110 protein-coding genes, 1 tRNA gene, 2 pseudogenes and 1 riboswitch (2 of these 114 cut by a window edge) are annotated in these 113,156 nt (G+C 66.0%); of the genes and pseudogenes, 49 read left to right on the plus strand and 64 right to left on the minus strand.

Features of this window, described 5'->3' with window-relative positions:
- On the minus strand, positions 1–353 hold the beginning of the coding sequence (locus tag ACZYZF_RS24025) for a LuxR C-terminal-related transcriptional regulator (protein ID WP_463747168.1). The gene continues 487 nt to the left of window position 1, outside the view; 353 of the gene's 840 nt are visible here — the first part of the coding sequence; its start codon is at positions 351–353; its stop codon lies beyond the left edge, outside the window.
- A gap of 61 nt (positions 354–414) precedes the next feature.
- Between ACZYZF_RS24025 and ACZYZF_RS24030 the strand changes: the two genes are divergently transcribed.
- Positions 415–2,103: an AMP-binding protein gene (locus ACZYZF_RS24030; RefSeq protein WP_463837128.1), complete on the plus strand. Its 1,689-nt coding sequence runs from the start codon at positions 415–417 to the stop codon at positions 2,101–2,103.
- Complete coding sequence (locus ACZYZF_RS24035; RefSeq protein WP_463747169.1) at positions 2,100–3,716, plus strand: AMP-binding protein; 1,617 nt, start codon at positions 2,100–2,102, stop codon at positions 3,714–3,716. Before ACZYZF_RS24030 ends, ACZYZF_RS24035 begins: the two co-directional genes overlap by 4 nt.
- A 1-nt stretch (position 3,717) precedes the next feature.
- Here ACZYZF_RS24035 and ACZYZF_RS24040 read toward each other — a convergent pair whose 3' ends face one another.
- Complete coding sequence (locus tag ACZYZF_RS24040; RefSeq protein WP_463747170.1) at positions 3,718–4,797, minus strand: asparaginase; 1,080 nt, start codon at positions 4,795–4,797, stop codon at positions 3,718–3,720.
- Positions 4,798–4,954: 157 nt separating this feature from the next.
- Between ACZYZF_RS24040 and ACZYZF_RS24045 the strand changes: the two genes are divergently transcribed.
- A complete protein-coding gene (locus ACZYZF_RS24045; protein ID WP_463837010.1) occupies positions 4,955–5,296 on the plus strand; it encodes a hypothetical protein in 342 nt (113 codons plus the stop codon).
- Here the strand turns inward: ACZYZF_RS24045 and ACZYZF_RS24050 are convergent.
- From ACZYZF_RS24050 to ACZYZF_RS24060, 3 genes are all read right to left on the minus strand, one after another.
- Positions 5,277–6,113 carry a VOC family protein gene (locus ACZYZF_RS24050; protein ID WP_463837011.1) on the minus strand — a complete coding sequence of 279 codons (837 nt, stop codon included), beginning with the start codon at positions 6,111–6,113 and terminating at the stop codon, positions 5,277–5,279. The two genes, ACZYZF_RS24045 and ACZYZF_RS24050, sit on opposite strands and share 20 nt — an antisense overlap.
- 22 nt (positions 6,114–6,135) lie before the next feature.
- Positions 6,136–8,769, minus strand: coding sequence for a magnesium-translocating P-type ATPase (gene mgtA, locus ACZYZF_RS24055; protein ID WP_463837012.1), 2,634 nt, complete (start codon positions 8,767–8,769; stop codon positions 6,136–6,138).
- A 164-nt stretch (positions 8,770–8,933) separates the two neighbouring features.
- On the minus strand, positions 8,934–9,107 hold the full coding sequence (locus ACZYZF_RS24060; protein WP_463747174.1) for a hypothetical protein: 174 nt from the start codon (positions 9,105–9,107) through the stop codon (positions 8,934–8,936).
- A 281-nt stretch (positions 9,108–9,388) separates the two neighbouring features.
- Positions 9,389–9,560: riboswitch (M-box (ykoK) riboswitch) on the minus strand.
- 223 nt (positions 9,561–9,783) lie between these two features.
- On the opposite strand from ACZYZF_RS24060, the gene ACZYZF_RS24065 reads away from it, so the two are divergent.
- Both ACZYZF_RS24065 and ACZYZF_RS24070 read left to right on the plus strand, forming a co-directional pair.
- Entirely contained in the window at positions 9,784–10,524 is a 741-nt protein-coding gene (locus ACZYZF_RS24065; RefSeq protein ID WP_463837014.1) for an ATP-binding cassette domain-containing protein, read from the plus strand.
- Positions 10,525–10,538: 14 nt separating this feature from the next.
- Complete coding sequence (locus ACZYZF_RS24070; protein ID WP_463837016.1) at positions 10,539–12,533, plus strand: YhgE/Pip family protein; 1,995 nt, start codon at positions 10,539–10,541, stop codon at positions 12,531–12,533.
- 62 nt (positions 12,534–12,595) lie between these two features.
- Here the strand turns inward: ACZYZF_RS24070 and ACZYZF_RS24075 are convergent, their stop codons facing one another.
- Positions 12,596–14,065 carry a carboxyl transferase domain-containing protein gene (locus ACZYZF_RS24075; protein ID WP_463747176.1) on the minus strand — a complete coding sequence of 490 codons (1,470 nt, stop codon included), beginning with the start codon at positions 14,063–14,065 and terminating at the stop codon, positions 12,596–12,598.
- A gap of 27 nt (positions 14,066–14,092) precedes the next feature.
- Here ACZYZF_RS24075 and ACZYZF_RS24080 point away from each other — a divergent pair, with 27 nt between their 5' ends.
- The 5 genes from ACZYZF_RS24080 to ACZYZF_RS24100 all read left to right on the plus strand — a co-directional run bounded on the left by ACZYZF_RS24080 (position 14,093) and on the right by ACZYZF_RS24100 (position 19,087).
- Positions 14,093–14,827, plus strand: a complete 735-nt coding sequence (locus ACZYZF_RS24080; RefSeq protein WP_463747177.1) for an enoyl-CoA hydratase — start codon at positions 14,093–14,095, stop codon at positions 14,825–14,827.
- Between the two features lies 1 nt (position 14,828).
- The gene (locus tag ACZYZF_RS24085) at positions 14,829–15,935 is read left to right on the plus strand and encodes an MBL fold metallo-hydrolase (protein WP_463837017.1); all 1,107 of its coding nucleotides are present in this window, start codon (positions 14,829–14,831) and stop codon (positions 15,933–15,935) included.
- A gap of 65 nt (positions 15,936–16,000) precedes the next feature.
- Positions 16,001–18,385: a cation-translocating P-type ATPase gene (locus ACZYZF_RS24090; RefSeq protein WP_463837018.1), complete on the plus strand. Its 2,385-nt coding sequence runs from the start codon at positions 16,001–16,003 to the stop codon at positions 18,383–18,385.
- Positions 18,386–18,454: 69 nt separating this feature from the next.
- Positions 18,455–18,634, plus strand: a complete 180-nt coding sequence (locus ACZYZF_RS24095; protein ID WP_029110248.1) for an antitoxin — start codon at positions 18,455–18,457, stop codon at positions 18,632–18,634.
- A 3-nt stretch (positions 18,635–18,637) separates the two neighbouring features.
- Complete coding sequence (locus ACZYZF_RS24100; RefSeq protein WP_463747180.1) at positions 18,638–19,087, plus strand: type II toxin-antitoxin system Rv0910 family toxin; 450 nt, start codon at positions 18,638–18,640, stop codon at positions 19,085–19,087.
- Between the two features lie 71 nt (positions 19,088–19,158).
- Here the strand turns inward: ACZYZF_RS24100 and ACZYZF_RS24105 are convergent, their stop codons facing one another.
- The 12 genes from ACZYZF_RS24105 to ACZYZF_RS24160 all read right to left on the minus strand — a co-directional run bounded on the left by ACZYZF_RS24105 (position 19,159) and on the right by ACZYZF_RS24160 (position 29,328).
- On the minus strand, positions 19,159–20,391 hold the full coding sequence (locus tag ACZYZF_RS24105; RefSeq protein ID WP_463747181.1) for a cytochrome P450: 1,233 nt from the start codon (positions 20,389–20,391) through the stop codon (positions 19,159–19,161).
- A gap of 19 nt (positions 20,392–20,410) precedes the next feature.
- Complete coding sequence (locus tag ACZYZF_RS24110) at positions 20,411–20,824, minus strand: hypothetical protein (protein WP_463837020.1); 414 nt, start codon at positions 20,822–20,824, stop codon at positions 20,411–20,413.
- Complete coding sequence (locus ACZYZF_RS24115; RefSeq protein WP_463747183.1) at positions 20,821–21,879, minus strand: NAD(P)H-dependent amine dehydrogenase family protein; 1,059 nt, start codon at positions 21,877–21,879, stop codon at positions 20,821–20,823. The genes ACZYZF_RS24110 and ACZYZF_RS24115 overlap by 4 nt, the downstream gene beginning before the upstream one ends.
- Positions 21,872–22,921: an NAD(P)H-dependent amine dehydrogenase family protein gene (locus ACZYZF_RS24120; protein WP_463747184.1), complete on the minus strand. Its 1,050-nt coding sequence runs from the start codon at positions 22,919–22,921 to the stop codon at positions 21,872–21,874. The genes ACZYZF_RS24115 and ACZYZF_RS24120 overlap by 8 nt, the downstream gene beginning before the upstream one ends.
- Positions 22,918–24,138, minus strand: a complete 1,221-nt coding sequence (locus ACZYZF_RS24125; RefSeq protein ID WP_463837021.1) for a cytochrome P450 — start codon at positions 24,136–24,138, stop codon at positions 22,918–22,920. Before ACZYZF_RS24125 ends, ACZYZF_RS24120 begins: the two co-directional genes overlap by 4 nt.
- A 10-nt stretch (positions 24,139–24,148) precedes the next feature.
- Positions 24,149–24,580, minus strand: a complete 432-nt coding sequence (locus ACZYZF_RS24130) for a hypothetical protein (RefSeq protein ID WP_463837023.1) — start codon at positions 24,578–24,580, stop codon at positions 24,149–24,151.
- 9 nt (positions 24,581–24,589) lie between these two features.
- A complete protein-coding gene (locus tag ACZYZF_RS24135) occupies positions 24,590–25,324 on the minus strand; it encodes a hypothetical protein (RefSeq protein ID WP_029110238.1) in 735 nt (244 codons plus the stop codon).
- Complete coding sequence (locus ACZYZF_RS24140) at positions 25,321–25,452, minus strand: hypothetical protein (protein ID WP_463747188.1); 132 nt, start codon at positions 25,450–25,452, stop codon at positions 25,321–25,323. Before ACZYZF_RS24140 ends, ACZYZF_RS24135 begins: the two co-directional genes overlap by 4 nt.
- A gap of 15 nt (positions 25,453–25,467) precedes the next feature.
- Complete coding sequence (locus ACZYZF_RS24145; RefSeq protein WP_029110236.1) at positions 25,468–26,262, minus strand: CbbQ/NirQ/NorQ/GpvN family protein; 795 nt, start codon at positions 26,260–26,262, stop codon at positions 25,468–25,470.
- Complete coding sequence (locus tag ACZYZF_RS24150; protein WP_463747244.1) at positions 26,259–27,788, minus strand: nitric oxide reductase activation protein NorD; 1,530 nt, start codon at positions 27,786–27,788, stop codon at positions 26,259–26,261. The genes ACZYZF_RS24145 and ACZYZF_RS24150 overlap by 4 nt, the downstream gene beginning before the upstream one ends.
- A 151-nt stretch (positions 27,789–27,939) precedes the next feature.
- Positions 27,940–28,542, minus strand: a complete 603-nt coding sequence (locus tag ACZYZF_RS24155) for a TetR/AcrR family transcriptional regulator (protein ID WP_029110234.1) — start codon at positions 28,540–28,542, stop codon at positions 27,940–27,942.
- Positions 28,543–28,596: 54 nt separating this feature from the next.
- The gene (locus tag ACZYZF_RS24160; protein ID WP_463837025.1) at positions 28,597–29,328 is read right to left on the minus strand and encodes a hypothetical protein; all 732 of its coding nucleotides are present in this window, start codon (positions 29,326–29,328) and stop codon (positions 28,597–28,599) included.
- Between the two features lie 82 nt (positions 29,329–29,410).
- On the opposite strand from ACZYZF_RS24160, the gene ACZYZF_RS24165 reads away from it, so the two are divergent.
- On the plus strand, positions 29,411–30,199 hold the full coding sequence (locus ACZYZF_RS24165) for an SDR family NAD(P)-dependent oxidoreductase (RefSeq protein WP_029110232.1): 789 nt from the start codon (positions 29,411–29,413) through the stop codon (positions 30,197–30,199).
- Positions 30,200–30,216: 17 nt separating this feature from the next.
- On the plus strand, positions 30,217–31,290 hold the full coding sequence (locus ACZYZF_RS24170) for an NAD(P)H-dependent amine dehydrogenase family protein (protein WP_463837026.1): 1,074 nt from the start codon (positions 30,217–30,219) through the stop codon (positions 31,288–31,290).
- A gap of 21 nt (positions 31,291–31,311) precedes the next feature.
- On the opposite strand, the gene ACZYZF_RS24175 is transcribed toward ACZYZF_RS24170, so the two are convergent.
- From ACZYZF_RS24175 to ACZYZF_RS24195, 5 genes are read right to left on the minus strand one after another with little or no spacing between them, the layout of a single operon-like run.
- Positions 31,312–32,805 carry an acyl-CoA synthetase gene (locus ACZYZF_RS24175; RefSeq protein ID WP_463837027.1) on the minus strand — a complete coding sequence of 498 codons (1,494 nt, stop codon included), beginning with the start codon at positions 32,803–32,805 and terminating at the stop codon, positions 31,312–31,314.
- Entirely contained in the window at positions 32,802–33,575 is a 774-nt protein-coding gene (locus ACZYZF_RS24180; protein WP_463837028.1) for an SDR family NAD(P)-dependent oxidoreductase, read from the minus strand. The genes ACZYZF_RS24175 and ACZYZF_RS24180 overlap by 4 nt, the downstream gene beginning before the upstream one ends.
- Before the next feature lie 5 nt (positions 33,576–33,580).
- Complete coding sequence (locus ACZYZF_RS24185; RefSeq protein WP_463837029.1) at positions 33,581–35,134, minus strand: AMP-binding protein; 1,554 nt, start codon at positions 35,132–35,134, stop codon at positions 33,581–33,583.
- A 21-nt stretch (positions 35,135–35,155) separates the two neighbouring features.
- Positions 35,156–35,893 carry a GntR family transcriptional regulator gene (locus ACZYZF_RS24190; RefSeq protein ID WP_463747196.1) on the minus strand — a complete coding sequence of 246 codons (738 nt, stop codon included), beginning with the start codon at positions 35,891–35,893 and terminating at the stop codon, positions 35,156–35,158.
- 8 nt (positions 35,894–35,901) lie between these two features.
- Positions 35,902–37,500 carry an SMP-30/gluconolactonase/LRE family protein gene (locus tag ACZYZF_RS24195; RefSeq protein WP_463837030.1) on the minus strand — a complete coding sequence of 533 codons (1,599 nt, stop codon included), beginning with the start codon at positions 37,498–37,500 and terminating at the stop codon, positions 35,902–35,904.
- Between the two features lie 153 nt (positions 37,501–37,653).
- On the opposite strand from ACZYZF_RS24195, the gene ACZYZF_RS24200 reads away from it, so the two are divergent.
- The 12 genes from ACZYZF_RS24200 (at position 37,654) to ACZYZF_RS24255 (ending at position 50,970) form a co-directional block, all read left to right on the plus strand.
- Positions 37,654–38,499 (plus strand): SDR family NAD(P)-dependent oxidoreductase, encoded by an 846-nt coding sequence (locus tag ACZYZF_RS24200; RefSeq protein ID WP_463837032.1) that lies wholly within the window; start codon positions 37,654–37,656, stop codon positions 38,497–38,499.
- Complete coding sequence (locus ACZYZF_RS24205) at positions 38,499–39,842, plus strand: aromatic ring-hydroxylating oxygenase subunit alpha (RefSeq protein ID WP_463747199.1); 1,344 nt, start codon at positions 38,499–38,501, stop codon at positions 39,840–39,842. The genes ACZYZF_RS24200 and ACZYZF_RS24205 overlap by 1 nt, the downstream gene beginning before the upstream one ends.
- 66 nt (positions 39,843–39,908) lie before the next feature.
- Positions 39,909–41,081: an LLM class flavin-dependent oxidoreductase gene (locus ACZYZF_RS24210; RefSeq protein ID WP_463747200.1), complete on the plus strand. Its 1,173-nt coding sequence runs from the start codon at positions 39,909–39,911 to the stop codon at positions 41,079–41,081.
- Positions 41,078–42,928, plus strand: coding sequence for a flavin-containing monooxygenase (locus tag ACZYZF_RS24215; RefSeq protein WP_463837034.1), 1,851 nt, complete (start codon positions 41,078–41,080; stop codon positions 42,926–42,928). The genes ACZYZF_RS24210 and ACZYZF_RS24215 overlap by 4 nt, the downstream gene beginning before the upstream one ends.
- Positions 42,925–43,767 (plus strand): TauD/TfdA dioxygenase family protein, encoded by an 843-nt coding sequence (locus ACZYZF_RS24220; protein ID WP_463837036.1) that lies wholly within the window; start codon positions 42,925–42,927, stop codon positions 43,765–43,767. The genes ACZYZF_RS24215 and ACZYZF_RS24220 overlap by 4 nt, the downstream gene beginning before the upstream one ends.
- A complete protein-coding gene (locus ACZYZF_RS24225) occupies positions 43,764–44,684 on the plus strand; it encodes an SDR family NAD(P)-dependent oxidoreductase (RefSeq protein WP_463837038.1) in 921 nt (306 codons plus the stop codon). The genes ACZYZF_RS24220 and ACZYZF_RS24225 overlap by 4 nt, the downstream gene beginning before the upstream one ends.
- Positions 44,681–45,832: a CaiB/BaiF CoA transferase family protein gene (locus ACZYZF_RS24230; RefSeq protein ID WP_463747204.1), complete on the plus strand. Its 1,152-nt coding sequence runs from the start codon at positions 44,681–44,683 to the stop codon at positions 45,830–45,832. Before ACZYZF_RS24225 ends, ACZYZF_RS24230 begins: the two co-directional genes overlap by 4 nt.
- Before the next feature lie 23 nt (positions 45,833–45,855).
- Positions 45,856–47,010, plus strand: a complete 1,155-nt coding sequence (locus ACZYZF_RS24235) for an acyl-CoA dehydrogenase family protein (RefSeq protein WP_463837039.1) — start codon at positions 45,856–45,858, stop codon at positions 47,008–47,010.
- Between the two features lie 5 nt (positions 47,011–47,015).
- On the plus strand, positions 47,016–47,939 hold the full coding sequence (locus tag ACZYZF_RS24240; protein ID WP_463837040.1) for an acyl-CoA dehydrogenase family protein: 924 nt from the start codon (positions 47,016–47,018) through the stop codon (positions 47,937–47,939).
- Entirely contained in the window at positions 47,936–49,099 is a 1,164-nt protein-coding gene (locus ACZYZF_RS24245) for an acyl-CoA dehydrogenase family protein (protein ID WP_463837042.1), read from the plus strand. Before ACZYZF_RS24240 ends, ACZYZF_RS24245 begins: the two co-directional genes overlap by 4 nt.
- Positions 49,099–50,136 carry an acyl-CoA dehydrogenase family protein gene (locus tag ACZYZF_RS24250; protein WP_463837043.1) on the plus strand — a complete coding sequence of 346 codons (1,038 nt, stop codon included), beginning with the start codon at positions 49,099–49,101 and terminating at the stop codon, positions 50,134–50,136. The genes ACZYZF_RS24245 and ACZYZF_RS24250 overlap by 1 nt, the downstream gene beginning before the upstream one ends.
- Before the next feature lie 60 nt (positions 50,137–50,196).
- A complete protein-coding gene (locus ACZYZF_RS24255) occupies positions 50,197–50,970 on the plus strand; it encodes a VOC family protein (RefSeq protein WP_463837044.1) in 774 nt (257 codons plus the stop codon).
- Here ACZYZF_RS24255 and ACZYZF_RS24260 read toward each other — a convergent pair.
- Positions 50,945–51,397: a cupin domain-containing protein gene (locus ACZYZF_RS24260; protein WP_463837046.1), complete on the minus strand. Its 453-nt coding sequence runs from the start codon at positions 51,395–51,397 to the stop codon at positions 50,945–50,947. The genes ACZYZF_RS24255 and ACZYZF_RS24260 overlap by 26 nt on opposite strands.
- Before the next feature lie 19 nt (positions 51,398–51,416).
- On the opposite strand from ACZYZF_RS24260, the gene ACZYZF_RS24265 reads away from it, so the two are divergent.
- On the plus strand, positions 51,417–51,854 hold the full coding sequence (locus ACZYZF_RS24265; RefSeq protein ID WP_463837048.1) for a hypothetical protein: 438 nt from the start codon (positions 51,417–51,419) through the stop codon (positions 51,852–51,854).
- Complete coding sequence (locus ACZYZF_RS24270) at positions 51,851–52,456, plus strand: GNAT family N-acetyltransferase (protein ID WP_463837049.1); 606 nt, start codon at positions 51,851–51,853, stop codon at positions 52,454–52,456. Before ACZYZF_RS24265 ends, ACZYZF_RS24270 begins: the two co-directional genes overlap by 4 nt.
- Here the strand turns inward: ACZYZF_RS24270 and ACZYZF_RS24275 are convergent.
- The gene (locus ACZYZF_RS24275; protein WP_463747213.1) at positions 52,453–52,902 is read right to left on the minus strand and encodes an Hsp20/alpha crystallin family protein; all 450 of its coding nucleotides are present in this window, start codon (positions 52,900–52,902) and stop codon (positions 52,453–52,455) included. The two genes, ACZYZF_RS24270 and ACZYZF_RS24275, sit on opposite strands and share 4 nt — an antisense overlap.
- 538 nt (positions 52,903–53,440) lie before the next feature.
- On the opposite strand from ACZYZF_RS24275, the gene ACZYZF_RS24280 reads away from it, so the two are divergent.
- A complete protein-coding gene (locus tag ACZYZF_RS24280; RefSeq protein WP_463747214.1) occupies positions 53,441–54,610 on the plus strand; it encodes a Cmx/CmrA family chloramphenicol efflux MFS transporter in 1,170 nt (389 codons plus the stop codon).
- Here ACZYZF_RS24280 and ACZYZF_RS24285 read toward each other — a convergent pair.
- The 4 genes from ACZYZF_RS24285 to ACZYZF_RS24300 form a co-directional block, all read right to left on the minus strand.
- Positions 54,576–55,445, minus strand: coding sequence for a winged helix-turn-helix transcriptional regulator (locus ACZYZF_RS24285; protein WP_463837129.1), 870 nt, complete (start codon positions 55,443–55,445; stop codon positions 54,576–54,578). The genes ACZYZF_RS24280 and ACZYZF_RS24285 overlap by 35 nt on opposite strands.
- Positions 55,446–55,485: 40 nt before the next feature.
- Positions 55,486–56,937, minus strand: coding sequence for a carotenoid oxygenase family protein (locus ACZYZF_RS24290; protein WP_463747215.1), 1,452 nt, complete (start codon positions 56,935–56,937; stop codon positions 55,486–55,488).
- Positions 56,934–58,148, minus strand: a complete 1,215-nt coding sequence (locus tag ACZYZF_RS24295) for an acetyl-CoA acetyltransferase (RefSeq protein WP_463747216.1) — start codon at positions 58,146–58,148, stop codon at positions 56,934–56,936. Before ACZYZF_RS24295 ends, ACZYZF_RS24290 begins: the two co-directional genes overlap by 4 nt.
- A 113-nt stretch (positions 58,149–58,261) precedes the next feature.
- Positions 58,262–58,495 carry a hypothetical protein gene (locus ACZYZF_RS24300; RefSeq protein ID WP_463747217.1) on the minus strand — a complete coding sequence of 78 codons (234 nt, stop codon included), beginning with the start codon at positions 58,493–58,495 and terminating at the stop codon, positions 58,262–58,264.
- Between the two features lie 312 nt (positions 58,496–58,807).
- Between ACZYZF_RS24300 and ACZYZF_RS24305 the strand changes: the two genes are divergently transcribed.
- A complete protein-coding gene (locus ACZYZF_RS24305; protein WP_463747218.1) occupies positions 58,808–59,626 on the plus strand; it encodes a mycofactocin-coupled SDR family oxidoreductase in 819 nt (272 codons plus the stop codon).
- 64 nt (positions 59,627–59,690) lie between these two features.
- On the opposite strand, the gene ACZYZF_RS24310 is transcribed toward ACZYZF_RS24305, so the two are convergent.
- Positions 59,691–60,404 carry a DUF1326 domain-containing protein gene (locus ACZYZF_RS24310; protein WP_463747219.1) on the minus strand — a complete coding sequence of 238 codons (714 nt, stop codon included), beginning with the start codon at positions 60,402–60,404 and terminating at the stop codon, positions 59,691–59,693.
- Between the two features lie 105 nt (positions 60,405–60,509).
- Between ACZYZF_RS24310 and ACZYZF_RS24315 the strand changes: the two genes are divergently transcribed.
- Positions 60,510–60,947: a rhodanese-like domain-containing protein gene (locus ACZYZF_RS24315; protein WP_463747220.1), complete on the plus strand. Its 438-nt coding sequence runs from the start codon at positions 60,510–60,512 to the stop codon at positions 60,945–60,947.
- A 51-nt stretch (positions 60,948–60,998) separates the two neighbouring features.
- Here ACZYZF_RS24315 and ACZYZF_RS24320 read toward each other — a convergent pair.
- Positions 60,999–61,071 (minus strand) — tRNA-Arg (locus ACZYZF_RS24320).
- A gap of 252 nt (positions 61,072–61,323) precedes the next feature.
- Here ACZYZF_RS24320 and mraY point away from each other — a divergent pair.
- Positions 61,324–62,403 (plus strand): phospho-N-acetylmuramoyl-pentapeptide-transferase, encoded by a 1,080-nt coding sequence (gene mraY / locus ACZYZF_RS24325; RefSeq protein WP_463746004.1) that lies wholly within the window; start codon positions 61,324–61,326, stop codon positions 62,401–62,403.
- 15 nt (positions 62,404–62,418) lie between these two features.
- On the opposite strand, the gene ACZYZF_RS24330 is transcribed toward mraY, so the two are convergent.
- On the minus strand, positions 62,419–65,664 hold the full coding sequence (locus ACZYZF_RS24330) for an arabinosyltransferase domain-containing protein (protein WP_463837051.1): 3,246 nt from the start codon (positions 65,662–65,664) through the stop codon (positions 62,419–62,421).
- A 109-nt stretch (positions 65,665–65,773) separates the two neighbouring features.
- On the opposite strand from ACZYZF_RS24330, the gene ACZYZF_RS24335 reads away from it, so the two are divergent.
- Positions 65,774–66,349, plus strand: a complete 576-nt coding sequence (locus ACZYZF_RS24335; RefSeq protein WP_463837053.1) for a TetR/AcrR family transcriptional regulator — start codon at positions 65,774–65,776, stop codon at positions 66,347–66,349.
- A 48-nt stretch (positions 66,350–66,397) separates the two neighbouring features.
- On the opposite strand, the gene ACZYZF_RS24340 is transcribed toward ACZYZF_RS24335, so the two are convergent.
- The 3 genes from ACZYZF_RS24340 to ACZYZF_RS24350 all read right to left on the minus strand — a co-directional run bounded on the left by ACZYZF_RS24340 (position 66,398) and on the right by ACZYZF_RS24350 (position 69,875).
- Entirely contained in the window at positions 66,398–68,584 is a 2,187-nt protein-coding gene (locus tag ACZYZF_RS24340) for a hypothetical protein (RefSeq protein WP_463746007.1), read from the minus strand.
- Between the two features lie 225 nt (positions 68,585–68,809).
- Positions 68,810–69,271: an SRPBCC family protein gene (locus ACZYZF_RS24345; protein ID WP_463746553.1), complete on the minus strand. Its 462-nt coding sequence runs from the start codon at positions 69,269–69,271 to the stop codon at positions 68,810–68,812.
- Positions 69,272–69,404: 133 nt separating this feature from the next.
- Complete coding sequence (locus tag ACZYZF_RS24350; RefSeq protein WP_463746008.1) at positions 69,405–69,875, minus strand: MarR family winged helix-turn-helix transcriptional regulator; 471 nt, start codon at positions 69,873–69,875, stop codon at positions 69,405–69,407.
- A gap of 155 nt (positions 69,876–70,030) precedes the next feature.
- Between ACZYZF_RS24350 and ACZYZF_RS24355 the strand changes: the two genes are divergently transcribed.
- From ACZYZF_RS24355 to ACZYZF_RS24365, 3 genes are read left to right on the plus strand one after another with little or no spacing between them, the layout of a single operon-like run.
- Positions 70,031–70,525 (plus strand): MmpS family transport accessory protein, encoded by a 495-nt coding sequence (locus ACZYZF_RS24355; protein ID WP_463746009.1) that lies wholly within the window; start codon positions 70,031–70,033, stop codon positions 70,523–70,525.
- A complete protein-coding gene (locus tag ACZYZF_RS24360; RefSeq protein WP_463746554.1) occupies positions 70,504–73,362 on the plus strand; it encodes an MMPL/RND family transporter in 2,859 nt (952 codons plus the stop codon). Before ACZYZF_RS24355 ends, ACZYZF_RS24360 begins: the two co-directional genes overlap by 22 nt.
- A gap of 1 nt (position 73,363) precedes the next feature.
- A complete protein-coding gene (locus ACZYZF_RS24365; RefSeq protein ID WP_463746010.1) occupies positions 73,364–73,843 on the plus strand; it encodes a hypothetical protein in 480 nt (159 codons plus the stop codon).
- Between the two features lie 94 nt (positions 73,844–73,937).
- Here ACZYZF_RS24365 and ACZYZF_RS24370 read toward each other — a convergent pair whose 3' ends face one another.
- Genes ACZYZF_RS24370 through ACZYZF_RS24400 form a run of 7 tightly spaced genes read right to left on the minus strand, consistent with a single transcriptional unit; the run spans position 73,938 to position 80,169 of the window.
- On the minus strand, positions 73,938–74,648 hold the full coding sequence (locus ACZYZF_RS24370) for an anti-sigma factor (RefSeq protein ID WP_463746011.1): 711 nt from the start codon (positions 74,646–74,648) through the stop codon (positions 73,938–73,940).
- Complete coding sequence (locus ACZYZF_RS24375; RefSeq protein WP_463746012.1) at positions 74,645–75,226, minus strand: sigma-70 family RNA polymerase sigma factor; 582 nt, start codon at positions 75,224–75,226, stop codon at positions 74,645–74,647. The genes ACZYZF_RS24370 and ACZYZF_RS24375 overlap by 4 nt, the downstream gene beginning before the upstream one ends.
- A gap of 2 nt (positions 75,227–75,228) precedes the next feature.
- Entirely contained in the window at positions 75,229–75,996 is a 768-nt protein-coding gene (locus ACZYZF_RS24380) for a DUF1295 domain-containing protein (RefSeq protein WP_463746555.1), read from the minus strand.
- 8 nt (positions 75,997–76,004) lie between these two features.
- A complete protein-coding gene (locus ACZYZF_RS24385) occupies positions 76,005–77,273 on the minus strand; it encodes a class I SAM-dependent methyltransferase (protein WP_463746013.1) in 1,269 nt (422 codons plus the stop codon).
- Positions 77,270–78,016, minus strand: coding sequence for a DUF1365 domain-containing protein (locus ACZYZF_RS24390; RefSeq protein ID WP_463746014.1), 747 nt, complete (start codon positions 78,014–78,016; stop codon positions 77,270–77,272). The genes ACZYZF_RS24385 and ACZYZF_RS24390 overlap by 4 nt, the downstream gene beginning before the upstream one ends.
- The gene (locus ACZYZF_RS24395; RefSeq protein ID WP_463746015.1) at positions 78,010–79,311 is read right to left on the minus strand and encodes an NAD(P)/FAD-dependent oxidoreductase; all 1,302 of its coding nucleotides are present in this window, start codon (positions 79,309–79,311) and stop codon (positions 78,010–78,012) included. Before ACZYZF_RS24395 ends, ACZYZF_RS24390 begins: the two co-directional genes overlap by 7 nt.
- A 42-nt stretch (positions 79,312–79,353) precedes the next feature.
- A complete protein-coding gene (locus ACZYZF_RS24400; RefSeq protein WP_463746016.1) occupies positions 79,354–80,169 on the minus strand; it encodes an LLM class F420-dependent oxidoreductase in 816 nt (271 codons plus the stop codon).
- Positions 80,170–80,231: 62 nt separating this feature from the next.
- Between ACZYZF_RS24400 and ACZYZF_RS24405 the strand changes: the two genes are divergently transcribed.
- Positions 80,232–81,329 (plus strand): glutamate--cysteine ligase, encoded by a 1,098-nt coding sequence (locus ACZYZF_RS24405; RefSeq protein WP_463746017.1) that lies wholly within the window; start codon positions 80,232–80,234, stop codon positions 81,327–81,329.
- A 5-nt stretch (positions 81,330–81,334) separates the two neighbouring features.
- Here ACZYZF_RS24405 and ACZYZF_RS24410 read toward each other — a convergent pair.
- From ACZYZF_RS24410 to ACZYZF_RS24435, 6 genes and pseudogenes are all read right to left on the minus strand, one after another.
- Positions 81,335–81,745 (minus strand): annotated as a pseudogene (locus tag ACZYZF_RS24410) (gamma-glutamylcyclotransferase family protein); the annotation flags it as partial.
- Positions 81,746–82,972 carry an Nramp family divalent metal transporter gene (locus tag ACZYZF_RS24415; RefSeq protein WP_463746018.1) on the minus strand — a complete coding sequence of 409 codons (1,227 nt, stop codon included), beginning with the start codon at positions 82,970–82,972 and terminating at the stop codon, positions 81,746–81,748.
- A gap of 92 nt (positions 82,973–83,064) precedes the next feature.
- Positions 83,065–83,292: a hypothetical protein gene (locus tag ACZYZF_RS24420; protein ID WP_463746019.1), complete on the minus strand. Its 228-nt coding sequence runs from the start codon at positions 83,290–83,292 to the stop codon at positions 83,065–83,067.
- Between the two features lie 55 nt (positions 83,293–83,347).
- Positions 83,348–83,614, minus strand: coding sequence for a hypothetical protein (locus ACZYZF_RS24425; protein WP_463746020.1), 267 nt, complete (start codon positions 83,612–83,614; stop codon positions 83,348–83,350).
- A gap of 24 nt (positions 83,615–83,638) precedes the next feature.
- On the minus strand, positions 83,639–84,715 hold the full coding sequence (locus ACZYZF_RS24430; RefSeq protein ID WP_463746021.1) for an NAD(P)H-dependent amine dehydrogenase family protein: 1,077 nt from the start codon (positions 84,713–84,715) through the stop codon (positions 83,639–83,641).
- Between the two features lie 8 nt (positions 84,716–84,723).
- Positions 84,724–85,515 (minus strand): SDR family oxidoreductase, encoded by a 792-nt coding sequence (locus ACZYZF_RS24435; RefSeq protein ID WP_463746022.1) that lies wholly within the window; start codon positions 85,513–85,515, stop codon positions 84,724–84,726.
- Positions 85,516–86,246: 731 nt separating this feature from the next.
- On the opposite strand from ACZYZF_RS24435, the gene ACZYZF_RS24440 reads away from it, so the two are divergent.
- Together ACZYZF_RS24440 and ACZYZF_RS24445 are read left to right on the plus strand one after the other, a co-directional pair.
- Positions 86,247–86,723 carry a glucose-6-phosphate dehydrogenase gene (locus tag ACZYZF_RS24440; RefSeq protein ID WP_463746023.1) on the plus strand — a complete coding sequence of 159 codons (477 nt, stop codon included), beginning with the start codon at positions 86,247–86,249 and terminating at the stop codon, positions 86,721–86,723.
- A 174-nt stretch (positions 86,724–86,897) separates the two neighbouring features.
- On the plus strand, positions 86,898–87,200 hold the full coding sequence (locus tag ACZYZF_RS24445; protein ID WP_463746024.1) for a hypothetical protein: 303 nt from the start codon (positions 86,898–86,900) through the stop codon (positions 87,198–87,200).
- 1 nt (position 87,201) lies between these two features.
- On the opposite strand, the gene ku is transcribed toward ACZYZF_RS24445, so the two are convergent.
- The gene (gene ku / locus ACZYZF_RS24450) at positions 87,202–88,077 is read right to left on the minus strand and encodes a non-homologous end joining protein Ku (protein ID WP_463746025.1); all 876 of its coding nucleotides are present in this window, start codon (positions 88,075–88,077) and stop codon (positions 87,202–87,204) included.
- 60 nt (positions 88,078–88,137) lie between these two features.
- Positions 88,138–88,773 carry a pyridoxamine 5'-phosphate oxidase family protein gene (locus ACZYZF_RS24455; protein WP_463746026.1) on the minus strand — a complete coding sequence of 212 codons (636 nt, stop codon included), beginning with the start codon at positions 88,771–88,773 and terminating at the stop codon, positions 88,138–88,140.
- A gap of 81 nt (positions 88,774–88,854) precedes the next feature.
- Here ACZYZF_RS24455 and pdxR point away from each other — a divergent pair, with 81 nt between their 5' ends.
- A complete protein-coding gene (pdxR, locus tag ACZYZF_RS24460; protein ID WP_463837055.1) occupies positions 88,855–90,282 on the plus strand; it encodes a MocR-like pyridoxine biosynthesis transcription factor PdxR in 1,428 nt (475 codons plus the stop codon).
- A gap of 7 nt (positions 90,283–90,289) precedes the next feature.
- Here the strand turns inward: pdxR and ACZYZF_RS24465 are convergent, their stop codons facing one another.
- From ACZYZF_RS24465 to ACZYZF_RS24475, 3 genes are read right to left on the minus strand one after another with little or no spacing between them, the layout of a single operon-like run.
- Positions 90,290–91,237: a carbohydrate kinase family protein gene (locus ACZYZF_RS24465; RefSeq protein WP_463746028.1), complete on the minus strand. Its 948-nt coding sequence runs from the start codon at positions 91,235–91,237 to the stop codon at positions 90,290–90,292.
- A 23-nt stretch (positions 91,238–91,260) separates the two neighbouring features.
- Positions 91,261–91,920 (minus strand): cutinase family protein, encoded by a 660-nt coding sequence (locus ACZYZF_RS24470; RefSeq protein WP_463746029.1) that lies wholly within the window; start codon positions 91,918–91,920, stop codon positions 91,261–91,263.
- A 28-nt stretch (positions 91,921–91,948) separates the two neighbouring features.
- Positions 91,949–92,092 carry a hypothetical protein gene (locus ACZYZF_RS24475; RefSeq protein WP_463746030.1) on the minus strand — a complete coding sequence of 48 codons (144 nt, stop codon included), beginning with the start codon at positions 92,090–92,092 and terminating at the stop codon, positions 91,949–91,951.
- A 124-nt stretch (positions 92,093–92,216) separates the two neighbouring features.
- Here ACZYZF_RS24475 and ACZYZF_RS24480 point away from each other — a divergent pair, with 124 nt between their 5' ends.
- The gene (locus ACZYZF_RS24480; protein WP_463746031.1) at positions 92,217–94,493 is read left to right on the plus strand and encodes an ATP-dependent DNA ligase; all 2,277 of its coding nucleotides are present in this window, start codon (positions 92,217–92,219) and stop codon (positions 94,491–94,493) included.
- Here the strand turns inward: ACZYZF_RS24480 and rnhA are convergent.
- From rnhA to ACZYZF_RS24510, 6 genes are all read right to left on the minus strand, one after another.
- Positions 94,482–94,949 carry a ribonuclease HI gene (gene rnhA, locus ACZYZF_RS24485; RefSeq protein ID WP_463746032.1) on the minus strand — a complete coding sequence of 156 codons (468 nt, stop codon included), beginning with the start codon at positions 94,947–94,949 and terminating at the stop codon, positions 94,482–94,484. The two genes, ACZYZF_RS24480 and rnhA, sit on opposite strands and share 12 nt — an antisense overlap.
- Positions 94,949–95,137, minus strand: coding sequence for a helix-hairpin-helix domain-containing protein (locus ACZYZF_RS24490; RefSeq protein WP_463746033.1), 189 nt, complete (start codon positions 95,135–95,137; stop codon positions 94,949–94,951). The genes rnhA and ACZYZF_RS24490 overlap by 1 nt, the downstream gene beginning before the upstream one ends.
- Before the next feature lie 48 nt (positions 95,138–95,185).
- Positions 95,186–95,836 (minus strand): VOC family protein, encoded by a 651-nt coding sequence (locus tag ACZYZF_RS24495; protein ID WP_463837056.1) that lies wholly within the window; start codon positions 95,834–95,836, stop codon positions 95,186–95,188.
- Between the two features lie 25 nt (positions 95,837–95,861).
- Positions 95,862–97,256 carry an acyl-CoA dehydrogenase family protein gene (locus tag ACZYZF_RS24500; RefSeq protein WP_463746035.1) on the minus strand — a complete coding sequence of 465 codons (1,395 nt, stop codon included), beginning with the start codon at positions 97,254–97,256 and terminating at the stop codon, positions 95,862–95,864.
- Between the two features lie 43 nt (positions 97,257–97,299).
- Positions 97,300–97,626: a hypothetical protein gene (locus ACZYZF_RS24505; RefSeq protein WP_463746036.1), complete on the minus strand. Its 327-nt coding sequence runs from the start codon at positions 97,624–97,626 to the stop codon at positions 97,300–97,302.
- Positions 97,627–97,797: 171 nt separating this feature from the next.
- Positions 97,798–98,091, minus strand: a complete 294-nt coding sequence (locus ACZYZF_RS24510) for a hypothetical protein (RefSeq protein WP_463746037.1) — start codon at positions 98,089–98,091, stop codon at positions 97,798–97,800.
- 241 nt (positions 98,092–98,332) lie between these two features.
- Here ACZYZF_RS24510 and ACZYZF_RS24515 point away from each other — a divergent pair, with 241 nt between their 5' ends.
- Positions 98,333–98,737: a DUF5709 domain-containing protein gene (locus ACZYZF_RS24515; RefSeq protein WP_463837058.1), complete on the plus strand. Its 405-nt coding sequence runs from the start codon at positions 98,333–98,335 to the stop codon at positions 98,735–98,737.
- Here ACZYZF_RS24515 and ACZYZF_RS24520 read toward each other — a convergent pair.
- Positions 98,708–99,922: an MFS transporter gene (locus tag ACZYZF_RS24520; RefSeq protein WP_463837060.1), complete on the minus strand. Its 1,215-nt coding sequence runs from the start codon at positions 99,920–99,922 to the stop codon at positions 98,708–98,710. The two genes, ACZYZF_RS24515 and ACZYZF_RS24520, sit on opposite strands and share 30 nt — an antisense overlap.
- 214 nt (positions 99,923–100,136) lie before the next feature.
- Entirely contained in the window at positions 100,137–101,000 is an 864-nt protein-coding gene (locus ACZYZF_RS24525) for an LLM class flavin-dependent oxidoreductase (protein ID WP_463746040.1), read from the minus strand.
- Here ACZYZF_RS24525 and ACZYZF_RS24530 point away from each other — a divergent pair.
- Positions 100,999–102,255 carry an MFS transporter gene (locus ACZYZF_RS24530; protein ID WP_463746041.1) on the plus strand — a complete coding sequence of 419 codons (1,257 nt, stop codon included), beginning with the start codon at positions 100,999–101,001 and terminating at the stop codon, positions 102,253–102,255. The two genes, ACZYZF_RS24525 and ACZYZF_RS24530, sit on opposite strands and share 2 nt — an antisense overlap.
- Here ACZYZF_RS24530 and ACZYZF_RS24535 read toward each other — a convergent pair.
- Positions 102,239–103,519 carry a diiron oxygenase gene (locus ACZYZF_RS24535; protein ID WP_463746042.1) on the minus strand — a complete coding sequence of 427 codons (1,281 nt, stop codon included), beginning with the start codon at positions 103,517–103,519 and terminating at the stop codon, positions 102,239–102,241. The two genes, ACZYZF_RS24530 and ACZYZF_RS24535, sit on opposite strands and share 17 nt — an antisense overlap.
- Positions 103,520–103,642: 123 nt before the next feature.
- On the opposite strand from ACZYZF_RS24535, the gene cobF reads away from it, so the two are divergent.
- Positions 103,643–104,401, plus strand: a complete 759-nt coding sequence (gene cobF / locus ACZYZF_RS24540; RefSeq protein WP_463746043.1) for a precorrin-6A synthase (deacetylating) — start codon at positions 103,643–103,645, stop codon at positions 104,399–104,401.
- A gap of 6 nt (positions 104,402–104,407) precedes the next feature.
- Positions 104,408–104,791: a phage holin family protein gene (locus tag ACZYZF_RS24545; RefSeq protein ID WP_463746044.1), complete on the plus strand. Its 384-nt coding sequence runs from the start codon at positions 104,408–104,410 to the stop codon at positions 104,789–104,791.
- On the opposite strand, the gene ACZYZF_RS24550 is transcribed toward ACZYZF_RS24545, so the two are convergent.
- A complete protein-coding gene (locus tag ACZYZF_RS24550) occupies positions 104,762–106,507 on the minus strand; it encodes an FUSC family protein (RefSeq protein ID WP_463746045.1) in 1,746 nt (581 codons plus the stop codon). The two genes, ACZYZF_RS24545 and ACZYZF_RS24550, sit on opposite strands and share 30 nt — an antisense overlap.
- Positions 106,508–106,547: 40 nt before the next feature.
- Here ACZYZF_RS24550 and ACZYZF_RS24555 point away from each other — a divergent pair.
- From ACZYZF_RS24555 to ACZYZF_RS24570, 4 genes and pseudogenes are all read left to right on the plus strand, one after another.
- Positions 106,548–106,790: pseudogene (locus ACZYZF_RS24555) on the plus strand (DNA-formamidopyrimidine glycosylase family protein); the annotation flags it as partial.
- A gap of 144 nt (positions 106,791–106,934) precedes the next feature.
- Entirely contained in the window at positions 106,935–107,402 is a 468-nt protein-coding gene (locus ACZYZF_RS24560; protein WP_463746556.1) for a zinc finger domain-containing protein, read from the plus strand.
- Positions 107,403–107,447: 45 nt separating this feature from the next.
- A complete protein-coding gene (locus ACZYZF_RS24565; protein WP_463746046.1) occupies positions 107,448–108,197 on the plus strand; it encodes an SDR family oxidoreductase in 750 nt (249 codons plus the stop codon).
- A 178-nt stretch (positions 108,198–108,375) separates the two neighbouring features.
- On the plus strand, positions 108,376–108,741 hold the full coding sequence (locus ACZYZF_RS24570; RefSeq protein ID WP_463746047.1) for a hypothetical protein: 366 nt from the start codon (positions 108,376–108,378) through the stop codon (positions 108,739–108,741).
- A gap of 22 nt (positions 108,742–108,763) precedes the next feature.
- Here ACZYZF_RS24570 and pgi read toward each other — a convergent pair whose 3' ends face one another.
- Positions 108,764–110,413, minus strand: coding sequence for a glucose-6-phosphate isomerase (gene pgi / locus ACZYZF_RS24575; RefSeq protein ID WP_463746048.1), 1,650 nt, complete (start codon positions 110,411–110,413; stop codon positions 108,764–108,766).
- Between the two features lie 50 nt (positions 110,414–110,463).
- Here pgi and ACZYZF_RS24580 point away from each other — a divergent pair, with 50 nt between their 5' ends.
- Both ACZYZF_RS24580 and ACZYZF_RS24585 read left to right on the plus strand, forming a co-directional pair.
- Complete coding sequence (locus ACZYZF_RS24580; protein WP_463837061.1) at positions 110,464–111,912, plus strand: NAD-dependent succinate-semialdehyde dehydrogenase; 1,449 nt, start codon at positions 110,464–110,466, stop codon at positions 111,910–111,912.
- A gap of 32 nt (positions 111,913–111,944) precedes the next feature.
- Positions 111,945–113,156 carry the 5' portion of a DUF459 domain-containing protein gene (locus ACZYZF_RS24585; protein WP_463837063.1) on the plus strand. Its footprint extends 843 nt past the window's final position, so only the first 1,212 of its 2,055 coding nucleotides appear in the window; it begins with the start codon at positions 111,945–111,947; the stop codon falls past the right edge of the window.

Genomic DNA, 113,156 nt, shown 5'->3' on the forward strand with positions numbered 1-113,156 from the left:
TACAGCACCGCCCTGGCGGTGCCGTCGACGACCACCGGCACCGCCAGGATCGAGCGGATTCCCTCGGACAGCACGGGCTCGTCGTAGTCATGGCTGATGGTCGAGGCGCGCCGGTAGTCGGGCACCGAGATGGGGCGCCGCGACACCACGCTGGCCCCGCCCAGTCCGGCGCGGGGCAGCACCGCGAGCCCGCGCATGGCGCCGGTGCGGGTGCCGAAGAACTCGCTCAGCAGCAGGGTGTCGTCGTGCACCTGCCCGCCGAAGGCCAGCGGAAGCCCGGTATCGGCGGCCATCCGGCGCAGCTCGGCGCGTACCGCGTCGGCGTCGCGCGGCCGCAACAACCAGGGGCGCATCGTAGGTACCCACTTTCGGGGGTAGCGGGCAGGCGAGTGTGACGTAGAGCATAGCTACATGGTGAACAGCAATACAGATCGCTACCGCGGTGCCCGTGACCAGCTGGTCGCCACCATCGCGGACTACGAAAAGGCTGTCGAGGAGTTCGCCTGGCCGCAGATCACCGGCACCTTCAACTGGGCTGTCGACTGGTTCGACGCCATCGCCGGGGATAACGACCGCCCTGCGCTGTGGATCGTCGAGGAGGACGGTTCCGAGCAGCAGGTCACGTTTGCCGAGATGGCGCAGCGGTCCGATCGCGTCGCGGCCTGGCTGCGGGGCCTGGGGGTGGGCAAGGGCGACCGGGTCCTGCTGATGCTCGGCAACCAGGTCGAGTTGTGGGAGGCCATGTTGGCCATCGCCAAGCTGGGTGCGGTGATCATGCCGACCACAGGCGCGCTGGGGCCCGCGGATCTGTCCGACCGCATCGCGCGCGGAGGTGCGCGGTTCGTCATCGCCAACTCCGCCGACGCGGTGAAGTTCGCCGAGGTGCCGGGTGACTACGTGCGCATCGCGGTCGGCGAGGTGCCCGCGGGTTGGCACCGCTACGCCGACGCACAGGACGCTGCGCCGCGGAGTTTCGAGGCGTGCACCACCGTCGATGACCCGATGCTCATCTACTTCACCTCCGGTACCACGAGCAAGCCCAAGCTGGTGGAGCATTCCCAGGTCAGCTACCCCGTCGGGCATCTGACCACGATGGCCTGGATCGGGCTCACCCCCGGCGACGTGCATCTGGCCATCAGTTCGCCCGGCTGGGCCAAGCATGCCTGGAGCTGTTTCTTCGCCCCGTGGATCGCGGAGGCGACGATCTTCGTCTACAACTACGCGCGCTTCGACGCCGCCGCGCTGCTGGCCCAGCTGCGGCGGGCCAAGGTCAACACGTTCTGTGCCCCACCGACGGTGTGGCGCATGCTGATCCAGGCCGACCTGGGTGAGCGGCCCGACGGTCTGCGGGAGATCCTGGGCGCCGGTGAGCCGTTGAACCCCGATGTCATCGCGCAGGTGGAGAAGGCCTGGGGGTTGACGATCCGCGACGGGTTCGGCCAGACCGAGTCCTCCTTGCTGGTCGGCAATACCCCGGGGCAGCCGGTGAAGCCCGGCTCGATGGGACGGCCGATGCCGGGGGTTCCGGTGGCGCTGGTGGACCCGATCACCGGGGAGCTTGCCGACGAGGGCGAGATCTGCCTGGATCTGCGCAAGCGCCCGCGCAACCTGATGACCGGTTATCTCGGTGACCCGCAACGCAATGAGGCCGTGATGGCCGGTGGTTACTACCACACCGGCGACGTGGCCTCCCGCGACGAGGACGGCTACATCATCTACATCGGCCGCACCGACGATGTGTTCAAGTCCAGCGACTACAAGGTGTCGCCGTTCGAGTTGGAGAGCGTGTTGATCGAGCATCCCGCCGTGGTCGAGGCCGCGGTGGTGCCACAACCCGACGACACTCGGCTGGCGGTGCCCAAGGCGTACGTCGCGCTGGCCGATGGCTGGGAAGCCAACGCGGACACGGCAAAAGATGTCATGGCCTACGCCCGCGATCATCTCGCGCCGTATCTCAAGGTGCGCCGGGTCGAGTTCCTCGATCTGCCAAAGACCATCTCGGGCAAGATCCGCCGCGTCGAGTTGCGTAAGCGGGAGGACGCGGCTCATGAAGCGGGCGAACCGATTTCCACCGAATACCGATACGAGGATCTACTCGGATGAAGTCCTACGACGCCGGCCCCACCGATGTGCCCGTGCTCGAAGAGACGATCGGCGCGAACTTCGAGCGCATGGTGGCGACCGGGCCGGATGCCGACGCGCTGGTCGAGGTGGCGACCGGGCGACGCTGGACCTACGCCGAACTCAACGGCGAGGTCGACACGGTGGCCCGGGGACTCATGGCCCTGGGTGTGGGCAAGGGGGACCGTGTCGGTATCTGGGCGCCCAACTGCGCCGAGTGGGTGATCTTGCAGCTCGCGACAGCCAAGATCGGCGCGATCCTGGTCAACATCAACCCGGCCTACCGCACCCATGAACTGGCGTATGTGCTCAAGCAGTCCGGGATACGAACCCTGGTGTCGGCCACCGCGTTCAAGTCTTCGGACTATGTGACGATGGTCGCCGAGGTGACGGCGGACTGCCCGGCGCTCAAGGACATCATCTTCCTGGGCACCCTGGACTGGGACCAGCTGTGTACCGAGCAGGTCGGTGCAGACCAGTTGCGTGCCCGGACCGCCGAGTTGTCCAACACCGATCCGATCAACATCCAATACACCTCGGGGACAACCGGATTCCCCAAGGGGGCCACGCTCAGCCATCGCAATATCCTCAACAACGGATTCTTCGTCGGTGGGCTGATCGACTTCGACGTCTGCGACCGGGTGTGCGTCCCGGTGCCGTTCTACCACTGCTTCGGCATGGTGATGGGCAACCTCGGCGCCCTGACCCACGGTGCGGCGATCGTGATCCCCGCCCCGGGATTCGATCCCGGCCTCACCCTGGCCGCCGTCGAGGCAGAGCGGTGCACCGCGCTGTACGGGGTGCCGACGATGTTCATCGCGATGCTCGGTCATCCTGACTTCGCCGGGTTCGACCTGTCCTCGCTGCGCACCGGGATCATGGCCGGATCGGTGTGCCCGGTCGAGGTGATGAAACATGTGGTGGCCGAGATGCACATGGCCGAGGTGGCGATCTGTTACGGCATGACCGAGACGTCACCGGTCTCGTGCCAGACGTTGGTCGACGACGATCTGGAGCGTCGCACCGCCACCATCGGGCGGGCTCATCCGCACATCGAGGTCAAGATCGTGGACCCGGACACCGGCGAGACGGTCGAGCGTGGGCAGTCCGGCGAGTTCTGTACCCGCGGTTACTCGGTCATGCTGGGCTATTGGAACGACGACGCCAAGACTCGCGAGGCCGTCGATGCCGAAGGCTGGATGCACACCGGGGATCTGGCGGTGATGCGTGAGGACGGCTACTGCACAGTGGTCGGTCGGATCAAAGACTTGGTGATCCGCGGCGGGGAGAACGTGTACCCGCGGGAGGTCGAGGAGTTCCTCTACACCCACCCCGACATCGACGATGCGCAGGTGATCGGGGTTCCCGACGCCAAGTACGGGGAAGAGATCTGCGCCTGGATCCGGATGAAACCGGGCCGCACCCCGTTGGATGCCGCGGCGGTGCGGGCCTTCGCCACCGGAAAGCTGGCCCACTACAAGATTCCGCGTTATGTGCTTGTCGTGGACGAGTTCCCGATGACCGTCACCGGCAAGATCCGCAAGGTCGACATGCGGAGCGAAAGCGTCAAGCTGCTGGGGCTCGACCCCGGATAACTCAGCCCCAGCGTTTGATCACCTCGGCCACCGGCTGTTTGGTGGCCAGCGCAGCCATCATCAGCACCCGGGCCTGGCTCGGCCGCAGATGGGGAACCATCACCGCGCCGGCCTTGACCATGTCGTCACCGGGACCGTATTCGGCGATGACCTCACCGTCGGGGACACGACTGGATATTCCGAACGCCACGCCGGCAGGCGCGTGGCGGCGCACCGCGTCCACCACGCCGTCGCCGGCATTGCCGGATCCAAGTGCCTCGACGATGATTCCGCGTGCTCCGCCGGCCACGGCGGCATCGATGGGTCCGGCGCCGTCGCCGGGATAGGCCGCGACAACGTTGACCCGCGGTGCACCGGCCGCCGGCACGTCGCCGATGAAGGGGCGCTGGGCGGGGTGGTCCAGTTTGAAGGTGTTGTCGGCGACGGAACCGATCGGTGGCGTGCCGCCGAATGCGTGGAGATCCTGGGTGTTCACCTTGTGGGTGCCCAAGGCCTGGAAGACGTCGCCGGCGAACATGATCATCACGCCCTGGTCGCGCGCGGCAGGACTGGACGCCACGGTCAGCGCATCCCGCAGGTTGGTCGGCCCGTCGGCATCCGGGGCGTCGGAACTGCGCTGTGCCCCGGTCAGCACTATCGGAGCGGGCCCGTTGTAGGTGACGTCCAGCCACATCGCGGTGTCTTCCATGGTGTCGGTGCCGTGGGTGATGACCACTCCGGAGGCCCCGTCGGCCACCGCCTTCTTCGCGGCCGCTCCGATCACGTCCCAGTCGGCCGGCGTGAGCTGTGAACTGTCCTTCTTCATCACGTCCATCACCTGGACGTCGAGGCCCGCAGCCAGATCGGCGCCGCTGACCGTCGGGCGGCGGACACCGTTGGCGTCGGTGCTCGTCGCGATGGTCCCTCCGGTGGTGATCACCACTACTCGGCCCGCCGCCGCTTCGGCCTTGGCGCTGTCCGGGTTTGTCGTCGTGTCAGTCGAGTTCGTGTTGGTCGAACATGCGGCCACCAGCGTGATGGCGAAAAGGAATGTGCCGATCGCCAGTCTCGACCGGGCTGGGCGGGCTGCGAAGTTTGTCATCTGGCAGACGCTACGGCGACAGGGAACCACACACCGGGGTTTTGGCAGCGCATCCATGTTCCGGCAGCGCTGACATGCGATTGCTGCGACGATGGGGGTCATGTCGGCTGCTCAGGTCTGCAGTGTTGTCGGGCGGCGGACGTGTGCGCTTTTGGCCGTGAGTTCGGCAGGGCTGCACATGGCGATGCTCGGCGCGATCGCCAATCCGGCGGCAGCTGTGGTGCTCGCGGCGATGACCGTGGGGTGTCTGTACTGCGCCGGTCATCTGTGGCGGCGCGGCACCTCCGGTGTCTGGTGCGCCATCGCGCTGATGAGCCTGGCGATGATCGCTCTGCACACGCCGATGCCCATGGATCACCATGGCGTGATGGTGCCCGTCCAGACCTCGACGTTGATGACGACGGCGACGCTGTTGGCTCTGCTCGAGGTGATCATCGCCGCGGCGGTGCTGACCTACACCACCAGGCACCGCTCGGTGATCACTCCGTCGGTGGGATGAACTGGCTCAGGACCAGTCGCGCGCCTTGCGGGTCCTGGATCAGGGCGGTGTTGGCCCACTCGGTTTCTGAGCTGGAAACTACTGCCGCACCGAGCTTTTCGGACAGTGCCGCAGATGTGTCCCGGTTCGCCACGGCGAACACCACCTCCCAGTGCTCCGGCTGCTGGTCGTCGGGCAGCTGCCCGGTCCAGCCGACCGCGTCGGAGAATCCGGGCGGGGTACCAGCAGCGGCGTGACGCTCCTTGATGCCGGGGTCGACGGTGGCGCCAAGGTGGTCGGCGTATCCCGGACGGCGGATCATGCTGGCGAAGCCGGCATTGTCGAACTCCCAGCCGAAAAGTGGCCCGTAGAAGGTCGCTGCGGCCTGCGGATCGGTGGTCTGCAGGTTACTGAAATTCCAGGTGCCGGGAACGTTGACCAGCTGGGCACCGAGGCGTCGCCGCGGTTGCCACAGCTTGAAGTGCGCGCCGCGCGGATCGACACAACCGGCCTGCCGCCCACCGGGTCCCGCGTCGATGGGACCGCTCGTCACGGTCCCGCCGGCGGCCGTCACCGCGGTGGCCGTGGCGTCGGCGTCGGCCACCGCGATGTAGGTGTTCCAGGTGATCTCGTCGCCGGTCTGCGCGGAGGCGATCGCCGCGACATCGTGACCGTCGAGTGTGGCGATCAGATAGGACTGCTCGGCGTCCTCGGGCAGGACGTTCTCGAACGTCCAGCCGAAGAGTCGACCGTAGAAGTCTTGAGCGGCGGCTACATCCTGCTGGTCGGTGTCCACCCAGCAGGGGACGCCGGGTGGGTAGATCCTTGGCCCGGTCATCGGACCATCGTCCCTCAGATGTTCAGAACCATTGACCGAACCTGCGGATATAGATGGTCTTGACGGTCTGGGCGAGGACGCAGTAGGACGCCAGCGTCGCGACCAGCCATCCGAAGTACTGCCACGGCAGCGGCTGTAATCCGATCGCCGCTCCCAGAGGTGAGAACGGGATGAGGATCCCGAGCACGCAGACCGCCCCCGTCGCCAGCAGCACCGGCAACGCCGCGGTGCTCTGGATGAACGGAATCTTCCGGGTTCGCAGCATGTGGACGACCAGTGTCTGCGAGAGCAGGCTTTCGATGAACCAACCCGATTGGAACAGCGATTGCATCTCGGGTGAGTTGGCGGCGAAGACGTACCACATCACCGCGAAGGTGGTGATGTCGAAAATCGAGGACGTCGGACCCATCCAGATCATGAAACGGCCGATATTCCTGGCATCCCACTTGCGTGGCTTGAGCAGAAACTCCTTGTCCATGCGGTCCCACGGCAGGGCCAGTTGGGAAATGTCGTACAGCAGGTTCTGGATCAGCAGGTGGATCGCCAGCATGGGTAGGAACGGGATGAAGGCGCTCGCCACCAGTACTGAAAGCACGTTGCCGAAGTTCGAACTTGCGGTCATGTTCAGGTATTTGATGATGTTGCCGAATGTTTCGCGGCCCTTGACCACGCCCTCTTCGAGCACCATGAGGCTCTTTTCGAGGAGGATGATGTCCGCCGATTCCTTGGCGATATCGGTGCCACTGTCGACCGAGATACCCACATCCGCATCGCGCAGTGCGGGTGCGTCGTTGATGCCGTCGCCGAGGAAACCGACCGTGTGCCCGTTGGCCTGCAGGGCCCGCAGTACCCGCGACTTCTGCAGCGGCGTCAGCTTCGCGAAAACGGTTGCCGTGTCGACGACTCGCCGGAGCCCGTCGTCGTCGAGGCTGTCGATCTGAGACCCGAGAACCGGCTGTCCGGGATCGAGTCCCACCTCATGACAGATCTTGGCGCTGACGACCTCGTTGTCGCCGGTGAGGACCTTCACGGTGACGCCGTGTTCGGCGAGTGCCGCGATGGCCGGGGCGGCCGTCTCTTTCGGTGGATCGAGGAATGTGAGAAAGCCGTGGACGACGAGATCTTGCTCATCCTCGATGCGGTAGCGGTGGGTGCGCTGAACACGGGGGATCTCACGGGTGGCCACCAAAAGCACCCGGAACCCGTCGCGGTTGTAGGCGCGGGCTGTTTCGGCCAGCGCCTCGCGGTCGGCCTCGTCGAGTGGCCGGCAGGCCGTGCCGTCGGACACCTGCGTCGACACCTCGAGCATTTCCTCCACGGCTCCCTTACAGACCAGCAAGTGATTCCGCTCGACATCCTGGACGACAACGGACAGCCGGCGTCGTTCGAAGTCGAACGGAAGCTCGTCGACCTTGCGGTAGGCCGAGGCAGCAAGGAGCGCGTCGGGTGTCCCGTCGGCGAAGTGCAGGACGGCACGGTCCATCAGATTCCTGACGCCACTCTGGTGAAAGCTGTTGAGCCAGGCCAGGGCGAGCACGTTGTCGTCCCGGTCGCCGCGGATGTCCGCGTGATGCTCGAGGATGATGCGGTCCTGGGTGAGCGTGCCGGTCTTGTCGGTGCACAACACGTCCATCGCGCCGAAGTTCTGGATGGCGTTGAGCCGCTTGACAACCACCTTGCGACGTGACAACGCGACCGCACCTTTGGCCAGGTTGGACGACACGATCATCGGCAGCATTTCGGGGGTGAGCCCTACCGCGACGGCAAGCGCGAACAGGAACGCCTCGGGCCAGTCGCCCTTGGTGAAACCGTTGATGAACAACACGATCGGCACCATCACCGACATGAACCGGATCAGCAGCCAGCTGACGCTGTTGACCCCGCGGTCGAAGGCCGTCTCTGCGCGGGAGCCGACGATCGCCTTGGCCAGCGAGCCGAAATAGGTGTGTACACCGGTTGAAACGACGATCGCGGTGGCTGTCCCGCTCACCACGTTGGTACCCATGAAACAGATGCCGGGCAGGTGGAGCGGGCCGGCCTCGTCGTCGGCAACGTCGGCCGTGGATTTCTGGCCCGCTGCGCCCAGCGTGTCGTACTTCTCCACCGGCAGGGCCTCGCCGGTCAGTGCCGCCTGGCTGACGAACAGATCGCGTGAATCGAGCAGGCGGATGTCGGCGGGAATCATGTCGCCGGCGGACAGTTGCACGATGTCACCGGTGACAACCTGCGCCATCGGGATCTCCATGAGTTCGGGTGTGGCACCCGGGACGGCCCGGCGACGGACTGTCGCCGTGGTCCGCACCATGGCCTTGAGCGTCTCGGCCGCCTTGCCCGAGCGGTATTCCTGCCAGAACCGCAGCAGGGCGCTGAACGCGACCATGGTCACGATGATCAGCACGCCGGCGTAATCCGCCTGTTGCCCGTCGCGTATCGGAAGGTAGACGTCGGTGACCGAGCTGATGGCGGCCAGCACCAGGAGTACCGCGATGAACGGATTCTTGAAGGCGTCCAGGAACTGGAGGATCGCGGGCGGCGCCTTGTCGTGGGCGACCTCGTTGGGGCCGTCTTGAATGAGGCGTTCGGCGGCATCCGCGATGGTCAGGCCGTCGAGGTTCTTGGTGGGTGTCACGGCGGTTTGTTCGACAGCGGTGTTCATCTGGTTGTTCCTGTCGGTCGTCAGCGCGCAACACAAGTCACACCGAATCGGCTGTGGCAAGCCGAGATTCGGTGTGACCCGAGTGTGGTGCGCAGAATGGGAGGTCAGTTCACGTCGGTGGTGACGTGAAAGATGTTCGATTTGACGGAATCTGGATGAGGCGGCTACGGGGCGGTGTGCGAGCCGCCACCCAGGGACGCGGTCAAGACCGCCACCGGGGTGTTGTTCATCCGCAGGTTGTGCCGCTCCTGCGGCGTCAGCGACGCGCGGGTGTGGATCCACCCGATCGGCCGCGTTACCACGCTGTGGGCACGACGAAGAAAGGTATTGCGCTGCATCGGATCATCTCCAGTTGAATCGGAGCTCTCCGCGTCGACAGCGTGCGGCAGTGCGCCACCACCGGCGTGTGGGGTGGCGGACCTAGGCGGTCATCGACAGCGGAAAGGTGCTTGTGGACAGACGTTTTCGAATCGGACTGGGATACGGATCGTCGTTCGATGCCATGTCGTGGTCACCTCCTTGCTGTCGGGCGCACGCAACGCCGTTTCATTGACGCAATCGTCAGATGCAAACGCGCTGAAGAGGAAGTTGGGCACATGGCCAAACGCGCTGGTTGGCGCGAGCACTCCCTCATCAGAGCTTTGGCACTACACGACGTGTCCCACCAGGATGGGAAGCCACTTGGAGTCATCCCTTGGGCCGGGAAGACCTGTCCTGATCCTGGGCGTCTCTCGACGTCGTCGGATCAGTGGCCTGTGTTCGTGTAGGAGCCTCACCTAACGAAGCGCGGGTTTCATTAGAAACCCTACACCGCGAAATTGTCAACACGGTTCACTGTCGGATCTGTGACTCCAAAACGGTTGTGTCAGTTCGGCAATGCCGCCGCGAGCCTTGGGCGTGACCGCCGTCACCAGAAGCCTCCAAGCGTCCCCGCACGCTTCACCCAGGAATCGACAGGCCGCCGCGGGTTTCCGGTTGCCTGTGCGCACCCGCCGGATGTGTTGTGATGTGCCTATGCCTGAGCAAAGTCTCGAGCCTGACACCGGTGAGGACGAGCAAAAGCCACCGGCAATCACCGCGCGCGCGATCGCCATGCACGGCCCATGGGGCCCGGTGTACGGGCCCGTCGACCTCGACATCGAGGAAGGGGGCGTCACGGTGCTGGTCGCGCCGGCGGGTACCGGTCGCACCGCACTGCTGATGACCCTGGCCGGGCGGATGAAAACCGCGCGCGGTCAGCTGACCGTGTTCGGTCGCACCCGCGCCACCGATATCTTCCGTTCCGCGGCTCTGGCCGGGATCGATGAACTCGACACGGTGTCCGAGTCCGTGACCGTGCGCGACCTGGTGACCGAACAACGCCGCTGGGACGCGCCCTGGTACACCCTGGTGGGCCGGGCTGACGAAGATGCACTGGCCGCCATGTGCGCGCCGGTCTTCGGTGAGTTGCCGTTGCCTTCGCTGACGGCGTACTTCGACGGGCTCACCGAGCTCGATCAGATCCTGTTGCGCATCGCGCTGGCCAACACCTCGGCCCCGCCGCTGCTGGTGGTCGGCAACCTGGACCACCTGACCGACGACCGCAACCGCGACATCGTGCTGGGCCGTCTGATCGCGCTGGGGGAGAAGCAGACCGTGATCACCGCGACCGTCAACGGGGTGCCCGGCCATCTGGCCGCGGCCGTGCGCGCTCAACTGACAGTGCCCAATACGACGCTGGCCGAGCCGGCCGGTTCGCAGAAAGGTGGCGAGTAACCGTGCTAGCCGGAATGTCGTTGGGTACTGACCTCAAACGTTTCTCGCGTGGCACGATGCCGCGGATCGCGCTCGTGACGGTCATCTTGCTGCCGCTGTTGTACGGCGCGATGTACCTGTGGGCGTTCTGGAATCCGTTCGGTGAGGTGGACAAGGTTCCGGTGGCGCTGGTCAACGAGGACCAGGGCACCGTGGCGGAGGGCCAGCAGATCAAGGCCGGGGACGAGGTGGCCGACGCGCTGGTGGATTCGGGTCAGCTTCAGCTGCACCGGGTTTCGGCTGCCGAAGCCGCCGAGGGTGTCTCCAGCGGCAAGTACTACTTCTCGATCACGCTGCCGCAGGATTTCAGCACCAGCATCTCGTCACCGTCGGGTGGTTCCCCGCACCAGGCCAACGTGCGCTTCACCTTCAACGACGCCAACAACTACCTGGGGTCGATCATCGGCCAGAACGCGGCGCGTGAGGTGATCAATCAGATCAACGCGAAGATCGGTGAACGCACGCTCGGCACCGTGCTGACCGGGTTGACCGATGCCGGCACCGGGTTGGTCAAGGCGGCCGACGGCGCGCAGCAGTTGGCCACCGGGAGCACGGCCGCCAATGACGGCGCACACCGGTTGGCGGCCGGGGCCGACGCCCTCACCACCGGGCTGGTCACCGCCCGCGACGGGTCTGCTCAGTTGGCCGCTGGTACCAGGCAACTGTCGACTGCGGTCGATACCGCCACCGATCCGCTGCTGACGGTGCTGGACCGGGTCAGCGGACTCGGTCTGGATCCCAACGAGGTCGGCATGGCCGCGCAGCGGTTGTCGGGTGCGGTGCGCTCGACCACTGACCGGATCGCGGCGCTGAACATCGACCAGGCCCAGGCCGCGGCCATCGTCGACCAGGCGGTCGGCATGCTGCGCAACAGCCCCGACCCCACCGTGCGCGACACCGGGGAGTTCCTGGCCGGCGCCCAGCGCCTGCTGGTCTCCCGCGGTCTCGACCCCACCACCGACGAGGGGCTGATCCGGTTGCGGGACAATGCCACCCAGCTGGAGAACGAACTCGGTGATCCGAACAGCAAGCTGCGGGTGTTCATCAACAAGGCGCTCACCGGCGGATTACGCTCCGACGTCGTCAAACTGCGTGACGGCGCGCACCAGCTGAACAGCGGCGCCAAGCAGCTCAACAGCGGTCTGGTGCAGCTGGCCAACGGTGGTCGCCAATTATCCAGTGGTGCAGGCGAACTCGCCGCCGGTACGGAAAAACTCCAGGCCGGCAATCAGCAGCTGGCCACCGCGCTCAAGGAGGGCTCGACGCAGGTTCCGTCCTGGACCCCGAAGCAGCGCACCGAGGTGGCGCGGACCCTGGCCGCCCCTGTGGCATTGGACATCCAGACCCACAATCCGGCCGCCACGTTCGGCACCGGTTTCGCGCCGTTCTTCCTGCCGCTGGCCTTGTTCATCGGCGCGCTCATCATCTGGATGTTGTTGAAGCCGTTGCAGTCCCGCCCGGTGGTCAACGGGTTGGGTGCGTTGCGCGTGGTGCTGGCGTCCTACTGGCCCGCCCTGCTGATCGTGTTCTGCCAGGTCGTGGTCATGTATGTGGTGGTGCATTTCGGGGTCGGCCTGCAGGCGAAATACCCGCTGGCCACCGTGGCATTCCTGTTCTTGGTCGCGGGCACGTTCCTGGCCCTGATCCAGGCATTCAACGCCCTGTTCGGGGTGTCGGTGGGCCGGGTCGTGACGCTGGCCTTCCTGATGCTGCAACTGGTCTCGGCCGGCGGCATCTATCCGGTGGAGACCACCGCCAAGCCGTTCCAGATACTGCACCCGGTCGATCCGATGACGTACGCGGTCAACGGTCTTCGCCAATTGATCGTGGGCGGGATCGATTCGCGGTTGTGGATCGCGATCGCGGTGCTGGTCGGTGTGCTGGCGGCCTCGCTGGCCGGCAGTTCGTGGGCCGCGCGTCGGGACCGGCAGTACACGATGGACCGGCTGAACCCGCCGATCGAAGTCTGACGAGCGATTTGGGTGCGTCCGGTAACGGTCAGCGTTACCAAACGCACCGAAATCGCCGGGAGTCAGAGCCCGATGCGCCGGTAGCGGTCCAGCCGGGTCTGCAGCCGCTGCTCGCCGGGCACCACACGAAGCGAAGACAGCTCGCCGGCGATCGCGGCGGACAACCGCTCGGTGAACGCCCGTGGTTCGTCGGCGGCATCGGGATGTTCGGGCACGATCACGTCGGCGATGCCGTTGCGTAACAGGTCGACAGAGCGAACCCCTTGGGCGGCAGCCAGTTCCGGGGCATGCGCGGTGTCGCGGTAGACGATGGCGCTGGCTCCCTCGGGCGGCAGTGGGGCCAGCCAGCCGTTCGCGGCGGCCAGCACCCGGTCGGCGGGCACCATCGCCAGGGCGGGCCCGCCACTGCCCTGACCCATCAGCACCGACACCGTGGGAGTGTCCAGCGTGACCAGTTCGGCCAGACAGCGGGCGATCTCACCGGCCAGCCCGCCCTGCTCGGCCTCGATCGACAGGGCCGGGCCGGGGGTGTCGATGACGAGGACCAGCGGCAGCTGCAGTCCGGCCGCCAAGGCCATGCCGCGCCGGGCCTCGCGCAACGCGGCGGGCCCGACGAGTCCGCCCTCGCTGCGGCGTTGACCCAGGACCACCGCGGGTTGTCCGCCGAAGCGGGCCAGGGCCAGCAGCATCGTCGCGGCCTCGCCCCGCTCGGTGCCCGACAGCAGCACCCGGTCGGTGGCGCCGTGGCGCAGCAGATAACCGACCCCGGGCCGGTCCGGCCGCCGCGAGGCCTTGACCGATTCCCAGGCCGGCACGTCGGGCAGCGGTTCAGGGGGCGCGGCGGCCGGGGGCGGGACAGGAGAGTCCAAGACCACCCGCAGGGTGCGGTCGAGGGTGTCGCGCAGCAGTGCGAGCGGCACCACCCCGTCGATGACGCCGTGGGCATGCAGGTTCTCGGCGGTCTGCACCCCGGGCGGGAACGGCTCGCCGTACAGGTGCTCGTACACCCGGGGGCCGAGGAAGCCGATCAGTGCGCCCGGTTCGGCGGCAGTGACGTGCCCCAGCGACCCCCAGGAGGCGAACACGCCGCCGGTGGTGGGGTGACGGAGGTACACCAGGTAGGGCAGGTGGGCCTGCTTGTGCAGTTCGACGGCCGCGGCGATCTTGACCATCTGCAGGAACGCCACGGTTCCTTCCTGCATGCGGGTGCCACCCGAGCTCGGTGAGGCCAGCAACGGCAGACCTTCGGCTGTCGCGCGTGTCACTGCGGCGGTGATCCGCTCGGCGGCGGCCACCCCGATCGAGCCGGCCAGGAAGTCGAACTCGCAGACCACCACCGCCACGCGGCGGCCGAAGATGGTGCCCTCCCCGGTCAGCACGGACTCGTCGAGCCCGGTCTTCGAGGACGCTTCGGCCAGTTCGCGCTGGTAGTCCTCGGAACGGGCGACCTCCAGAGGCGGGGAATCCCAGCTGATGAACGAACCCTCATCGAGCACTGCATCACGAAGCGCACGGGCGCCGATCCGACTCACGGCTTTGAGCGTAGTTAGGCTGGCGGCATGATTGGTGTCACCAGAGACGGCAATGTCCTGACCCTGGAATTGCAACGCGAAGAGCGGCGCAACGCGCTGAACTGCGAGCTTGTCGACAGCCTGCGGGAAGCGGTGGAGAGCGCCGTGACCGAGGATGTCCGGGCCATCGTGCTGACCGGTGCTGGTCCGGTGTTCAGCTCCGGGGCTGACCTCACCGATGCCGCCGGTATGGCCGAGAAGCTTCCCGACAAGGCCAAGGCACTGAACCTGGCGATCGACGCGACCCCGGTTCCGGTCATCGGCGCGATCAACGGCCCGGCGATCGGTGCGGGTGTGATCCTGTCGATGATCTGCGATCTTCGGGTCGTTGCCCCGAACGCCTACTTCCAGTTCCCGGTGGCGCGATACGGCCTGGCCTTGGACAACTGGAGCATCAGGCGGCTGACCTCGTTGGTCGGCTACGGCCGCGCACGGGGCATGCTGCTCGGTGCCGAGAAGCTGTCCGCCGAAACCGCGCTGCAGACCGGAATGGCCAACCGCATCGGTTCCCTGGCCGACGCCCAGAAGTGGGCCGCAGAGCTGGCCGGATTCGCACCGCTGGCGTTGCAGCACGCGAAACGCGTTCTCAACGACGACGGTGCCTACGAGGAGTCCTGGCCGGTCCACCAGGAGCTGTTCGACAAGGCGTGGGCATCCAAGGACGTCATCGAGGCGCAGGTGGCGCGGATCGAGAAGCGGCCGCCCAACTTCATCGGGGCCTGACATGCTGCGCGCTGCACTGCGGTTGGGCGCCCGGACGGCGTCACTGCTGGCCGGTGGGTGGTTGGTGCGTGCGCTGAACGGAACCTATGCCTCGGTGGGGGCCTTGCCTCGCGATATCCGCCCGGCGGCGCAGCGGTCCACCCAGTACGCCGACGGTGTGTTCGTCAATATCGAGCCGGCCTCGCCCGGCGTCAGCATGAGCGGCGAAGAGTGGCGCATGCTGATCTCGGAGATGATGAGCTCGCGCTCGGACAGCCGGCCGGCTGGACCGATCCCGCTGGCCGAACCGGTCGACGGGGACGCCGCGGTGTGTGCGGTGTCCTGGTACGGGCATTCCACTGCGCTGATCGAGATCGACGGTTTCCGCGTGCTGACCGATCCGGTGTGGAGCAGTCGGTGTTCGCCGTCGCGGGTGGTGGGCCCCCAGCGGCTGCACGAACCACCGCTGCCGCTGGAGGCGCTGCCTGCCGTCGACGCCGTGCTGATCAGCCACGACCACTACGACCATCTCGACATCGACACCATCCTGGGATTGGCCCGCACGCAACGCGCGCCGTTCGTGGTGCCGCTGGGCATCGGGGCGCATCTGCGCAAGTGGCGGATCCCTGAAGACCGGATCATCGAGTTGGACTGGAACGAGAGTCACCGGATCGGCGAGCTGACCCTGGTGTGCACGCCGGCCCGGCATTTCTCGGGGCGGCTGTTCCAGCGCAACACCACGCTCTGGGCCTCGTGGGCGGTCATCGGACCGCAACATCGGGCGTTCTTCGGCGGGGATACCGGTTACACCAAGAGTTTTTCCGAAATCGGTTCGGAATACGGACCTTTCGATCTGACTCTGCTGCCGGTCGGGGCGTATCACCCGAGCTGGCCCGACATCCACATGAACCCCGAGGAGGCGGTGCGTGCACATCTGGACGTCACCGATTCGGGCTTGCTGGTGCCGGTCCACTGGGCGACGTTCCGGTTGGCCCCGCACCCCTGGGCCGATCCGGTGCGGCGGTTGCTGACGGCGGCGGACCCGGCCGGTGTGCAGATCGCGGTGCCTCGTCCCGGGCAACGAGTTGATGCCGATTCCGCGGCGCTCGATCCGTGGTGGGAGTTCTGAGGGCCCTCGGGTGGCAAACTGACGTCTGATCATCACGACTCCGACGGGACGAGGACTTCGCGCGCATGACGACGATCAATGTCTCTGGTCTCACCGAAGCCGAGGTGGCTCAGCGGGTTTCCGAGGGTAAGAGCAACGATGTCCCGACGCGGGCCGCCCGCAGCGTCTCGGAGATCGTTCGCGGCAACGTCTTCACCCGGATCAACGCGATTCTCGGCGTCCTGTTCCTCATCGTGATGTCCACCGGATCGGTGATCAACGGTGCGTTCGGCCTGCTGATCATCGCCAACAGTGCGATCGGCATCATCCAGGAGATTCGCGCCAAGCAGACATTGGACAAGCTGGCCATCGTCGGGCAGGCCCGGCCCACGGTGCGTCGCGCGTCGGGTCGTCGCGACGTGCTGCCAAGTGAGGTCGTGCTCGACGACATCATCGAACTCGGTCCTGGCGATCAGATCGTGGTGGACGGCGAGGTCATCGAGGAATCCAATCTCGAGGTCGACGAGTCGCTGCTGACCGGTGAGGCGGATCCGATCGCCAAGGATGTGGGCGACGCGGTGATGTCGGGCAGTTTCGTGGTGGCCGGCTCGGGTGCCTATCGCGCCACCAAGGTGGGGCGCGAGGCGTATGCCGCCAAGCTCGCCGAGGAGGCCTCGAAGTTCACCCTGGTGAAATCCGAGCTGCGCAACGGCATCAACAAGATTCTGCAGTTCATCACCTACCTGCTGGTGCCGGCCGGCCTGCTCACCATCTACACCCAGCTGTTCACCACCCAGGCCGACTGGCAGGACGCGGTGCTGCGGATGGTGGGCGCCTTGGTGCCGATGGTCCCCGAAGGCCTGGTGCTGATGACCTCGATCGCGTTCGCGGTGGGCGTGGTGCGGCTGGGTCGGCGCCAGTGCCTGGTCAATGAGCTTCCCGCGATCGAGGGTCTGGCCCGGGTTGACGTGGTGTGTGCGGACAAGACCGGAACGCTGACCGAAAACGGCATGCGGGTAAGCGATCTCAAGGCTTGCGACGCAAACCCGACCACCGAGGTCGCCTCCGCGCTGGCGCAGCTCGCCGCCGATGATGCCCGGCCCAACGCCAGCATGGTGGCCATCGCCGAAGCTTTCGCCAAGCCACCGGGTTGGCAGGCCACCGCGACGGCTCCGTTCAAGTCGGCCACCAAGTGGAGCGGTGCGTCCTACGGAGAGCACGGCAACTGGGTGATCGGCGCCCCGGATGTACTGCTGGATCCCGGCTCGCCGGTGGCCGAGCAGGCCGAGCAGATCGGTGCCCAGGGCCTGCGGGTGCTGCTGGTGGGTTCTTCCGATCTGTCGGTCGACGCTCCCCAGGCCCCCGGTGCCGTCACGCCGGTTGCGCTGGTGGTGCTGGAGCAGCGCATCCGTCCCGACGCCGGTGACACGCTCGATTACTTTGCTTCCCAGCATGTTTCGGTCAAGGTGATTTCCGGAGACAACGCGGTTTCGGTGGGTGCGGTGGCGGGCAAGCTGGGCCTGCACGGCGAGACGATGGACGCCAGGCAGTTGCCCCACGAACCGGATCAGCTGGCCGAGGCCCTGGATCAGTACACGACGTTCGGCCGGGTGCGCCCGGATCAGAAGCGGGCCATGGTGCATGCCCTGCAGTCACGCGGTCATACCGTTGCCATGACCGGGGACGGTGTCAACGACGTGCTGGCCCTCAAGGATGCCGATATCGGCGTCGCGATGGGTTCGGGCAGTTCGGCTTCGCGTGCGGTGGCTCAGATCGTGTTGCTGGACAACAAGTTCGCCACGCTGCCCTACGTGGTCGGCGAGGGCCGGCGGGTGATCGGCAACATCGAGCGAGTCTCGAATCTGTTTCTCACCAAGACCGTGTACTCGGTGCTGCTGGCGATCTTGGTGGGGTTCGCCGGATTGTCGTCCAAGTGGTTCGGCACCGATCCGCTGTTGTTCCCGTTCCAACCCATCCACGTCACCATCGCGGCGTGGTTCACCATCGGCATCCCGGCGTTCATCTTGTCGCTGGCACCGAACACCGAACGGGCCCACTCCGGTTTCGTGCGCCGGGTGATGACGGCGGCACTGCCCTCGGGCCTGGTGGTCGGCACCGCCACGTTCGTCTCCTACCTCGTGGCCTATCAGGGCCGTGCGGCCAGTCCGGTGGAACAGACCCAGGCGTCGACGGCGGCGCTGATCACGCTGTTGGTGTCCTCGCTGTGGGTGCTGTCGGTGGTGGCCCGGCCGTACGAGTGGTGGCGGGTGGCGCTGGTCGCGACGTCGGGGCTGGCGTATGTGCTGATCTTCTGTTTGCCGCTGGCTCAACGACTGTTCATGCTGGATCCGTCGAACCTCAAGGTCACCGCGATCGCACTGGGTATCGGCCTGGTCGGGGCCTCGCTGATCGAAGCGCTGTGGTGGGTCCAGGGCCGGGTGCTGGGGGAGAAGCGCCGGTTGTGGAGATAGCTGGCAGCGGGGAGAATGTGCGAGGTTCGGTTGAATACCGAGAAGATGTCGAAACGATAGGGTGGGCTCATGGGATTCCTGGACAAGGCGAAGCAACTGTTGTCGCAGAACGCTGACAAGGTCGAGCAGGCCATCGACAAGGCCGGCGACATCGTCGACGACAAGACGCAGGGCAAGTACAGCCAGCATGTGGACAAGGCGCAGGAAGCGGCCAAGAACGCAATCAACAAGGACGAACCGCAGCAGTAAACTATGGCTAAATTGTCTGTCTCCGTCGATGTTCCGTTGCCGCCGGAGAAGGCGTGGGAGTACGCCTCTGATCTGTCCCGCTACGACGAGTGGCTGAGCATCCACCGCGCCTGGCGGTCGCAGTTGCCCGAGACCCTGGAAAAGGGCACGGTCATCGACTCGATCGTCGAAGTCAAGGGCATGCTGAACCGCGTGAAGTGGACGCTCGTGAACTACAAGCCGCCGCAGTCCCTGACTCTCAACGGTGAGGGGCGGGGTGGGGTAAAGGTCAAGCTGATCGGAAAGATCACGCCGGCTTCGGTGGATGGGGGAGAGGGCGCGAAAGTCTCCTTCGATGTCCACCTCGGTGGGCCGGCGCTGTTCGGGCCGATCGGCATGGTGGTGGCCGCTGCGCTCAAGGGCGATATTCAGCAGTCGCTCAACAAGTTCAAGGCGCTCTACGCGTCGTCGTAGTTTCTCTCGCGAACAGACACAAACCTGCCCTTTCTCAAGCGAAAACAGGCAGGTTTGTGTCTGCTCGCGCGCTATGGGCGGTCGAACTCCAGCGGCAGGCTGGTGGGGCCGCTGAGGCCCAGCAGTGGCTTCCAGGGCACCGGCCCGGCCACCCGGGGGTTTCCGAGCCGTCGAGACAGGATTGTGAGTGCCTCCGCGAGCTCGAGCCGCGCCAGGTTGGCGCCCAGGCAGTAATGCACGCCGCCACCGAAGGTCAGGATCGGCGGCGGGTCCTCGCGGGTGATGTCGAAGCGGGTCGGGTCGTCGTAGACGGACTGATCCCGGTTGGCCGCGTAGGTGTTCACGATGATGAAAGTCCCTGCGGGAAACGTGTACTCGCCGATCTCGGCGTCATCGGCGACGCTGCGCACGGTGCTGCACATCGACGGTGAATGGCGCATGGTCTCTTCGACGGCGCGCATCGCCTGCTCCGGCTGCTCCCGGAGCAGGGCCCATTGGTCGGGGTGGTCGCAGAGCACCTGCATCGAGGCTGCCAGCTGACTGCGGGTGGTGTCGGTTCCGGCGACCAGGATGGAGAACGCCAGCATCCGTAGCTCGGCGGCGTCCAGCCGATCGCCGCCGTCTTCGATCCGGATCAGGTCCGATAACAGATCGTCGGTCAGGTGCCGGCGCCGGCTGGCGATCATGTCATCGATGTAGTCGTCGAACTCGCCCCACGCCTTCAGTACGACCGGCTCCTCCTGGGCGAGGTCGCAGTCGAAGCTGACGATTTTGAAGATGTCCTCGGCCCAGCGGGAGAACTGCTGCCAGTCCTCGCGCGGTGCGCCGAAAAGGGCGCAGATGATCGGAATCGGATACGGCCGCGCGACGTCTGCCACGAACTCGCACCGGCCGGCGTCTTGAATACTGTCGAGCAGTTCGTTGACGACACTGTGGATCGCGTCGTGCATGCGCGCGGTGGCACGTGGCGTGAAAGCCCGGGCGACCAGGCTGCGCAACCGGCGGTGTTCCTCACCTTCCATGTTCAGGATGCTGCGGGTCACCCTGTCCCACAACGGACCCGACGTGATGCCGTGGGCGGACAGGTGAATGCCCTGAGGGATCCCGAACCGCGGATCGCGTAGTACGGCGCGGGCCATCTCGTAGGACAGCACTTCGGGCCCGATCGGACCGAGTGCGATCGGCGCGACTTCCTGAGCCGCCCGGAACTGCGGATAGATCTGCTGCGGGGTGTCGGTGACGGAGTAGTCGAGGGTCGGCAGTCCGGCGTCGAAGACGCTGGGCTTCGTGGTGTCGACAGTCATGGCAATCCCCGCGCTTTCGTCAGACGTTGGTGGAAAGGAACGTCAGCGGCAGACCCAGGACGGACAGGTCGATCTCGTCGAGATAGGACCCCTCGCCGGAGAATTCCTGCTTGAACCGCGTCGCCGACCCGTAGCGCTCGGCCACGGTCTCGGCCGCCGCGGCGTCGGGCACTCGGAGTACCACGGTGTACACACCGTCGCCGTGGCGGTCGAGGAAGTCGTTCACCGACGCCGCCACCGACGCGGTCGAGCCGGGCACCGGGCTGATCAACTCGACGCCACGGTCCCAATCCAGCTGTACGTGCACGCCGAGGTCGGTGAGTTCCGCAGTGTTGAAGGTGAATCCCAGGTCGGTGAACAACTGGACCATGCCGGCTTGCCGGTCCGCGGCGACGGCGAACACGACGTGGTGCAGTGACGATTCTGTGCTCATTTCCGGACCAGGCCGCGGGGCCGGACGAGCCCGAGGTCGAGGTGGTTGAGCCAGCCCGGCGGGGCATCGCAGACGTCCGGGATCGCGTTGATGGCGCCCATGGCCGTCCAGTCGTAGCCGGGATGGGCCATGGTGCCGTCCTTCTGCCTGACACCTTTGAGGGTCAGCTCGGTGGGCGGGTCGCCGTCGATCACGATCTCGTACCGCGTTTCGCCCCAATCCCAGGCCGGTTCAAGCTTTTCGGGGCCCGCGGTCACGTAGATCGCGTGGAAGACGATCAGTGGTTGCCCGCCGACCCACGCGGTCCATTCGTGCCGCTGGGCGGCGACGGTGCCCTTCGCGATCGCGCCCTCGTCGTGCGGGATGTCCTCGGCAGCCGTCGCGATGTCGACCTCGGCGGCGGTCACCTCGTCGATCGTCACGCCGAGGCCGTCGGCGATCATGTGCATCGATTGCGCGAAGAACGGCAGGCCGAGTCCCAGAATCGTTGGCTCGGTGAGGAATGTGTCTTTGTCCTTGCCGAATCCCATCCAGTCGATGTGGTCCATCGGCGCGTCCTTCAAGACGTCGACGACCTCGTACACGTGGATGGTGTCGATCCTGTTCATCACGCGGGCAAGCGTGAGCGGAAGGATGTCGCCGGCATAGCCCGGATGGATGCCGCCGCCGTGGAACGAGGTGCCACCGTCGGCGCAGGCGGCCCGGATCTGTTCGGCGGGCTCGCGGAAATCCGGTGACGGATGGAAGAAGCCGCTTGTGGTCACCACGTTTTTGCCCGAGCGCAGGAGCCGGCAGACGGTGTCGACGTCCATGATGATCGGCGTGTAAAACACGCAGTCGGCGTCGAGCGCCATGATCGCGTCGATGTCGTCGGTGGCGATGACGCCGGTGGGTGCGACACCGACGATCTCACCGGCGTCCTTGCCGACTTTTTCCTTGCTGTGCACCAGAACACCGACCAGTTCGAATACCGGGCTGTCGGCGAAATGCCGGACACCGACCCGACCGACGTCTCCGGTCATCCATTGGATGATGCGATAGGTTCTCTCAGACATTCAGGACACCTCGGGGCAGTAGAAGCGGCAGGTCGTTGTAGGTGGCGATGCCTGCGGGCGCGGCGACGACCGCCGGGATCGCGGTGATTGCGGGCATCGCGGTGATGGTAAGTCCGAGCATGATGAAATCGTCCAGAGTTTCGGCCACAAAGTCCGGTGGGGGTTCGAAGCTCAGCGTGCTCGTGATGGTGGGCCGGCCCTCGACGGTGACGGTGTACCCGAAACTGGTGGGCCAGACCGGTTCCAGCGACTGGCCTTTGGTCCATACTCCACGGATCTCGATCACGTCGCGGTCGCCGACGAATCCCTTCCATCTGACGTCGATACCCGCGACGCAGCCGGCTTTGATGGTCCAGTCGCCGGGCAGCTGGAGTTCTTCGGTGGTCTGGGCGTACTCGGCTTCACAGCGCACGGCGTCGAGCCGCACACCCAGGGCGCCGGCCACCAATTGCACCGCTTCCCGGAAGATGCCGGACCCGTTCTCGGTGATCGCATGCAGATCGGGTTGGTCGATGGGATAGCCGAAGCCCATGGGGATCTCGGTGGCCGGTGAGTTGTAGATGGTGGTGTCGAACGACTCCACGATCGAAATCCGGTCGACGCGGTCCGAGATGCCTGCGGTGACAACGGCGAAGAGTTGGATGAAGCCCGGGTTGATGCCGCTGCCGAAGATGGTCGAGCCGCCCCGCTCGCACGCGTCGACGACGCGTGCACGGCCCTCGCCCAGGCTGTGGCCGTTGATGAACTCGGAGGTGGTGACGACGTTGACACCCGCGCCGAGAATGCGGACCAGGACGTCCACGTCGGCGAACATCGGGTTGTAGACGACGCAGTCCGGCTTCAGCGCGAGCAGCGTGTCGACATCGTCCGTGGCTGTCACACCCAGCGGTTCGATACCGCAGAGTTCGCCGACGTCCTTGCCGACTTTGTCGGGCGCCCAGGCGTAGCACCCGACGAGTTCCAGATCCGAGTTGGCGGCGATGGCATGGACCGACTTGCGGCCGACGTTGCCCGTCGTCCACTGCACGACCCGGTAGGTCATACCGTGGACCGCTCACCAGGTGTGAATACCACGGGCACCGAGCGGAATCCGCGCGTGACGGAGTTGCCATGAAACCGTGCGACTTCGTCTCCTGCGAGCGTGAAGTCGGGCATCCGGGACAACACCCGCTCCAGGCCCACCTGGAACTCCAGGCGGGCCAGGTTGGACCCGAGGCAGCGGTGCACCCCGGCGCCGAAGCCGAGGTGCCGGTTCTCGCGGCGGTCGAGGATGCAGCGGCCCGCGTCGGGGAACTCCTGTTCGTCGCGGTTGGCGGAGGCGTAGTTGACGATCACCGACTCGCCCGGCGAAAAGGTGCAGCCGCTCAGTTCGACTTCTTTGGCGACGGTGCGGGGAATGCCGTGGATCGATCCGGCGAACCGGATGAATTCCTCCACCGCGCGGGCGAGGAGTTCGGGATCGCCGGTGAGGCGGTCGCGCTCGGCCGGATCGGTGGCGAGGTAGTGGTAGGCGAAAGACATTGCGCTGGCGGTTGTCTCGAGTCCGGCCTGGACCAGGAGCATGGCGTTGGATACGACGTCGCCGAATGACAGCTTCTCCCCGTCGATTTCGGCCGAGAGCAGGACGTCGATCATGTCGTCACGGGGCGGCTGGTCCATGCGCACGGTCACGGCGTCGTGCAGGTGCTGATACAGCGCGCCCCAGGCGCTCATCCGGTCCTGCTCGGTCGCGCCGTTGAGTGCGGTGTCGGTGAGCTCGACGCACAGCGGGACGTCGTCGACCGGCATGCCGAGCAGGTACTTGAAGAACACGACGCCGGGTTGGCGCCAGGCGATCTGGGCGAGGTCGCCGGATCCGCTCTCGATGAAATCGTCGATGAGCCGGTCGGTTTCGGCGCCGATCTCGGGCCGCAGTGCCTTCATCCGGCCCGGCGAGAAGTAGGGGTTGAGGACTTTGCGGAATTTCTGCTGCCGCGGCGGGTCGAGGGTGATCACCAGATCACCGGCGAGTTGCTCAGCTCCCTCCGGCGTCGGATTGCTGGAGAAGTGCTCCCAGTCCTGCAGGATCTGGACACACTCCGCGTAGCGCACCGCCACCCACGCACCCGTCGGCGTCGCGCTGAGGAACGGGTTGTCAGTGCGGGCGAACGGTGACTGCTGCCGCATCACCGAGTAGACGTCGTAGAGAAAGTCGTTGTCGTTGAAGTCCTGGTGGCGCAGGTCCCAGTTCTCGGCGTGGCGTTCCAGCGATTCCGGCACAGTCGGGCTCCTATGGGTTCTGCTGCTGTCCTGCGGCTTGACGTGCCTCACGTGCTTCACGTTCCTGGTGGATCTGGACCAGCTCACGGAACCCGATCCTGTTGTACTTGGGTACCGGCTGGATTCCCCACTGGTCCTGCGCCGTGTCCTTGCCTTCGGCGCCTTCGGGCGGCCCGAATGCCGGGTACGGGACCTTGCATTCGAGTGTGTCGTCGGAATAGCGGACCTTGAGCAGTTCACTGCAGATCTCGGTGAGGCTCAAGGTGGGGTACCCGTAGTAGACCGCCATGAACGGCAGCGTGAACGCGCCTTCGATGACGAGGGCGATCAGGCACACCAGGACGGCGCGCTTGATCCACTTGTGCATGCGCGCGTAGTACGGCGTGGTCCCCGGGGGGAGATCCTCGGCCTTCTCCTCAACGGCTTCAGGTGTTGTTGTCACAGTTGCTCCTTAGTCCGAGAAGATCTCGCGGTTCACCGTGTGCAGGTACGGGATCGCGAGAAACGGGGTGATGTAGAAGATGTCGTAGAGCCACCAGCCGATGACCGGGAACACGACGCCTGCGAAGCGCACATCGGCGAACATCGTCATGTTGAACACGTAGAGACACCAGATGAGCACACCCATCCAGCAGGTGATGATCATCCATTGGTGGCCCCAGCGTTTCATCTGCAAGAAGCCGATCGCCGCAGCGCACCGCATGGCGAAGACGGTGAGGATCATGCCGAACACCATGGACTTCTCGCCCGGTCCGGCGGCTCCGCCTACCCACAATTCGTTGTAGTGCCAGAAGTATCCGGCGTCGAACATGGCGCCCCAACCGACCATCAGCACGCGGTTGATGAGGGTGTGGTTGGCGACCAGGTCCAGCGCCCAACCGAGGCTGTTGAGCATGCCGTCGATCAGCACGAGATAGCCGATCAGCGTCACGATCATCGGCCGGACGGAATACCCTGCGCGCAGCGCCTGGCGCTGTAACCACACGCCGCGCATGAAGATGGGTAACCCGATCAGCCCGGGCGCCCACATGCCCATCAGGCCCGCGCCGACGATCATCCACTTGTCGGCCCGCCGCTGCGCCAGCCGGGACGCCTCATGGTGCTCTTCGAGGTTGCCGGAACCCTCCAGCGGAACGGTCGGGGTGACCTTGGCGCCCGATTTCCGGTTCAGCAGAGGAATGTTCACAGATCCCACCAGCCTCGGGCGAAGGACATGTACAGCTGGATGAGAAACATGGTCAGCAGATATCCGTAGATGACGATCTGCAACACGATCAGCGCCTTCTTGCGGTTGCGTTCCTTCTGATCCACCATGGCGGCGATTCCTTCCTAGGTACTTGTGCTGTTGACGTCGGCGAGACTGGCCGCAGCCACTTCCCGCAGTCCTTCGGTGATGGCGCCCTCGCTCGACAGCGGGGCGAGCACACATGCCTCGGCTGCTTCGAGTTCCGTTGCGCCGGCCGCGATCAGGTGGCCCGCGGTGACCAGCACCCGGGTGGAGGGCGGTTCGAAGTGGAAGGCCTCGTCAGCGGTCCGGATCGCGGTTGCGCACCGGACCAGCCGCTGCGCGGTGGGCAGTCCGACGCCCGCTTCGGCGACGATCACCTCGGCCTCGCGGTCGGGCGGTAGGTAGTGCATCGGCAGTGTGACGAACCGCTGCCGGAACGACGGCTTGAGCTCCTTGAGTGAGCTGCGATAGGCGGGGTTGTACGAGCACACCAGCATGAAAGTCTCTGGCGCATGGACGACTTCGTCCGCACGGTCCAGGTAGAGCGTGCGCCGGTGGTCGGTGAGCGAGTGCAGGACGGCCAGCGAATCGTGGCGTGCCTCGACGACCTCGTCGAGGTAGCAGATCGCCCCGGCCTTGACCGCTCGCGTGAGGGGCCCATCGGTCCAGACCACGTCGCCGCCCGTCACCATGAACCGGCCGACGAGGTCCGAGCTGGTCAGGTCGTCGTGGCAGCTGATGGTGACGACGGGTCTTTCCAGCAGGGTGCCCATGTGCTCGACGAGGCGGGTTTTCCCGCAGCCTGTCGGGCCGGTGAGCATCACCGGCAACCGCTGCCGGCAGGCCTGCTCGAACAGCTGAACCTCGTTGCCGTTGGCGTAGTACGTATCTGTCATGAGGTGACCAGCTCCCTGTGGACGTGAGCGAGGACGCGGGGAAGTTCTTCGATGCGGCGGATGCGTTGGGACCGTTTGGGTCCGAACACCTCCGGCAGGGGGTCCACACGGGTGGGCCCGACTCCGACGTAGTACATGGAGACGCCGGCGTCGTTGGCTTCTTCGACAGCGTGGGCGGCATCGGCCCAGGCATAACGGCCTTCGTACCCTTCGTCGGAGATCAGCCCGTCACCGATGACGATCAGCAACCTGCGCTCCGAGGGCTGTGCGAGCAGGCGGCTGGTCATGTGCCGCAGTGGCGCACCGAGTCTGGTGTAGCCGCCGGTGGACAGGCCCAGGCTGCCGGGCGGGACGAAACGCCGCTCCGCGAAGTCCTTGAGGCAGCTGACTTCCACGCGATGGCGGGTGTTCCCGGTGAACGTGAAGATGCCGTGCCGTTCCCGGGCCGATGTCATCGCGCGCGACAGCGCGTCGGCGCAGGCCAGCTCGAGTTTGAAGATCTTGCCGCCGTGCACCCCGAGCGAGGAGCTGCCGTCCAGCAGCAGCGCGGTGGTGACGTCGCGGCTGGCCGGCAGCAGTTCACGGAACAGGCGCGGTTCGACCGCCTCACCCGTCGTCACGTCGATGTAGTGGTTGACGTACTGGTCGACGTCCAGGTCGGACCCGTCTTCCAGCCGGTTCTTCATCGCCCGATGGGTGTTCTCCTCGAACCACTTCCGGACATCGACGGCGACCGCGCCAGGCTGCCGGTCACGGCCGGTACGCGGTTGTTCGAGAACCGCGACGTGGTTCGGCATGAAGCTCTGCGTCCACGCGTTCCACTCCGGATAGGGGATGCCCGGCCGGTGGTCGGGGGTGATGTCGAGGTCGTTGTCCTGGGGCCGGCTCGGCGGGGGAAGGTTGGAATTGCGGACCCCACCGTCGCCGCCCGCGGGGACGGAGTGCGGGGCCGGTGAACGCTTCTGGTTCGTGGTCCACGGCAGCCGCCCGAACGTGCGGCGCAGCTTGTCGGACAGGCCCTGTGGCAGCGTGTAGGCCCGCGGCAGACTGCCGAGCAGTGGATCGATGGGGAACCGCTGAGAGGTGCGCGCCAGGGCGATGGCCCGGTTCAGCATCTCCTTGGCGTCCATGTCGGCACTGGCGGGTTCCAGGTGCGGCAGTGCCGCGCGGAGATCTGCCAGCAGTCCGGGCCAGTTCGCGGCGACCCAGCCCAACGCGACGCCGGACTCGACGAGCGTGAGTGCGGCCAGCTCACGGGTCGACAGCTCGTTGAGCCGGTAGTCGACGATGCGTTCCTTGGACGGCGAGCATTGCAGTGCCACACCGCATGTCAGCATTCGCCGGGACCAGTCGCGTCGTGGCGGATAGGGCACGTGCACGACGTCGAGCAGAGAACTCAGGCCGAAACCGCGATTCTGACCGCTGACGAGGCGCGCCCCGATACGGCGCTGGTTGCTCAAGGCCACGGCGGTGACGGCGCAACTGCGCTCGGTCGCCATGGCGTGGGCTTCGCTGAGTTCCGGCATCTGCTGCGTCATGCCGTCAGAAGGTGCCGATATTGGAGAACATCCAGTACCAGAACCAGATGATCAGGCCCGTACCGCCCCAGGCGGCCACATAGCGGAGTATCTCCCAAATCCAGCCGGCCACGTCAGTTCTCCTCACAGAAGGGATGGTTCATCGGATCTCCAGTCCTCGCCGCGCGGTGATGACCAGGTTGGCCAGCATGGCGTCGCGGTGTTCGCTGTTGGTGGTGGTGCTCAGCACGCCGTAGATACCCAGTAGGAAGAATGCGGCGCTGTAGAAGGCGTCGACCTCGGGATGCACCTCGCCGTCGCCGCGGGCGCGCTCGATCTCGCCGACGAGCAGCACGATCACCGGATGATCGGTCCATTCGTCTTTGGTGGGACGCGACGGTGAGAAGTGCAGCGCGAGAAGCTCTTTGAACAGTATCGGGCCGAAGCGCTGTTCCAGGCGACCCACTAGGTGGACGAGTTCGGTGAGCGCCGTCGCGAGGTCATGGGCGGCTTCGAGGAAGTGGGCGAATTCGGTTGCCATGCGTGTTTCTTCGCGACTCTCCAGCTCCAGCAGGACGTGCTCCTTGCTGGGGAAGTGGAAGAAGAAGGTTCCGTGCGCCACGCCCGCGGCGCTGACGATGGCGCCGACGTCGGCTCCGGCCATGCCCGAGGCGCGGAACTCGGCTATGGCCGCACCGAGTATCCGCTCCCGCGTCTGCAGCCGGCGCAGCTCTCGCGCCGACTGCTTGACCTGTGGCGTCATGGTCCGCTCTTTCTAGTGCAATTACTGATTGCAGTCAATGAGTGAAGTCATTGACTAGTCGGAGAAGATCTCGCGGTTGACCGAATGCAGGTACGGGATCGCGAGGAACGGGGTGATGTAGAAGATGTCGTAGAGCCACCAGCCGACGACCGGCAGCACGACGCCGGCGAACCGGACATCGGCGAACATCGTCATGTTGAACACGTACAGACACCAGATGACGATCCCCATCCAGCAGGTGATGATCATCCACTGGTGGCCCCATCGCTTCATCTGGAGGAATCCGATGCCCGCGGCGATCCGCATGGTGAAGACGGTGAGGATCATGCCGACTTCCATGGCCTTCTCGCCGGGGCCGGCGGCCCCGCCGAGCCAGAGCTCGTTGTAGTGCCAGAAGTAGCCCGCATCGAACATTGCGCCCCAGCCGTTCAACAGAATTCGGGCCAAGATGGTGTGGTTGGCGGCCAGGTCCAGCGCCCACCCGACGGTGTTGATCGCGGCGTCGATGATGACCAGATAACCGATCAGCGTGACCAGCATCGGGCGGACGGACAGCCCGTCGCGCTGCGCCTTGCGTAGCAGCCAGACCCCGCGCAGGAAGAGCGGCAGACCGAAGATGCCGAGCGCCGCCGTGCCGATGAGCAGGCTGCCGGATATGAGCCATTTGTCGGCCTGCCGTTGCGCCCGCTGCGAGGCTGCCATGTGTTCGTCCAGCCCGCTCGTTGACGGGCGTGACGTCGTGTCTCGGCTGTCGCCACGGTTCAAATTGAACGTTGGCAAGTTCATGCACGCTGACTATAGTCAACGAACTGGGGTAGTCAATCGGCTGCGCACACGCATGGCAGCAGCCGCAACGGGGAGGGACGCCATGGCACTGGAGCAGTTCAGCCTGGACGGCCAGGTCGCGATCGTGACCGGCGCCGGAAAAGGTGTCGGGCAGGGGATTGCGCGAGTGTTGGCCGAGGCCGGTGCCACCGTCGTCGGCACGGCCAGAACGGAATCCGACATCGTCGGGACCATCACCGGTATCGAAGAGGCGGGAGGTAAGGGCGTGGCGGTGGTCGCCGACGCGACGAACCGGTCTGACGGTGAACGCGTGGTCGGCACAGCGATGGAGCGGTTCGGTCGCGTCGACATCCTGATCAACAACGTCGGTGGTTCGACCTACGCACGGTTCCTCGACATCACCGACGAGGACTTCAGGCACACGTTCGATTGGTGCGTCACGTCGGCGTTCATCATGAGTCAGCTCGTGGCACCCCACATGATCGACGCCGGCCGCGGATCGATCGTCAACATATCCTCGGGCTCAGCGCGTTTCGGCATTCGTGCGTTGACGGCGTACTGCGTCGCCAAGGGCGGGCTGGAAGCGCTGACGCGGGCCATGGCGCAGGAGCTGGCGCCCAAGATCCGGGTGAACGCGATCGCCCTGGGGTCTTTTGCGACCGAGGGTCTACAAGGGAGCCTTGACTTGTTACCCGGGTCGTTGGAGAAGATGAAAGAGGCGACGCCGTTGCATCGCCTTGGTGACGTGGAGGATCTCGGGAGATTGTGCGTCTACCTGTCCACCCGGGACTGCTACGCGACCAACGCCATCTTCCACGTCGACGGCGGCATCGACTCGAACAACTCGCCACTGCCGATTCCCGACTACTGAGCAAGAACGGAGCGCGCGTGCGCAGAGTGGTTCAATTCTCGACGGGCAATGTCGGTAGGCATTCGCTGGCCGCGATCATCGGCAGGCCCGATTTGAAGTTGGTCGGTGTCCATGCCGCGGGCCCCGAGAAGATCGGCCGCGACGCTGCCGAATTGTGTGGGCGCAGTGCGCCGACAGGCGTGGTCGCCACCGACGACATCGACGCGCTCATCGCGCTCGAGCCCGATTGTGTGGTGTACACGGCATTGGGCGAGACCCGGCCGATGGAGGCCATCGAACAGATGTCCCGGTTCCTGGCGGCCGGCATCAACGTGGTCGGGACATCGATGGTGTGGCTGGTGACACCGCGCCAGGCCGACGACTGGCTGCGGGTGCCACTCGAGAAGGCCTGCACCGCTGGGAATTCCACGCTGTATGTCAACGGCATCGACCCCGGCTACTCGGGAGATACCGCGGTGTATGCCGCGCTCAGCCTGGTCACTCGGGCCGAGTCGGTGACGGTCAAGGAGATCTTCGACTACGGCAATTACGATGACTACGAATACACCGGCACCGCCATGGGTTTCGGCACCACGCCTGACGACGACCTGCCGATGGCGTTCCAGCCCGGGGTGGTCACCTCGATGTTCGGCGGCCTGGTGCGCAACCTCGCCGACCGGCTCGGGGTGGAACTCGACGAGGTCGGCCAGCGATTCGAGCCGTGGTACAGCCCCGAGCGCATCGAGTGCACGATGATGACCGTCGAGCCAGGGCAACTCGCCGGAGTGCGGTTCGCCGCCGAAGGCGTGCGCGGCGGCGTCCCGGTCATCACGATCGAGCACACCACACGACTGACCCCGGCGGCCGCGCCGGATTGGGAGTATCCGCCGGAAGGTCAGTCCGGGGTGCACAAGGTGATCGTGGAGGGCGAGCCGCGCATCGAGGTGAGCACTGAGCTGTCCCATCCGGTGCTCGACGTGACCGACGCCGGGTGCGTCTCCACGGCCGCCCGGGTGGTCAACGCGATCGACTGGGTATGCCGCGCACCATCGGGGTTGGTTGCGGCCGAGGACATCCCGCCGACCGAGCTGATCCGCGGCCTGATGTGGTGAGGACTTTCTCCGCCGGCGCAATCAAACCAGGCGCGCGCGCAGTTCGCGCTTGAGCACCTTGCCGTAGCTGTTCTTCGGTAGTGCGTCGATGAACTCGTACCGCTTGGGTCGCTTGAACCGGGCGATCCGTTCCAGCAGATGCGCGTCGAGCGCAGCGGCGTCGGCGCTGTTCGTTTCGGAGCACACCACGAACGCGACCACCACCTCGCCCCAATCGGCGTCCGGCGCGCCGACGACGCCGGCCTCGACCACATCGGGATGTTCCAGCAGAGCCTCTTCCACCTCGCGCGGATAGATGTTGCTGCCCCCGCTGATCACCACGTCCTTGGACCGGTCACGCAGGGTGAGATAGCCACGGGCATCGAAGGAACCCATGTCGCCGGTGTGCAGCCAGCCGCCTTTGAGCGTGGCGGTGGTGGCGGCCGGGTTGTTCCAGTAGCCGGACATGACGACGTCGCCGCGGCAGACGATCTCACCGATCCCGTCCATGGCTGCGGGCTCGCCCGTCTCGGTCAGCACGGCGACCTCCACGCCGGAGCGCGGATAGCCCACCGAGCCGAGGATCGCGTCGTCGGCTGTGTCGATGGCTACGACGTGATCTGCCCGGCGCAGCCCCGTGATCGTCATCGGTGCCTCGCCCTGCCCATAGAGCTGCACGAAAATCGGCCCGTAGGCGGCCAGCGCCTTTTTGAGGCTGTCGACGTACATCGGCCCGCCCCCGTAGACCACGGTTTTCAGGTTCTCCGGGCGGGGCCTGCCGGTCTGGATCAGGCGCTGCACCATGGTCGGCGCCAGAAATGCGCTGCTGCCCGGATGATGGCCGCACAGGTCCAGGAACTCGTCGGGTTCGAACGCGGCAGATTCGGGCACTACCTGACGGGCACCGCGTAGCACGTACGGCGGGATGTAAAGGCCCGAACCATGCGACATCGGGGCGCCGTGGATCAGGCTGCAGTTCTCGTCCGGATCGTCGAAATCGGCCAGGTGCGCCACTGTCATCGCCATCAGATTGCGGTGGGACAGCATGGCGCCCTTGGACTTTCCGGTGGTACCGCTGGTGTAGAACAGCCACGCCAGGGTATCCGGATCGGTCGCCGGCGGGGTCGCCGGCTCGGCGTTGAACAGGTCCGAGTAGGACTGGCTGCCAATCGTTTCGACGGGGGCCTCGATGCCGGCAGCCAAGCCGTCGGTGATCTTGGCCGAGGCAAACACCTGCGCCGCACCGGAATCCGCCACGATGTCGGCCATCTCGCGGGGATGCAGCTTGTAGTTGATCGGCACGAATACGCATTCAGCCGCCCAGATGGCGAACATCAGCTCGACGATCTCGGGCCGGTTCTCGCTCGCGACGGCGATGCGGGTGCCGCGATCGCCGAGGGTCTTCAGCGCGGTGGCCAGCCGTAGCACGCGATCACGTAACTGTGCCCACGTCAGTAATTGACGTTCGCCGAGGAAAACCGCGCCGCTGTCGCCGAATCTCGCCGCGGCCTGATCGAGTACGGCGAAGACATTCATTGGGCGGTCCACTTTGCGTTCAGTGCGAAATCGGACAGGTACTTCGTCGAGCTCCAACCGCCGTCGACGACGATGGTCTGTCCGTTGATGAAGCTGCCGCCCTCGGAGCACAGGAATGCCACGGTGGACGCGATGTCCTGGACCCGGCCCAGTCGGGTGTGCGGGGTCATCTCGGTCTGCATCTTGCGGAAGCCCGGGTCGTCGAGGCGCTTTTCGACCATCGGCGTGACGGTGACGCCCGGGGCGACCGCGTTGCAGCGGATGCCCTGGGCGCCGTACTGGCAGGCGATGTGAGTGGTCAGCGCCGTCAACCCGCCCTTGGCCGCCGAGTATGCCCCGCCGCGCAATCCGCCGACGACCGCGAATGTCGAGGTGATGTTGATGATCGCCGAACCGGGCGCCATGTGCGGTATCACGTCGCGGGCCAACCGAAATGGTGCGCGCAGCATGATCCCGAGGAAGTAGTCCAGGGTTGCGTCATCGGTTTCGTGCAGGGGCTTGGGGCTGCCCACACCGGCATTGTTGATGAGAAAGTCGATGCGGCCCCAGCGGGTCAGCGCAGCCTCGACGATGCGTTGTGGGGCATCGTCGGCGGTGAGGTCGACGGACAGCGTGGCGATCAGGTCCGGATCGCGGACAGCCTTGGCCAGTTCGCCGAGCCGCTCCTCATCGCGTCCGGTGCCGAGCACGGCTATTCCGGCCTCGGCAAGCGTGGTGGCACAGCCGAACCCGATGCCGCTGCTGGCTCCGGTGACGATCGCAACCTGCATTGTGGTCAACCCTTCAGCGTCGCTCGAATGTGGTGCTTGAGCACCTTGCCCGCATCGTTCTTCGGCAGGGCATCCCAGACCTCCACCCGCTCGGGCGATTTGAACCGGGCCAGCCCGTGCTCGGCCAGCACCCGGCCCACGTCGGCCACGCCGGGGTGCCGGCCATCGGCCGTCACCAGTACGGCGCAGGCCCGTTCCCCGGTACGTTCATCGGGCAGACCGACCACGGCCGCCTCGACGATGCCGAGTTGACCGACCAGGATGTCTTCGACTTCCTTGGGTGAGATGTTCTCACCGTTGCGGATGATGAGGTCTTTGGCCCGTCCCGTCACCTGCAGGTATTCGCCGTCCACCCAGCGGCCGAGGTCCCCGGTGCGGAAAAAGCCGTCCTCGTCGAAGGATTCGATCTCGTCCTCGGAGTGCAGATAACCCTGCAGCATCTGTGGACCGCGGGCCCGGATCTCGCCGGAGACGAGCCGCACCTCGGCGATCCCGGGCCGGCCGTCGGTCTCGGCGGCGTACTCGACCGCGCCCGGGTCCAGTGAGCCGACGGTGGTGACCGGAACCTCGGTGGAGCCGTACACGCGGCTGACGACAGCCCGGTCGAAGTAGTCAGACGCCCGCCGGATGAGCGATGGCGGTACCGACGCGCCACCACAGATGAACACCTTGAGAGCAGGCAGTCGGGTGCCGGCCCGTTCGGCGGCAACGAGCAGTTGTTCCAGAAACGGTGTCGCCCCGGCCATGTGGGTACACCCGTGTTCGGACATCAGTGCCACGCCGCCGTCGGCGTTCCAGCGCTGCATCAGCACCGCCGTGCTGCCCAGCAGCAGCGGGCATTCGAAGGCGTAGATCGAGCCGCCGATGTGCGCGATGGGGGAGGGCACCAGGAAGGTGTCACCGGGGTCGATCATCCAGTGTTCGCCCAACTGGCGGATCAGAGCGTTGATCGAGTTGTGGCTGTGCAGTACGCCTTTGGGGCGCCCGGTGGTGCCGGAGGTGTACATGATCATCCGGATGTCGTCCGGGTCGAGCGTCGGGAGATCCCGATCCGGCACATCGTGCAGGGCGGTGAATGCCCGGTGTGGTCCCGGATCGCCCCGCAGCACCATGACTTCCGGAGGTGCGTCCAGCTGTGTGCAGACCCGGGTGAGCATTGCCGCGTAGTCGTGGTTGCCGAACTGGGCGGGGATGAAGATTGCTCGGCTGCGTGCGTCATCCAGGATGAAGCACAGTTCCCGGTCCCGCAGTGAGGGCAGGATCGGGTTGACCACCATGCCGGCCAGCGTGGCGCCCAGATAGATGATCGCGGCCTCGTGCCAGTTGGGCAGCATGAAGGAGACCACGCTGCCCTGGGGCATCCACCCGGTCAGTTGCAGGGCCAGAGCCTGTGCCCGGGTGTGTAATTCGTGGGCGGTCAGCGTGATGTCCGCGTCGATCACCAGAACCCGACCGGGGCTGTCACGCGCCGCGTCGGCGAGCGCGTCGGCCAGGGTGGTGGACACCCACAGCCCGCGGGCGTAGGCGTCGGCCGCGCGGGCTTGGTCTCTGTGGCCCACAGCGTTCCTTCGCACCGCGCCTCAGCCCTTGACCCGGCGCATCGTCATAGCATGCCGGAACCGGTCCGAGGGGTGGGTGTTGACGGTGACCTGGGCGACCTCCCCGTCGGAGGTGGTGTACGTCCGTTGCATCTGCAGGGCCGCCGAACCGGGGGCGACCTTGAGGGCGGCGGCGAGTTCATCGGTCGCTGAGATCGCTGAAATTACCTGGTGCACTTCGATGATGCTGACCCCGAACAGATCCTCGATCAGTGGGAAGATCGGCCCGGAGTGCCGTTGCAGCAGCCGGCCGACCCCGGCGAAGCCGCGGTTGATGTAGTACTCGGTACGGCATACCGGTGCCGCACCGTCGTCGGCCTGGCGGTAGCCCCGCACAGCCAGCCACTGCTCGCCGAGGGGGAGCCCGGTGCGCTCGGCCAACTCGCCGTCGATCGTGACCATGGCGTTGGACTCGATGGTGAACTGGGCGCCGGTGGCGAACGCCAGCAGGTCATTGATCGAGACCACGTCCTGGGCATAGGTATTCGCTGCGGCCCGGGGCGCCACGGTGGTTCCGGCCCGTGGTCGCGAGGTGACCAGGTTGTCGTCGCGCAACCGCCGCAGTGCTTCGCGTACGGTGTAGCGGCTGACCTCGAAGCGCTCGCAGAGTTCGTGTTCGGTGGGCAGTTGTGAGCCCACCGGGTAGACCCCGTCGACGATCTCCTTGCGCAGGGTGCGTGCCACCTGAAGGTATCGGTGGTCGGCCGGTGTGACTGTCATGTTCTTGTTCAGTCCCGGCGCAGCGCCAGCACGCTGCCGTCGCCGTCACCTGAGATGTAGAGCGTCCCATCGGCTCCCGCGGTGATCCCGGCAAACGGGCCCTGCGGGCCGGAGAACGGCGGCATGCCCTTCAGGGGTTTTGGCGTTACCCCCGGTGGCGGCCCGACCGGCAGCCCGGCGGCGATGACGGTGCGGGCAGCGTTGTCCAGGTCGTACTCGACAACCTCTTTGGCGCCGGAGTCGACGATGTACAGCGCACCGTCGCGCACCAGAATGCCGTGCGGTGTGTGCAATCCATCGACGAGTGGCCTGACCTCGCCACCATTCACGCTCACGACGGCGCCGGCCACCGACACCAGCGGCGCACCATCGGGTCCGATCGCGACCCCGACAGGAGTGTCGAGTCCCGAGGCCAGGACCGTGACGGATCCGTCGCGTACCGAAAGCAGCCGTCCCGCGCCCTGTTCGACCACCAACACCGAGCCGTCGGGGGCCGGCGTCACGCCGTAGGGCTGGTCGATACCGCCAGCGAGTACCTCGCTCACCTCCTCCTGGGCGCCTTCGGGGCGGAAACGAGCCACGGTGTCGGCGGCGGTGGTGACGATGAATTCGCCTGGACCCGAGGCGGTCACGCCGCGGAGGAACCCTGGGTAGCCGGGTGAGAACAGCATGGCGACGGTCTGCAGTGCCCCGTCTGGGCCGACCCGGTAGAAGTAGGTGCCGTCGGCGATGTACAACGCGCCGTCGGTGCCCACGGTCAGATCCAGCGGCCAGTTCAACCCGCCAGGCAGCAGTGCTTTGGCGCCGCTGGACGAGATCTCGGTGATCTCACCGGTGAAGTTGGAGACGAACAACCGGTCCCCGACGAAGGTGCAGTTGTCCAGGCCGGGGTTCAACTGCGCCAGCAGTGTCTGCTCGCCGTTGCGCGGGTCGATGCGCAGCACCTGGCCGCTGGCAACCTGGGTGGAGACGATCTGGCCGTCGGCGTCGAACTTGACCGAGTCCGGAACCCCGAGCCCGCCTGCCACCACCTGGGGCTCACCTCCATCAGGGTCCAACCGCCAGATCTCGTTGGCGCCCATCACGGGGAAATAGAGCAGCCCGTCGGGGCCGACCTCCATGGCGTTGGGCGAGGGCACGTCCTCCAGCAGGATGCGCGGGGTGCCACCGGCCAGGTCGAACTCCATGAGCCGGCCGCCCTCGCGGCACTCGCCGACGAACAACCGACCCTGGTGGAACGTGATGCCGTTGGCCGACGGGATGTCGTCGCGCAGCACACGTGTGCGACCTCCGGCCTCGCGCACGCTGACCCGGCCGTCCATCACCTCGGTGGCATACAGGTTGCCGTCGGCATCGAACGCGACGTCGTCGGGAGCGATGATGTCGCCGCCCTTGGCGCTGACGGTTTCCAATCGCCCGGTCGCCGGGTCGAGGGCGCTGATCTGACTGCCGGTCACCTGGGCGATGTAGATCCGTCCGTCGGCGCCGGTGCGCAGGCCGTTCGCGCCGAAAAGCCTGCTGGGTGCGGTGACCTGCTCCAGCTTCCAATTCCCGGCGACCGTGGGGTTTGCGGTGTACCTGGCATCAGATACCGATAGCGCGCTCATGACCTCGGACGTTAGCAACTCCACGTAGTCCAGACAATAGCGGTCCATATGTTCATATCGGCCCTTGACGGTGCATAAGTGCTGGGGAATAGTGTTCTCCAATATGAAGATCGCAATATGTTGTCCGGACAAATAGGTCGATAAGGGTCACGTATGGAGAGCTCCCTGAGCCTGGACGGCCGGGTCGTGGTGGTGTCGGGTGCCGGCGGTGGCGGCATCGGCACCACGGTCACGCGAATGGCGGCCGAGGCCGGGGCCACGGTCGTGGCGGTGAGTCGATCGCAGGACAACCTCGACACGCACATTGCACCGCTGGCCGACAAGGGCCTGAATGTGGTGACAGTGGCGGCCGATGCGTCGACGGACGACGGCATCGCGATGGTCCTCGACACCGCACGACGGGCGGACGGCACGCTCTACGGGTTGGTCAACGTCGCCGGCGGCGCCGCCCCGTCGACCTGGATGCCGGCCACGCGGGTGTCACGCGCCGACTGGCGGGAATTGTTCACCGCGAACCTGGAAACCATGTTCTTCATGAGTCAGGCCGTCGCGGGGGCGCTACGCGCGGAGGGCACTCCAGGCTCGATCGTGTCGGTGTCCTCGATCAGCGGGATGAACACTGCGCCGTATCACGTCGCCTACGGCACCGCGAAGGCCGCGATCGTCGCGGCGACCCGCACTATGGCGGCCGAGCTTGCCGCAGAAGGGATCCGGGTCAACGCCGTCGCCCCCGGCGTCACCGAAACCGCGGCATCGGCAACCTATGTCGACGCTGACCCGGACCGTGACCACCGGGCCATCGCGATGGGCCGGCGCGGAACCCCCGAGGAGCAGGCCGGGGCCATCCTGTTTCTGCTCTCCGATCTGTCGAGCTACATCACCGGCCAGACCATCCTGGTCGACGGTGGGCTCAACCTGCGCTGGACTCATCTCGGCGCCGACAATACCTCGCTGTTCCTCAAGGACGACGACTTCCGCGCGGCCATAAGGAGGCATTAGTGACCGAAGAGCTTTCCAGCCCCGTGACCATCGGGGTCGATGCCTACATCTCACCGGAATACGCGCGTAACGAGCGGGATCGGTTGTGGCGCAAGGTGTGGCAGCAGGTCGGCCGCGTCGAGGACCTGCCGGAGGTAGGCAGCTACCTCACCTACGACATTCTCGACGATTCAATTCTCATCGTACGAACGGGCGTGGACACCTTCGCCGCGCACCACAACGTCTGCATGCACCGTGGACGGCGTCTGATCGACACGCCTGCCGGCGCCAAGAACGCCTGCGCCCGCACTCGCAAGTCGTTCATGTGCGGGTTCCACGGCTGGACGTACGACCTCGAGGGCGCCTGCACCCATATCCGTGAGCAGGACGACTGGCAGGGCACCCTGACCCCGGAGAACACCCACCTGGCCTCGATCCGGGTCGACACCTGGGGTGGCTGGCTGTTCATCAACATGGACCCCGACTGTGAACCGCTGGCGGACTTCCTGTTTCCGGCGGCCAAGATCCTCGACCCGTTCGGTCTGGAGAACATGCGCTACAAGTGGCGCAAATGGCTGAAGTTCGACTGCAACTGGAAAGTCGCGATGGAGGCTTTCAACGAGACCTACCACGTGTTCACCACCCACCCCGAGTTCAACAAGTTCGGTGAGTTCAAGGGCTGGGCCAAGGCGCAGGGCAAACACTCCAACATCGGCTATGACGCGCCGAAGGACATGGAGGAGACCAAGTCCAAGATCCGGCTCGGCACCGGTGATCCCCGCATCTCCACAGCTGAGATGCAGGTCTACACCATGGAAGAGACCAACGCGACCACCACGCAGACACTGGTCAACGCCGCCAAACGACTCGTCGACGAACTGCCCGAAGGCACGCCCGCCGACAAGGTGCTCGAGCATTGGCTGTCCTCGGCTCGTCGCGATGACGAGGCCCGCGGCGTGGTCTGGCCGACCATCCCGCCCGACATCCTCGGGCAGAGCGGCACCGCCTGGCAGATCTTCCCGAACTTCCAGATCGGCCAGGGCCTGACCAGTGCGCTGTGCTACAGCGCCCGCCCTGATCCGAGCTACGACCCGGACAAGTGCATCTTCGAGGTGAGCGTGTTCGAGCTCTACCCCAAAGGGGAAGAGCCGCAGACCGAATGGGAGTACACCCCGGCCGACAGCCCGAACTGGCGCTCGGTGCTGCCTCAGGACTTCTCGAACATGGCCGCTGTGCAGCAGGGCATGAAGTCGGCAGGATTTCCGGGCACCAAGCCCAATCCGTACCGCGAACGCAGCACCGTCAACCTGCATCACCAACTTTCCAAGTACATGGGCACCGGAGAGCCCACCGAGATCCAGTGATTTGTGTGCATTCACCGGCGGTCAGCGCCGCTAAACGCACACAAATCGCCCAATAAGGAGCGAAACATGAAGGTCAATCTGGGTACCGGGGCGCAGAACTCCCACGACTGGGAGCGCGTGCTCGCCGGCGACTTCAGCACCCCGCCCGCCACACCGGACTACAAGTGCGTGCAGGCCGCGCTGGCACTCGGCGACCTCGCCGAACCGCTGGGCTTCGACGGGATCTGGTTCCCCGAGCACCATGGGACGCCATATGGCATGACGCCCAACCCGATTCAGGCCCTGACCTATTTCGCCGGACGCACCGAGCGGGTCAGCCTGGGCACCTTCGTGGCGGTGGTGCCGTGGTGGAACCCGATCCGGCTGGCCACTCAGATCGCCTATCTCGACATCGTCTCCAATGGCCGCTACACCACGATCGGCCTGGGGCGTGGGGTGTCCAAGGGTGAGTTCGCCGCGGTCGGCGTGCCCCGCGAAGAGAGCCGCGACCGCTTCAACGAGACGCTGGACATCCTCAAGCTGGCCTTCTCCGGCGAACGATTCTCCTATGAGGGCAAGATCTTCAGCTTCCCGGAGATGTCGCTGCGCCCCGAGCCGATCAGCACCGACTTGTTCGATCGCATCTACAGCTCGTCCTCGACCGCCGAGTCGCTGGAGATCCTGTCCCGGCGCGGCATGGTTCCGCTGTTCGTGGGCAACAAGCCCATCACCGACGCGGGTGAGGAAGTGCGCAAGGTCAACACCTTCCGTGCCGAGGAGGGGCTGGGGCCCTGTCAGCCCAAGAACGTGATGTTCATGTACTGCGTGGGTTCCGAGGATGAGGTCGCTCAAACGGAAGAGTGGATCTGGACTGCCAACCGGGACGTCAATGTGCACTACGGTTTCGCCGACGCGTCGAACTTCAAGGGTGTCAAGGGATACGAGGCCTACGCCGCCCGCGAAGCCAGCGCGACGGCCGTGCTGGCCTCGGAGGTCGGCAACCAGAAGAAGGGCGGCCCGCCCGGATACCACGCCTCCAACCTGCTGATCGGCACGCCCGAGACGGTGTTCACCAAGCTCAAGGCCGCGCAGGAAGCCTGCTCGTTTGCCGAGGTCACCATCGTCCCGCAGTTCGGCACGATGCCGTACGAGAAGGCCATGGAGTCCACCAAGCTGTTCGCCGCCGAGGTGCTGCCCGCGGTGCACGACATGCCCGCGCCGCTGCATGCCGCGGCGCTGCCCGAAAAGGCCAACGTATGAGCCAAACTCAGAAAGGTTGCGGGCCCACCGAAACCCCCACCGACATCGACATCGACGCGATCCGGGAGAAGTACGCCGCCGAGCGGGCCAAGCGGCTGCGGACCGAAGGTGCCGACCAGTACCTGGAGCTGGAAGGCGAATTCGCCGAGTTCTACGAGGTCGACCCCTACACCACGGTGACCGAACGTGATCCGATCGTCGAGGAGGCCGACGTCGTAATCCTGGGCGGCGGCTTCGCCGGCCTGCTGGCCGGGGCGTATTTGAAGAAGGCCGGTGTCGAGGGGATCCGTGTCATCGAGATGGCCGGCGACTTCGGTGGGGTTTGGTACTGGAACCGCTTTCCCGGAATCCAGTGCGACAACGATGCCTACTGCTACATCCCGCTGCTCGAAGAGCTCGACTTCATGCCGAGCAAGAAATTCGCCGACGGCGCCGAGATCCTCCAGCACTGCCGCAACATCGGCAAGCACTTCGGGCTGTACGACGGTGCGCTTTTCTCCACCCAGGTGCGTGAACTGCGCTGGGACGACGCGACGCAGCGCTGGCAGATCAGCACCGACCGGGGCGACGAAATCCGGGCCCGGTTCGTGGTCATGGCGCAAGGCTCCTACAACCGTCCGAAGCTGCCGGGTATCCCCGGGATCAAGGACTTTTCGGGTCATGTGTTCCATTCCGCGCGTTGGGATTACAACTACACGGGCGGCGACGCTGACGGCGGCCTGCACAAGTTGGCCGACAAGCGCGTCGCTCTCGTCGGCACCGGTGCAACGGGAATCCAGTTGGTACCGCACCTCGGCCGCGATGCCCAGCAACTGTTCGTCTTCCAGCGCACACCGTCCTCAGTTGATGCGCGGTCCAACCCAGCCACCGATCCGGCATGGGCTGCGTCGCTGCAACCGGGTTGGCAGGAAGAACGAAAGCGCAACTTCCACAACTGGTCGCCGTTCGTCGGGGTGGTGTTCGGTGAGCCTGACCTGGTGTGCGACTTCTGGACCGAGCTCGGGCGCAATCTGACCGCCCGGATCGCCGCCAGCGATGACCCGGCAGCAGTGACCATCGAGCAGATCATGGCCTTCCGCGAAGAGGAAGACTTCAAGATCATGGAGCGGCTGCGCCGACTCGTCGGTGAGATCGTCGAGGATCCCGCGACGGCTGAGGCGTTGAAGCCGTACTACCGCTTCATGTGCAAGCGGCCGACTTCCAGCGAGCAGTATCTGGCCACGTTCAACCGACCCAACGTGAAACTCGTCGACGTCTCGGCCACCAAGGGCGTGGAACGGCTGACCGAGAAGGGCATCGTTGCCGACGGTGTCGAATACGAGGTCGACTGCGTGATCTTCGCGAGCGGTTTCGAGATCTCCACCGAGATCAGCCGCCGGTTCGCGATCGAGCGCATCGTCGGGCGTGGAGGGCTCGAGCTGTTCGACTACTGGCAGAACGACTACAAGACACTGCACGGCATGACCAGCCGCGGATTCCCCAACCAGTTCTTCATGGGCTTCATTCAGGGCGGCGTGTCGGCCAACACCACGGCAATGTTCGAACAGCAGGCCAAGCACATCGCCTACATCATCGGCGAGGCGCAGAACCGGGGTGCCACTACCGTGGAGCCCAGCCAGGAGGGCCAGGATACCTGGGTGTCGACGGTTCGTGAACTGTCGATCGACAACTCGGCGTTTGAATTGTCTTGCACGCCTGGCTACTACAACAACGAAGGACGCGGTGGCGCGGAACGCAACGGCGCCTTCCTGGGCGATTTCTATTCGCCGGGCTTCTACGCCTTCGACGATCTGATCGCGGAATGGCGCGCCAAGGGCGATCTCGACGGATTAGAGCTCACCACATGACGACGACGACCGCGCTCGAAACCCGGGACATCAAGCCGCGCATCGGAACCGAGATCCGCGCCGACAAGGCCACGCTGCTCTCCGGCGAGCATGCCGGGCGCATCCGGGAGCTGCTTGAGCAGCGCGGGGTGCTGGTGTTCCCGCAGATCGGGTTCACCGACGACGAGCAGATCGCGTTCACCGAGACCCTCGGCACGTTCGCCGCCGAGAACCAGGGCGGAAAGCTCTACAAGGTGTCGCTGGACACCGAGGTGAACAAGCAGGCCGACTATCTGAAGGGCTCGCTGTACTGGCACATCGACGGCACCATGAACGAGGTGCCGATCCTGGCCTCGCTGCTGCAGAGCGTGGCATTGGGTAACCCCGAGGAGGGCGACACCGAGTTCTGCAACACCTATGCCGCCTATGACGACCTATCCGACGAGGACAAGGCCGACATCGAGGGGCTGCGGGTGATGCACTCGGCGTGGAACACGCTGTTCTACTACGACCCTGAACCGAGTGCGAAGTCATTGCGCCGCATGATGGCGATCGGTGACCGCGAGCTGCCGTTGGTGTGGACGCATCAGTCCGGCCGCAAGTCGCTGTTGCTCGGCGCGACCGCACGCCACATCGTGGACGCCGACGGCCCGATCGACTTCCGGAGAAGCATCGAACTGCTGGTGCGGCTGCGGGATTGGGCCACTCAGCCAGATTTCACCTACCGGCACCGCTGGACCGTCGGAGATCTAGTGATCTGGGACAACACCGGGACCATGCACCGGGCCACCCCATACGACCCGATGTCCGGTCGGTTGTTGCAGCGCACCAAGCTCGAAGGCGAGGAACCGTTCGCTTGAGCACACTCAGATTCGACGAGCGCGTCGCCGTCATCACCGGTGCAGGCCGGGGCCTGGGCCGTGAGTATGCGCTGCTGCTGGCCTCGAAGGGGGCGAAGGTCGTCGTCAACGACCCAGGTGGCAGTCTCGCCGGGGACGGCGCCGACGCGGCGCCGGCGCAGCAGGTGGTCGACGAAATTGTTTCGGCCGGTGGAGAAGCCGTCGCCGTCACTGATTCGGTGGCCACCGCCGAAGGCGGTCAGGCGATCATCGGCAAGGCAGTCGAGCACTTCGGCCGCGTCGACATCCTGATCCACAACGCGGGCACGGTGCGCCGTGGCTCGTTGAAGGAGATGACGTACGACGACTTCGATGCGGTGCTCGACGTGCATCTGCGCGGTGCGTTCCACGTTGTGCGCCCGGCATTTCCACTGATGTGCGAGGCCGGCTACGGCCGGATGGTGCTGACCTCGTCGATCGGCGGGCTGTACGGCAACCATGAGGTGGCCAACTACGCCGCGGCCAAGGCCGGGATCCTCGGGCTGTGCAATGTGGTGGCACTGGAGGGTGCTGCCGAGGGCGTCGTGTGCAATGCGATAGTGCCGGGCGCGGTGACCAGGATGGCCGAGGGGCTTGACACCTCGGCGTACCCGCCGATGGGTGCGAACCTGGTGGCACCGGCCGTGGGCTGGCTGGCGCATGACTCCTGCTCGGTGACCGGTGAATTCTTCGTGGCGATCGCCGGAAGGCTGGCCCGCGCCGTCATCGCTGAGTCGCCAGGCGTGTATCGGCCATCGTGGACCGTGGAGGAGGTCGGCGAGCAGATCGACCGCATCCGCGACGTCAGCGAACCCGTGATCTTCCCGGTCGTCCCCGACGGGCATTCCGAGCACATCCGCTACAGCTTCGGTCGAGCGGTGGAGGGGGTCCGATCATGACAACCGGTCCACTGCAAGGGGTTCGGGTCATCGACCTCACGGCCATGGTGATGGGTCCGTACTGCACGCAGATCATGGCCGACATGGGCGCCGACGTCATCAAGGTGGAGACGCCGGCGGGGGACAACACCCGCTACATCTCGGTCGGACCCGCGCCGGGCATGAGCGGGGTGTTCGTCAACGTCAACCGCGGCAAGCGCAGCGTGGTGCTGGATCTGCGATCGGAGCAGGGCAAGGCCGACCTGCGGGCGCTGATCGCCGATGCCGATGTGTTCATCCACTCGATGCGGGCCAAGGCCGTCGCCAAGCTCGGCTTCGGATATGACGATGTGGCCGCGATCAACCCGGGCATCGTGTACACAAACTGCTATGGCTACGGCCGGCGCGGCCCGGACGCCGACCGCCCGGCGTACGACGACACCATTCAGGCCGAGTGCGGATTGCCTGCGGTGCAACAGCAATTGACCGGTGAGGCCTCCTATGTCGGCACCATCATGGCCGACAAGGTGGCCGGCCTGACCGCGCTCTACGCCACCACCATGGCGTTGTTCCACCGTGAGCGCACCGGCGAGGGGCAGGAGGTCGAGGTCAGCATGTTCGAGACCATGGCCTCCTTCATGCTGGTCGAACATGCCAACGGCGCCATGTTCGACCCTCCGCTGGGGCCTGCGATCTATCCCCGGGCGGTCACCCCGAACCGCAGGCCGTATGAGACCAAGGACGGTCACATCGCGGCGCTGATCTACAACGACAAGCATTGGAACACCTTCATCGACCGGGTGCAGCCGAGCTGGAATGGCCCCGAGTTCGCCACCTTGGAGCAGCGGGCCCGCCAGATCGACACGGTATACGGCTTGGTGGCCCAGACGCTCAAGGAGCGCACCACCGCGGAGTGGCTGGATCTGTTCGCGGAGTTGGAGATTCCGGCGGCGCCGATGCTCACACCCGATGAGCTGTTCGAGAACGAGCACCTCAACGCCGTCGGGTTGTTCGAGAGCGTCGACACCCAGCACGGTCGGGTGCGCATGCCCGGCGTGCCCACCTGGTTCTCCAGGACACCGGGCCGGATCGCGGGGTACGCACCGGAACTGGGCGCGGACACCGCCGCAGTGCTCGCCGAGTTGGACGCGCGAAATATCGCCGGCTGACGGTCGGAACAGAAAGGCCAGGAGTGGATTTCGATTTTGGTGAGGCGGCCGACACGCTGCGCGGTGAGCTGCGTGCGTTGATCGCCGACGAGGTGCCCGCCGACTTTCTCGGCGCGTTCACCGATGACCCCGCCGATCTGGCGGTGGCCCAGCAGTTCTGCCGGACATTGGCGCAGCAGCATCTGCTGTGTATGTCGTGGCCGAAGGAGTTCGGCGGTGGTGGCGCGTCGGTCTGGGAACAGACGGTGGTGCGCGAGGAGATGTGGGCACACCACGAACCGCGTGGCGCGCAGTACATGGGCGTCAACTGGGTGGGTCCGATCATCATGCGGCACGGCACCGAGGAGCAGCAGCGCAAGCACCTGCCCCCGATCGCGAACGGCGAAGTGATCTGGTGCCAAGGGTTTTCCGAGCCGGAGTCGGGTTCGGACCTGGCTTCGCTGCGCACCTTCGCCCGCCGGGACGGCGACGGCTGGCGGGTCAACGGCCAGAAGATCTGGACCTCGTACGCCACCATGGCCCAGTGGATCTTCCTGTTGGCCCGCACCTCAAAAGGTGAGAAAAAGCAGCAGGGCATGACGATCTTCCTGGTGCCGATGGATTCACCGGGTATCCAGGTGCGTCCGATCCGCACCATGATGGGTCCGCATCATCTCAACGAGGTGTTCTTCGACGACCTGTTGGTCACCGAGGCGGATGTGCTCGGGACCGTGGATCAGGGCTGGTCGATGGTGCAGGACGTGGTGTCCTTCGAGCGCGTCGGCATCGCCCGCTATGCGCGCTGCGAGCGGCTGCTGCAGGCTGCCCCAGGGGTACTCGGCGCCAAGTGGGAAGAGTTGCCGGCCGAGCTGCGGGGCCGGTGGACCCGGATGCTCACCCACTGCCGCAGGGCTCGGTTGATGGCCTACCGGGTGGTGTCGATGCAGGCGACCGGCCGGGTGAATCCCGGTGACTCGGCGGCATATCGGATCGCGGTGACGCGCTTGGATCAGGAGAGCGCGGAGGTGCTCATGGAGATTGCCGGGGCGGTGCCGCGCGGTGGTGACAGCCAAGCCGAGTACTTCCGGGCGGAGGTCGAAGACCACTGGCGGTACTCGCAGGCGTCGACCGTGTCCTCGGGCAGCATCGAGATGCAGCGCATCCTGTTGTCGCGGACCATGCTGGCCGGAAAGGCGTGACGGCGATGATTCTCGATCTCAGCGACGACGCCAAAGAGTTCGGTCGCCAGGCGGTGAAGGCGTTCGAGGCTGCCGGCGGCGATCAACTGTTGGTCGAGGCCGACGCGAAGCCCGACACCCGGGCCGCGCTGGTGACGCCCGTGCTGGAGAGCCTCGGTGCCTTCGAACTCGAACCCCGCTCCGATGCCGATTCATTGGAGGCGGCGGCCGCGGTGTGCCGCAGCGCCGGCTATTGGGCGTTGCCCTATCCGGTCGCCGAGCGATTGTCGCGCCCGCAAGACCTCGATGTCGACGGCTTGATGGTCGTCGACGCGGCCGTGCCCGAGGCTGCGTTGCAGGGGCTGGACAACCGTTGGGCCACCGTCACTTTGGACGGCCGCCGCCTCACCGTGACCAAGACAGTCGCCACTGGACCGTCGTTCGCCACCGCCCTCGAACTTTCGGCGGTCGACGGCGCCGGCCACAATGATGTGGCTCTGGCCCTGACCCTGCCGTCCTGGACCCTGCTCGGAATGCTGGACAGGGCCATCGATCTGACCACCGCGCACGTGAGCCTGCGTAAGCAGTTCGGGCAGACGTTGTCGTCGTTCCAGGGGGTGCAGTTCCAGCTGACCGATGCGGAGGTGGAGCGCAGCGGCGTCGACATGCTGGCCAAGTACACGCTGTGGAGTGTGGGCACGAACCCGGCCGACGAGGCGATCAACGATGCGCTGGCACTGCGCCTGGCCGCGATCGAGGCCGCCGAGGTGGTGTTCCGGGTCTGCCACCAGCTGCACGGGGCTGTGGGATTCTGCGACGAGACCGTGCTCTCGTGGCTCTCGCGCTACAGTCAGCCGTTGCGTCGCTTGCCCTTCGGTGTGTCGAAGACCCGTGAGACTCTGACGGACCGGCTCGGCCGGCGTGGGCTGACCGGATTGTTTTCGTCATGACCGACCTAGACGAGTTCCGCGTCACTGTGCGGGACTGGTGCGCAGCTCATGTCCCGAAAGACTGGCGTTCCAACCAGACCGGTGTCAGCGACGATGAGTTCGCGTCCTTCCAGAAGGCCTGGTTCGCCGAGCTGCACACTGCCGGATACGCGGTGCCACACTGGCCGGCCGAATGGGGCGGCGGCATGGGCGTGCCCGAACAGATCGTGCTGTACCAGGAACTGGCCGCGCACGATGCGCCCAGGCTGGTGCTCGCTTTCGTCGGCATCCATCACGCCGCCTCCACCCTGATCGCCGCGGGCACCGACGAGCAACGCAGAAGGCATCTACCGGCCATACTCGACGGCGAGATCTGGGTGCAGGGGTTCTCCGAGCCGGAGGCCGGTTCCGATCTGGCTGCTCTGCGCACAACAGCCCGCGCTGAGGGTGACAACTTCATCGTCAACGGTCAGAAGCTGTGGGCCAGCGGTGCGATGCATGCCGACTGGTGTCTGCTGTTGGCCCGTACGGATCCGGAAGCGCCCAAGCGGCACGGTATTTCGTACTTCTTGATGGACATGGCCACGCCCGGTATCGACGTGCGGCCCATCCGGAACGCGGTGGGGGATTCGCATTTCTGTGAGATCTTCCTCAACGACGTCGCCGTACCGGCGGCCAATCTGGTCGGTCCGGTGAACAAGGGATGGCAGGTCGCACAGGCCACGCTCGGCGCCGAGCGTGGCATGACCATGCTGGAGTTGTCTGAACGGCTGGGCAACGCGGGCTTCAAGTGGTTGCTGGACGCGGCCCCCACAGACGATCCGGTGGTGGCGGATCGGTTGGCGCAGTTCGAGATCGAGCTGACCGGCCTGCGCGGGCTCTGCCGGGATCTGGTGGAGCGCACCGAGGCGGGCGAGGCCGGGCCGGCCGACGCGTCGATCGTCAAGCTCTACTACAGCGAATTACTGCAGCGGATGACGGGTTTCGGCGCGGAGATCGGCGGGCTGAATGCCCATACTGTGCTGGCCAAACCGGCATCCAGCGGCTGGGAGTCGGGCGCCTGGATGCTCGATTTCATCGGATCGTGGGAATGGACCATTCCCGGTGGCGCCAGCGAGATCCAGCGCACGATCATCGGTGAGCGCGGTCTGGGCCTGCCGAGAGAACCGAGTGCGGTGTGATGAGCGAATTCTCAGAGATACACGACGAACTACGTTCGGTAGCCGCTGATCTGCTGGCCAAGGACGCCGTCGACTGGCCACTGCTGGTCTCGGCCGGCTGGGTGGGGCTGGATGCCCCCGAAGCGGCCGGTGGTGCCGGCGCCACCTTCGCCGAGGTCGCCGTGATCTGTGAGGAGTTGGGCCGGGCGGTTGCGGCCACCGGCTACCTGGGCGGTGCCGTGCTGGCCATCGGTGCTCTGAATGCGATGCAGCCCAACGCCTCACGCGACGCGCTGCTGCAGGACATCGTCGCCGGAAGCTCTCGGGCCGCTCTCGCCCTACCGGGGACAGGCGAATCGGCACCCTTCGAATTGGCCACCACTCGTCTGGGCTGGCGCGTTCACGGCCGGGCAGCTTTCGTGTCCGACTCGGCGGGAGCCCAGCGACTGCTGCTGCCCGCACGTGACGCCGACCGGGTGGCAGTTCTGGTGGACGTGGCCGCCGACGCCCCGGGGCTGACGATCACCGAGCAACCGGTGCTCGACGAAACCCGCCGCCTGGCAATCGTGACGGCCGAGGGCGTCGAGGTCGACGAGGACGCGGTGTGGCGCTTCGACGGTGATGCTGAGGCCGGCTTGCGCGCACTCACCGAGCGTGCCGCGCTCGCGGTGGCCTGCGACAGCCTGGGCGTTGCGCAGGCCATGCTCGACGCCACAGTGTCCTACACCGGGGTCCGTCAGCAGTTCGGCCGGCCGATCGGCTCGTTCCAGGCCGTCAAGCACGCGTGTGCCGACATGCTCGTCACGATCTCGGTGGCCCGGCAACTGGTGAATGCCGCCCTCGCGGCCGACAGCGACGCGGTGTCAATTTCAATGGCGAAGGCCTACGCCACCGAGGCCGCGGTGGACGTGGCCGGCAAGGCCATGCAGTTGCACGGCGGGATCGGCTACACCTGGGAGAGCGGCGTGCACGTCTACCTCAAGCGGGCCGCGCTCAATCGATCGCTGTACGGCTCACCGACCGAACACCGCGCGAGGATTTCTGCCCGCTACCGATGAGTTTTCCGCGCGGCGATGGTCAAACTTAGCGACCGACCCATCCCGTGAAGGAGACATATCGTGGTTACCCGTCAGAGCCTGCCGCTGGGCGCTCCCAATTGGATCGACTTGACCACTTCCGACCCGGAGCGTGCCCAGCAGTTTTACGGCGCGGTATTCGGCTGGACATTCGAAACCGGCGGCCCCGAGTACGGCGGCTACGTCACCGCAGCCGTCGACGGCAATGTGGTGGCGGGGCTGATGCGCAACGACCCGCAGTGGAACGCCCCCGACGCCTGGACCACCTATCTGCACACCGCGGACGCCGAAGCCACGGTGGCGGCGGCCACGGGTGCCGGTGGCGGTAATTGCGGTGGGGTGATGGACATCCCGGCGAAGGGGCGGATGGCGATGATGACCGATCCAGCCGGCGACTTCTATGGCATCTGGCAGCCTGCCGGACATGAGGGCTTCGCGTTGTTCAACGAGGCCGGCGCACCGGCGTACCACCAGCTGACCACGCGCGACTACGTCGGGGCGTTGGACTTCTACCGCAAGGTGTTCGGCTGGAGCACCGAGGTCGTGTCGGATACTGATGAGTTCCGTTACAGCACGGCGAGTTTCGACGGGGAGGCGCTGGTCGGTGTGATGGACGGTTCGGCCTTCATCCCCGAGGGTGCGCCAGGAGCGTGGACCACGTTCTTCGGTGCCGAAGATGTGGACAAGACGATCGAGGTGATCGTGGCCAACGGCGGTTCGGTGGTGCGGCCGGCCGAGGACACGCCCTACGGCCGGTTGGCCGCGGTGACGGATCCGACCGGTGCCGGGTTCAATCTGACGTCGCTGCAGGGCTGAGCGCGAAGTCGGCGAAGTCGAAGCCGGGCACCACCACACAACTGACCAGGGTGGGTTCGTCGTCGCGCGGCTTGGCGCGCTGCCAATGGCCGGGCGGCACCAGCAGTTGCGGGTGCTGCCCGGCTTCGATGTCCGGGCCCAGCAGTTGCGTGTCCGCCGTGTTCCGGTCCGCCCCGATCTCCAGGACCAGCGGGCTACCCCGATGGTGGAACCACAGTTCGGCACTACGGACGGTGTGCCAGGCCGACTGTTGGCCGGGCATCAGCAGGAACAGGATCGCGGTGCCTGCGCTGCGCGGTCCGGAGTAACCCGGCGGCAGCGAAGACTGGCTCACTGTCAGGTCGCTGCGCCACGTTTCTCTGTACCACCCGCCCTCGGGGTGCGGGGTGAGGTCGAGCCGTCTGGCCCAGTCGGGAAGTTCGGTCACAACCGATAGTCTCGTCGTCATGGTTAGTCTGCGTCCAGGGTGGCGCGTGGCCCCGGGGTGGCTGATAGCCCTGTGCGCTGCAGTCCTGGTCGTGGTTGCGTGGCTGCCGTGGCTGACCACCAGCGCCGAGGGTGGCGGCCGGGCCAATGCGATCGGCGGGGCAGTGGGAAGCATCGTGCTGCCGCGTGGTTTCGGCGCCGGGCAGCTGATCGTCCTGTTGGGCGCCGGATTGATCGTGGCCGGTGCGATGGCAGGGCGCGGGCTGTCGCAGCGGTGGGCTTCGGCTGTGGGCCTGCTGATTTCGCTGGCCGTCGTAGCGTTGACGGTGTGGTACTACACGCTCAATGTCAAAGGACCCGTGGACGCGGGTTACGGGCTGTATGTCGGCGGCGCCATGGCGGTGCTGGCCGGGTTGTGTTCGGTGTGGTCCTTCCTGTCGACGTTGGGACAAAGGTGAGCGAATTCGTGACGCCCGTGGAGTTGGCTGGGCAGCGTTGGGTGACGCTGGAACCGTTGACGGCCGAGCACATCCCCGAGATCGACGCGGTGGCCGCGGACGGAGAGTTGGGCTCCCTCTGGTACACGATGACGCCGCGGCCGGGCGGTGCCGCCGAGTGGGTGCAGCGCATTTTCGAACTGCGCGCGGCCGATCACGGCGTGACCTTCGTGGTGCGCAACCTCGACGGCAGCCTGGTGGGATCGTCGAGCTATTTACATGTCGACGGCCCGAACCGCCGGCTGGAGATCGGGCACACCTGGTACACCGCCGCAGCGCGGCGTACCGGCATCAACGCCGAGACCAAGCTGTTGATGCTCGGCCATGCCTTCGATGAGTTGAACTGTGTGGCAGTGGAATTCCGCACACACTTCTTCAACTTCGCCAGCCGTGCGGCCATCGAGCGGCTCGGTGCCAAGCTGGACGGAGTGCTGCGCAGCCACCAGCTGCTGTCCGACGGCTCCCGCCGTGACACCGTCGTGTACTCGATCCTGGACATCGAATGGCCCGCGGTGCGGTCCAACCTGAAGTTCAGGCTGGACCGCCGCGGCGGGATCAACTAGTCCGCATCGACAGTGGTGGTCTCGATCGACTTGCGGTCGGCGCCGTGGGCCACTTCGATCTTGCGGGGCCTGGCACGTTCGGCCATCGGGATGGTGACGGTGAGGACACCGTTCTCGTACGTGGCGGAGATCGCCGACGTATCGATCCCGTCGCCGAGCGACAACTGGCGTCGGAAGTTACCGAAGAACCGCTCATTGGTGAGCCACTGCGCAGATTCTTCCGAGCGGGCGGTTCGATGTGCCGAGACGGTGAGTGTGCCGTTGTCGACGTTCACGTCCACCGAGCCCGGATCGACACCGGGAAGGTCGGCGGTCAGGACGTAGTGGTCGCCAATCTTGCAGAGGTCCATCGGCATGAACCGGGGCGTGCGTGTTGACCCTGAATCATTTGACAGCAAACTTCTGGTCAACACATCAAGGTCGCTGAACGGATCAAAACGAAGCACAGTAATTCACCTCCCGTGCGATCTCAGAGCCCGCCACCCTGGCGGACAGCCAATCACTGTGCACCGCCGATATTAGCACTCGACACCGGAGAGTGCCAGAAGTTTTCCGCGCGATTTTCCGATGGTTCCTGCATGTCAGAGAGGTTTGCCGGGGTGTGATAGTTCCCGTGCGGCGGGCGCTGGGGCGAAATCGTGATGGCGTCGGCGTGGGCTCGACCGGGATGCGGCCGCGTGTTGGGGAGGGCCAACAGGACGACGGTCCCAGCGTCTGCCTCACCGACCTGGGGAGGCCCGGCGCAACCAACAGCAACCGTCTCGTCGGAGGTCGGCCGGCCCAGGTGCGGACGAAATCGGTTGCGTTCCTGCGCCGGGTGTTTAGTAGGGTGGCGGGATGTCGAGCCCGGAAGCACACAAGATGGGGGCTTTCGGTCACGCCGTCAGCCCCCTGAATCACTGACTCTTCAGTTTTCCGCACCGATCGGGTGCTGGCCGTGGTGACGAGACGTCTCCTGTTCATTCTCTTGCCCCGGAGTTCTCGATGCCTTTTGCTCTCTATCTTCTGGCCCTGGCGGTTTTCGCCATGGGCACTTCGGAATTCATGCTCGCCGGGCTTGTTCCGGATATCGCCGCCGGTCTCGGCGTCACGGTCGGCGCTGCCGGCCTACTGACCTCCGCATTTGCCATCGGAATGGTCATCGGCGCCCCGGTCATGGCCGCGCTCGCGCGTCGGTGGCCGGCCCGGACCAGCCTGCTCGGATGTGTGGTCGTGTTTGCGCTCTGCCATGTTGTCGGCGCGCTGACACCGAACTTCCCGGTCCTCCTCGGCACCCGCGTGATCGCCGCCCTGGCCAACGCCGGATTCTTGGCGGTGGCGCTCAGCACGGCCGCCACGCTGGTAGCGGCCGACCGGAAGGGACGCGCGTTGTCGGTCCTGCTCGGCGGGACGACGATGGCCACCATCGCGGGCGTGCCGGGAGGCGCGATGCTCGGTGCGCTGTTGGGGTGGCGATCCGCGTTCTGGGCGATTTCCTTGTTGTGCTTGCCCGCCGCGCTCGGCATTCTGAAGGGGATTCCCGCTCGGGCTGAAGGCAATTCGGTCCCCGCCGATGGAACGCCACTGCGTGATGAGCTCGCCCAACTCAAATCGCCTGCGGTGGGATTGGCGATGCTTCTCGCGGCCCTCGTCAATGCCGGCACGTTCGCCGCGTTCACATTCTTGGCGCCCATCGTGACCGACACCGCCGGTCTCCGTCCGCTGTGGTTGCCCGTGGTGTTGGTGCTCTTCGGATTCGGGTCTTTCATCGGTGTCACCGTGGCGGGCCGGTTGTCCGACCGTCATCCACGCTTGGTGATCTGGGCTGGGGGCCCGCTGTTGCTGCTCGGTTGGATTGCGTTGGCGGCCTGGGCCGCTCATCCGGTGACGCTGCTGGTTCTGGTCTTCGTCCAGGGAATCGCGGCTTTCGCCGTGGGCAGCACCTTCATTGCGCGCGTCCTCTACGAGACATCCGGGGCTCCGACAATGGGCGGCTCGTACGCGACGGCGGCGCTGAATGTCGGAGCCACCTGCGGCCCGGCACTGGCTGCTGCCTCGCTCGCAGGCCCAGCGGGAAACCTCGGGCCGGTGTGGGTCGCTGTTGCGCTCACCGGTATCGCCCTGATGGTGGCGCTGGCCATCACAATTCGACGGCGGACACCGACGCTCCGGTGAGCCGATCATCGCACTGATCGCACGTCAGCACCGGGGAAAACGTGTGGCCGCAGCCGCTATGGGTGAGGATCACGGCTGGGCCTTCGGGTGCCGGGAACGACCGTTGCGCCCAGGCCAGCGCCGTGACGAGCACAGGAAGGAATGCGGCGCCCTTCGGGGTCAGCCGGTACTGCGGGTCCTCGTCGGTGGTGGTGAGAATCCCGTTGCCCCGGAACGTTTGTAAGCGGTCGGCCAGTGATGCGGGCGGAGCGACCAACGCCCGTTGAAACTCGGAGAACCTGCTGGTTCCCGTAAAGGCGGCGACCAGGATCGCAAATGCCCAGCGGTTCCCGAGCACGCTCATGGTCTGGGGGAACAGGCCCGACGGGGAATCGCGCCGATCGTCCTCGGAGCGGCGCCGCGTCGCCACCATGGGCAGGGACCGCGGCCAGCCTCCGCTCGGACCCCACACGGCGGTCACCTCATCGGAAGTGCTTGGGGCACTGCAGCTCCCACATGTCAGTATCGGGGTGAAGTCGGCACCGCAGGGCACGTGCCGCATGGCCGGCAGTGGCTCGCGGTGCTCGGTCACCCAGTGCCGTTCCCACTCCCAGATGGACACCAGCACCGGCCACAACGTCCTGCCTCGCTCCGTGATCAGGTATTCGTCACGCGGAGGCCGCTCCTGATAGCGATGGCGTTGCAGCAACCCGTCTTCGGTCAGAGAGCCGAGACGGCGGGTCAGCACCGAGTTGGAGATCGGCAGCCGGGTCCGGAACTCTCCGTAACGGGTGGCGCCCAGCAGGGCCTGCTGCATCACCAGCAGCGTCCATTCATCTCCGACCAGAGCCAACATCTGCCCGACAGCGTTGGTCCCGCCGGTCGGCGTCTCCGTGTCAGTCACGCACCAGCCATCGGCGAAGCTCGTCACCGGGCGCCCAAGTGGAGTGGGTTCCGCTGGAAACCCGTTCCGGCAGAGCAAGTTTGCACACCGGTCCGTCGGAAACGCGGGCCGCGTCGAATACCAGGCAGTAGGAGGCGTCGTCATTCATGTCGGTGGTGATGGTGACCAGATAGCCGTCATCCTCGCTCAGGCTGCCGACCCTCGGCGCCATCGCGGTCTCGCTGCCGTACACGCCGTCCTCGAAGGCATAGCGTTGTTCGGATCCGGTGTGCAGGTCGTGGCGGACCAATCCGTCGAACAGGAACCAGCCCGGCTTCCCGGTGGCGGCATAGGCGTAGCGGTAGTTGCGCCCGGCGTGACCGGGGTTGATCATGCCGAATTCGGTGATGCTGTCGGACAATTGCTCTTCGCGGGTCGCTCCGGTGACCAGGTTGAACCGCCAGCGGTGCAGCCGGGTCTGCATCTTGTCGAGTGCCAGGGCCGGTGTCGCGTTCCCCTGGAAGAACCCGTCGAGCACGATCTCGTCGCCGTCTTCGTAGGCGTTGGTGAAGTGCAGGACGTAGGTGGTGTCGGCTTCGAACCACTTGACGTCGCCGGCCGCGCCGCGCCGGGGGAGCACCGCGAATCGGGAGGGAAGGTCGCGGTGCAGCTTGGGCAGATGCACGTTGCTCTTGAGGAATTTCGCATCCCAGAACAACGGAAAGTCGTTGAGTATCACATAGTTTTCGGTGAATGCCATGTCGTGCGGCATCCGGGGCCCCGGCAGTTCCACATCGACGTAGTGGACCAGCCGGTTGTCGGCGTCCACCACCCCGTAGTGCATGTACGGCGTCTGCTTGCCGTAATTGAAGAACAGCAGTTCACCGGTGGCGTCGTCGGCCTTGGGATGCGCCGAGACACCCCATTCGGCGGGAAGCGCTCCGCCCCAGTCCTCCTTGCCCAGGGCATCGCCGGTGTACGGGTCGATGCGGTACAGGTCGCCGCACTGGTAGAAGCTGGTGAGTGCGACGCCGCGGTGCACGGTCACGTCTGTGCTGGAGGCGTCCTTCATCAGAGTCCGCGCGCCCCAGCCGTAGTCGCGTTTGGCCAGTTCGATCGGTTCGGCGATACCCGGCCACAGCGGTCCACCGGCCTCGATTTCGGCCAGGAGGCCGTCGGTGCGGATGAACCTGTTGCGGTAGAACGCTTTTCCGTCGCGGAAGCCGACGATGTGCAGCATTCCGTCACCGTCGAACGGGTGGTAGGTCTGCAACGCCGGATGCAGTGGGTTCTCGGTGTTGCGCAGGTAGATACCGTCGAGGTCGGTTGGGATCTCGCCGTCGATGACCTGCAGATCGTCGGAATCCCATTCGGTGGTCTGCGGACGCCACGCCCCGGTGCGGTAGGGATGGTCGTCGTCCTCGGGCAGGGTGGACAGGTACTTGGCCACAACCTCGGTGTTCATTGCTGGGCTCCTCCCACGACGAAGCTGACGGTGGTGGCGGTGCTGCCGCCGAAGTTCAAGGTGCCGAAGGTCTTTGCACCGTCGACCTGGTATGGCCCCGCAGTGGCGCTGACCTGCTTGGCGGCGTCGAGCAGCATCCGTACCCCCGACGCGCCGACGGGGTGACCGCCGCCGATCAGTCCGCCGCTGGGATTGATCGGAAGCCGCCCGCCGATCTCGATCTCGCCGTTCTCGATGGCCTTCCAGGACTCGCCGGGCCCGGTGAGGCCGATGTGATCGATGGCCAGGTACTCGCTGGGGGTGAAGCAGTCGTGGACCTCGAACCCGTCGAGATCGTCGAGCGTCACGCCGGCCCGGCCGAAAGCGTCCAGCACAGCGTTGCGCACGTGCGGCAGCAGGTACGGATCTTTCGCACTGCGGTCAAGTTTTTGGCGCAGCCCCAGACCGACCGTGCGGTGGCCCCAGCCGTCGATACGGGCGATCGGCCGGGCGTGTGGGTGAGTGCGCAGATACGTGTCGCTGACGAGAACCAGGCCGGCACCGCCGTCGGTCATCTGGCTGCAGTCGAACCGGCGCAGTCGCCCCTCCACCACCGGATTGGTGACGTCGTCGCCTCCGATCGGGTCGGGCACCATCCAGTCGCGGGTCTGGGCATTGGGATTGGTCTTGGCATTGCGGAAGTTCAGCGCCGCGATGGCGCGCAGGTGCTCGGCGTCCAGTCCGTAGCGCCGGTCGTACGCGTCGGCCACGTCGGAGAACATAGATGGCCACACGAACCGGGCATCGTCGGCTTCGTGACCGGTCCAGGCCGCGGCGCCCAGGTGCGCGGCGGCGGTATCGCCGGGCACCGTCTTCTCCAATTCCACCCCGATGACCAAGGCGCTGTCGTAGGCACCGGAGCGCAGGTCGGCGATTGCGGCGAGCGTCGCAACGCTGCCCGACGCGCACGCCGCCTCGTGCCGTGATGCCGGGGTTTCCCACAAGTCGGGATGCACGGTGGCCGGCATGGCGCCGAGGTGGGCCTGGCCGGCGAACAGGTCGCCGAAGGCGTTTGCGACGTGCACGACGCCGATGCCGGTCGCATCGATCCTGGCGCTGTTCAGGGTGTGGTCGACGACCTCGCGGGTGAGCCCGGCGAAGTCGACCTGCTCACGGGTCAGATGGCGGGCGAAATCGCTCTGGTAGCCGCCGAGAATCCACACGTCCTCCATGGCGGTGACGCTACTACAACTAAGAGAGTGACTCGAGACGTCGAAACAAATAACGCCGTGGCAGAAATCCATGATGGATTCCCGCCACGGCGTTACCCGTGGTTAAAGCCGAATCAGTCGTCGTGACCGTGGCCGTGGCCGTGGCCGCGACCATGCCAACCGTTGTCCCACCCGTTCCAACGGCCCCAGCCGGGTCCTTCGACGCAAGCCTGTACGTAGCCGTACGGTCCGCTCGCGCAGATCTCGGGACCGGCCGATGCCGGGGCCGCACCCGCGACTGCCACGCCGACCGGCACGGCCAACGTGCCCAGCCCGACTGCAGCGGCTTTGATCAGTTTCGAACGCATCTTTCTCGCCTCCGGAGTTGTTAGCTGTGTGTGAGCCCAAGACCCCCGTCTGTAGATAACATTAGTGCATCTCACGATATTCCTGAAAACTGCCTGGCACCGCGTGGTGCAGCGGATTTGCTCTCAGGCAGCTCTTCCCGGTCAGGCCATTGAATTCATTTGCCAGATCAAATAAGGCTCGCGAATGGCTTCTCGGGGTGTTGCCAGCCGACGGGTGTGACACGTGAGTCCGGTGGTGTGAGCGGGGAAGGCGACGAGTTTTGCCGGCGCTCGTGGTCTCCATCTGTAGGCCGAACTACAGGAGGGGTATTCGTGGGAGCGCTGGACGGCAAGACGGCTCTGGTGACCGGGGGAGCGCGCGGGCAGGGGCGCGCGCATGCCCTCACTCTGGCGCGTGAAGGCGCTGACATCGTGGTCTGCGACGTCGCCGCACAGGTCGAATCTGTCGACTATCCGCTGCCGACTCAGGCCGACCTGGAACGGACAGTCGAGGAGGTGTCCGCGCTCGGCCGGCGCTGCCTGGCGGTGACAGCCGATGTCCGAGACCTGGCGGCAATGCAATCGGTCGTGGACGCCGCGGTCTCTCGGTTCGGCGGTATCGACGTGGTGCTGGCCAATGCCGGGATCGCCAGTAGTGGGCCGATCGCGACCATGTCGCAGCAGCGGTGGCAGACCATGATCGACATCAACCTCACCGGGGTGTTCAACACCTTCCGCGCGGTGCTGCCACATCTGATCGAGCGCCGGGCCGGGCGGATCGTCGCGACGTCGTCGATCGTGGCGAATAGCGGAGCCACCAACTCGGGGCACTATGCCGCGGCGAAGGCCGGAGTGGTGGCGCTGGTGAAATCGGTGGCATTCGAGGTCGCCGAATACGGCATCACGGTCAACGCCGTGCTGCCGTCCGGGGTGAACACGCCGATGATCCACAACCTGGCGACCTACAAGATGATTCGGCCCGACCTGGAGAACCCGGGCCTCGAAGACGTCGAAGAAGTGTTTGGCCAGGGGCGGCCCCGGCCGGGCCTGCTGGAGCCGCAGGATGTCGCCGATGCCGTGCTGTACCTGGTGTCGGATCGAGGGCGGCTGCAGACCGGCGAGTCGATGATTCTGTCGAACGGATTGAACTAGCGCGCGGTACGCGGTGATCTGACGCCGGCGGGGCTGCGGAGCCCCGCCGGCGTCAATGCCAGTCTCAGCAGCCGCAGCTGCAGGAGGCCTGTGCTTCCGCGTTGGCCTCACCCGCGTCCACGTCTTCAGATCCGGGACGCCAGTCGAACGGGAAGTGCTTGCTCGAGGCGCCGGTGTGCTCGTGCGACCACTCGAAGCCCACGGCGTGGTCTTGCTTGACCACGCCCCAGGTTGCGACCTGGCCCGGGCCGACCTCGGCACCCGGCGCATTGGTCGTGGTCACCCGTCGGTTCGGGTCGGCCGTCGGGCCGGTGAGAGCCTCCACCAACAGATCGACCTTGCCGGGAATCTCGGCGCGCCAGTAAGCAAGGTCGTCGGCGGCCTCGAAACTGATCGGGGCGTATTCGATGCCGCGCAGCTCCTCGATCAGGCTGCCGAACTCGGCCGGCCAACCGCCCTCCGTGCCGGTGAAGATCCGCTCGAGCGCGTCACGCTGGGCGGCGTCGCCCTTCTCGTCGATGTAGAACATCAACTTCATCGTCGCGTTCGGATCGCCGATCCACATGTTGCCGGCGAACTCGCCGAGCGCGATCACGCTGAGACCCGCCAAATCGGTGTCACCGTAATGCCCTTCGCGGACGTGCCACACCAAGGTGAACAGGCAATCGCCGTGCGTGGGCTCCTGGGCGAAGCTGCATGGGCAAGGCAACTTGCAGCTGCACACGTCGAACCATTCTCCGCGCAAATGCCAATCGACCTGGGTCGACGAAGTGGTCATCGATTCCGCTCCTTCCGTTTAATACCCCCTAGGGGTATCTGACACCGCGAACGTAGCACCGCCGAAGACTGGAGCGCAAGTACCCCCTAGGGGTATCATCTGGGCATGTTCACAAGGACGTGCATCGGTGCTCTGGCGGTCGTTGCCTCGGTGTCGCTGGCATCGTGTGGCTCACCCGCCGAGGCGCCACCGGCCGCCTCCGCTGGAGCCTCAGTGGCGAGCGTTGTGCCCCATAGACTGGTCGATCCTGATGAATTCGCTTCTGCCATAGGGGAATCCGACCGGATGACGATCAACGTCCACGTACCGTTCGAAGGCGATATCTCCGGTACGGACCTGTCGATTCCGTTCGGCCGGATGGCCGAACAGGCGGATCGGTTGCCCACCGATCGCGGTGCCCCGATTGCGATCTACTGCCGAACCGGCCCCATGAGCGCGACGGCCGCCGAAGCGTTGAAATCGCTGGGCTACACCGATGTGGTCGAACTCAAGGGCGGGATGAAGGCCTGGCAGGCCAGCGGTCGGCCACTGGTCGGAAACTGAGCTTGGTTTGGCGGTCGCCCGGAAATGGTTCTTGGCCTGCAAAAACGTGAGTGCCCCCGGCAGGATTCGAACCTGCGACACCGGCTTTAGGAGAGCCGTGCTCTATCCCCTGAGCTACGGGGGCTCGGGACCTATCGAAATAGGTGTTCTACAACCCTAAGGGACGACTCATCTTAGTTGGCGAAGCGCCGATCAGCGGCATCGGGGTTGTCGCGAGGCGGTGTTCATGTCGGCCGGAAGCCGCGAGGAGCTTGGCCGGGCGAATGTCGCCGGCGCTCGCGTAACAGCGGATCGGCCATACTGGCCCGATGGGGGGATGGGGTTTCAATCGGGTGCAGTTGTCGACCGGATCACGCGGTAGCGGCCGGCGTCGCCGATGAGCCAGATACTGTTCGCCGCGGGCATAGCCATGTTGGTCGCGCTTCTGCTGACCCCCGTGCTGATCCGGATGTTCACCCGGTTGGGGTTCGGTCAGGAAATCCGCGACGACGCCCCACAGACCCACCAACGCAAACGTGGCACCCCGACAATGGGCGGTCTGGCCATCCTCACCGCGATCTGGGCAAGCTACCTGAGCACCAACCTCATTGGGCTCGCACTCGGGGGAGGCGGCCCGTCAGCATCTGGCCTGCTGGTTCTCGGACTGGCCACGGCACTGGGCGCGGTCGGCTTCACAGACGACTACATCAAGTTGCGGCGCGTACGCAATCTCGGCCTGAACAAGCGAGCCAAGTCCGCTGGGCAATTGGTCGCGGCAGTCCTTTTCGCCGTACTCGCGCTGCAGTTCCGTAACGCTGACGGCCTCACACCGGCAGGCACCGAATTGTCCTACGTCCGTGAAATCGCTGCGTTTGCCATGCCGGCTGTGGTGTTCGTCCTGTTCTGCATCGTCGTGGTCTCTGCGTGGTCGAATGCCGTCAACCTCACTGACGGTCTCGATGGGCTAGCCGCGGGGACCATGGCGATGGTGAGTGCCGCCTACGTGCTCATCACCTTCTGGCAGTTCCGAAACGCATGTGCCCTCACCCAGGAGGACGGTTGCTACCACGTCCGCGACCCCCTCGATCTGGCCCTCGTCGCCGCTGCCACCGCCGGCGCCTGTATCGGATTCCTATGGTGGAATGCCGCACCCGCCAAGATCATCATGGGTGACACGGGTTCGCTCGCGTTGGGCGGCATCATTGCCGGCCTATCGGTCGTCAGCCGCACCGAGCTCCTGGCCGTCATCCTCGGTGCCCTGTTCGTGGCCGAGGTGACCTCCGTCGTCATCCAAGTCGTGGCGTTCCGCACCACCGGACGACGGGTCTTTCGATTGACCCCGCTTCACCACCACTTCGAGCTGATGGACTGGCCGGAAAGCGCACTGACGATACGGTTCTGGCTGATTGCGGCAATCGCCAGCGGCCTCGGAGTCGCGCTCTTCTACGGCGAGTGGTTGACGGCTGTCGGAGCCTGAGGACTGGGTGAATACTCACGGTCCGATGCGGATCGGGCCGGGGCTCCAGAGCCCACTTCGAACGGCCGTCCCGAGCTGCAAATGGGCTTCGGGAGCATCGACGACGGGTGTGAAACGGCGCAGGGAGCCCCAGTCGCGGCCCCAGTCCCGGGACAGGTACGTGGGCATCACCTGAGCCCGCAGTATCAGATCGGTGACACCCAACGGGCCGCCGTTTTCGCCGGATTGCCAGGTGTCTGGCATTTCGATCTTTGCGGGGTAATCCGGTGAGATTCGGTAGTGGGGTAGCTGGGTGACGCCGTTGGCGTGCAACATGGGCTGCTGGCACGGAAATACCAGTCCCACCGCCCAATCCAGTAGCACCGGCTGTGTGGAGCCGAGGTATTCCTGCATCGATCGGAGCTCAGGTACGCGCGGCGGGGTGACGGCGACCCAATCTCCCGGATCCAGTGAGCGGTCGTCGGCGACAATTCGGACGTAGGAGGCGTCGGCGGGGATGGCGGCGCGCGGGAAACGCAGATTGCGCCAGGCTGGTTGCGGGCCGATGTCGTACGGGAGGAGTCGCCCGCCGGGTACGGGTGCGCCGTCGGGTCCGGGTGTGCCGTATTCCAGGGCGACGGTTTGAGCGGCGGTGTGGCCGGAGAGGACGCTGTCGCCGGTGATGGTCCCGGCTGCGGTGATCACCACGAGCGGGTGGGCCGCGTCCGCGGCCGGAAGCCGGTACCACCCGGAAGTGAGCGTGCTGACTTGCTGAGGGCCGGTGGTGAAGCTGCCCGCCACCGGGACGCGGGCGGGATCAAGTCCGTAGGGCAACACGACGCTGGAACCGTTGACCCCGGGCTGATCCAGGGCGGTTGGCGCATCCCAGTCGTAGTCGGTTCCGGATTTCGCCTGGCTCTGCCAAATAGCCTCTGCCAGTGTGTGTTCAGGTGCGCCATTCGGGTCGAAGCCGATCGGCTCGGCACCGCCCAATGGCCCCAGGGTGCCGTAGCGTCCGGGCACCGGCGCGAGGAATCCGGTATTGACGTCGGGCTCGACGAGAACATCGTCGGCCAGCCCGCATCCACCGGCCAGCTCGCGCAGGTTGGCCCAGCCGTTGGAGTAGCTGGGGTACTGCTTGACCGCTCCCGTCAGCATCGATCCGGTGCACACCACCACCATCAGCCCGGCTGCCACGGGCACCGGTGCCGAGGTCAGCATCCGGGTCAGCCGCGCGGGAGGTCGCCGCGGTGGGACCAGGTGCAGCCAGCCGGCGTAGGCAGCGGCCGCCAGACACAGCCAGAGGAACACGGCGCTCGCGGTGACCGGACCCCAGTGCGGGCTGCTGTCGTTGAACGGCACCCCGTAGCTGGAGACGTACCAAAACCCGTTGGTAGAGGCGAAGCACAGGGCGAGAACCAACAGCACGATGGCGAGAAACGCCGTCTGGTTGCGTCGTGAGCGCAGCACCGTCGGACCGAAGAGCACGGTGGCCACTGCTGCCATCGCCGCGCCGGCGGCGGCGAACAGCCCGAAATGGTGGATCCACTTGGTCGGGGCGAACGTCAGCAGGAAGATGGTGGCGAAGATAACCCCCATCAGTCGCCACACCGGTCCGACTGCGAGCCCGGGTATTCGCTTGCGGCGCAACAACAGCAGCATCGAGGCGAACAGGCAGGCCATGGTGATCAAGATGCCGAAGCGGCGGGACAACGCGGCGTCGGTGGTCTGCAAGAAGAGGTAGAAATAGCGCAGATTTTCGGTGTACCAGGGCTGCGCGGGCCCGATCGCAGTGCGCACTGTGGTGGCTTCGCGCACCGCTGCCAAGGTTTGGTCGGCGAAGATCACCGTGAGGACCACAAAGCCGGCTGCGGCCAGGGGCAGCAACACCGGCCAGATCCCCACCGATTTCGCGCGGGCGACGATGATTCGCACGATCGGACGGCCACCGGCCAGCAGAACCGCCACGGCGATGATCCCGGTGGGCTGGATGCCGAGTGTGAACGCGGCCACGACGATCGCCAGCCCGACGGGTGTGGCCCGCCGTGTCGCAATGGCCCGCTCGACAAGGACATAGGTGATGAGGGCACCGGTGGCGATCTGACCTTCAGGCCGCAATCCGTTGTTGAACGGCATCCACGCCGCGATGAACACCAGCGCCGCTGCCCACACCGCGGCACGGTTTCTCACCACCGCTCGTCCGAGCCGGGGCAGAACTTCCCGGGAGAGCAGTAGCCAACACACCAGCGCGCAGATCAAGTCCGGCAGGCGCAACCACAGGCTGGCGTGACTGACGTGGGTCATCGCCGCGATCAGCTCGTAGTACCAGCCGAAGGGATCCTCGGGGCTGCCGTACCAACGGAAGTAGTTGGCCATGTAGCCGGCATGGCTGGAGGCGTTGGCCATGCCGAATTGGTAACCGTCATCGGATGATCCGGCACCGACGACAAACCAGACCACCGACAACACGATGACGGTGGCATCCACCGCGGTGAAGGTGCGCCAACGGGTCGGAACAAGGCGCCGCGCGCGCCGCCCGTCGAGGCGGTCAAGTCGCCACAACGCCAACAGCGCGACGATCGTGCCGAGGATGCCGGCGATCATCGCGGCGGTCTTCAGCGGTGACGGGGAGCTGGTGTAACGGGTGTCGATGGTCGCGGAGAACGACAATCCGGCCGGGGCGGGACCGCTCAGGTCGGTGAACACGCCGACGATCTGGGGCCGCAGGTTCGCATCACCAAAGCCGCCGCGCAACGGCCCGCCGGTGTCCGTATCGATCAGTCCTTCGACCGCGGCGAACGTGCCTGCGATCGAGGAGGACAGCTGCAGCCGCTGACACTGCGGGTCGCTCAGTCGGCTGCGCGGCACGCTGAGGACCACCACGTTGCGGGCGATCACGTCGACCCGTTGCGCCGTGGCCGTGACGAACAGTCCGTTGAGCATTGCCTGCTTGCCGGCCGTCGGCACCGTGCTCAACACCACCCCGCCCGAGGCAGGCATATCGCGAAACACGGTGCACGGCACCGACGCATCCAAGGACACCGGGGTCAGTGCGACCAGCGGTGCGGTCACACTGACCAGCCGCCCATCCTGCGGCCACTGCAGCGACGCGGTGGTCTGCACCACCGGCAACACCGGGATCAGTGCGCTGGCCACGAACCCCACCAACCCCGCGATGATTGCAACCCATCGCGTCACCGGCAACGGTCGGCGGCTGTGTGCTGCCGGCGCCTCCGAGAGCCCGTCTCCGGACGCAGAGGCGACGTCCTCGACCAGGCTCACCGAGCGTCCCTCGCCCTCGTGTTCGCGCGCACCGCATCATCAGTATCTGAAGCGAGTGTTACAGTCAAGCGTGCCGCGACCGTTCGACCGCGACAAGCGCGAAGAAGTATTGGCCACCGCGGGCGCGATTTTGGCGCGCACCGGAGTCGTCGACACCTCGTTGCGTGAGCTCGCATCCCAGATGGGGACCAGCGCTCGGATGTTGGTGTACTACTTCGGCACCAAAGAGCAACTCATGCTGGAAGTGTTGAATCGCCAGCAGCGCGCGGCCATACCGGAGACGGAGCATCTGGACCTGCCGGAGTCGATTGCGGCACATCGTGAATGGTGTTTTGAAGACTGGTATGAATGCACGCGTGGCGAGCGTCGTGACAGCCTGCGCATCGTGCTGCAGATCTTCGGCGCGGCGTGCGGCGTCGACAGTCCCTATCGCGAATACACCTGGGACACCCTGTCGCTGTTGACGCGCAACTCCAAGGCTCGTCTTCTCGCGCTTGGGATGCCTGCCCGCGTCGCCGAGACCCGCTCGCGCATCGCGCTGGCAACCTTCCAAGGCTTGATCATCGAATACTTCACCGCGCCCGACCCGACCTTCGTCGACGAGACATTCGCCAGGTTCGTCGACGAATTCCTCCTCGCGCCCTTCGGGCCTGCCGGCCCGCCGGGCGCCGAGGACACACGTTGATCGGAGGCTGACCCGAAAAATCCGATCTGCCAGACGACTCCGCCGGGGTTACCCGTGACCGCACATCGGAGGCGGGCACTTCGGGCCCTTCGGTGACGCCGGCTCCGATCGCGGCTGTTCCGAACGTTGCTGAGGAGCTTGCCGCTGTGCCGGGGCCTCGCGGACCGGCGGTTCCTGTCGAGCGGGCGCCTCCCGAGGAGGTCGTTGCCGAGCAGGTGCCTCTTGCGGAGGTGCCTGCCGGGCGGGTTCCTGCCAGACCGGTGCCTGGCGCTCAGGAGCCTGATACGTGGGAGCCGGGGCCTCCTTGGGAGCGGGGGCCTCGCGCTCGGGCGCTGGTTCCTGCCACACCGGCGCCTCGCGCTCAGGGGCCTGGGTGGGGGCCGGTGCCTCGGGCTCGGGTACCTGGACCTTGGGCGCCGGATCACTCTGCGCCGGAGGCTCTTCCGGTGTATTCCGCTGCTGCGGAGGCTCCTGTTGTCTCGGTGCTTCTTGGGGGCCCTGCGGCTCCGAAGCCGGCGCCTGCGGATCAGGAGCGGTCTGGCGCGGCGCGGGGGCCTCGCGGGGTCGATCCAGCGCCGGGCTGGGTGGGCTCTCCGGTTCCGGCTGGTCTGGCGACGCCGCGGCCGGGTTCGGCCGGTCAGCCCGCGGTGGCGTCTCCGGCAGCCCCGGGGAAGGATTCAGGCCTGCTTCGGGCGCCGGTGCAGTGTCCGGCTTTCCCCGCGGTTTGTCGATCGTCGGCGGCGTGTAGGCAGGTACCGGCGACAGCTTGGGTGCGTTGAACCCGGGCGACACTTTCGACGGCGGCGCAGCCGGTGCGGGTGCCGCCAATGCCGGTGGTGCGGTCAACGACGCTGGCGCAACCGATGGTTGGTGGCGTTCCTCATGGGCATCGGGTCGTTGCCCGAATGTCGACGGCGGCTGCCACCCGCGAAGCGTCTTGGTGTCCGGCGTGAGGTCCCTGGCGAAGTCGCGTGCGGACTTGTCCCCGAGCTCCTTCATCAGGGGACGGGCGGTACGTGTCACCTTGTCATTCGAGATGAACTGTGTCAGTGAGGCATTCAGGTTCACCACGGGCGACGAAACGTGGATGTTGATGTTCGTGCCCACCCTGACGGCCGGCGGTGCCCAATCGCGGTTGCGCGGATTGTGCCAGTCTCGGTTCCTGTTCCAGTTCTGGTACAGGTGCGGGTCGAAGCCGTGGGCCCGATCCCAGTGTGTACGGCGGTACACCGGGTCGTAGTTTCGGAACTTCCACCGGTAGTACTGCTGGTATGGATGATGACGGTCGTACCAGCCCTGGTTGCGGCCCTCCCAGGGGCGGTCGCGGTGCTGGCCCCATTCGTTGCAGCCATTGCGGTCCCAGCCGTGGCGGTCGTAGCCGGCCCAGTTATAGCCCGCCCAGTTGTAGCCCCAGCGGTCGTAGCCCCACCGGTCATATCCCCACCGGTCATATCCCCACCGGTCGAAGCCGACGAAGTCGTAACCGTACTGGTTGTAGCCACTGAGGTCGTAGTTGTACCAGCTGCCGGAGTCATAGCCGTAGAGCTGTCCCCAGGACGGGTCGTAGTAACCCAGGTTTCCCAGGTTGGGTGTCACCGGCGGGTCAATCGGCTGAGGCCAGTCGGCCATCGGGGCGTCTGGAACGCCGGGCGGCGCTGGGACGTAGTCGTCGGGTGCGCCGTATCCCCAGGTCGGCGCGGCCGCGCTGGTCAGTGCCACATCGTCCTGCTGCAGGTCGGGGGCCGGCGGCGCCGCCGGAGGCGGTGCGGGCAACGGCGCGAGTTGGAGCACCGTATCGGGTGTGTACTGCAGCAGTTGTTGTGTCAGTTGGAGATAGAGGTTTTGCAGGCTGGTGCGCTCAGTTGACGGCGACACGAAGTCCAGGTCCTGCTTGGCTTGATTGAGCGCGGTGCGGGCGTCGGTCAGCTCATCGGCGGTGGGTTGCTGTCCACTGCCGAGAATGTCCTGCGCCTTCTTCAGATCATCTACGACAGCGGTCAAGGCGACGTCTTGAGCGTGGCCGGGAAAAACCGTCCGTGCAACGCCCCACAGAGCACCTCCGGGTGAGGTCTCATAGGCCGCGCCGAGTAGGCCAACGACGAGAACTCCGACCATTGCGGCGGCGACAGTTGCTTTGGCTCGGCGTGAGCCGGGTACGAGCCTTCGCCGCCTCGGCGGAGGCTCGGGAAGCTCTACAACATTCTCGCGGACCGGTCGGGGCCCGAGAATCGTCATGCCGCCCTCCTCAACTACGGCCGATGGCCGTGCTCGCGCCGCTCCCGACCGCGCGGATACAGATGTCCCGGTGCACTGACGTGGTTCTGCCGGTAGGTAATGCCTACCACAACTGCTAAGTGCAACTAAATTTTATTTATTCCCATGACGGATGCCAGCATCGCGCGAGATTCTCATCAACCCATAGCTGTCGCACAGGAATTCACAGGAAGGCTGGGTTTGCGGCTATTGCTCGCCGGTCTCCACGACGGCCTTGATCCGCTCGAGGGTCTTGCGCATGTCGCGGATGTTGCGGCGCTGACGGAGTTGCCCGCCGAGCAGTGAGAACACAGTGGTGAAAGCTCCCGGCGTCATCCGGAAGGATTCGGTGACGTCGGTCTCGGTTCCGGCCGGCTCCAGGCGGTAGTGCCAGTTGTTCACTGCTCGGTCGCCCACCAGGACCGCGAAACCGAACTCACGCCCGGGATCGCAGGCCGTCACCTTGCACGTCGTCCAGTAGATGGGACCGATCTCGTTCCGTTTGACGTGTCCCCGGAACCGCGCGCCGAGGGCAGGACCGGTGGCACCGCCGAGCCACTCGGCTTCCATGACCTCCGGCGAGAACTTCCCGGTGTTGCGCACATCGGCGATGAGATCCCAGATGCGATCCGCCGGTGCGGACATGCGTACGGTTGCTGAGCCTTCCATGGACATGGGGTCCGCCTCCTCGGGGCAATGGCGTCAACGTAACACCGGGGCGGACCGGGACTACGGGTTTCCAGGGGTTCGTAGCGCCCCGCGGCCGTGTGATCGTCGACGCGTGAGCGTTTCCCGGGCCACGCTAAGGATCGGCGGGTGCGCCGGTGTCGGCGATCTCGCGCATCTGGTCGATGAGCCGTGCTGCGACCTTGGCGGCGAGCCACAGCGCCGTCTGGTCGTCCTCCGGCAAGCTCGCCAGCAGGTCGGCGATGCGCTGCTTGCGCACCACGGCCCGCTCATCCCACAGGCGCCGGCCGCCCTCGCCGACTTTGACCAGGCAAGCGCGGCCGTCGTCGGGGTCGCTACAACGCTCGACCAGCCCCTGATTTTCCAGGCGCTGTACAAGCTGTGTCATGCCCGACTGGCTCGCGCCCTCCGCCTCGGCGAGTGCGGTGACGCGCATCGGCCCCTCGCGGTTGAGGCGAACCAGCACCAGTGTCGCGCTCGCGCTCAATCCTTTGCGATCAGCCAGATGCCGCCACATCAGATCAGCGCTCGACACCAGCAACTCCGAGACGGCTTCCACGCTGCCGGTGGCCGGCTGACTGCTCACAGCTCATTTATATCACTGATAGGAAGGAATATTTCGAGGGTTGATGCCTGCACTCCGCGAATGATCGCTGTCAGCTGTCAGATTGCTGTAAACCTGCGCGCAGTGCCAGCTCAACGCTTGAGATTTAATTCATATATGCGATATATATATCGATCATGATCGGGGAGCAACCTGCGCGCGAACGTGGCGATCGAGCGGATCGTCGAGGTGGCCGCAGACCACGAAGCCGAACGATCCTGCAGAACGGCTGGCTCCCCGTCGTCACCGCCATCGTGGTCGGCATCGGAGCCTTGGGAGTCTGGAAGGTGCACCAGATGTCCGAACCCGGCCCTGTGCCCACCGTCCTGGCCGCGCAGGCACCGGAGCAGTTCACCCCCAAGCAACTCACCTACGAGGTGTTCGGCTCCGTCGGCGACGGTGGGATGCTGAGCTACGTCGACATCGACGGGCACCCACACAAGGTCGATGTCACCGAGCTGCCCTGGACACATACCGAGACGACGACCCTCACCGTGGTCTCCGGCAGCATCTCAGTGCAGGTCAACGGTGGCGAAGTCGGATGCCGAATGCTGGTCAACGGCGTTGTGCGCGACGAACAATCGTCCACCCATACCGAGGCCGACGTCACCTGCCGGGTGAAGTCCGCATGAGCACACATCGGGCCAACCGCCCCGTCGTCGCACGGTCGGTGCGCATCCTGGCGGTGCCCATCATCGTGTTCTGGGCGCTTCTCGCCGTCACCACCAACACGTTCATCCCGCAGGTCGAACGGGTCGCCGAGCAACTCGCGGGGTCCATGATCCCGAGCTATGCGCCGTCGCAGGTCGCGATGCTGCGCATCGGGGAGAAGTTCCAGGAGTCCACCTCCACCAGCCTCACCATGCTGGTGTTCGAAGCCGATCGCCCGCTCGACGACGGCGATCACCGGTATTACGACGACCTGATGAACCGGCTCAAGCAGGACCCCGAGCACGTGCAGTACGTGATGGACCTGTGGGGCAAACCGATCACCGCGGCCGGAGCCCAAAGTGTCGACGGCAAGGCGACTTTCGTGCTGCTGCGGCTGGCCGGAAACATCGGACAGCTCCAGGCGAACGAGTCCGTGAACGCCGTCCGGGACATCATCGCCGACGACACCCCACCACCGGGCGTCAAGGTCTATGTCAGCGGCGCCGCGCCGCTGGCAGCGGACACCCTCACCATCGCCAACTCCAGCCTCAACAACATCACGATCCTGACGATCATCCTCATCGTGATCATGCTGCTGGTGGTCTACCGGTCGGTCGCCAACGTGCTGGTGCCGCTCGTCAGCGTGCTGATCGAAATGCTTGTCGCCAAGGGCGTCATCGCGACGCTCGGGCACTTCGGCGTCATCCCACTGTCGTCGTTCGCGGTGAACATCGTCGTCGCCCTGACCCTGGGGGCCGGAACCGACTACGGCATCTTCCTGATGGGCCGTTATCAGGAGGCCAGACAGGACGGCGAGAGCCGCGAAGACGCGTTCTACACCGCCTACCGCAGCGTCGCCCCGATCATCATCGGCTCGGGCCTGACGATCGCCGGCGCGTGTTACTGCCTGAGTCTGGCCCGGCTCGATTACTTCCACACGATGGGGCCGGCGGTGGCCATCAGCATGCTGTTCACCATCGCTGCCGCGCTCACGCTCGCGCCCGCGCTGCTGACACTGGGCAGTCTCTTCGGTCTGTTCGACCCGAAGCGCATGACCAAGGGACATCTGTACCGGCGGATCGCGACCAGCGTGGTGCGCTGGCCGAAACCCGTCTTCGTCGCAAGTACCGCGGTCGTGATGATCGGCGCGGTGTTCGTCCCCACCTTCAAGGTCAGCTACGACGACCGCGCCTACCAACCTGCCGATGGCTCAGCCAATCTCGGTTTCGAGGCCTCGGATCGGCACTTCTCGCAGAGCAAGTTGTTCAGCGAGATGTTGATGGTCGAGAGCGACCACGACATGCGCAACTCGGCCGACTTCATCTCTCTCGACCGCGTCGCGAAAAGCCTCATCCGGCTTCCCGGCGTCGCCATGGTCCAGAGCATCACCCGACCTTTGGGACGGCCGTTGGAGCACGCCACGATTCCCTACCTGTTCACGACCCAGGGCAGCGGAAGCGGCCAGCAGTTGCCATTCAATGAGCAGCAGAACGAGAACACCGACAGGCAGGCCGAGATCCAGGCACGCTCGGTCCAGGTGCTGCAGCAGGTGATCGGGCTGACCCAGCAGTTGTCCGACGAATTCCATTCCACCGTGCTGACGTTGGAAAACCTCAAACAGGTCACCGACGACATGAACGCCGGAATCTCCAATCTCGACGACTTCCTGCGACCTTTGAAGAGCTACTTCTACTGGGAGCCACACTGTTTCGACATTCCGGCGTGCTGGGCGATGCGATCGCTGTTCGATTCGCTCGACGGTATCGACAGCCTCGATGCGGAGATTGCCGATGCGGTCACCTCGTTCGAAGCCGTCGACCGGCTGCTGCCGCAGATGATCTCGCAGCTGGAACGGATGATGTCCGACAGTCAGTCGCTGCTCGGTGTCATCACCAACAACTACGGTCCGGCCCATCTGCAGACCACGCAGACCGATCAGACGTACTACGACCTGATCAACGTGGGCAACGACTTTGACCAGTCCCGCAGCGACGACTTCTTCTACATTCCGCGAGAGGCGTTCGACAACGAGGACGTCAAGACCGGCATGCAGTTGATGATGTCGCCCGATGGGAAGGCCGCCCGGTTCATCGTCACGCACGAGGGCAATGCGATGGGGCCGGAGGGAATCGATCACGTCGAACAGTTCCCGGACGCGATCAAGGCGGCACTCAAGGAAACCTCGCTGGCCGGGTCCAAGATCTACATCGGCGGCGCGGGGTCCAACAACAAGGACATCAAGGCCTATGCTGCGTCGGATCTGCTCATCGTGGCCATCGCCGCGTTCGTGCTGATCTTCCTGATCATGCTGTATCTGACCCGGAGTCTAGTGGCGGCGATGGTCATTCCCGGCACGGTGGCGTTCTCGTACGCCGGCGCGTTCGGACTGTCAATCCTGGTGTGGCAGCACCTGATCGGCCTACACCTGCACTGGCTGGTGCTGCCGCTGACCTTCATCATCCTGGTCGCGGTCGGCTCCGACTACAACCTGCTGCTGATCTCCCGGGTCAAGGAGGAGTCCGGTGCGGGGTTGAACACCGGGCTGATCCGCGCGCTCGGGAGCACCGGTGGCGTGGTGACCTCGGCGGGCCTGGTGTTCGCGTTCACCATGCTGGCCATGCTGATCAGCGACCTGCGCACGATCGGCCAGGTGGGGTCGACGGTGTGTATCGGTCTGCTGCTCGACACCCTGATCGTCCGCTCGTTCGTGGTGCCGTGTCTGTTGCGCTTCCTCGGCCCGTGGTTCTGGTGGCCGACATTCATCCGGCAGCGACCGCTCCGCCAGCGGCAGCCGCTGCAGCAGCAGGCGGAGGTGTGACATGACGACATCGACTCTGTACGGCATCCTGTCGATCGTCTTCTTCGCACTGATCTGGGTGTTCGCCGTCGTGGCATTCGTGTTCACCAGGCGGATGAGGGGTCACGCGCACGTCACGTCGAAGCTCGCCATCGGCACCCTGCCGGCCACGTTGCGCAAGGTCCGTAAACGCGAAGCACTCACCGACGACGAACTGGCTCTCGCGCGACAGGTCCTCGCCGACCGCGGCAGCGTTCTGGCGCTCGCGGTTCCCGCCACGCTGTTCTCCATCGGATGCTTCTATGTCTTCGGCAGCCTCGAGCAGTTGCACGGGCACACCCCGTCAGAGCGAACGTTTCTCGGCGTTTTCCCGATGCTCACCTCGACCAACATGGCGATGCAGATACTGCGGAGCGCGCGTCTGAAGCGGCGGATTCCCGATCCGGCGCCGCCGCAGCGCGAGAACTCAGGTTCGACTCTCCATACCGAGCGCGTCGAGTAGGGCGTTGACGGACAGTTTGCCCAGCGCATCGGAGGCCAGTGGGCTGTCGCCGGTGAGCAGGCGGCGGTCCTGATGCACGGCCCCTTCATACGTGTCACCGCAATGGCAGCTCGGCAAAGATCGGCGTGGTTGGCGTCGTCGAACCACCGCCCGGCTCGACGGTGAAGGCCAACGCCGATGCGTCGCCGAGGTCCGGCAGCACCGCCGTGGTGGACGGCGCGACGGCGGCGGAGTCCATGGTGCCCGCCGACTGTGCACCGCCCCCACGCAGCAGCCACATCTGATAGACCGTGCCGGTTTGTGGCGGCGTGACGCCGTTCATCACCAGCACTCCGGCGTTGCGCGCACGCGAGAACACCACGGTCGCGGTACCGCCGGTGGGGATATCCCCGGATACTGTGCGTACGTCGGGTGCGGCGAAGATCTGCTCGGCGGTCGTCGTCTGCGGGCCGGGCCGCAGCGCGATGCCGACACCGACACCGGCGAGGGCAATGACGACGGCCGCCGCGGCCGCCAGGGCCGCGTTCCGCCAGCGCGACGTGGGTCGCAGCTCACGTACCGTTTCTGAGTTCACTGCTGCCAGCAACTGCTCCCGCAGATGCGCCGGTGGCTCGACCGCCGTGCTCGCCGAGACCCGAGCCATGGTTTCCCGCACGTCCCGAACCTCGCTCGTGAACTGGGCCGCGACCTCGGGCGGGGCCGCTGCCAGGCGCTGTTCGATGTCAGCACGCTCGCCCTCGGACACCGCGTGCAGCGCATACGCGGCAGCCCACTCCATCAGGTCGTGGTCAGCGGGCTGGGTCATGCGGCCCCCAGGCAGTTGCGCAAGCCGCGGAGGGCGTCGCGGATCCGCGATTTGATGGTGGCGAGGTTTGCCGCCAGCCGTTGAGAGACCTGGCTGTAGGTCAGGCCGTCGTAGTAGGCGAGGTGGATGCACTCGCGCTGGGCATCAGTCAGCGCGGACAGGCATTCGGCGACCCGCCGCTGCTCGTCTTGGGTGATCACTGAGTCGGCGACATGATCGGCGGGCGGCTCCAGGCTGGACGCGCCGTAGCGGGACTCACGTTGGCTGGCAGCTTGTTCGGCGCGCACCCGGTCCACTGCCCGTCGGTGTGCGAGCGTCATCAGCCAGGCCATCGCGGAGCCGGCCGTCGGGTCGTAGCCGTCCGCGTTGCGCCACACCTGGAGGTAGATGTCCTGGGTGGTTTCCTCGCTGTAGCCAGGGTCCCGCAAAACCTTGGCGACCAGGCCGAACACCCGCGACCGGGTCTGGTCGTACAGCTCGGCGAAGGCGTCGATGTCGCGTCGGGCGACCCGCCGCAGCAACGCGTCGAGTTCGGCGGTCACCCACAGCAGCCTAGCTACCGGGGACCGCGCCGTCATCTTTATCCAGATCTCGGTGGCATCGGTATGAAAAACGAAGTGCGCGAACAATATTCCGCGAACCCCGGCCGGCCTGCCATGTGCTTCTCTGCCAGTCGGGCACCGGTTGCGTACACCAGGAAGTACGTCATCAAGACCGGGGACAGCACCGTCGCGAGCGACAGCCAGCCGCAGATGCTCGACAGCCACAGCCCCCACCACACGCAGCTGTCGCCGAAATAGTTGGGGTGGCGGGTCCATGTCCACAACCCGCGGTCCATGATGGCTCCCCGATTGGCCGGGTCGGATTTGAATCGGCGCAGCTGATGGTCCCCGACCGCCTCGAACGCCATCCCGACCGCCCAGACCAATATGCCCACGATCAGAACCGGTCGCAGGCCGGCCGGCGTCGGTCCCAAAGTCGATGACAGCTGCACCGGCAGGGAAACGAACCAGGTCGCCGCACCCTGGATCACGAACACCTTCCGCAGTACGTGACCAGCCGAGTAGTCGCCATCCAGCAATTCCTGATAGCGCGGATCCTCACCCTTGCCCGCGGACTTGAGGACCATGTGCCAGGACAGTCGGCCTGCCCACAGGGTGATCAACACCAACAGCAGGATGCGCCGGAAGGGATCGCCGGTACCGAGAAGAGCGCTGACCGCGGCCACCACGATGAACCCGACGCCCCACGCCACGTCGACGACGTTGTACCGTCCGAGGTTTCGGCCGATCAAGAACGTCGCCCCGTGCACCGCGGCGATTGCGGCGAGCGACACCGCGGTCACGATGAGCAGGTTCACCGGTGTCCTCCTGTCGGTGCGAAAGTCCACTGGTAGACGTCCAGATAGCCCGAGGCGAATCCGGCCTCCGAGTACGCCAGGTACAACTCCCACATGCGGGCGAAGACATCGTCGAAACCGAGCGCTGCCACTGCGTCGCGTCGCGAAACGAAACGCTCCCGCCACAATCGCAGGGTCTCCGCGTAGTGCGGCCGCAGCGACATCATGTCGACGGTACGCAGCCGGGTATGCCGCTCAGTGAGACCGATGATCGCCTCTGTCGACGGCAGCAGCCCGCCCGGAAAGATGTACTTCTGGATCCAAGTGTGGGTGTCGCGCGAGGCCAGCATGCGATCGTGCGGCATGGTGATCGCCTGAATGGACACTCGGCCTCCCGGCGTGACGAGCCGGTCCAGCGCTTGGAAATAGTTGGACCACAGACGGTATCCCACGGCTTCCACCATTTCGACCGACACGACCGCGTCGTAGCAGCCGTCGACATCGCGGTAGTCGAGCAGGTCGATACCGACCTGGTGCGACAAGCCGGCCGCCGCGACCCGTTGCCGCGCGAGCCGTTGTTGCTCGGCCGACAGGGTGATCGATCGGACCTGGGCGCCGCGCTCCGCGGCACGGATGCAGAGTTCACCCCAGCCGGTACCGATCTCGAGTACTCGGCTGCCCGGCCCCACAGCGGTCGCGTCGAGCAGTCGGTCGATCTTCCGGCGTTGGGCGTCGGCCAGCCCGGCCGCCGTTCCCGGCAGCTGCGCGAACAGCGCACTCGAGTACGTCATCGTCTCATCGAGAAACTCCGCGAACAGCTCGTTCGACAGGTCGTAGTGGGCCGCGATGTTGCGTCGGGACTGGGCAGGGTCATTGTCCGCGGAACGCGGGGATCGTGGCAGCGTCACGGTCCGGAACCGTTGCAGGGCAGCAGGAACCAGATCGCCCAACGATCTGCCGAACTCGGTGAGCAACCCGACGAGATCGGTGGAATTCCATTCGCCTGCCATATACGACTCACCGAACCCGATCAAGCCGTGGCAGCCGATCCGCCGGGCCAGTGCCTCCGGCCGTTCGATGACCATGGTGGGCAAGGTCGGATCGGCCGCCCCGATCACGGCTCCGTCGGGCAACGCCATCCGGATCGGCAACCTCGCCGCGGCCCGTCTCAGTAACCGCTCGGCTACGGCCCCGGTGATGACGGCCACCGGTCCGCCGGGCGGACGTGCCACGTCGGGCCACCGGGCCGAATCGATGACGGAATGGGTCTCGGTCCCGATGCTCACAGCAGACTTCCTTGGTGGTCGGTGGGAGTTTCGGCCGATTCGTTGGGAAGGCGCGGTACCACCGGAACCCGGCGCAGCCACAACTTGATCCCCTCCATCCGGATGGCGAGGGCTCCGGCCAGCGGAGCCAGCGGCGCGGTCAGTTGCAGGCGAAGGATCTCCCACGTGTTCGCCGGTCTGCGTTCACCGCGCATGGAAGCGACGAAGGGCGGATGTCCTTGACGGTGAAGGGAAATGGTCACGGCTAGGCATTCGTCCGGTTCTGGTGCCCACACCCTGTAGTGCCCGTCGACGGCATTGAACGGTGAGACGTACATGCGCTTTGGCACGCGCGCGGGCTCCCCGGCGGGCAGCAGGTAGGCATGCCGCTGGCCGTAGGTGTTGTGGACCTCGGCGACCACGAAACGTAGGTCACCGGTGGCGTCGTGGCACCAGTACAGACTCAGTGGATTGAACACATATCCCAGCACCCTAGCCTGCAGCAGAGCAGTGACCCTGCCGCCGCCGAGATCCACGTCGTGCGAAAACAGAAATGCGTCGACACGTTGGCGCAGTGAGTCTTTCGGACCGCCTGCGAAATGGTCGTCGACGTCGAATCGGGCGAACGATCCGAGCCAGCGAGGTAAGCGCGGCATTCGATCGAGATCGACGTACCAGCTGTATCCGCGGTAGCTGAAGCGATGATGCACAGGGGCGCGGCGGATGTGGGCGATCCTGGTGCGGTACAGCGTGGGGGTCAGCATGCCAGCGGTTCCGCAACCGTGCCGTCGGCCCATCGGGCCCCTAGCCGCTCCGCGGCGCGCAATCCCGATGCGGCGCCGTCCTCATGGAATCCCCAGCCGTGGTAGGCCCCCGCGAAGACGACCCTATCGTCGTTGAGATGTGGCAGGAGTTGTTGTGCGGCCACCGATTCGGTGGTGTAGGCCGGATGGGCATAGACCATCTCGGCCAACACCTTCGACGGGTCCACTTGATGGGCCCCACCCAGGGTCACCAGGTAGCGCCGGCTGCCACTCAACCTCATCAGTCTGGTGATGTCGTATGTGACGGTGACGGCGCGATCAACGGGGTCGATCAGATAGTTCCAGGAAGCGCGCGCTCTCGGCAGACGTGGCAGTACCGACTCGTCCGTGTGCAACTGAGCCTGATTGAGGCTGTAGGGGATGGCCCCGAGGATGCGCCGTTCCGCCTCGCTCGGGTGGTCCAGCATCAGCAGCGCCTGGTTGGGATGAGTGGCGATGACAGCGGCATCGAACCGCCGGGGCGGCTGTCCGCCGACGGTGACCAGAACTCCATCGGCACACCGGCGCACGGATCGCACGCGCGCGTCGGTCACCGCCTCGGGCAGTCGAGCCACGATGGCGTCGACGTAGTTGGCTGACCCGCCGACCACGGTGCGCCACGCCGGCGAGCCGAAGACCGACAGCATGCCATGGTGTTGCAGGAAGACGAACAAGTAGCGCGCCGGGTAGCGCAGTGCTTCACCTGGTGGACATGACCACACCGCGGCTACCAGCGGGGTCATGAATCGGTCGATGAAATACCGGGAGAACCCGTGCCGGTGCAGAAACTCGTCGAGCGTTTCCTCGTGCCCGGGTGCCGCGCGCCGCAGCAATTGCGTCGCCAGGCGGTGAAACCGGCCGATCTCGCCCAGCATCAACAGATATCGCGGCCGGCCCATGTTGGACCAGGTGGGGAACAATCCACCCAGGCCGCGAGCGCCGGCGTACTCCAGACCTGTGCCGTCATCGCGTACGGACATCGACATATCTGTGTCCTGCGTGCGGATCCCGAGTTCGTCGAACAACCGGCACAGGGTCGGATATGTGCGGTCATTGTGCACGAGGAACGCCGTATCGAGCGCGACGATGCGTCCCTCTTCGACGATGTGCTGGGTATGGGCATGTCCGCCGAAGCGGGTGTCGGCTTCCAGCAGCGTGACACGGTCACGTGCCGACAGGGCATACGCCGCGGTCAGGCCGGCGACACCGCTGCCTATCACCGCAACGGCACGCCCGCCAGGATGAATGTGTTCCACACCCGGTATTCGGAGCCGGACCCGCCCCGGATGGGATGAGCTCTAGCGGAGTTCGGCGATCACCTTCCCGAAGGCCTCGGCATGGGCGATCTGGACGATGACGTAGGTGATGCCGTACTTCTCGCGCAGACCGCGAATGTGGTCGGCCATGGCGCTGACCGAGCCGGACAGCACGCCGGGATGGCGCAGAAGCTCTTCGTCGCTGAGCCCCGGCAGGAAATGACGGGGGACATTGAGGATGGGCATCTCACTGCCGGGGGCGGGCATCGCGGTGACCGCGATGTTGAGTTCAAGCTGGTCGAACCGGTCACCGGCGGCGTTGCGCAGGAAGGAAATTCGGTCGGCCAATGGATCTCCGTCGACGTGATCGCCGCCGGTGAGTCCGATGATATCGGCGGTCTGGGCGGCCACTGTCAGCAGCCGGTCGCCGTTGCCCGCGATGAGGATCGGAATGTCGGGTGCGTGTTCTTTGAGGTATTCGGTGGTGTGGCGCAGGTAGTCGATGCGCTCGCGTGCGGTCGGGAACGGCAGTTCGGCGGCCTCGAACTCCTCGCGCACGTAGCCGGCACCGAGCCCTAGATCGAATCGGCCTCCGGAGAGATCCCGCAGGGCGGTGGCGTCGCGCGCCAGCAGCGCCGGTTTGTAGAAGGCGGCATTGAGCACGAACGTCCCGACGCGCAGCGTGCTGGTCGCCGCGGCGATCGCGGTCAGCGTCGGGAACGGCGCGGGGGCACCGAGATGGTCGGGAACGTTGAGTACGTCGAAGCCGAGGTCTTCGGCACGCCGGGCCTCGTCGGCGATCTGCGACTGGGATTCGGCAACACGCAGGCTGACGCCAAAGCGGAAATCGTTGGGCATCACCCGATCTTAGGCACGGCGGGTGCATGTTTGGCGGCGTCTGCGGCGGGCAATTCTGAGCCGTGACGAGTCACCCGACGGTGGGCGTGGAGGAAGAATTCCTGCTCATCGACCCACAGCGCGGCGAACCGATCGCCCGCAACAAACAGGTCGCCGCCGCTGCCGCCGAGCACGGGGTAGACCTGCAACTGGAGCTGACCAGCTGCCAGGTCGAAACGACCACGGATGTGATGGACACCAGCACCGCGTTGCGCTGCGAACTGACCCGGTTGCGCCGGATTGCCGCCCAGGCCGCCGCGGCCGACGGGGCGCAGCTGCTGGCCGTCGGCCTGCCACCGACCGTGCCGCACAAATTCCCGGTGACACCGACCGCGCGATACCGCAGGATTGCACACAAATTCGGCATGATCGCCCACGAGCAGGGCATCTGTGGCTGCCATGTCCATGTCGCGGTACCGGACCGGGACGCCGCGATTCACGTCAGCAACTGGTTGCGGCCGTGGCTGCATGCGCTGTTGGCGCTGACCGCCAACTCGGCGATCTACCGCAACACCGACAGCGGCTATGCCAGCTTCCGTAGCGTGCTGTGGTCGCGATGGCCGAGTTCGGGACCTCCGCCACATTTTGACTCAGTGGCCCAGTACGACGCTGCCGTGGCCATGCTGGAGCAGGCCGGTGCTGCACTCGACGACGGCATGATCTATTGGGATGTCCGGCCGTCGGCGAGCTTCCCGACCGTGGAGGTCCGGGTGTGCGATGTGCCGGCGACGGTGGCCGAGACGGTGTTGCTCGCCACGCTGATTCGTGCCGGGGTGATGACGGCGCTGCGCGCGTATGACGAAGGCGAATCGATGGAGCGCTTCGCGGATTACCAAATCCGGGCAGCTCATTGGAAGGCCGCACACGACGGTCTGCAGGGCGACGGTATCGATCTGCTGGGGGAGCAGTCGACGATCCCGGTGGTGGACCTGCTCGGTCGCTTCGTCGAGACTGTGCGGCCGGCCTTGGTGGCGCTGGACGACTACGAGATGGTGCGAGCCGAGCTCGCTCGCGTCGTAGCCGAGGGCAACGGCGCGATCCGGCAGCGTCGGGCCTGGCGACGCCGGGGTGAAATCGCAGATGTGATAAGCGAATTGGCGTCTGCTGTGACCAGCGACTAACTCGCCCAGCGACGCAGAAACTCGATCCAGACGTTCGGCAGGTCGTGATGCGTCGCGCCGTCCAGGATGCGTTCCAGATAGCCGGGGCGCGGTGGCCCGGGCTCGATGCGGTGATCGATGTAGACCCAGGCCGGCTCGGGCCCGCCTGCGGTGTGCACGGTCAATCGGTCCCGGCGGTAGCGCACCGGCACGCCCTCCGCACTGTCGAGCGCGGCCAGGTCGTGGTCGGTGACCTGCCACAGCACGCCGTGCACCTGCGATGCGCCCACCGGTTCGATGGTGGCCACGCCGCGCTGGTTGATCAGCCAGCCGTGGTCGTCCAGCCGGGCCGGCCGGGGATCGATCGCGCCCGGACAGCGCCGGGCCATCTGTGCCACGCACAGATTGGAGCCGTAGGCGAAGTACGGGTGAAGCATTCAGCCCGTGACGGTCAGATAGATCAGCACCACGTTGAGCACACTAATCAATCCGGCCACACCCCAGCCGAGCGTCGTGGTGAGACGGTGGTTGACGTCGTCGCCCATCAGGGTTGCGTTGCTGGTCAACCGCACCAGCGGGATCAGCGCCAGGGGAATGCCGAAAGAGAGCACGACCTGCGAGAGGACCAGGGCCCGGCTGGGGTCGACGCCGATCGCCAGGATGGCCAGGGCCGGGATCAGGGTGACCACCCGGCGCAACAGCAGGGGGTAGGAGCGGCGCAGCAGCCCCTGCATGATCATCGCGCCCGCATACGCACCGACCGACGTGGACGCCAGCCCCGACGCCAGCAGTCCGATGGCGAACAGCAGCGCCACCGTCGGGCCCAGGGTGTCGCGGACCGCGGCGTGGGCGCCCTCGATGGAGTCGGTGTTGTCGCGTCCCTGCAGGTTGGTGGCGGCGACCAGCAGCATGGCCAGGTTCACCGCGCCGGCGACCAGCATGGCCAGCCCGACGTCGTAGCGGGTGACCCGCAGCAGGCGCCGCCGCGGGGCGCCCGGTTCGGGGTGGCCGTGACGGTCGCGGGCCAGGCCGGAGTGCAGGTAGACCGCATGCGGCATCACCGTCGCGCCGAGCATCGCGGTGGCCAACAGCAGGCTTTCGGTGCCCTGGAACCGGGGGATGAGCCCGGCCGCGACCTCGGCCGCCGGGGGAGCCTCGACGAACAGGCTGGTGAGAAAGCCGATCGCGATGATCATCAGCAGTCCGGTGATCACCCGCTCGAATACCCGCTGGCCGCGGTGATTCTGCAGGCTCAACAGAAGAAGTGAAACCACCCCGGTGATGACTCCGCCCAGCAGCAGCGGCAGGTCGAAGAGCAGGTACAGGGCGATGGCGCCACCCACCACCTCGGCGAGATCGGTTGCGACGGCGACCAGTTCGGCCTGTATCCAGTAAGCGATGCGGGTCGGCGTGCGGGTGTGATCGGCAATCACCTCGGGTAGCGAGCGGCCCGTGACCAGGCCGAGTTTGGCCGAGAGGTACTGCACCAGCCCGGCCATCACGTTGGCCACCACGATCACCCAGACCAGGAGGTAGCCGAACTGTGCTCCCGCACTGACGTTGGCGGCGACGTTGCCCGGATCGACGTAGGCAATCGCGGCGACGAATGCCGGGCCGAGCAGCATCCAGCTCGGCGTCGTGCGCGCCTTGGTGTCCTCCAACAACTGCCCAGCTCCCTATCCGGGTCTGCGAATAGAAAAGTTAGGGTAGCCGAAACCTCTCGGCGAAGCCAATGTCGGGGGTGGTCAAAGGGGTGTCACCGACCGACGGAGATGCCGCCGAAGCCGAATACCCCGCCGTACCAGGGGCCGTAATTCATGGCCGGCGGAGAGGTCACGATCGCAGTGCTGCCATTGGTCTGGCATTGCGTGGTATTGAGCGAGGTGGTGGTGCATTTCGGTGCTGCTGCGCCGGCCGGGGCGGTGAGAATCGCCAAATACGGCACCACCAGCAACGCGGCCACGTACCGAACGATGTTGCTCATGACCTACTCCGATCGATGGAGCAAGTCTACGTCGCAACGGTGCTGTCAGCGCTGGTCAGAGAACGAAAAAATCGTCGTCCCACGGGAACATCCCATAGCCGGGCTGTGGCGGGGTCGAGTCGATCTGCACGTTGCCTTCGGTCGCGCATTCGGTGGTCTGGCCACCCTCGACCGAGCTGCCGCCAGTCACCTCGCACTGGGGCAGCAGGCGAGGTTCGCTGGGGGCGCTGGGTTCGGCCGAGGCCAGCGGCGCCAGGGCGATCGCCGCGGAAGCGCCGCCCACCATGAGGCAACCGGTGAGCGTAGTCAGGCGAAACTTCATCGCGGCGATCCTTCCAAGCAGGGTTTACCCGGGAGCGTACAGACCCTTACCCGTGATCAGGGGCAGATCGAGAGTGGTGCGGATACCCGGTTCGGCGTCGACCACGGCCGGGATCGCGTTGACCACCCGCGCCGCCGTGGCGACCAGACCCGCGTGGTTGTGGTCACCGTTCGGGCTGCTCAGACACAAGTCCAGGGTGTACGACGGTTCACCGGTCACCACGACCCGGTACGAGCCGCCTTCCTGCGCGGGCTGCGGCCACTCGGGGCACAAATCATCGCGCAGCCGCGTCACGTGCTCCAGCACCACGGCAGCCTTGCCATCGCGCATGCCGCGCACCTCGAAACGCAGTGCGGCCGTGGTGCCCACCGGGATGTGCCCGGCGGCGATATCGAAGTCCTCGGGCGCCGGTACCCGGGTGTGTTCCTCGGTCACCTCATCGAGTTCGATGCCGAGCCCGGCGGCCAGCTGCCGCACCACCGAACCCCAGGCCAGACTCAGCACACCGGGTTGCAACAGCATCGGGGTTTCGTCGATCGGCTTGCCGAAGCCCATCACGTCGAACATCACGGCCGCGCTGTCATAGGTGGCGTAGTCGACGATCTCCATGCATCGGATCTGTTCGATCTGCTGGCAGGTGCCCGCAAGGGCAAGGGGCAGAAGATCGTTGGCGAAACCGGGGTCGATGCCATTGACAAAGATGCTGGCTCCGCCCGCCTCGGCGGCACTGGCAATGGGCTCGATCAACTCGGCCGGCAGCACCTCCCACGGGTACTGCAGAAACACCGCGGAGCTGGCCACCACGTTGACCCCGGCCGCCAGGATGCGCCGGTAGTCCTCCAGGGCCTCGGGCAGCCGGTTGTCGGCAAGAGCGGTGTAGGCCACGCAGTCCGGCTTGTCGGCCAGGATCGCGTCGAGATCGTCGGTGGCCAGGATCCCTGTCGAAACGTCAAGGCCGGCAAGCTCTCCGGCATCCTTCCCGGCTTTGGCTGACGAAGACACCCACACGCCGGTGAGTTCGTAGTCCGGATTGGTGACAAGTTGCTTGAGCGCATGCTTGCCGACGTTTCCGGTACCGATCGCCGCAACGCGAATGGCCATTCTTCTCCTCAGAGGTCAGGGATGGGCAGGTCGAGATTTGGCATGTTGAGGCCTCCGTCGACCTCGAGCACCTTGCCGGTCAGGTAGCTGCCCGCAGGTGAGGACAGGTACACCGCGGCGGCCGCGATGTCGGCCGGATCGCCGAGTCGGCGCAGCGGGGTGGCCTTCTCCATCGGATCGCGCAGCGCGTCATTGGAGGCCACGATGTCGAGGGCTGAGGTCAGGATCGAGCCGGGTGCGATCGCGTTGACCCGGATGCGTGGGCACAGGTCCAGCGCAGACAGCCGCGTGTAGTGCGCGAGTGCAGCCTTCGCCGTGCCGTAGGCGGCGAACCCGCGCCCGGCCAGACGCCCCACCGTGGAGGTGATGTTGATGATGCTGCCGCCGCCGGAGTGTTCGAGCATCAGCGGCACCGCTGCACAGGTCAGCGCGTGCGCGGTCGACACATTGAAGGTGAAGGCATCGCGCAGATCCTTGGTGGAGGTGTTCAACAAAGGGGCCGGCATGGTGCCGCCGACGTTGTTGACGACGATGTCTAGTTTCCCGAACGCCTCCACGGCGGTGGCCGCGAGCTCGGCGGTGGCCTCGGGGTGGGCGAGGTCGGCGACGACGACGTGGGCCCGCCGCCCGGTGGCGGCGACCTGCTCGGCAACCTCGTCGAGTTGGGCCTGGGTACGGGCCGCGATGACCACGTCCGCACCGGCTTCCGCGAATGCCAGGGCGGTGGCTGCGCCCAATCCACGGCCGGCTCCGGTGACGATCGCAACCTTGTCATCCAGTCGGAATCTGTCCAGAATCACGTGCACTCCGTTCGCTTGCTCGGCGCCACGCTAGCAGGGTGAGACGGCGGCCGTGGGGTGTTTCTGAAACACGTTCTAGTTCGTTCTGCGGTGCCCTGCGCAGGTCGTGGGCGACATGTACTTCACCGACGGCAACACCCGCTAGGGCTTTCAGAACGGCTCCGGTCGTTCCCGCCCGCCCGGGACCGCAAATTCTGTGCTCAGTCAATATTCTCGTTTGCAGGGAAATGGAGAAAAGAAGCGTTGTTCCTATCCCCGGTCATCTTTTTCAGACATAGCATCAGATAATCGAAAGGATTCGGTGAAATGCGAATACGTCAGATCTACCTCACAGCGATGCTCGCGGCGGTTCCCGCCGCTGTGGCGGCGACTCTAGCTGCCACTCCAATGGCCAGTTCGGCGAATGTCCAGCTCAGCGCGCATCCCGCCGTTCAGAATGTTCCCCTTGATCCGCGGTGCGACCTCGACCTCCAAGGCAACTGCAACGTGCCCGGCATCCCGGGCAACATTAACGTCAACCCGCCGAACATCAATGTGAATCCGCCGAATGTCAATTTGCCGGGTCCCCGGCGATAAGAGGCGCTGAAAACAAGTAGGGGCTATCCGAATCTCCGGAACCCCGGCGCATTTATGGTCTGGTCGCTGCCGTGTGTCGTCCGGCGACTCAAAGCCCCCCGCGGCGGCGTCGTCAGGCGCACAATTGAGGGGTCAGTCCAAGGTGGGGAGCGGCGATGACCCAGCAGCGATACGACTTCTTCGGCGATGTTTTCGCGCGGTACTTCAAACCCGGGATCGATGAGTACCCCTCGACGGCCGGTGCGCTCGTCCACAGCCTTCTCGCCTGCACCGACGACCTGCAGGACCGGTTGGCTCAGGCCCGGCTGGCTGCAGAGGCGTGGGGCGAGGAGGAGTTGGGTCACCCCGGCCATGTGCATCCCGCGTCGGAACTGTTCGTCATCACGCAGTGCGGCCTGATGTACGGCGCCCGTTTCGCCGACGCCCGTCACGGCCTCTATTACCTCGCCACCCCACGTGCGATGTTCGATGCGTTCGTCGACCAGATCGAGTGCACCCCGCTGAGTCCGGGCGCAGTGGTCGCGGTCGATCGCCGGTGCAGCCACGATCTCGAATCCGCCCATCCCATGGATGCGGCACTGCGGCGGATCCTGGACGAACACGAGGCCTTGCGCGTCGATGTGAGTGTGTAGCGACGCTTCGGGCGGGGCGATGTTAACGCCATGTTTCGGCGGTGTTGGCTGCACATTAACCCGTATGGGTTCGGTATGAGTATGTCGGACAACGGAATTCGGCGACTTACGGTTTAGCCCACTTCACCGAAACCGAAGGGCGGGTTGAACCCAGTGGAACGGAACTTGAGAAGCGTGTGTGTTGCCGGTGCCGGGCTGTGTGCGCTGGGGACAGCGATGGCGGTGCCGGCCGCTGCCGCACCCACCGAGTCGACGGCGAGCCAAACCATCAGTGACCTCCAAAGTCAGGGCTACCGGGTGATCTTGAGCAAGGTCGGCACCAAAGCCATCGACGACTGCACGGTGAGTGCCGTCCGTCAAGGGCGCTCTGTCACCGGCCCGCAGGTACCGGCCGGAGCGGCGAGCATCACGTCGTTCAACCCGGGGCAGAATCTGCAGTACACGACGGTGTACGTGGATCTTGATTGTCGACGTTGAGCTATTTCTTGGCGGCAGCCTTCTTGGCCGCTTTCTTGGCAGGCGCCTTTTTCGCCGGGGCTTTCTTGGCCGGCTCTTTCGCTGAGCTGCCACGGGCCTTCACGCTGGCTTCGAGCTTGGCCAGCAGATCGGACACATCCTCGGTCTCGTCGAGCTCGGTGGGTTGCTCTTCGACCGAGAAAGCCTCTCCACCTTCGAGTTTGGCCTGGACAAGCTCGTGCAGTTGTTCCTGATAGTCGTCGCGGAACTGGTCCGGCTTGAAGTCGTCGGTCATCGACTCCACGACCTGCCCGGCCATCTTCAACTCGGCCGGCTTGATCTCGACTTCCTTGTCCAGCACCGGGAAGTCGGGATCGCGGATCTCGTCGGGCCACAGCAAGGTGTGGATCATCATCACGTTCCGCTTGCTGAAGTCCTTCACCCGCAACGCGGCCAGCCGTGTCTTGTTGCGCAACGAGAAGTGCACGATGGCCACGCGTTCGGACTCGGCAAGGGTCTTGGCCAACAGCACATAGGACTTGGACGACTTGGAGTCGGGCTCCAAGAAATAGCTCTTGTCGTACATCAACGGGTCGAGTTGGTCGGCCGGAATGAACTCGACAACTTCGATTTCGCGGCTGCGTTCTTCGGGCAGCGTGGCGATGTCCTCGTCGGTGATCACCACCATCTGCCCGTCATCCGACTCGAACGCCTTGTTGATGTCTCGGAACTCGACGACCTCGCCGCACACTTCGCAGACCCGCTTGTAGCGGATGCGCCCGTTGTCCTTGGCATGGACCTGGTGGAACTTGATGTCGTGGTCCTCGGTGGCGCTGTAGACCTTGACCGGCACGTTCACCAGGCCGAAGGCGATCGAACCCTTCCAGATGGATCGCATTTGCCCAGTATGGCTTGATATCGGCGCAGGTGCGAAGAACCTCGTGCGCGCGGCGCCCGATCAGGTGCCCTTGACCAGGCGGTACACCGATTCGGGCGGGTCGATCTCGGTGTCCACCCAAGGCGCCGGAATCGGATCGCCGGCCACCGTGCGTAGCGGCACCACGCCGGCCCAGCCGCCGAAGTCGGTCTGCGCCTCGGGGCGCCCTGGCGGTGCGTCGCGGACTTTGACGGTCCAGCACTCGGGCTCGATCGGGAGGGCGACCGCCAGTGTGGCGGCGAGTTCCTTCTTCGTGCTGGAGCGCACCTCGCTGCTGCGGCCGGGGATCAGCGAATCGCTCATCAGGTCCAGTGCGTACGCCGCATCGCGTGGGTCGATGGCGGTCAGGTTTCCTCGCACCACGGCGGACCGGTAGTTGGCGGTTGAGTCGAAAAGCGTTTCCGCCACCACGATTCCGTCGAGCAGCGTCACGCAGAACGCGGCGGGCGCCCCGGCCGCGGCATGTCGCAGTGCGCCGGCTCCCGTCGAGCCGTGCAGTACAACCCGGTCGCCGTCGCGGGCATAGAGCATCGGCACGACCCACGGGAGTCCGTCCACCACCGTCGCGAGGGTGCCCACCGCGGCGGCATCGAGCACCGAGTCGAGGGCGGCCCGGTCGGTGCGGGCCAGGTGATGTTCTCTTCTGATCTGCTTCACGGGTCAGATTCTGCGGACATTCCGGCCTGCTCAGAAGGTCCAGAATAAGTGGATATGTACAGACCACTAACGTGAGACGGCATGGCCCGCCATGCACCCGACCTGCACTTGGACTTGCAGCTCCCCGCCGGCCCGGCGCCGCTGCGGCAGCGCATCGCTACGGCCGTCATCGAGCAGATCCGGCTGGGCCGGCTCGGTCCTGGCGACGCGCTGCCGTCGACCCGCAGCCTGGCTGCGGAACTCGCCGTCGCCCGCTCATCGGTCGTCGACGCGTACGACGAGCTCGCCGCCGCCGGCTACACCACCGCGCTGCCCGGATCGGGCACGAGGATCGCCGCCGGGGCCGACGCCGCGGCCCTCGCCGGCGCGGCCTCACACGTGACCGCGAGTGGCGTCACGCCTGTGGCGCGCCGTGCCCCGGGTGACCAGCCGCCGGCTTGGGACCTCATGCCTGGACACCCTGATCCGGGCCTGATCTCGACGACGGACTGGCGCCGCGCCTGGAGAGGGGCCGCCGCTGCCCCGATATCCTCCGCGGCTGCGGGGCCGGACGGGCACTCCGAACTCCGCGGCGCCCTGGCCGGGCATCTGCGTCGGACCCGGGGAATCGTCGCCGATCCGAGCGAGCTGATCATCGTGCCCGGCGTGGCCTCCGCGTTGCGCACCATCACCCAGGCGGCCGGGCTGGCCGGGCGCGACATCGCCTTCGAGGAACCGGGCTACGCCGAGGCGCGGGAGGTGTTCGAGATGTCCGGCGCCCGAACGCGTGCCGTGCCGGTAGACGGTGACGGCCTCGATCCTGGCTCGCTGCGCAATTCCGATGCGGCCGTGTATTGCACTCCGGCACATCAGTATCCGCTCGGGGCACGGCTGCCGGTATCGCGACGTGCCCAGCTCGTACAGTGGGCCGCCCGGGCCGGCAGCTTGCTGATCGAGGACGACTACGACGGCGAGTTTCGCTACGACGTGTCTGCGTTGCCCGCGCTGCGCGGCATCGCCGGCGGGCGCGACTACGTGGCCTACATCGGGACGGCGTCGAAAATCCTCACGCCCACGCTGCGGGTCGCCTGGATGCTACCGCCGCCGAGGCTCCGGGATGCCGTCGCCGACGTGCTGGAACGCAGCGGTGAATCCGTATGTGGGGTCACCACTCTCGCGTTGGCCCGGTTCATCGAGTCGGGTGCGCTGACCCGTCACCTCGCCAGGGCGGGACGCACCTACTCGGCGCGGCGGGCGGCGCTCGTCAGTGCGCTTGGACGACGAAGCGCGGGCACTCGGCTGGAGGGCGTCGAGGCGGGTCTGCACGTGGTGGTGCGGCTGCCCGACGGGACCGACGACCTCGCGGTAGCTGCGACGCTCCGTGGCCGGGGTGTCACCGTATCGCCGCTGTCAGGGTTCTTCTCGGGCGCTGCCACAGCCCGGGGCCTGGTGTGCGGATACGCGCGTCTGCCCGAGACTCGGACCGATGCCGTGGCCGGGCTCATCGCGGACGCGATCCGTCAACCGTGACCGCCGCTCAGGACTGCGCGGCAGCGTCTCGTGCCGCACGATCCGGCAGGTCGGCGCCGGGGCGAGCCACCGTCAACGCCGCGGACAGCACAGCGGACCTCAGGACACCTTCGAGCGTCTCAGTGCCGATCCGGGACAGGTCGCGGCGGTGGTCGGCGCCGAGCAGGCCCAATGACCACACCGCGTCGAGCAGGCCCGTCATGAAAGCGTCGCCGGCCCCGACGGTGTCCACCACCTCGACCGACCGGGCCGGGACCGACACCGAACCGGCCCGGCACACGGCGAACGCACCACGCTCACCCGACGTCACCGCGACGATGGACGGGCCGACCTCCAGCCACGCCCGCGCGATCTGCTCGGGGGAGTGCCGGGGGTCCAGCCAGCGCAGGTCCTCCTCGGACGTCTTCACGATGTCGGCGCGTTCGACAAGTCGGTCGATGCGTCCGCGTGCGATGTCGTCGTCCCGGATCACGTCCGGGCGGACATTCGGGTCGAAGGTGAGGGTCGCCGACATCCGGTAGGCATCGAGCAGTGCGGCGGTTGCGCGGCACCCTGGCTCCAGCACGGTCGCGATCGAACCGGTGTGCACCAGCAGCGGGGTCGCCACCTCGGGAGTGCCGGTCAGCTGCCAATCGATGTCGAATTGGTAGTGAGCCGATCCTGTGTCGGTCAGCGTGGCTAGTGCGGTGGGTGTCCGGCTGGCGCTGGTGCTGCCTGAAACCAGTTGCACCCCAGATCTTTCCACGTAATCGACGATGCGCTTGCCGCGGTCGTCATCGGCGATGTGGGTGAGAAAGTCGACGTCACGGCCCAGCCGGCCGAGACCGACGGCGACGTTGAGGGGGCTGCCGCCGACGTATTCCGTGCGGTCACCCCGCGCTGTACCGGATGCTCGCTCGTGGCCTCGCTCGACGATGTCGATCAAGGCCTCGCCGATCACCAGGGCCCGGCTCATGGCTCCATGGTAGGTCGCTTGGGCTAGAGCCGTCCGGCGATGAACCCAGCCGCCTGATCGGGATATGGCGGGAGCTCATACGCGCTGTGCGCCGCGCGGGTGCGACCACCCTCGACACAGATCGGATCACCGGCGCTGCACAGGTCGATGGCCCGCCCGGCGAACAGACCGGTGCTCGACAGCGGCGTGCCGAACCGGTTGCCGGGGTTGCCGAACACCGCGACAGCAGAGACCCGGTCGGCGCTGTAGGGCGGCAATGCGGGAGCCGAGCCGATCGTGCCGATCCGGTCGCCGATCGGGGGCACGCCCGCCAGCATCGAAACTGCCGCTGCACCTTGTGAGAATCCACCGAGCACCACTTCGGTACCCGGGCATTGATCAGCCAGCCAGGCGATGTGTCCGGCCGCGTCATTCGCGCCGACTGCGGTGGTCAGGAAGTTGAGCCCGGCCGGATAGTTCACCGCGTACACGCCCAGGCTGCGTGGCGCGATCCTCGGCCCGAGTTGGTCGACGAGCGCCTGGCCCACCCGCCCGATCCCGGGCGCCTCGCCGGTGCCGCGCGCGAAGACCACCTCGACGTCCGAGCACTGGTCGGCCGATGCCGCGGGTGCCGGGCTGATGAGAACGGCCGTCGCAATCGATACAGCGATGGCCGACCGGAGGACTGCGGTGTTCAGCGACATCAGCCCATGTTCACATTTTGACGGCACATCAGCTTGGTTCATCGCCGAACTGCTTCGAGACGCTGTCGCACAGCTTCCAGGTCCCATCCTCTTTGAGGAAGTACAGCGCCCCCTGCAGCGGTGGATCGGACCGGGTGAGCTCGGCCTGCGCGACGTCCCCACGAACCGTCACGTCGATTATGCCGATCGGGATCATCGTATGGCGGTTGATGCCAGGTGATGACCGCGAAACAGGTGTCCCCGGAAGGATGACTGATAGGCATTTGATTCTTGATGTCCGCGTATAAGTTGGAAAGATGGAGCGCTATGAACGGGTTCGGCTGACGAACCCCGACAAGGTGCTCTATCCCGCCACCGGTACCACCAAAGCCGAGGTGTTCGACTATTACCTGAGCATCGCCGAGGTAATGCTTCCCCACATGGCCGGCCGCCCGGTGACCCGAAAGCGTTGGCCCAACGGGGTGGCGGAAACGTCTTTCTTCGAAAAGCAGTTGGCTTCTTCGGCTCCGAGCTGGCTGGAGCGGGGCAGTATCGTGCACAAGTCCGGGACGACCACGTACCCGATCATCAATACCCGCGAAGGCCTGGCCTGGATCGCCCAACAGGCCGCATTGGAAGTGCATGTGCCGCAATGGCGGTTCTCCGCCGACGGCAACCAAGGCCCGGCCACCCGTATCGTGTTCGACCTCGATCCGGGTGAGGGCGTCACGATGCCGCGGCTGTGCGAGGTGGCCCAGGCGGTCCGCGAACTCATGGGTGACATCGGGCTGACGACGTATCCGCTCACCAGCGGCAGCAAGGGCCTGCATCTGTATGTGCCTCTGGCCGAGCCGATCAGCTCCCGTGGTGCCTCGGTGCTGGCCAAACGGGTGGCTGTACAGCTGGAACAGTCGATGCCCGAACTCGTCACCGCCACCATGACCCGCAGTGTGCGCGCGCAGAAGATATTTCTGGACTGGAGCCAGAACAACGGGGCCAAGACCACAATCGCCCCCTACTCGCTCCGTGGGCGTGAGCACCCGACCGTTGCCGCGCCCCGCACCTGGGACGAGATCTCCGACCCGGATCTGCGCCACTTGCGATTCGATGAAGTGTTGCAAAGGGTTTCCGATGACGGCGACCTGCTCGCCGGGCTCGACGAGGGCGCACCCCGACTCGACAAACTCACCACCTACCGCAGTATGCGCGATGCGGGCAAGACACCCGAGCCGGTGCCCCGAGATGTTCCTGCGACCGGAAACAACGACCGGTTCGTGATCCAGGAGCATCACGCCCGGAGGTTGCATTACGACCTGAGGCTGGAACGCGATGGCGTACTGGTGAGTTGGGCGGTCCCCAAGAATCTGCCCGAGACCACCGCGGTGAATCACCTTGCCGTGCATACCGAAGACCACCCGATCGAGTACCTGACCTTTCACGGCTCGATCCCCAAGGGGGAGTACGGCGCGGGGAACATGGTCATCTGGGACACCGGTACCTACGAGGCGGAGAAGTTCCGGGTCAGCGACGATCCCGAGGCCCGCAACGGTGAGGTCATCTTCACCCTGAGCGGCAACCGTATCGACGGCCGTTACGCGCTGATCCAGACCGAGGGCAAGAACTGGCTGGCGCACCGGATGAAGGACCAGAAGTCGGCCATGCCCGAGCCGCAGGACTTCGCGCCGATGCTGGCCACCGAGGGCTCGGTGGCCAAACTCAAGGCCGGCCAGTGGGCATTCGAGGGCAAGTGGGACGGCTACCGGCTGCTGGTGGACGCCGACCACGGCCGCCTGCAACTGCGTTCCCGCCGCGGGCGTGACGTCACCGGCGAATACCCGCAATTGGAGGCGCTGGCCGCCGATCTCGCCGACCACCACGTGGTGCTCGACGGCGAGGTGGTGGCACTCGACGATTCTGGGGTGCCCAGCTTCGGCGAGATGCAGAACCGGGCCCGCTCCACCCGCGTCGAATTCTGGGCCTTCGACATCCTTTGGCTGGACGGGCGCTCCTTGCTACGCGCCAAGTACTCCGACCGACGAAAGTTGTTGGACGCGTTGGCTTCCGGTGGTGGCCTCATCGTGCCCGAGCCGCTGCCCGGTGACGGCCCGGAGGCCATGGAACATGCCCGTGAGCACCGGTTCGAAGGCGTCGTCGCCAAGAAGCGCGACTCGACCTATCAGCCGGGCCGGCGGTCGGCGTCGTGGATCAAGGACAAGATCTGGAACACCCAGGAGGCGGTGATCGGCGGCTGGCGTCAGGGCGAGGGTGGGCGCAGCAGCGGCATCGGTGCGCTGCTGCTCGGTGTCCCGGGCCCCAGCGGACTTCAATTCGCTGGCCGGGTCGGCACTGGGTTCACCGACAAGGAACTGGCCAAGCTCAAGGGCATGCTCAAACCTCTGCACACCGAGGAATCCCCCTTTGACAAGCCACTGCCGAAGCTCGACGCCAAAGGGGTCACGTTCGTGCGGCCCGAGCTGGTCGGGGAGGTGCGTTACAGCGAGCGCACCGCGGATCACCGGCTGCGCCAACCCAGTTGGCGTGGTCTGCGCCCGGACAAGTCGCCGGATGAGGTGGTCTGGGAGTCAGTGCACTAGGTCGCCCGAACCGTCGAGCGCTTCCCGCAGCCCCCGGGTCGCGAGCTCGTCGGCCAACTCGTTGTCGGCGACACCCGAGTGCCCCTTCACCCAGAACCACTCGACCTCATGCCGCGCGCAGGCGGCCTGCAGCCGCTGCCAGAGGTCGACGTTCTTCACCGGTTGCTTGGCGGCGGTCAGCCAGCCGTTACGTTCCCAGCCGAGCACCCACTTGGTGATGCCGTTGCGGACATACGTGCTGTCGGTGTGCAGGTGCACCACCACGGATCTCGTGAGCGCTTCGAGCGCCATGATGGGCGCCATCAGCTCCATCCGGTTGTTGCTCGTGCTACCCGGGTCCCCGCCGTACATCTCACGGACGTGTTCGCGGTGCCGCAGCACCGCGCCCCATCCACCGGGCCCGGGGTTCGGCCGGCACCCGCCGTCGGTGTGGATGACGACTACCTCGCTGTCCATCACTTCTCCAATGCCTCACGAAGCAGACGTACCGCCCTGGGGCCGACACCGTGAAGGGCGAGAAGCTCATCGAGATCCGCGGGCAGATCTGCGAGCACTCGGTACCCGGCGTCGATGAGCGCGCCGGTCGCGGGTCGGCCGATCCCGATGCCGTCGAAGACGGGGCCGCGATCAGCTGGGTCGGTCATGCGCTGAGGATAGGCAACCGCATCGAGCGACCGGCGCCCCGACACACGTCAAGACCGCAGAGTCGTCGAGATCACCGCCGTGTGCACCGACATGCCGAGGTCGCGGTGCCGCAGCGTGGTGATCCGCCGTCCCGGCTGGACGGCGTCCTTGACCGGCCCGGTGCGGTCGCCGAAGAACGCCGCCGCCGCGTCGATGTCGGTCACTGTGAACGTGATTCCCCACAGTGACGAGGGGCCGTCAGTCGCCGTCTCGGGCGAACCGACGACCTCGATGATCACCTCTCCGAAGCGGAAGAAGATCTGACGCATCCGACGTCCGCCGAGTTCGGTGTCGCGTTCCCGGCGCGGCTCCACGCCGATGGCCGCCATCGAGGCGACCGTCCGCCCCAGGTCGGGGGATAGCAACACGATGTGATCGATCGCGGTGACGCCGTTCGCGTGGATGGCGGCCCGGGCGGTGGCGGCGGTCGACCGCGCTGTCGGGATGCCGTCGAGGTCTTCCACCGCGCCGTTCGTCGGGAGGCCACGCAACGCCCACCCGGCGATGCCACGGCCGTGGTCACGCCCGACCAGTCGGATGCGCACGCCGCCGACCCGGCAGACCGGGCCGGCGTCTCCGCCGGGATCGACACTGAACCCCGCCTGCGTCCAGGCGTCGGGCGGGTCAGCGACTTCGAGTTCGTCGACGGTGACGGTCATGGACGTCGAATCTAGCTGCCCACGGTCACTTGCGTGGCGGCCGTAAGGCTTTCATCGCTAGGCGCATGACGGGCTCCGGCACGTGGTCCTTGGCGGACAGTGCGGCGTCGGCCGCCCGGGTGCGCAGCGCCGTGCCGCGACCGAACCACCGGTTCAACGGCCCGCCGGACGGCTCCAGGTCCACGTGCAGCGGCGGCTTACCGTCGGCGGCGCCGAGAGCATGCGCGATGACGATGCGCTGGATCTCGCTGGTGCCCTCAAAGATCGTGTACAGCTTGGCATCCCGGTACCACTTCTCGACAGGATGGTCGGTGACGTAGCCCCAGCCGCCCATCGTCTGGATGGCCTGCTCGGTGGCGCGGACCGCCACCTCGCTTGCGGCCAACTTCGACATCGAGCCCTCGCCGCGGTCGAACGGCACCCCGGCAGCGGCCATCCAGGACGCCCGCCACGTGAGCAGCCGGGCGGCATCGATCTGGGTGGCCAGATCGGCGAGTGGAAATGCGATGCCCTGGTTGTCGATGATGGGCGCGCCGAAGGCAATCCGGCGGTTCGCGTATTCGGTGACGTATTCCAGTGCGGCCCTGGCGATCCCGAGGGCCTGTGCAGCCACCATCGGCCGGGTCTGTTCGAAGGTCCCGAGTGTGGCGGAGCCGGAGTTCCGGGCACCTGCGACGAGCTCGCGGGCGCGCGCCAGCTTGTGCTCGAGCTTGTCCTGACCACCGAGCAGATTGTCGGCAGGAACTCGGACGCTGTCGAACTTGAGCTCGGCGGTGTGTGAGGCCCGGCAGCCGAGCTTGTCGAGTTTGCGCACCATCTCCAGCCCCGGTGTGCCGCCCTCGACGACGAACAGCGCTTGTCCCTTGTGGCCGAGTTCCTGGTCGACGACTGCGTTGACCACGTGCACATTGGCGATGCCGCCGTTGCCGATCCACATCTTGTGGCCGTCGATGATCCAGTCCGCGTCCGCTCCGGGTCCACTACGGACGGCGTGGGTGCGCAGGTTGCGCACATCACTGCCACCCTCGGGCTCTGAGATTGCCAACGCTGCCAGCTTGAGGTCACCCGGGGTGCCGAAGCATTCGGGAGCCCACCGCAGCATCTGTTCAGGTGAAGCGGCCTGGCCGATCGCCGACAGTGCCAGTGCCGGCATGACGATGGCCAACCCGATCCCTGCGCAGCCCCAGAACAGTTCCTCCATGAACATCGGAAGGGACAGCCCGGTGGGGTCGCCGATCAGGTCGCGGTAAAACAGTGGGCTGTAGAACCCCTGACTGGCCGCTTCCTCCAACACCGGCCACGGAAACTCCTGCCGCCGGTCGTAGTCCGCGGCGACCGGACGGATCACCTGTTCGGCAAATTCGTGTGTCCGGCGGGCCAGGTCGTGCTGAGCAACGGTAGGAGTGATGTCGAATGCCACGCGGGTGGGATACCCGCTGTGGATGCCGCCGAACTCGTGGACCTCAGCCCGACGTCTGGCCGGCGTCAGCAATTCGCCGGCGGGCTTCGGCCGGAGAGATGCGGAGCCTCCGGGCGAGCACCCCGGCTGGGTCGAAACGTGGCGGCGACGCGTTGTCGGTGGCGACCATCCGCCCCAGCAGCCGTTGTTGAGCGGTCGCCAGTCGTTTCTCGCCGGCGTCGAGCCGGCTCAGAACCTCGTGGAGCTCCGCCCGCGACAAGGCATGCACCGCCAGTGCGTCTATCTCTTTGCAAGCGGCGTTCAGGTGATCGAGGGCATCACCGACGACCGTCCGCTCGATGTCCCTCTCGGAAACCAATATCGAACTCATGTTCGGAACCGTACGCCGCCCCACCGACAAGCCCAGCGATCGCGCGGGACAGCCGGACCAAAACAATCGGCCGCACAACATTGTGCGGCCGACTGTGGGCATTCAATTTCGCCCGAACCGGTAATTCCGGTTTGGCCCTATAACAAATCAGTGCCCCGTTTTGTTCCCCGCTCAGCAGGCGACGTCGACGTATGCCGTCTTTGAAATGACGGTGGTATTGATCGAACTTCCGCCCCTCGAGTCGTTGGTGGCGATGGTCTGGCCCTGGCGAACCCCGAGCACGGTGCAGTTGGCCAGTGGCGCCGCGCCGGTGCGGTTGACGATCACGTGATAACCACTGGTCTGAAGGCTTTTCACGGTCTGCTCGGCCGACTGTCCGGTCGGAGCGGCGGCAGCGACGCCCCCGAGGAATGTGCCGGCGGCCAGCGCGCCGGCGGTTAATGTGGCGATGGTATATGACTTCATTTCCCAACCCTCCGTTGTAGGCCGCACCGAAAGTCCCACTACTTTCGGGTTGTGACCTATTACGTCTAATTGGGAATCGGGTTCGAAAATTCCACAATTCTCAGCTGAAATTGCGGAATTTCTCAGGATGGAAGTTCAGCTCTGCCCGGACTTCGTGAGGGTGGGGCGGCATGGCCCTCTCGGGGCAGATATTCGGCTGCGAACCCGGGCTCAGAGGCTCGACCTGTGCCATCGTTGAAGGATGAGTAGTGACGGGTACAGCGTCGATGACGACGACCAGTTGACGCAGGAGGACACCCTGCTCGATCGGGGTGTCGACGACTTACTCGACGAGGGCTACTCGCCGCCCGATCGCTGGCGGGAACCGCGTGACCACGAGACCCTCGACGAGCTGCTGGCAGAGGAAGAGCCCGATCCCGCGATGCAACTCGACGATTCCGACCACCTCGACGAGCAGGGTGGTGATGACGAGGTCGGGGACCGGCGGTCAGGTCGGTTGGTTGCCCCCAACGCCGGCTTCGGCACGGACGACGAGGCGGAGCTGCTCGGGACTGACGTCGGCATCGACGGTGGTGCGGCGTCCGCCGAAGAGGCAGCGGTCCACATCATCCCGCAGTCATCGCCGGACGGTGGTCCGTCGTTCTGACGCCACCGACACGGTGAACACCAGCAGCCCGCCGACGGCCAGCAATGCCCCTGCCGCGGCGGGGGCGGTGTAACCGAGACCGGCCGCGATCACCAGGCCGCCCACCCAGGCGCCGGTGGCGTTGCCGATGTTGAGCGCGGAATGGTTGAGCGCGGCGGCCAGCGTCTGTGCATCGTGGGCGACGTCCATCAGCCGGGTCTGCAACGCCGGGCCGACGGCCGAGCCGGCCATGCCGACGCCGAACAGCAGCGGCAGTGCAGTCCACGGGCTGTGCGAACCCAGCGAGAACGCGGCCAGCAGCACCGCCAGGGAGCCCAGGGACACGTACAGCGCCCGTATCACCGAGATGTCGGCCAACCGGCCACCGATCAGGTTGCCGACCACCATGCCGAGACCGAACACCATGAGAGCCACGGGAACCAGCGACCGCGGCAGTCCGGTCACATCGGTCATCGTGGTGCTGATGTAGGTGTAGACCGCGAACATGCCCCCGAAGCCGATCATGCCGACCAGCACCGCGAGCCACACTTGGGGGCGGCGCAGCGCACCGAGTTCGGTCAGCGGGCTGCTGACGTGCATGGAACGCAGATGTGTGGGCAGCCACCGCCACTGAGCGGCCAGCGTGATCAGGCCGACGCCCACGACCAGACCGAACGCGCTGCGCCAGCCGAGTGCCTGGCCGAGCCAGGACGCCAGCGGGACACCCAGCACGGTCGCGACGGTGAGGCCACACAGCACATAGGCCACGGCCTTCGCCCGTTTCTGCGGACCCATCAGGTGGGCGGCCGCCAGCGCGGCGATCCCGAAGAATGCGCCGTGCGGCAGCCCGGCGACGAACCGGGCGATGACCAGGGTCGGGTAGGTCGGCGCCAGCATGCTGGCGACGTTGCCGAGGGTGAAGATCGCCATCAGCGTGAGCAGCAGGGCCTTGCGTGGCCACCGCGCGGTGAGCGCGGCGATCACGGGCGCGCCGACGACGACGCCCAGCGCATAGGCGGAGATGACGTGACCCGCGGTGGGCTCGGTGATGCCGAAGCCCGTCGCGATGTCGGGCAGCAGCCCCATCGCGACGAACTCGGTGGTGCCGATGCCGAAGCCGCCCAGGGCCAGGGCGAACACCGCGAGCATGCGCACGGTGGGGTCGGGCGCGACGATGGAGCGCGCGCGTTCGAGGGAGGTCGTCATTCTCTGGCTTTCCGAGTTTCGCGGATCCGGGGACACCGGACTTGAGCTCTCGGACAGCGTTGGGCGAGAACGGCGGGTGCAACGCTAACGGCGCGGCGAGTGTTCCCTCAAACGGCAGCTCGAAGTGCGCCGCTTTCTGCACCTGGGCTGTTGGCAGACGCCGGGCACGACCCAGGTGTGGAAAGCGGCGCACGGAAAGCTCGCCGGGACCCGGCTAGACCTTGGCGATGACGTTCTCGGCGAACTTCTCCAGGTGGCGGATCTTGCGGTCGAGCGGCTCGGGGTCGTCGCCCTTGATGTAGGGCAGGCGGAAACCGACGATCACATCGGTGACGCCCTTGTCCTCGAGTCGTTTGATGCCGTCGGGCGTGTACGCGTCGGCCGAGATCACGTGGACCTCGAATGGCCCGGTCTGGCCTTCTTCTGCCCGGATCTCGTTGAGCCGCTTGAGGAGGACATCGAGATCGTCGGTGCCGCCGCCGTGCATCCAGCCGTCATTGCGCGCCGCTCGGCGCAGAGCCGCCTCGGCGTGCCCGCCGACGAGAATGGAGACCGGCTTCGATGGCGCCGGCGTCATCTTGGTTTTCGGGATGTCGTAGAACTCGCCGTGGTATTCGAAGTAGTCGCCGCTGGTGAGTCCGCGGATGATGTCGACGCACTCGTCCATGCGCTTGCCGCGCCGCGCGAACGGCACGCCCATCAACTCGTAGTCCTCGGGCCAGGGGCTGGTGCCGACCCCCAGCCCCAGCCGGTTGTCGAACAGCGCATTGAGTGACCCGACCTGCTTGGCCACCAGGGCCGGTGGCCGGATCGGCAGCTTGAGCACGAAGAAGTTGAACTTCAGCGTGGTGGTGACTGCACACAGGGCCGAGGCCATCACGAACGCTTCGATGAACGGTTTGCCGTCCAGGAACTCCCGGTTGCCGTCAGGGGTGTACGGGTATTTGGAGTCGGATTCGAAGGGATAGGCGACGCTGTCGGCAATCGTCATGGCGTGATAGCCGGCCGCCTCGGCAGCCTGGGCCAGCGGGATGTAGTAGGTGGGATCGGTCATGGCTTCGGCGTAGGTGAACCGCATGCCGTACACACTAGAACGTGTTCTAGTTCTGTGGGGCGGATCGGGCAGGCATGATGACCGGGTGCCTGCCTGGCTGACCCGCAACGTCCGGGTGCTGTCGGCGGTGTCCTTTCTGCAGGACGCTGCGAGTGAGCTGCTCTATCCGCTCCTGCCGATCTATCTGACGGCCGTGCTCGGTGCCCCTCCCGCTGTGGTCGGTGCGGTGGAGGGTGCCGCCGAAGGCGCCGCCGCGATGACCAAGCTGGCCGCGGGACCGCTCGGTGACCGATTCGCCAAACGGCCTCTGATAGCGACCGGCTACGGCATGGCAGCCCTGGGCAAGGTCATGGTCGCGGCGGCGAGCGGGTGGTCGGGTGTGCTCGCGGGTCGCGTGGTGGACCGGCTCGGCAAGGGGGTCCGTGGTGCGCCGCGGGACGCCCTGCTGGTTGCCGATGTCGACGACGCCGCCCGCGGCCGGGTCTTCGGATTCCACCGGGCGATGGACACCATGGGCGCTGTCGTCGGGCCCCTGCTGGGGTTGGCCGGCTATGAGCTGCTCGACCATCAGATCGCGCCGCTGCTGTGGGTGGCCGTGGTGCCCGCGGTGCTGAGTGTGGCGCTGGTGTTCCTCGTCTCCGAAAGAGGCAGCGGGAAGCGGACCGAGAAGTCCGAGCCGGTCAAACAGCGTCAGCCGGTCTTCTCCCGTATGCGCGACCTTCCCGGGCGGTACTGGCGGGTGACGGCCGTGCTGGTGGCCTTCGGCCTGGTGAATTTCCCCGACGCGCTGCTGTTGTTGCGGCTCAACGAGATCGGCTTCTCGGTTGTCGAGGTGATCCTGGCGTACGTCACCTACAACGCGGTGTATGCCATCTCCAGTTTCCCCGCCGGGTTGCTGGCCGACCGGATCGGCCGGCTGCCGGTGTTCGGCATCGGCCTGGTCTTCTTCGCGATCGGCTACGCCGGGCTGGGGATGACGTCAGATCCGCTGCTGGCCTGGCTGCTGATCGGGGCCTACGGCCTGTTCACCGGCTGCACCGACGGGGTCAGCAAGGCCTGGGTGTCCTCGTTGGTCGGCTCCGACCTCCAGGGCAGTGCGCAGGGAGTCTTCCAGGGGCTCAGCGGATTTGCCGTGCTGGGCGCCGGTGTGTGGGCCGGGCTGCTCTGGAGCGCTGTTCCAGGTCAGCCCGGCCAGCTGCCGCTGTTGATCTCCGGGATCGGCGGGGCAGTGTTCGCGGTCGGATTGCTCGGCCGCGCGGTACTTACCCGGCGACGCTGACCTCGGTTCCGTTGGCGCCGTCCAGTTCGAAGGGCGGTTCACCGACGCCGGCGATTGAATGCGTGCCCTGCGAGGTGCGCTCGGTGATGCGGGCGTCGACGGTTCGGGTGCCGATGCTCAGCCGCACCGCACCCGGGGCGACGGTGCTCGGCGCATCGAGAATCGTTCCGCGCCAGTGGTACTTCCCGTCGATCGGATCCAGATGGCCGGTCAGCCGCACATTCACCCGTCGATCGCCGTCACCGGTGTCGAGGATGGCGAGCCCGTCGAACACCTCTTCGGTGATGCCGGTCCCGGAGATCTCGCGAGTACCCGCTGACCCGGTGATGCCACGCGGGGCCTTCGCCGGAAGGAAGCCCGAACGCCGCCACATCCGGCGCCCGATCCGGCCCATCAACCCGACCTCTTCGAGGAATGCTGCCAGCGGGGCGAATCCGGAGATCTGCACCTCGCGGCGGTGCGCGCTGGCCCGGGCCATCCGGCGGGCGGCCCGGGCGTTCAGGCCGACGCGCGCGTACTGCACCTTGTTGGTGAACAGATAGCGGAAGAAGAACCCGCCGATCCCGTTGAGGTTGGCCACCCACACGCGCTGGTACCAGCGCATCGACGGAGTACGCCCGCGCAGGCCGTCACGTGCGAACTGGATGTGGCGGGCTTCCTCGGTGACGTGAATGCGCATGAGGCGCTGCACCATCGGCTGCAATTCGGGGTCGTCCATCATCTGCCGCTGAAGCGAGTCGAAGATCTCTTCACCGATCAGCGCGGCCACCCACAGCACCGAGCCGCGGAAGAAGAACGGCAGCGAGTTGATGATCATGCGCTGGTACAGCCGCGGCCGCACCGGTTTGGCGCCGATCTTTTCGATGGCCTTGCCGAACATCACCATGTGCCGGGTCTCGTCGCCGAGTTCGGTGAGCTCGTAGTGTGTGGAATTCGAGGTGGGGTCCTGGTGCATCATCTTGCGCAGCAGTGCCTGGTTGAGGATGTTCTCGAACCAGATGCCCGCCGAGAGTGTATTGGCCAGCTCCTCGCGTGACAGCTCGATCTGCTCTTCGCGGGACATGCTGTCCCACAACGGAGTTCCGTACAGGGACACGATCGTCGGCGGCAGGAAGAACTTGTCCGGATCGATCGGCGCCTGCCAGTCGATGTCCACCACCGGCGCGTACGACTTGCGAACCGAACCCTTGAGCAGGCGTTCGGAGAACGCGTCCCGCCGCGCGGCGTTGGCCGAGCCTTCGCCGGGTCTGACCGAAGTTGTCACCGTTGACGTTCCCTTCGTTTGTGGTCCCCTCTGTCCGACGGTAGGTACCGACAATGCATGATGTCAATACCCCGGGTACCGGATACTTGGGGTCCCCGGTTTCGGTTCGGTTAACCTTCGACTGTGCGTCGCATCCATGTCATCGGAATCGGAGCCGGTGATCCGGACTTCGTCACGGCTCAGGCCATTTCCGCGCTCAATGACACCCAGGTGTTCTTCGCGATGGACAAGGGGCTCCGCCGGGGCTCAGCTGACGATCTCATCGCCGTGCGCAAGCAGATCTGCGACCGTTTCATCACCGAACCCGGCTACCGCTTCGTCGAATTGGTCGACCCGCCGCGCGCCGGCTCCGGTGATGCACCGGGGTACCGCCAGGCTGTGGCGGACTGGCATGCTGAACGGGCGCGAATCTGGGCGGCAGCCATCGAGACCGAACTCGACGCCGACGGCGTCGGGGCGTTTCTGGCCTGGGGGGACGCGTCGCTGTACGACAGCACTCTGCGAATTCTCGAGATGGTGGGCGAGCACGTCGAATTCGAGTACGACGTCATCCCCGGCATCACCGCGATCCAGGTGCTGACCGCGCGCCACCGCATCCCGCTCAACGACGTGGGCGAACCGGTGCTCATCACCACGGGCCGTCAGCTCCGTGAGCACGGGCTGACCGGAAGCGCCGTGGTGATGCTGGACGCCGAATGCACGTTTACGCAATGCCCGCCACAGACCCGCATCTGGTGGGGCGCCTACCTGGGCACGCCTGATGAGTTGCTGTATGCGGGAACCGTCGGAGAGATCGGCGACGAGATCGTTGCTGCGCGTGCCGAGGCGAGGGCCCGTCACGGCTGGATCATGGACACGTACCTGCTGCGCTCGGCAGACTAGACCGCCATGAGCTCATTTCTCCTGCGCGCCGCGATAACCGGATTCGCGCTCTGGGTCGTCACTCTCGTCGTGCCGGGGATCTACTTCATCGGCGGTGACTCGACCATCGCCAGGGTCGGCATCATCTTCGTCGTCGCGGTGATCTTCGGTCTGGTCAACGCGTTCATCAAGCCGATCGTGCAGATCCTGTCGATCCCGCTCTACATCCTCACCCTTGGCCTGATCCACATCGTGATCAATGCGCTGATGCTCTGGATCACCTCGTGGATCACCGACAACACCACGGGTTGGGGTCTGCACATCGACCAGTTCTGGTGGACCGCCATCTGGGCGGCAATCGTGCTGTCGCTGGTGAGCTGGCTACTGTCGTTCGTCAAGGCCCTCGCGTAGGTCGCACGCCTGTTCGGTCAGCGCCGCCGCGGTGTCGGCGGCTGCATCGGCGCCGGCCTGGGTGTCACGATCACGCTCGGCGCCCCAGCACGCCGCCAGCGTGCGGTAGGCGAGTTGTTCGGTGGCCACGACTGTCGGCCACATCCGTTCGGCGCCAAGCCGTTGCGCGGGTGATCCGCCGATGCTCGCGTCATACGCCGGCAGCAACTCCATGGCGCGCAACTGCAGATCGCGCCGATGGGTACGGGCCGCCGGTGAGGTGGCGTCGTCGGCCGCCAGGTGAGGCAGGGTCACGGTGACCGCCTCGAGCGTGGCCGTGATCGCGTGGCGCAGGCCGGTCGGGTGGCGCAGACGTTGGGTGGCCCAGTACACGGCCAGGGCCACCGCGCAGCCGATCAGGGTGTCCATGCCGCGGGTCAGTAGTAGCTCGCCGAGGTTGTCGACGGGTTGGCCGCCGGAGGCGATGGTGAGGGCGGCGGGCGTGATGAACACGACGGCCAGGGTGTAGTTGCGCACCACGTACATCTCGATGACGAACTGCAACGCCCCGATCACCAGTGCCAGCCACAGACCTTGCGGGTGCAACGCGAGAATCGCCCCGGCCACACCGAGGCCCAGCCAGGTGCCCAGGGTCCGCTCGACACCGCGGACCACCGTGCGTTGCCAGTCGAAGCCCTGATGCAGCATCAGCACCGCGGCGGCCATCGCCCAGTACGCATGCGACATCGTCAGGGCCTGCGAGATCAGCACGGCGATCACGCCCGAGACGGCGACCGCGATGCCCACCCGTCCGGCCAGCTGCAGCGACACCGAGCCGGGCGTCACCGCCCTGCGCAATAGTTGCAGCGCGCTCGGCCGGCCGAGCGGAATCCCTTCGGCGCCATGCTCATCGGTGACGGCGTCCGCGGGCACGGTGGCCAGGTGCCGTGCCAGGGCCGCGCTGTCTTCTGAGGGCGGCTCACCCCGGTCAGCGGCCCGCATGGCCTCGGCGAAAAGCCCGTGCAGCCGACGGTTGACGACTCGCAACCGATACAGCGCCTGGTCCGGTTTCGGTTGGACCGGTTGATAAGTGACCAGCGTGACCCACGCGGTGTGCAGCAGGAGCGCGGCCCGGTGTCGAGTCTCGGCTGCAGGATTCTCGGTGTAGTCCGCGACGGCAGCGGCTGCCGCGGCCACCGCCGCTTTCTCCGGTCCGCGCGGTCTGATCAGCGCACCGGACATGTGCACCAGCCAGGCGAACGCGCCGCCGGCCAGAACGAGCGCGGCGTGATGGCCCGGGCTCAGATGCAGTGTCGCCGGGGTGCCGGTACCGGCTGCGCACGCCAGCACCAGCATGTAGGCGCCTGGCGGTCCGATGCTCAGGGCATGGCAGACCAGCGTGGCCACCGCGGCGATCATCGTCACGGTCAGCACGCCCAGCCACGGCGTGGACGACGCCCAGTCCCCGAGTGCCACCGCGGCGGCGAAGCACACGACGACCACGGCGAGGTATCCACCGCGATTGAGGTAGGGCCGGCCACTGCCATATAGCGACGTGAATCCGCCGATTGTCGCGATCAGGCCGGCCGTGGTGTCACCCGCGAGCCAGCCCACCAGAACCGGTACGGCCATACAGATTCCGGCGCGCAAGGCGAACGGCCACCGGCGCGGCACGCTGTTGATCACTAAGATGTGCCGCAACGGGTTGGTCGCTCGGGGAGCAGGCCGGTTGGACATGTCTACAGCATGCGCGGCGTTTCGCTGACACACTGGAGCCATGCCTGAACTGCCCGAAGTGGAGGCGCTGGCCGATCACCTACGCCGGAATGCGACGGGCCGGGTGGTCACCCGGATCGACGTGGCCGCCTTGTCGGTCCTCAAGACGTTCGATCCGCCGACGACGGCGTTGCACGGCCAGACGGTCATCGGCGCCAATCGTTGGGGTAAATACCTCGGTCTCGAGGTTGGTCCCTGGCACCTCATCACACACCTGTCGCGCGCGGGTTGGCTGCGTTGGTCGGACAAGCTTGCGACGACGCCGCTCAAGCCGGGCAAGGGACCTATTGCGTTGCGCGTCCATCTGGGCGAGGGGATCGGATTCGACCTGACCGAGGCCGGAACCCAGAAACGGTTGGCCGTGTGGGTGGTTGCCGATCCGCTCGACGTGCCGCAGATCGCGGCGCTCGGGCCTGATGCGCTGTCGCTGGATTCGGCCGGCCTGGCGGGTGTGCTGGCCGCCCACGGCGGGCGGATCAAGACGGTGATCACCGATCAGAAGGTGATCGCGGGGATCGGTAACGCCTACAGCGACGAGATCTTGCACGTGGCCAAGCTGTCGCCGTTCGCGACCGCGGGGAAGCTGACCGATGCCCAGCTCGGCGCACTGCACGATGCGATGATCTCGGTGCTCACCGATGCGGTGACGCGATCGGTGGGGCAGCAGGCTGCGACGCTCAAGGGGGAGAAGCGGTCCGGTCTGCGCGTGCATGCCCGCACGGGGTTGCCGTGCCCGGTGTGCGGGGACACCGTGCGGGAGGTGTCCTTCGCCGACAAGTCGTTCCAGTACTGCCCGACGTGTCAGACCGGTGGCAAGGTCCTGGCCGACCGACGGATGTCCAAGCTGCTCAAGTAAGCGGCCGCATTTTTGACAGTTGTCTAACTCGGTTATCCTGCTGCGATGACCCGTCAGAAGATCCTCATCACCGGTGCCAGCTCCGGACTGGGCGCGGGCATGGCCCGTCAATTCGCGGCCAAGGGCCGGGACCTGGCGCTGTGTGCCCGTCGCACCGAGCGGCTCGATGAGCTCAAGGCCGAGCTGGCCGCCCGGCACCCCTACGTCAAGGTCGCGGTCGCTGCGTTGGACGTCAACGACCATGAGGCTGTGCCGCGGGTGTTCGGCGAGTTGTCCGAGGAACTCGGTGGCATCGATCGCGTGATCGTCAATGCGGGGATCGGCAAGGGCTGGCCGCTGGGCGAGGGCAAGCCGTGGGCCAACAAGGCCACCATCGAGACCAACCTGATCGCCGGTCTGGTGCAGATCGAGACGGCCCTGGAGATGTTCAAGAAGTCGGGCAGCGGTCACCTGGTGTTGATCTCGTCGGTGCTGGGCAACACCGGTGTGCCCGGTGGCAAGGCCGCCTACTGCGCGTCGAAAGCGGGGATGACATCGCTGGGCGAGTCGCTGCGTGCCGAGTACGACAAGGGCCCGATCCGGGTGACGGTGATCGAGCCGGGCTACATCGAGTCGGAGATGACCGCCAAGTCGGCGACCACGATGCTCATGGTCGACAACGAGACCGGCGTGCGCGCGATGGTTGAGGCGATCGAGAAAGAGAAGGGCCGGGCGGTCGTGCCGCGCTGGCCGTGGGCACCGCTGACTCAGGTGATGCGGCTGCTGCCGCCGAAGTACACGAAGCGTTTCGCCTAGTCACAGGCGTCACGCCAGGCTCGGATTCTCGGGCGATAGCGATGTGCCCGCCTGTCAGCACGTCCGTCCGGTGCGCGGCACGCACGGCAGCTCCTGCGACACATCGGATGGCCCGGTGGCCGTGCCGCCCGATCCGCACCGGGTTTCGAGACCCGGTGCGGCTGGGTAGACCACCGTCATGACCTCAAAATTGATTGCCTCGATGTTCTTTGCAGGCGCTGCGGCTGGGGCTGTTGCTTTCGGCCCGGTCGCCATGGCTGACCCGCCGCCCCCGCCCCCGTGCGTCAACGCCGACGGGACGGCCTGCGCCGACCTGGGCACCGCCGGACCAGGCGGCGCTACCGGCGCCATCCCCGGTGGTCCCGGCGGCACAGCCGGACCCGGCGGCGCTACCGGCGAAATTCCGGGCGGACCTGGTGGTACGGCAGGCCCGGGTGGCGCTACCGGCGCGATTCCCGGTGGTCCCGGCGGCACGGCCGGCCCGGGCGGAGCCAGCGGCTGCATCCCGAACGTGGGCTGCGCGACGGTCCCGGGGATGCGCTAGGTCGAGTGCCCGCGCACTCCGATCAGATCGAGCGCCCGCGCTCGGCTCGATACCGGCGCACCAGCGCATCGGTGGACGAGTCCGACTGCGTGCCCGGTGACTGCGAGTCGGTGATGACCGGCAGTAGCGCCTTGGCCTGGGTCTTGCCAAGCTCGACGCCCCATTGATCGAAGGAGTCGATCCCCCACACCACTCCCTCGGTGAACACCTGGTGTTCGTAGAGTGCGATGAGCTGGCCGACGACCGACGGCGTCAACCTGGTTGCCAGGATTGACGTCGTCGGTCGGTTTCCGGGCATCACCTTGTGCGGCACCACAGAAGCCGGAGTCCCTTCTGCCGCAATGGCTTCGGCCGTCTTGCCGAAGGCCAGGACCTGAGTCTGGGCGAAGAAGTTGCTCATCAACAGGTCGTGCATGCTGCCGGTGCCGTCGGCAGTGGGCAGATCGTCGGTGGGTTGCGAGAATCCGATGAAGTCGGCCGGCACCAGCCGGGTGCCCTGGTGCAGCAGCTGATAGAACGCGTGCTGACCGTTGGTTCCCGGCTCGCCCCAGAAGATCTCACCGGTATCGGTGGTGACGGCGGTGCCGTCGGCACGCACCGACTTGCCGTTGGACTCCATGGTCAACTGCTGCAGGTATGCGGCAAACCGGGACAGGTCGTTGGAGTACGGCAGTACCGCCCGCGATTGCGCACCAAAGAAATCCGAATACCACAGACCGATCAGCCCCAGCAGTGCCGGAGCGTTCCCGGACAGCGGTGCGGTGCGGAAGTGCTCGTCGACGAGGTGGAAGCCGGCGAGGAATTCGGCGAACCGCTCGCGGCCGATCACGGCCATCACTGACAGCCCGATCGCCGAGTCCACCGAGTACCGGCCCCCGACCCAGTCCCAGAACCCGAACATGTTGTCGGTGTCGATGCCGAACTCCTGCACCAGCTTCGCGTTGGTGGAAACCGCCACGAAATGCTTGGCGACGGCATCTTCGCCGAGAGCATCGACCAGCCAACGGCGCGCGGCGGTGGCATTTGTCAGCGTCTCCAACGTGGAGAACGTCTTGGATGCGACGATGAAAAGCGTTGTGGCCGGATCTAAATCGGCCAGTGTCGCAACCAGGTCGGCGGGGTCGACGTTCGACACGAAGCGGGCACTGATGCCGGCGTCGGCGTAGTGGCGCAGTGCGTCGTACACCATCACCGGGCCCAGGTCGGAACCGCCGATGCCGATGTTGACCACGGCCTTGATGCGCTCACCGGTGGCGCCGGACCACTCGCCGCTGCGCAGCCGGTCGGTGAAATCGCCCATCCGGTCCAGCACGGAATGCACGTCCGCCACCACGTCCTGGCCGTCAACAGTCAACGACGCATCGGCAGGCAGCCTGAGCGCCGTGTGCAGTACCGCGCGGTCCTCGGAGGTGTTGATGTGCGCTCCGGCGAACATCGCATCGCGTCGGGTCTCCAGCCCCGCGGCGCGCGCCAGGTCCGTCAGCAATTCCAGCGTCCGACGGGTGACGCGGTGCTTGCTGTAATCGATGTAGAGATCGCCGACGGTCAACACCAGTTCGGTCCCGCGGGTCGGATCTTCGGCGAAAAGCTCCGTCAGATGGATGTCGCGGATCTCGTCGTAGTGCTTAGACAAAGCCTGCCAGGCGGGGGTTGCGGTGATGTCAGCACTCATTCTCCCGACCTTAGTGCGGCGCTCGATTTGAAGGTGTACATGATTGATGTATGGCCATTGAAGACTTGATTTCATCCGTGCCCACGGGTCTTTGGATCGGTGGCGAGGAACGCCAGGCCGCGTCGTCGTTCAATGTGCTCGATCCGAGCGACGATCAGGTGCTGGCCACCGTTGCCGATGCGACCGCCGCCGACGCCGTCGCCGCACTGGACGCCGCGTGTGCGGTGCAGGCCGAATGGGCCGCAACCGCGCCGCGCAAGCGAGGCGAGATCCTTCGTTCGGTGTTCGAGAAGATCACCGAACGTGCCGATGACATCGCCGCGCTGATGACCCTGGAGATGGGCAAGGTCCTCGCCGAGAGCAAGGGCGAAGTCGCCTACGGCGCCGAGTTCTTCCGCTGGTTCTCCGAAGAAGCGGTGCGCATCGCCGGTCGCTACACCCCGGCACCGGCCGGAACCGGACGAATTCTAGTCACCAAGCAGGCTGTCGGCCCGTGCTACGCCATCACGCCGTGGAACTTCCCGCTGGCCATGGGCACGCGCAAGATGGGGCCCGCCTTCGCCGCGGGCTGCACCATGATCGTCAAACCCGCGCAGGAAACGCCGCTGACCATGCTGCTGCTGGCCAAGCTGATGGATGAGGCCGGTCTGCCCAAGGGCGTGCTCTCGGTGCTGCCGACCAGTAACCCGGGCGGGGTAACCTCCGCGCTGGTCGATGACGGCCGGCTGCGCAAGCTCACCTTCACCGGCTCGACCGGGGTGGGCAAAGCACTCGTGAAGCAATCCGCCGACAAGCTGCTGCGCACCTCGATGGAGTTGGGCGGCAACGCCCCGTTCATCGTGTTCGACGATGCCGACGTGGACGCGGCGGTCGACGGCGCAATCCTGGCCAAGATGCGCAACGGTGGTGAGGCCTGCACCGCCGCCAACCGCTTCCACGTGGCCAACTCGGTGCGCGAGGAGTTCACCGACAAGCTCGTCAAGCGGATGAGCGAGTTCACCCTCGGCAAGGGCATCGACCCCGCGTCCACGTTGGGCCCCCTCATCAACTCCAAGCAGGTCGCCACCGTCACCGAGCTGGTCTCCGACGCGGTGTCCAAGGGTGCGACCGTCGCGGTCGGCGGTGTCGCCCCCGGAGGCCCCGGCAACTTCTACCCGGCCACGGTGCTCGCCGACGTGCCCGCCGACGCCCGCATCCTCAAGGAGGAGATCTTCGGCCCGGTTGCCCCGATCACGGGCTTCGACACCGAGGAAGAAGGGATCGAGGCCGCCAACAACACCGAATACGGCTTGGCTGCTTACGTTTACACCCAGTCGCTGGACCGCGCGTTGCGGGTCTCCGAGGGCATCCAATCCGGCATGGTCGGCATCAACCGCGGTGTCATCTCGGATGCGGCCGCACCGTTCGGCGGTATCAAGGAGTCCGGCTTCGGGCGTGAAGGCGGCACCGAGGGCATCGAGGAATACCTCGACACGAAATATATTGCGCTAACCCGTTAGCGCCTCGTCGCGCCTTCCCGATTCGGCGCCTGATGCCCCTTAAACTTCGGGGCTCGGAAGCCAAGACGGGAGTGCATGACGTGACCGCGGCGCCAGTCCGTGCTGCCAGCCGGCGTCGGCGTGCCTCCATCCGGCGTGACATCCCCGCACTCGACGGAATCCGCGCGATCGCGGTGGCCCTGGTGCTGGCCGGTCACGGCGGGGTGCCCGGTGTGGCCGGAGGGTTCATCGGCGTCGACGTCTTCTTCGTGCTCAGCGGATTCCTGATCACCTCACTGCTGCTCGACGAGTTCCGGCGCACCGAGCGTATCGACCTCAAAGGGTTCTGGATTCGCCGCGCGAAGCGCCTGCTGCCGGCAATGGTGCTCATGACCTTGGCCGTGGTGATTGCCCGGCCCTTGTTCCCGTCGGATGCGGTCACCACGCTTCGCGAGGATGCGGTGGCGGCGTTCTTCTGGATGGCCAACTGGGTTTTCGTGGCTTCCGATACCGACTACTTCAGCCAGGGCGCTCCGCCGTCGCCGTTGCAGCACACCTGGTCGCTGGCGGTGGAGGAGCAGTACTACGTCGTCTGGCCACTACTGGTGCTGGCCGCCGCGCTGCTGGTGCGGCGCCGCTCGACCGGTGCGGTTCGGGTGGTGGTTTTCGTGCTGGCCGTTCTCGGGATGATCGGCTCGGCCGTCGCATCGGTCCTGATGTCCGGCGACGCCGGTGAGCTCAACCGCGTCTACTTCGGCACCGACACCCGGGCGCAGGCGCTGCTGATCGGTGCGGCGGCCGCGGCGCTGTTGGTGCGCGACTGGTCGGCGCTGACGATGTCGGGCACGTTGATCCGGGCTCGGTGGCGACGCTGGGTCGCCTGGACCTTGCCGGTGATCGGAGTCGCGGTGCTGGCGGCGGCCGCACACCTGGCGACCGGCAGCGCCGACGAGTTCCACCACGGACTGCTGATCGCGGTGGCGCTGGGCGCGGTGCTCGTCGTCGCGCCCGTGGCGCTGGATCAGGACGGTTACGTCGCCCGGGCCCTGGCCTGGTACCCGCTGGTCACCCTCGGTGTCATCTCCTACGGGGTCTACCTGTGGCACTGGCCGATCTTCCAGATTCTCAACGGCGAGCGGACCGGCCTGCAGGGCTGGTCACTGCTGGCGCTGCGGTGTGCGGTGACGATCGCGGTGTCATGGGTGTCGTGGTGGGCCATCGAGCAGCCGGTCCGGCACTGGCGCCCGCAGCACGTCCCGATGCTG

The organism is Mycobacterium sp. IDUB_24 (assembly GCF_055419385.1).

Coding starts and splice junctions, on each gene's coding strand:
- ACZYZF_RS24035 (WP_463747169.1), top strand. CDS start 2,100: ATGAAGTCCTACGACGCCGGCCCCACCGATGTGCCCGTGCTCGAAGAG.
- ACZYZF_RS24040 (WP_463747170.1), bottom strand. CDS start 4,797: ATGACAAACTTCGCAGCCCGCCCAGCCCGGTCGAGACTGGCGATCGGC.
- ACZYZF_RS24050 (WP_463837011.1), bottom strand. CDS start 6,113: ATGACCGGGCCAAGGATCTACCCACCCGGCGTCCCCTGCTGGGTGGAC.
- mgtA (WP_463837012.1), bottom strand. CDS start 8,769: ATGAACACCGCTGTCGAACAAACCGCCGTGACACCCACCAAGAACCTC.
- ACZYZF_RS24060 (WP_463747174.1), bottom strand. CDS start 9,107: ATGCAGCGCAATACCTTTCTTCGTCGTGCCCACAGCGTGGTAACGCGG.
- ACZYZF_RS24065 (WP_463837014.1), top strand. CDS start 9,784: ATGCCTGAGCAAAGTCTCGAGCCTGACACCGGTGAGGACGAGCAAAAG.
- ACZYZF_RS24070 (WP_463837016.1), top strand. CDS start 10,539: ATGTCGTTGGGTACTGACCTCAAACGTTTCTCGCGTGGCACGATGCCG.
- ACZYZF_RS24080 (WP_463747177.1), top strand. CDS start 14,093: ATGATTGGTGTCACCAGAGACGGCAATGTCCTGACCCTGGAATTGCAA.
- ACZYZF_RS24085 (WP_463837017.1), top strand. CDS start 14,829: ATGCTGCGCGCTGCACTGCGGTTGGGCGCCCGGACGGCGTCACTGCTG.
- ACZYZF_RS24090 (WP_463837018.1), top strand. CDS start 16,001: ATGACGACGATCAATGTCTCTGGTCTCACCGAAGCCGAGGTGGCTCAG.
- ACZYZF_RS24095 (WP_029110248.1), top strand. CDS start 18,455: ATGGGATTCCTGGACAAGGCGAAGCAACTGTTGTCGCAGAACGCTGAC.
- ACZYZF_RS24100 (WP_463747180.1), top strand. CDS start 18,638: ATGGCTAAATTGTCTGTCTCCGTCGATGTTCCGTTGCCGCCGGAGAAG.
- ACZYZF_RS24105 (WP_463747181.1), bottom strand. CDS start 20,391: ATGACTGTCGACACCACGAAGCCCAGCGTCTTCGACGCCGGACTGCCG.
- ACZYZF_RS24110 (WP_463837020.1), bottom strand. CDS start 20,824: ATGAGCACAGAATCGTCACTGCACCACGTCGTGTTCGCCGTCGCCGCG.
- ACZYZF_RS24115 (WP_463747183.1), bottom strand. CDS start 21,879: ATGTCTGAGAGAACCTATCGCATCATCCAATGGATGACCGGAGACGTC.
- ACZYZF_RS24120 (WP_463747184.1), bottom strand. CDS start 22,921: ATGACCTACCGGGTCGTGCAGTGGACGACGGGCAACGTCGGCCGCAAG.
- ACZYZF_RS24140 (WP_463747188.1), bottom strand. CDS start 25,452: ATGGTGGATCAGAAGGAACGCAACCGCAAGAAGGCGCTGATCGTGTTG.
- ACZYZF_RS24145 (WP_029110236.1), bottom strand. CDS start 26,262: ATGACAGATACGTACTACGCCAACGGCAACGAGGTTCAGCTGTTCGAG.
- ACZYZF_RS24150 (WP_463747244.1), bottom strand. CDS start 27,788: ATGCCGGAACTCAGCGAAGCCCACGCCATGGCGACCGAGCGCAGTTGC.
- ACZYZF_RS24155 (WP_029110234.1), bottom strand. CDS start 28,542: ATGACGCCACAGGTCAAGCAGTCGGCGCGAGAGCTGCGCCGGCTGCAG.
- ACZYZF_RS24160 (WP_463837025.1), bottom strand. CDS start 29,328: ATGAACTTGCCAACGTTCAATTTGAACCGTGGCGACAGCCGAGACACG.
- ACZYZF_RS24165 (WP_029110232.1), top strand. CDS start 29,411: ATGGCACTGGAGCAGTTCAGCCTGGACGGCCAGGTCGCGATCGTGACC.
- ACZYZF_RS24175 (WP_463837027.1), bottom strand. CDS start 32,805: ATGAATGTCTTCGCCGTACTCGATCAGGCCGCGGCGAGATTCGGCGAC.
- ACZYZF_RS24180 (WP_463837028.1), bottom strand. CDS start 33,575: ATGCAGGTTGCGATCGTCACCGGAGCCAGCAGCGGCATCGGGTTCGGC.
- ACZYZF_RS24190 (WP_463747196.1), bottom strand. CDS start 35,893: ATGACAGTCACACCGGCCGACCACCGATACCTTCAGGTGGCACGCACC.
- ACZYZF_RS24195 (WP_463837030.1), bottom strand. CDS start 37,500: ATGAGCGCGCTATCGGTATCTGATGCCAGGTACACCGCAAACCCCACG.
- ACZYZF_RS24200 (WP_463837032.1), top strand. CDS start 37,654: ATGGAGAGCTCCCTGAGCCTGGACGGCCGGGTCGTGGTGGTGTCGGGT.
- ACZYZF_RS24210 (WP_463747200.1), top strand. CDS start 39,909: ATGAAGGTCAATCTGGGTACCGGGGCGCAGAACTCCCACGACTGGGAG.
- ACZYZF_RS24215 (WP_463837034.1), top strand. CDS start 41,078: ATGAGCCAAACTCAGAAAGGTTGCGGGCCCACCGAAACCCCCACCGAC.
- ACZYZF_RS24220 (WP_463837036.1), top strand. CDS start 42,925: ATGACGACGACGACCGCGCTCGAAACCCGGGACATCAAGCCGCGCATC.
- ACZYZF_RS24230 (WP_463747204.1), top strand. CDS start 44,681: ATGACAACCGGTCCACTGCAAGGGGTTCGGGTCATCGACCTCACGGCC.
- ACZYZF_RS24240 (WP_463837040.1), top strand. CDS start 47,016: ATGATTCTCGATCTCAGCGACGACGCCAAAGAGTTCGGTCGCCAGGCG.
- ACZYZF_RS24245 (WP_463837042.1), top strand. CDS start 47,936: ATGACCGACCTAGACGAGTTCCGCGTCACTGTGCGGGACTGGTGCGCA.
- ACZYZF_RS24250 (WP_463837043.1), top strand. CDS start 49,099: ATGAGCGAATTCTCAGAGATACACGACGAACTACGTTCGGTAGCCGCT.
- ACZYZF_RS24265 (WP_463837048.1), top strand. CDS start 51,417: ATGGTTAGTCTGCGTCCAGGGTGGCGCGTGGCCCCGGGGTGGCTGATA.
- ACZYZF_RS24280 (WP_463747214.1), top strand. CDS start 53,441: ATGCCTTTTGCTCTCTATCTTCTGGCCCTGGCGGTTTTCGCCATGGGC.
- ACZYZF_RS24285 (WP_463837129.1), bottom strand. CDS start 55,445: ATGTTGGCTCTGGTCGGAGATGAATGGACGCTGCTGGTGATGCAGCAG.
- ACZYZF_RS24290 (WP_463747215.1), bottom strand. CDS start 56,937: ATGAACACCGAGGTTGTGGCCAAGTACCTGTCCACCCTGCCCGAGGAC.
- ACZYZF_RS24295 (WP_463747216.1), bottom strand. CDS start 58,148: ATGGAGGACGTGTGGATTCTCGGCGGCTACCAGAGCGATTTCGCCCGC.
- ACZYZF_RS24300 (WP_463747217.1), bottom strand. CDS start 58,495: ATGCGTTCGAAACTGATCAAAGCCGCTGCAGTCGGGCTGGGCACGTTG.
- ACZYZF_RS24310 (WP_463747219.1), bottom strand. CDS start 60,404: ATGACCACTTCGTCGACCCAGGTCGATTGGCATTTGCGCGGAGAATGG.
- ACZYZF_RS24315 (WP_463747220.1), top strand. CDS start 60,510: ATGTTCACAAGGACGTGCATCGGTGCTCTGGCGGTCGTTGCCTCGGTG.
- mraY (WP_463746004.1), top strand. CDS start 61,324: ATGAGCCAGATACTGTTCGCCGCGGGCATAGCCATGTTGGTCGCGCTT.
- ACZYZF_RS24340 (WP_463746007.1), bottom strand. CDS start 68,584: ATGACGATTCTCGGGCCCCGACCGGTCCGCGAGAATGTTGTAGAGCTT.
- ACZYZF_RS24345 (WP_463746553.1), bottom strand. CDS start 69,271: ATGGAAGGCTCAGCAACCGTACGCATGTCCGCACCGGCGGATCGCATC.
- ACZYZF_RS24355 (WP_463746009.1), top strand. CDS start 70,031: ATGATCGGGGAGCAACCTGCGCGCGAACGTGGCGATCGAGCGGATCGT.
- ACZYZF_RS24365 (WP_463746010.1), top strand. CDS start 73,364: ATGACGACATCGACTCTGTACGGCATCCTGTCGATCGTCTTCTTCGCA.
- ACZYZF_RS24370 (WP_463746011.1), bottom strand. CDS start 74,648: ATGACCCAGCCCGCTGACCACGACCTGATGGAGTGGGCTGCCGCGTAT.
- ACZYZF_RS24375 (WP_463746012.1), bottom strand. CDS start 75,226: ATGACGGCGCGGTCCCCGGTAGCTAGGCTGCTGTGGGTGACCGCCGAA.
- ACZYZF_RS24390 (WP_463746014.1), bottom strand. CDS start 78,016: ATGCTGACCCCCACGCTGTACCGCACCAGGATCGCCCACATCCGCCGC.
- ACZYZF_RS24400 (WP_463746016.1), bottom strand. CDS start 80,169: ATGCCCAACGATTTCCGCTTTGGCGTCAGCCTGCGTGTTGCCGAATCC.
- ACZYZF_RS24420 (WP_463746019.1), bottom strand. CDS start 83,292: ATGAGCAACATCGTTCGGTACGTGGCCGCGTTGCTGGTGGTGCCGTAT.
- ACZYZF_RS24425 (WP_463746020.1), bottom strand. CDS start 83,614: ATGAAGTTTCGCCTGACTACGCTCACCGGTTGCCTCATGGTGGGCGGC.
- ACZYZF_RS24430 (WP_463746021.1), bottom strand. CDS start 84,715: ATGGCCATTCGCGTTGCGGCGATCGGTACCGGAAACGTCGGCAAGCAT.
- ACZYZF_RS24440 (WP_463746023.1), top strand. CDS start 86,247: ATGACCCAGCAGCGATACGACTTCTTCGGCGATGTTTTCGCGCGGTAC.
- ku (WP_463746025.1), bottom strand. CDS start 88,077: ATGCGATCCATCTGGAAGGGTTCGATCGCCTTCGGCCTGGTGAACGTG.
- pdxR (WP_463837055.1), top strand. CDS start 88,855: ATGGCCCGCCATGCACCCGACCTGCACTTGGACTTGCAGCTCCCCGCC.
- ACZYZF_RS24465 (WP_463746028.1), bottom strand. CDS start 91,237: ATGAGCCGGGCCCTGGTGATCGGCGAGGCCTTGATCGACATCGTCGAG.
- ACZYZF_RS24470 (WP_463746029.1), bottom strand. CDS start 91,920: ATGTCGCTGAACACCGCAGTCCTCCGGTCGGCCATCGCTGTATCGATT.
- ACZYZF_RS24480 (WP_463746031.1), top strand. CDS start 92,217: ATGGAGCGCTATGAACGGGTTCGGCTGACGAACCCCGACAAGGTGCTC.
- rnhA (WP_463746032.1), bottom strand. CDS start 94,949: ATGGACAGCGAGGTAGTCGTCATCCACACCGACGGCGGGTGCCGGCCG.
- ACZYZF_RS24490 (WP_463746033.1), bottom strand. CDS start 95,137: ATGACCGACCCAGCTGATCGCGGCCCCGTCTTCGACGGCATCGGGATC.
- ACZYZF_RS24495 (WP_463837056.1), bottom strand. CDS start 95,836: ATGACCGTCACCGTCGACGAACTCGAAGTCGCTGACCCGCCCGACGCC.
- ACZYZF_RS24505 (WP_463746036.1), bottom strand. CDS start 97,626: ATGAGTTCGATATTGGTTTCCGAGAGGGACATCGAGCGGACGGTCGTC.
- ACZYZF_RS24510 (WP_463746037.1), bottom strand. CDS start 98,091: ATGAAGTCATATACCATCGCCACATTAACCGCCGGCGCGCTGGCCGCC.
- ACZYZF_RS24515 (WP_463837058.1), top strand. CDS start 98,333: ATGAGTAGTGACGGGTACAGCGTCGATGACGACGACCAGTTGACGCAG.
- ACZYZF_RS24520 (WP_463837060.1), bottom strand. CDS start 99,922: ATGACGACCTCCCTCGAACGCGCGCGCTCCATCGTCGCGCCCGACCCC.
- ACZYZF_RS24530 (WP_463746041.1), top strand. CDS start 100,999: ATGCCGTACACACTAGAACGTGTTCTAGTTCTGTGGGGCGGATCGGGC.
- ACZYZF_RS24525 (WP_463746040.1), bottom strand. CDS start 101,000: ATGCGGTTCACCTACGCCGAAGCCATGACCGATCCCACCTACTACATC.
- ACZYZF_RS24545 (WP_463746044.1), top strand. CDS start 104,408: ATGAGCTCATTTCTCCTGCGCGCCGCGATAACCGGATTCGCGCTCTGG.
- ACZYZF_RS24550 (WP_463746045.1), bottom strand. CDS start 106,507: ATGTCCAACCGGCCTGCTCCCCGAGCGACCAACCCGTTGCGGCACATC.
- ACZYZF_RS24565 (WP_463746046.1), top strand. CDS start 107,448: ATGACCCGTCAGAAGATCCTCATCACCGGTGCCAGCTCCGGACTGGGC.
- ACZYZF_RS24570 (WP_463746047.1), top strand. CDS start 108,376: ATGACCTCAAAATTGATTGCCTCGATGTTCTTTGCAGGCGCTGCGGCT.
- pgi (WP_463746048.1), bottom strand. CDS start 110,413: ATGAGTGCTGACATCACCGCAACCCCCGCCTGGCAGGCTTTGTCTAAG.
- ACZYZF_RS24580 (WP_463837061.1), top strand. CDS start 110,464: ATGGCCATTGAAGACTTGATTTCATCCGTGCCCACGGGTCTTTGGATC.